This window comes from Streptomyces sp. NPDC021622 (genome assembly GCF_040640795.1).
Taxonomy (GTDB): domain Bacteria; phylum Actinomycetota; class Actinomycetes; order Streptomycetales; family Streptomycetaceae; genus Streptomyces.
In genome coordinates, this window is the sequence record NZ_JBFACK010000005.1 from 169,211 (window position 1) to 284,553 (window position 115,343).

Here is a 115,343-nt window from a genome sequence, read left to right on the forward strand (position 1 = left end):
GTCATCGCCAGCTCCGCGAGGACCAGTGGGCCGATCACATTGGTCTGCCGCAGCGAGGGGTAGCCGCGCAGGAAGTCGACCGCGGCGGCCACGTTGACGATCGAGTCGATGTCCTGGGCCAGGCTCTCCCAGCGGTCCTGCGTCAGGCCGAGGCGCGGCTGCCGCAGGTCGGCGGCGAGCACCGTGACCCGCCGCCGCACCTCGGACGACCACGGCTGGTCGAAGCCGGCCAGGGCGTCGGCGAGGCGCCGCTCGGCGGCCGCGTCGTCCGCGGCGCGCACCAGGCACACCACATGGGCGTCACCCTGCCGCAGCAGGTCGAGCAGCATGTGGCTGCCGAGGTAGCCGGTGGCCCCGGTGAGCAGGATCCGGCGCGGGACCACGGCATCGGCCTGCCGGCTGAAGGGCAGCCGGTCGGCAAGCGCGAGGTCGGCCAGGATCATCTCCAGGTCCTCGTGCAGGCCGTCGGCCCGCGGGGCGGCGACGACGGTGGTCGGCTCGATGACCGGCGGTGCGGCGGTGGCGGCGGTTGCGGTGGCCGCCGGTGCCGCGGTGGCCGCCGGTGCGGCGGTGCCCGCCGGTGCCGCAGTGGCCGCCGGTGCCGCCGGTGCCGCCGGTGCCGCCGGTGCCGCCGGTGCCGCGGGCGCGCTGCCCGCGGCCTCGACGGGCAGCCCTGCCGCCTCGGCCCAGCGCTGGGCGATGCGGCGGGGGCGGGCGTCCGCGAAGACGTCGTCGAGGCTGACGCTCACGCCCAGTTCGCGGGCCATCAGCGCGACGAGCTCGACCGCGTCGACCGACGAGAGCCCGGCGTCGAACAGGTCGGTGCCGGTGTCCGTCGCGCTGCCCGGCAGGAAGCGGGCGGCGCGCGCCGCGATGTCCGCGGCGAGCTGTTCGACGCTGCGGTGTCCCGTGGCCTCGGCGGCCATCGAGCTCCCGGTGGCCGCCGGGCCATCGCCGGCCGTCGAGCCGTCGCTCGCCGTCAGGCCATCGCTCGCCGTCAGGCCATCGCTCGCCGTCGAGCCGTCGGTCGCCTTCAAGCGCCTGCCCGCTGTCGAGCCGTCGGTGGCCGCCGAGCCCTCGCTCGCCTTCAGACCATCGCCCGCCATCAAGCCGCCGGTCGCCGTCGAGCCGGCAACCGTCGGCCCCTCGCTCGCCTTCGGGCCCTCGCTCGCCGTCGAGCCCCCGCTCGCCTTCAAGCGCCCGCTCGCTGTCGAGCCGTCGGTGGCCGTCGAGCCCCCGCTCGCCTTCAGACCATCGCCCGCCATCAAGCCGTCGGTCGCCGTCGGGCCGGCAACCGTCGGCCCCTCGCTCACCTTCAGGCCCTCGCTCGCCGTCAGGCCATCACTCGCCGTCGAGCCCCCGCTCGCCTTCGGCCCCGCCGCGGCAGCACCGGCCGGCCTGCGGAAGCGGGCGAGGAGGTCGGAGGCCTGGGCGCGGACCGGGCCACGCCGTTCGATCACCTCTTCCTCGGGCCGACGGTTGACACTGCGGTTGCGGCTTGTGCCGCTGCCCGCCTCAGACATTGCTGACCTCCGCTGCGATTTCCGATCCGGGGTTCCAGGAACGGAACTCCCGGAGTTGCGCCAACGCCACCGTCGTCTCCAGGCGCGGTGCCTCGACCTCGCCGCCGCCGAGCCGCGAGACCAGGCGACGCGCGGGGATGTTGCGGGGCGTGTTGTCGGCTATGAGGCGCACCGTGCCGCACCCGTTGGCCTCGGCCCGGTCGGCAAGCCACTGCAGCAGCCGGTCCTCCACGCCGCGGCCGAGCACGCGGCAGCTCATCATCCAGGCCACCACTTCGAGTGCGTCGCCGTCCGGTTCGACGGCCAGGACGCCGATCTGTCCGTACGCGCCGAACCGGTCGCGCGCGGTCGCCGTCCACACCTCGCCCTCCTTGCCGAGCCGCTCCAGTTCGGCCGCGTCCAGGGGACGGGGCCGCAGGTTGAACTGGTTGGTGCGGCGGCTCAGTTGGATCGTCCGCTCCGCCGTCTCGGCGGAGACCGGCTCGATGTCGAGTTCGAGCTGGAGGTCGGCCAGGAACTGCGCGAAGCTCATCTGCGCGCGGGCCTCGTCGCGCACCTGCTCCTGCTGGTAGAACGCGGCACGGGCGGCGTCCTCCGCCGTCGCCGCGCGCGGCACCACCGGCCACAACCGGCCGACGAAGTCGCCGAGTTCACCGGCGCTCGGGCAGGTGACGCAGAGCACCTCGGGCAGTTGGGTGCGCACACCGGCGATCTCTACGGGGTTGTCGTCGAGGAACAGGAAGCTGTCGAGGCCGAGCCGCAGCTCCTCGGCGATCTTCACGATCCGGGTCCACTTCGGCTCCCACGCCGCGGAGATCGCCGCGAAGTGCTCGCGGTGCAGCGGGCTTTCGGCCCTGTCGAGGATGCGGTGCACCGTCTCCTCGTCGTTGTTGGAGACCAGGGCGAGCAGTACGCCGGCCTCCCGCCACTGCAGCAGCCGCCGGGCGAGCAGCGAGCGGCCCCCGCCGAAGTCGACGTTGTCGGGGCCGATCTCACCGGCCACGCCGCTCCACAGCGTCTCGTCGCCGTCGACGACGATCACCTTGGGGGCGCGGCGGCGGATGTTCCAGACGGTGTCGGCAAGGCGCAGCGCGACGACGGCCTGGAACTCGTCCCGGAACGGCAGATGGGCGACGTCGTCGGTGTGAGCGTCGAACACGTCGTCCAACGGGTACTCGTCGTCGCCCCAAGAGTCCGACGCCAGCACGGCGATGCCCGGCCGGTCTTCGAGCTGTTCGGTCACCTTCCGCTCCCAGGCGCGCAGCCGTTCGTCGTCGGAGCGCTCCGGCAGGAAGGCCACGACGAGCGGCTTGCGGGTGCGGTCGGCGAGGGCGCGCAGGGCGGCCGGGTACTCGTCGGCGAGCTGGTCGAGCAGTCCGCTGCTCCCGTCCCCGTCCCCGTCCGCGAAGCGCGTCAGGTCGCAGGGCCGCAGCAGGACGAGGCCCGCGGCGGTCGACGGCTCGGCGAGGACGCTGCCCGGGTCGTGCAGGCTCGCCAGGACCTGGTGGTACGGCGCCTCGGCCACCTCGAAGGGGCCGCCGTCGACTCCGGTGTCTTCCAGCGCGACGGACAGCATCGCGGGGAGGTTGCCGAGGGAGAAGGTGGCGGCGACGGCGATCTGGCCGCGCTGTTCGGGCTGCTCGGGCTGTTGGGACTGGCCGACCGGTTCGGGCGCGGACACCACAGGCGATCCTTCCGGCAGCGCGACGAAGGTGTCGGGCGCGTCGGCGATCTCGGCGGCCAGCGCGAGGAAGTCACGCCCGAGGCCCGCGCAGCTCGCCTCGTCGAGGACGTCGACGTTGTACTCGAGCCCGACCTTCCCGAGGCCCGGCATCACCGTGACCATCAGATCGAGGTCGGAGTGTCCGGTGCCCGCCGGGACGATCCGCAGGCCTTCGGCGGCGCCCGCCTGCGGCGGCATGTAGTTGAAGTAGACCTCCACCAGCGGTGCGTCCTTGCGGTACAGGCCTTCCTGGACGAGGGCGGACATCGCGTCGAAGAACGTGACGCCGCGCTCCAGGACCCGGCTGAGCCGGCTGTCGGTGCGCCGAAGCACGTCGACGGCGGTCTCCCCCGGCTCCACCTGTGCGGCGTACGGAATGGGCAGGCCGAAGTAGCCGACCGCGTCGAGCGCGTTCACATGCAGCCGGGTGTCGACGGGGACCGCGAGGACGAACCTGTTCCGGTCACGCACCCGGGCGAGGTGCACCGTCAGGACGCCGAGCCAGAAGGCTGCCGGTGTGATGCCGAGGCGGTTCGCCCGTGCGGCCACCCGCTCCTGGAGGTCCTGCGGCAGGTCCGCCAGATGCATGGCCGAGCGGAACGACCGCTCCGCGGGCCGCGGCCCCGCCAGTTCCAGGTCGAGGCGCCCGGCCCCCGCGAAGTCCGCACGCCAGTCGGCGGCGGGGCTCCGCTCGTCCGCCGGGCGCGCGGCCTGCGCCCGCAGCAGCAGATCGATGTCGCGGTTGGTGACGGCAGCCGGCGGCTCGGTGCCGCCGAGCCCGGCCCCGAGGCCGTGCGCCACCAGCATCAGCGAGGCCAGGTCGGAGACCGCGTGGTGCGCGCCGAAGACGAGTACCTGCTCGCCCGACGGGTACGCGAGCAGCTCGAACCGCCACAGCGGGGCGAGCGCGAGGTCGAACGGCGGCTCCATCAGCTTGCGCAGCCGATCGTCCACGTCCGTGCCCTCGTCCACCGCCGACCAGCGCACCAGGTCGCCCGCAAGGGACCGGTGGACCTCCAGCTGCTGTCCGCCGTCGGCGTCCTGGACGATCGCGGTGCGCAGCGCGGCGTGCCGTGCGGCGAGCGAGGCGATCACCTCGGTGAGGCGGTCGCGGGTCGTCGGGGCGGTCAGCCGCACGGCGAGGCCGATGTGGTGGGTGACGCTCGGCGTGCCGTGCTGCTCGGCACGGAGCAGCCGTACGACGTCCCGGGTGGCCGGATGGCGTACGACCTCCGCGACGTCCTCGGCGTCCGTGTCCTGGCCGGATGCGCCGTCCCCAGCGACGGTCTGCCCGGCGCCCGCGATGAGCTGGTCGGCGATGCTCTCGACGCTCGCGCCGTTGAACATCGACGCGACCGGCAGGGCCTGGCCGAAGTCCGACTCGATCAGGCTGCGGATCTGCATGGCCATCACGGAGTCGAGGCCCTGGCCGACGAGCGGCGCGGCGACGTCGATCTCCTCGGTGCCGAAGCCCATGGTGCGGGCGATGCGGTACCGCAGCCGGTCGGTCACCGCGTCGCGCGAGTCGAGCGCCACCCGGCCTTCGCCGCCGGCGGGCCGCCCCGATCGGGCCACGGCGACACGGCGGCGCGGCGGGAAGAGCCCGGCGAGCAGCGGGGGCAGCAGGGCCGGTTCGGTGGTGCGCAGGACGGGCTCGTTGAGGGCGGCCGCCAGGAGCAGCGCGTCGTCCGCGTCCCGGGTGAGGGCGGCGTCCAGGAGCCCGAGCCCCTGTTCGGTGCCGAGGGCGGCGATCCCGCCGCGGTTGATCCGCTCCAGGTCGGCTTCGCCGAGGTGTCCCGTCATCCCGGTCGCCTCCGCCCACAGGCCCCAGGCGAGGGAGAGGCCGGGCAGGCCGGCGCCGCGGCGCTGCCGCATCAGGGCGTCGAGGAAGGCGTTGGCGGCGCCGTAGCTGCCCTGTCCCGCTCCGCCGAGCACGCCCGCGAGCGAGGAGAAGACCACGAAGGCGGACAGGTCCTCGCCCGCGGTCAGTTCGTGCAGATGCCAGGCGGCGTCGGCCTTGGGCCGCAGCACCGTGTCCAGGCCGTCCGCGTCGATCGATTCGATGACGCCGTCGTGCAGCACTCCGGCGGCATGTACGACGGCCGTCAGCGGATGCCCGGCGGGCACCGCTTCGCGCAGCGCCCGCTCCAGCTGGCCGCGGTCGGCCACGTCACAGGCGCGTACGGTCACCTGCGCGCCGGCCGCGGTGAGTTCGTCCCGCAGCGCGTCGATGCCCTCCGCGCCGGGGCCGCGCCGGGAAAGCAGCAGCAGATGCCGGGCGCCGTGTCCGGCGGCGTGCCGGGCCACCTGGGCGCCGAGCCCGCTCGTACCGCCGGTGATCAGGACGGTGCCGGTGCCGAGGGCCGCGGCCGCGTCAGCGGCCGGTTCCGTCGGCTGCCGACGCAGGACGGGCACGTACAACTTCCCGTCCCGGACGGCCAGTTCAGGCAGTCCGGCCTGCAACGCGCTCTGGAGAACGTCCTCGTCGAGGTCGCCGTCGACGTCGACGAGGAAGACACGGCCGGGGTTCTCCGCACGGGCGGCCCGCGCCAGACCCCACACAGGCGCGTGCGTCAGGTTGACGGCGCAGCCCGGCTCCTCGGCGCCGGTCGACACGGCCCGGCGGGTCAGCACGACAAGGCGTTCCGATGCGGGCCGCTCCCCCGCGAGCCACTCCTGCATCTCGCGCAGCGTCGCGTGCAGCGCCACCCGGGCCCTGGTCGCCTCGTCACCGGCGTCCGGCCCGGCGTCGGCGGCGTTCAGAAGCGTCACTTCCGGAGCGCTCGCCCCGGCGTCCGCGTCGCCCTCGTACACGGACCACTCGACGGAGAGCAGCGCGTCCGTGCTGCTGTCCGGGGTGGCGAGATCCCCGGCCGTCACCGGGCGCACAAGGAGCGAGTCGATCCGGGCGACCGGCGTGCCGGACGCGTCGGCCGCCTCCACCGTGAAGGTGTCGGCGCCGGTGGGGGCGATGCGCACCCGCACTTCGCTCGCGCCGCGGCCGTGCAGGGTGACCGCCCCGAAGGAGAAGGGCAGCGGCGTACGCCCGTCGAGGCCGTCCACCGCGGCGGCCTGGAGCGCCGCGTCGAGCAGGGCGGGGTGCAGCCCGAACCGCTGGGCCTCCTCCGCCTGCCGGCCGGGCAGGGTGACCCGCGCGAGGATCTCGTCGCCGAGCCGCCATACGTCGGACAGGCCCTGGAACGCCGGGCCGTACTCCAGACCGGCGGCGGCCAGGGTGTCGTAGTGGGCGTCCACGTCCAGGCGCTCCGCGTCGGCGGGCGGCCACGCGGTGCCGTACAGCGGCCCGGTGGTCTCCGGCCGCACCGCCCCCTCGTCGGAGAGGACGGCACTGGCGTGGTGCGTCCATTCCGCCGTGCCGTCGGCCCGGTGGGACCGGGAGTAGATGTCGAGCGGGCAGCCGTTGCCGTCGGCAGCACCGACCTGCACCTGGAGGTCGACCTCGCCGTGTTCGGGCAGGGACAGCGGGGCGTGCAGCGTCAGGTCCCGCAGGGACGGGCAGCCGGCCTCGTCGCCCGCGCGAAGTGCCAGCTCAACAAAGGCGGTTCCGGGAAGCAGCACCGTGCCGAAGACGCCATGGTCCGCGAGCCAGGGATGCGTGGCCCGGGATATCCGCCCGGTGAGCACGATGTCGTCGCTGCCCGCGAGGCGCACGGCCGCGCCGAGCAGCGGGTGCCGCACGGCGGCCAGACCGGCGGACCCCACGTCGGCGGTCGTGGCGGCGGGCTGCCAGTACCGTCGGCGCTGGAAGGCGTACGTGGGCAGCTCGACGGGACGCCCGCCTTGAAGCCACGGCGACCAGTCCACGTCCACCCCGGCGACGAACACCTCGGCCAGGTTCTGCAAAAGCCGTGCCTCTTCGCCCTCTTCACGACGGAGGGTGCCGACCGCGGTCACTCCGGCGGTGCGGCTGTGGTCGGCGTTCTGGCTCACGGCGCCGAGCAGGACGGGGTGGGGGCTGGCCTCGACGAAGACGCGGTGCCCGGCCTCCAGGAGCGACGTCAGCGCCGCGTCGAACCGGACGGTCTGACGGAGGTTGGTGAACCAGTACTCCGCATCCATCGACGCCGTATCGATCACCTCGCCCGACACCGTTGAGAACAGCGGGACTTGACCGGTGCGCGGCTTAATCCCATCGAGTACGTCGAGCAGTTCGGCCTTCAAGTCCTCGACCTGCGGCGAGTGCGAGGCGTAATCCACGGCGATACGACGCGCCTGGATGCCGTCGGCCTCACAGCCCGCCATGAACGTGTCCAGCTCGTCCGGAGCACCGGACACCACCACTTGCTCGGGACCGTTGACCACCGCGACCTGAAGCCCGTCCGTCAGACGCCCGATGACCTGCGCCTCGGGGGCCAGGACAGAGACCATGCCGCCACGCCCCGACAGCCGCAGGATCGCGCGACTGCGCAAGGCCACGACACGCGCCGCATCGTCCAGGGACAGACCACCGGCGACACACGCGGCGGCGATCTCACCCTGTGAGTGCCCCACCACGGCGGCAGGACGCACGCCCAGCGACCGCCACAGCTCAGCCAGCGACACCATCACCGCGAAGAGCACTGGCTGCACCACATCAACCCGCCGGAAGGCCTCCTCGTCACCTTCCCGCACGACATCCAGCAGCGACCAGCCATCCACGTACGCATCCAAAGCGGCAGCACACTCCGCCATCCGCCCAGCGAACACCGGTGAAAACTCCAGGAGTTCACGCGCCATGCCCACCCACTGCGAACCCTGACCAGGGAACACGAAGACGGCACCACCGGACGCACCGGACCGCGCACGCCCTTCAATCACGCTCGTGCCGGGGCTGCCCGCCGCCAACTCTCCGAGGCGCGCGGCCAGTTCGGGTCCGTTGGCGCCGAGGACGACAGCCCGGTGCTCCAGGGTGGCCCGGCCGTGCACCAGGGAGTGGGCCACGTCGCGCGGGTCGAGTTCGGAGCCCTCGGTGACCCGGGCGAGCAGCCGGGTCGCCTGTTCCGCGAGCGCCGCCTCGCTCCGGCCCGAGAGGACCCACGGCAGGGCAGCACCATCCCGCACCGCCGGGTCGGCCACGGGCGGCGCTTCCTCCACCACCGGTGCCGCTTCGATGATCACGTGTGCGTTGGTGCCGCTGTAGCCGAAGGACGAGACGCCGGCCCGGCGCGGGCGGTCGGTCTGCGGCCACGGCCGGTTCTCCGTGAGAAGCCTGACCTGGCCCTCGGTCCAGTCGACGTGCTGCGAGGGTTCGTCCACGTGCAGGGTTGACGGCAGGACGCCGTGCCGTATGGCCTGCACCATCTTGATGATGCCCGCGACACCCGCCGCGGCCTGCGTGTGACCGATGTTGGACTTCAGCGAGCCGAGCCACAACGGCCGGTCCTCGCCCCGCCCTTGGCCGTACGTGGCAAGGAGCGCCTGCGCCTCGATCGGGTCGCCGAGCGTCGTGCCGGTCCCGTGTCCCTCGACGACGTCCACGTCGTCGGCCGTGAGCCGCGCACTGGCCAGGGCGTCCTGGATCACCCGCTGCTGCGCCGGGCCGTTGGGCGCCGTCTGGCCGTTGGACGCGCCGTCCTGGTTGACCGCGGTGCCGCGGACGACCGCGAGGACCCGGTGGCCGTTGCGCTCGGCGTCCGAGAGCCGCTCAAGGACAAGGACACCCACGCCCTCGCCCCAGCCGGTGCCGTCCGCGGCCGTGGCGTACGACTTGCAGCGGCCGTCGGCGGCGAGGCCGCGCTGGCGGGAGAACTCGACGAAGACGCCGGGCGTGGAGAGCACCGTCACGCCGCCGGCCAGGGCCAGCGTGGACTCGCCGTCCCGCAGCGAGCGCACCGCCTGGTGCAGCGCGACGAGGGACGACGAGCATGCCGTGTCGACCGTGACGGCGGGGCCCTGCAGGCCCAGGGTGTAGGAGACGCGTCCGGAGACGAGGCTGCCGACGCTGCCGCCGCCCGGGTCGTAGTCGTGGTGGAAGGAACCGGCGAAGACTCCGGTGCGGCTGTCCTTGAGGGTCTGCGGGTTGATCCCCGCGCTCTCCAGGGCCTGCCACGAGGCTTCGAGCATCAGGCGCTGCTGCGGGTCCATGCCCTGCGCCTCGCGCGGGGTGATCCCGAAGAACGCGGGGTCGAAGTCGGCGGCGTCGTGCAGGAATCCACCGGAGCGGGTGTAGGTCTTGCCGGGGTTTCCCGGCTCGGGGTCGTACAGCGCGTCGACGTCCCAGCCGCGGTCGGCCGGGAACTCGCCGATCGCGTCCTGTCCCTTGACGACGACGTCCCAGAGGTGGTCCGGCGACGACACGCCGCCGGGCAGCCGGCAGCTCATGCCGACGATCGCCACGGGCTCGTCGCGGCGGCCCTCCACGGCCTGCAGCCGGCCGCGTGTGACGTGCAGTTCCTCGGAGACCGCCTTGAGGTACTTGAGCAGCTCGTCTTCGGTGGGCATGAAATCACTCTCAACTCGGGTCGGTGGGCGATGCGTTGCCGGAGATCGCGTCGCCGTCGGTAGCGTCGCCGGTGCTTGCGTCGCCAGAGATTGCGTCGCCGGAGATGGAGATGCCGAGGCTGTTGGTGACGAAGTCGAGGACTTCCGCCGCGGACGCGGATTCGAGGGCGGCCGGTGCCGGATCCCCGGCCGCACGTGCCATGGACTCTCCGTTCGTCCATGGCTCCGACATGCCGCGGAAGGTCTCGGCCAGCGCGGCTCGTTGCGCGCGGGTGAGCTCCAGTGCGGCCAGGTGGCTCCTGATCCTGGTGAGGTCGGCCATGACCCGCTCGTAGTCAGGCTCCTCGGTGTCCCGCGGGTCGGCGGGCGCCGGGGCGATGCGGCCGAGCAGGTGGTCGACGAGGGCGCTCGGGCTCGGGTGGTCGAAGACCGCCGTCGCGCTCAGCTTCACGCCCGTACGGTTGTTGATCCTGTTGCGGAGTTCGACGGCGGTCAGCGAGTCGAAGCCGAGGTCGCGGAAGGCCCCTTCGGCAAAGACGCCGCGCGGGTCGCTGTGCCCGAGCACCAGGGCGACGTCGGTCAGGACCAGGTCGAGCAGGAGGGCGCGCCGCTGCTCGGCCGGAAGACCGCGCAGCCTGCTCTCCAGGGACTCGTCCCGCGCCGCCGTGACGCCCGCCGCGGCCCGCCGGTTCGGGGCGGGCGCCAGGTCCCGCAGGAGCGGCGGTACGGCCTCGGCGGCGCGGAGTGCGGCGGTGTCGACGCGTACCGGCACGACGTTGGGCAGGGCGCCGGCGAGCGCCCGGTCGAAGGCGGCGAGGCCCTCGTCGGTCGCGGTGGGCAGCAGTCCGGTGCGGGCGATCCGGCCGAGGTCGGCGGTGCCGAGTCCGGCCGTCATCGTGCTGGACTGCGTCCACATGCCCCAGGCGATGGAGACCGCGGGCCGTCCCGCCGCGTGCCGGCGGGCGGCGAACGCGTCCAGGTAGGCGTTGGCCGCCGCGTAGTTCGCCTGACCTGCCGAGCCGAGGACACCGGCCACCGACGAGAACACCACGAAGGCCGCGAGGTCCGCGTCGGCGGTCAGTTCGTGCAGGGCGTCGACCGCGTCCGCCTTCGGGCGCAGCACGGTGGCGAGCCGCTCCGGCGTCAGGGCTTCGAGGACCCCGTCGTCGAGGACTCCGGCCGTGTGCACCACGGCGGTCGGCGGATGCTCCGCGGGGATGCGGGCCAGGGCGCGGGCGAGCTGCTCACGGTCCGCGACGTCGCAGGCCACCGAGTCCACCCGTACGCCGCTGTCCACCAGGTCGCTCGGTGCATCGCCGCCGCTGCGGCTGAGCAGCAGTACGTTGCGTACGCCGTGCTCGGAGACGAGCCGCCGCAGGACGAGCCGGCCCAGGGTGCCGCTCGCGCCGGTGACGACGACGGTGCCTTCCGGGTCGAGCGGACGGGGAAGGGTCAGGACCGAGCCGCCGGTCTGCCCGCCCTCGCCGAGCCGGCGGTAGGCGTCGGCCGCCGCACGGATGTCGTACGCCGTGACCGGCACCGGACGCAGCGCGCCGGTGGCGAAGAGGCCGCCGAGTTCGGCGATGACGGCTTGCTGCCGGGTGGTGTCGACGGCGGTGGGCGGGGCCGGGTCGGAGGCGGTGGTCGGGGTCGGCGTCGGGTCGGCACCGGTGGTCGTCGTCGAGTCGGCGCCAGTGGCCGAGGCCGGGACGCCACCGATGGCCGGGGGCGAGTCAGCGCCAGCAGCCGAAGCCGAAACACCACCGACAGCCGAGGCCGAAACGGCGCCAGCAGCCGAAGCCGAAACGGCGCCACCGGCCGAAGCCGAGTCGGCGCCAGTGCCGGCGCCGACGGCCGAGCCCGTGCCTGCGCTTGCGCCTGCGCCGGCAGCCGAGCCCGTGCCCACAGCCACGAACCGGCCCCCCTCGGCGAGCAGCGCCGCCGAGGCGTCGGCGTCCCTGCTGCTCCCCTGCTGGGCCAGGATCACGTCCAGGCCCGTGGGCACCTTCCGGACGATGTCGCCGGCCTCCGGTTCGGCGATGTGCGCCGCGTCGAGGCCGCTGTCGCGCAGGGTGTCCCACGCCGTCCGGGGCGCGGTGGCGAACACCTCGGCGCCCAGGTGGCGGGCGACTTGGACCGCGGCGAGACCAATGGCGTCACCCCCGGAGTGGATCAACACCCGTTGCCCGGAGCGCAGTTCCGCCTCGTCCACCAAGGCGTGCCAGGCGGTGAGGAAGGCCCGCGGGAGCGCCGCGGCCTCGGCGAAGTTCACGCCCCGCGGGACGCGGGCCACGGAACGGTGGTCGGTGACCGCCGCCCGGCCCAGGGCGCCGCCCTGCGGGAACACGCCCCACACGCGGTCGCCCACGGCCACGCCGGTGACGGCCGCACCGGTCTCCGTCACGACACCCGCGCCCCCGGTGCCCGGCGTACCGGTCCCGGCGGCCAGGTCGTCGCGGGCGATCCCGGCGGCGCGCATCGCCACCCGGATCTCGTGCGGGCCGAGCGGGGCGGCGGGCGCCGGTTCAGCGGTGACGGCGAGCCCGTCGGGGCCGCCGTCACCGGCCGTCGCCAGCCGCCACTGCGGGGCGTCCGGCAGTGTCAGGGTCCGCGCCGTGGAGCGGACGAGCCTCGGTGCGAACACCTGCCCGTCGCGTACGGCGACCTGAGGTTCGCCGGAGGCGACGGCCGCGGCGACGGCCGCTTCCGACCGGGTGTCCACGTCGACGATCAGCAGCCGGCCGGGGTGTTCGGCCTGGGCCGAGCGCAGCAGGCCCCACACGGCCGCGGTGGCCGGATCGGGCTGCTCCATGACGGCGCCCCGGGTGACCACGGCGAGCCGAGCGCCCCCGTCCGCCGACTCGGCGAGGAAGCGCTGCACGCGCTGGAGCACCTCGGCCGTCCTTGCGTGTACGTCGCCGGGCTCCACGTCGACGACGGTGACCGCCGCCGGGGCGGCCCCGTCCGTGTCCACCGGCAGGGCGCGCCACCGCAGTTGGAGCCCGCCGTCCAGGTCCGGTGCCGCTGCCGCGGACATGGGCCGCAGCAGCAGCCCGTCCACGGTGATGACGGGGCGCCCTGTCGCGTCGACGGCGGCCAGGGACACCGCGCCGTCTCCGGCGGCGGTGAGCCGGACCCGTACCGCGGTCGCTCCGGACGCCTCCATCGTCACGCCCGTCCAGGAGAACGGAAGCAGCGGCGCCGCGCCCTCGGCGCCGGACAGCGACGGCACTCCGAGCGTGACGGCGTGCAGCGCGGCGTCGAGCAGCGCGGGGTGGATGCCGAACGTGCCCGGCTGTGTGGGCAGTTCGACCTCCGCGTAGAGGGCGTCCGCCGTGCGCCGGGCGGTGCGCAGGCCCTGGAACACCGGGCCGTACCCGTAGCCGCGCTCGGCCAGGTCCTCGTACAGACCGTCGACCGGGACCGGCTCGGCGTCGGCCGGCGGCCAGTCCCACGCGTCGGCCGGGTGCGCGGCCCGCGCGGACAGCGTGCCCGTCGCGTGCCGGACCAGCGGCTCGGTGCCGGAGGTCGGCGTGGTGGGCGACGAGTGGACGGTGAGGGACCTGCGGCCCTCGTCGTCAGGGGCGCCGACGACGACCTGGAGGTACACGGCGGCGTCGGCCGGGAGCACCAGGGGTGTCTCCAGGGTCAGTTCCTCGACGAGGGGGCAGCCCACCTCGTCACCGGCGTACAGCGCCAGGTCGAGGAAGGCCGTGCCGGGCAGCAGGACCGTGCCGGCCACCGCGTGGTCGGCGAGCCATGGGTGGGCCCCTGGCAGCACCCGGCCGGTGAGCACCGCCTGGCCGTCGGCGAGGAACACGGCGGCGCCGAGCAGCGGGTGCCGGGTGGCGTTCAGGCCGGCGGCGCGGATGCCGGCCGTCGACTCGGCCGCGTCCTGCCAGTAGCGCTGCCCCGCGAAGGAGTAGCCCGGCAGTTCGGTGCGGCGTCCGCCGGGCAGCAGCCGGTCCCACGCCACCGGCGCCCCGGCCACGAACGGCTGGGCGAGCGCCCGGGTGAGCGCGAGGGGCTCCGGCTGACCGGACTTGAGGGTGGCGACGGCGACGTACCCGTCATCACTGAGGGCCGGGTCGAGGGTGGCGTGCACCATCGGGGTGACCACGGCCTCGGGCCCGACCTCCAGGTAGGCGGTGACCCCCTGGTCGGCGAGGTGCCGGACGCCGTCGGCGAAGCGTACGGCCCCGCGGACGTGCTCCACCCAGTACTGCGGGGTGCACAGCCGCTCGGGGTCGACCGGGCCGCCGGTGACGTTCGAGACCACGGGGATCTTCGGTGCCTGGAAGGACAGGCCTTCCAGTACGTCGGCGAAATCGTCGAGCATCGCGTCCATGCGGTGCGAGTGGAACGCGTGCGACACGGAGAGGCGGCGCACCCGGTGCCCGGCGGCACGGAAGTGCCCGGCGACGGCCTCCGCCGCGGACTCGTCGCCCGAAACCACCACGGCCTCGGGGCCGTTGACGGCGGCGATGCCGACCTGACCTTCCAGTCCGGCCTGCTCGATGTACGCGTGGGCCGTCCGTTCGTCGACGGCGAGGGCGACCATCGCCCCGCCTTCCGGCAGGGCCTGCATCAGCCTGCCGCGCGCCGCGACGAGGGCGCACGCGTCGGCCAGCGAGAGCACGTCCGCCGCGTACGCCGCGGTGATCTCGCCCAGGGAGTGGCCCATGACGTAGTCGGGTGTGACCCCCCATTCCCTCAGCAGCGCGAGGAGCGCGACCTCGAGCGCGAACAGGCCGGTCTGCGTGTACATGCTCTGCTGGAGGAGCGGGGCGAGCGGGGATTCGGCGGGGGCGAACACGACGTCGCGCAGCCGGTGTTCGGCGTGCCCTTCGAGGTGCTCGTCCACGGCGGCGCACACGGCGTCGAAGGCCTCGGCGAACACCGGGTAGAGCCCGTGCAGTTCGCGGCCCATTCCGGCTCGCTGCGAGCCCTGTCCGGAGAAGACGAGCGCGAGCCCGCCCGGTCCGGCGACGCGGGCCGATCCGACGACGGCGCCCGGCGTCTCGTCGCCCCGGGCGACGGCGGCGAGAGCGCCGGTCAGTTCGTCGCGCCCGGTGCCGAGGACCACGGCCCGGTGCTCCATCAGCGCGCGGCCCGCTGCGAGGGTGTATCCGACGTCCCGGGGGTCGAGGCCGGGGTCGTCGGTGATCCGCGCGAGCAGCCGTGCGGCCTGCCGCCGCACTCCGGCGGGGGTCTTCGCCGACAGCGCCCAGGGGATCACCGGCACGTCCGGCGCCTGCTCACGCTCCTGTTCCTGCGTCTCGGTGTCCTCGGGCGCGGCTTCGAGGATGACGTGCGCGTTGGTCCCGCTGATGCCGAACGACGAGACCGCCGAGCGGCGCGGCCGGTCGAGCTCCGGCCACTCCTGATGCGACGTCAGCACGCTGACGGCGCCGGACTCCCAGTCGACGTGGCGCGAGGGCGTGGCCGCGTGCAGGGTGCGCGGCATGACGCCGTACCGCATCGCGTACACCATTTTGATGATGCCCGCGACGCCCGCCGCGGCCTGCGTGTGACCGATGTTGGACTTGACCGAGCCGAGCCACAACGGCCGGTCCTCGTCCCGCCCTTGACCGTATGTGGCGAGGAGCGCCTGCGCCTCGATGGGGTCGCCGAGGGACGTGCCGGTGCCGTGTCCTTCCACGACGTCCACGTCGGCCGATGTCAGCCGCGCACTGCTCAGCGCATCCCGGATGACGCGCTGCTGCGAGGGACCGTTGGGGGCGGTCAGGCCATTGCTGCCGCCGTCCTGGTTGACCGCCGAGCCGCGTACGACCGCCAGGACGGGGTGTCCGTTGCGTCGCGCGTCGGAGAGCCGCTCGACCACGAGCAGGCCGACGCCCTCCGACCAGCCGGCACCGTCGGCGTCGTCGGAGAACGCCTTGCAGCGGCCGTCGGGAGACATCGCCCGCTGCCGGGAGAACTCCACGAACGTCGTCGGCGTCGACATCACCGTCACACCACCGGCAAGGGCGAGGCTGCACTCCCCGTTGCGCAGGGCCTGCGCCGCCAGGTGCAGCGCGACAAGGGACGACGAGCAGGCGGTGTCCACCGTCATCGCCGGGCCCTCGAGGCCGAGGAGGTAGGAGATACGGCCCGACGCCACGCTCGACGAGTTGCCGAGCATGCGGAAGCCGTCCATGCCCTCGATCGGCTCGTACAGCGGCGGTCCGTACTCCATCGGCATCAGACCGGCGAAGACACCGGTCCTGCTGCCCCGCAGCGAGGTCGGGTCGATGCCCGTCCGCTCCAGGGCCTCCCACGCGGTCTCCACGAGCAGTCGCTGCTGCGGGTCCATCGCCGTCGCCTCGCGCGGGCTGATCCCGAAGAACTCGGCGTCGAAGTCGCCCGCTCCGGTGAGGAAGCCGCCGCGACGGGAGTACGTCGTACCGGGGTGATCCGGGTCGGGGTCGTAGAGGCCCGCCAGGTCCCAGCCGCGGTCGGCGGGGAACTCGCCGGTCGCGTCGACACCGTCGAGGGCCGCCTGCCACAACTCCTGCGGCGAGTCGATCCCGTCGGGCAGCCGGCAGGCCATGCCGACGATGACGATCGGGTCGTCGTCCGTGGCCGCGCCGACCGTCACGGGGCTCGTCGGCCCCGTCGCGGTGCCCTGCACCTGCTCGCCGAGGAAGCCCACCAGGGTGCTCAGCGTCGGATAGTCGAAGACCAGCGTGGACGGCAGCCGCAGACCTGTCGCGCTCTGCAGCCGCTGGCGCAGCTCAAGCCCGGTCAGCGAGTCGAAGCCCAGGTCGCGGAAGGCACGGTCGGCGTCGACGGAGGACGCCGAGCCATGACCGAGGACCAACGACACCTGTGCGCCCACGAGTTCGAGCAGTGCTGCGGTGCGGTCGGCGTCGTCCAGGGCGGCCATGTCCGCGGCCCACGACGACGCCTGCCCGTCACCGACGGCCGCCGCACGGCGGGCCGGTGCTCGGACCAGGGACTTGAAGACGGCGGGCAGGCTGTCCTGCGCCGCCTGGTTGCGCAGGGCGGGCAGGTCGAGGCGGGCCGGGAACAGCGTCGCCCGGTCGGCGGCGAGAGCCGCGTCGAAGAGCGCGAGGCCCTGAGTCGGCGACATCGGCGCGAGACCGCCACGGGTGAGCCGGGCCAGGTCGGCGTCGTCCAGGTGCGCGGTCATCGCGCTGTCACTGGTCCACAGACCCCACGCCATGGAGGTGGCCTGCAGCCCGGCGGCCCGGCGCTGGTGGGCGAGCGCGTCGAGGAAGGCGTTGGCCGCCGCGTAGTTGCCCTGCCCGGCCGTGCCCATCACCCCGGCCGCGGACGAGAACAGCACGAAGGCGGCCAGGTCCAGATCCAGCTCCCGGGTCAACTCGTCCAGGAGCAGGGCGCCGTCGACCTTGGGCCGCATCACCGTGTCGAGGCGTTCCGGGGTCAGGGCGGTGACGATGCCGTCGTCGAGTACGCCCGCCGCGTGGATCACGGCGGTCAGCGGATGCTCGGCGGGAATGCCGGTGAGTGCCTCCGTGAGGCCCTCGCGGTCGGCCACATCGCATGCTGCGAAGGCGACCGTCGCGCCCGCATCGGTCAGCTCGGCGACCAGCTCCTCCGAGCCCTCGGCGCCGCGACGGCTGACCAGCAGCAGATGCCGTACGCCGTGCTCGGCGACGAGATGCCGGGCCACCAGCTTGCCGAGCGCGCCGCCCGCACCGGTGATCAGGACCGTGCCGTCCGGCTTGAAGTCCGGCGCTGCCGCCGCTTCCGGGGCGACGGTGACCAGCCTCGGTACGCACAACCGGCCATCGGCCATGGCTATTTGAGGCTCTCCGGAAGCAAGAGCCAGCGCCACGGCGTCCTGCGGGTCCCCGTCTTCGGCCGTGTCGACGACCACCATGCGTCCGGGGTGTTCGGCCTGCGCGGAACGCAGCAGACCCCATACGGCCGCGGTGGCCGGGTCGGGCTCCGTCATGACCGAGCCCCGGGTGACGAAGGCCAGCCGCGCGTCGCTGTCGGCCGCTTCGGCCAGGAACCGCTGGACCGAGTCAAGGACCGCGGCCACGCTCGTACGGACGTCACCGCCGGGTTCGACATGCTCGATGACAACCTCCGACGGCACGCCTCCCGGGGCGTCCGGCACCGGCACATCGGTCCACCGCACCTCGAACAGCGGGTCGGCGGCCACCGCCGAGCCCAGCTGCTCCTGCGACATCGGCTGCAGCCGCAGCTCGTCCACGGTCACCACCGGCTGCCCGGCACCGTCGAACACCGCCACGCGTACGGCCCCGTCACCACACGGCGACAGACGGACCCGCACGGCGGACGCACCCACCGAGTGCAGCCGCACCCCGCTCCAGGAGAACGGCACCTTCATGTCACCCGACGGCAGCGGATGCAGCGCGGCATCGAGGAGTGCCGGGTGGACGCCGAACGCGTCGGGTTCTACCGGCAGTTGGACCTCGGCGTACATCTCGTCGCCGTCCCGCCACAGCGCCCGCAGGCCACGGAAGGCGGGACCGTACCCATACCCCAGGCCGGCAAGCAGCTCGTACGCATCGGACGCGTCCACGCGCTGACCACCGGCCGGCGGCCACGCACCGTCGAGACGCTCCTCCGCCGCCACGGGACCCGCGGCCAGCACACCCACGGCGTGCCGGACCCACTCCAGGCCCGTGCCCGTGCCCATGCCCATACCCGTGTCCGCGTCCTGGACCCGGGAGTGCACGGCGACGGACCGCCGCCCCGCATCGTCCGGGACCCCAACCGACACCTGCACCGCCACCAGCGCGTCCGGCGCAAGGACCAGCGGCCGCTCAAGCGTCAGCTCCTCAAGAACCTGGCAGCCGGCCTCGTCGCCCGCGCGAAGTGCCATCTCCACGAAGGCGGTTCCGGGGAGCAGCACCGTGCCGAAGACGGCGTGATCCTCCAGCCAGGGGTGCGTGGCCCGGGATATCCGTCCGGTGAGGACGATGCTGTCGTCGCCGCCCGCGAGGCGCACGGCGGCGCCGAGCAGCGGATGCCCGGCCGGATGCAGGCCGAGCCCGGCCGCGTCCACCACGGACCGCCCGGCGGGCAGCCAGTGGCGCCGCCGCTGGAAGGCGTACGTCGGCAACTCCACGAGCCGCCCGCCCGCCAGCCACGGCGACCAGTCCACGTCCACACCGGCGACGAACACCTCGGCCAGACTGCGCAGCAGTCGCGCCCGCTCGTCCTCACCACGCCGAAGGGTGCCCACCGCCGTCACACCGGCCGTGCCCGCGCCCTCGGCGGCCTGGGTGACGGCGCCTGACAGGACGGGGTGGGGGCTGGATTCGACGAAGACGCGGTGTCCGGCCTCCAGGAGTGACGTCAGCGCCGCGTCGAACCGGACGGTCTGACGGAGGTTGGTGAACCAGTACTCCGCATCCATCGTCACGGTGTCGATCACTTCACCCGACACCGTTGAAAACAGCGGGACTTGACCCGTGCGCGGCTCGATCCCATCGAGTACGTCGAGCAGTTCGGCCTTCAGGTCGTCGACCTGCGGGGAGTGAGAGGCGTAGTCGACGGCGATACGACGCGCCTGGATGCCGTCGGCCTCACAGCCCGCCATCAGTGCGTCCAGCTCGTCGGGCGCGCCGGAGACCACGACCTGCTCGGGGCCGTTGACGACCGCGATCTGCAGGCCGTCCGACAGACGGCCCACCACCCGCTCCTCGGGAGCCAGGACGGAGACCATCCCGCCACGCCCCGACAGCCTCAGGATCGCCCGGCTCCGCAACGCCACGACACGCGCCGCATCGTCCAGCGACAGACCACCCGCGACACACGCGGCCGCGATCTCACCCTGCGAATGCCCCACCACGGCAGCCGGGCGCACCCCCAGCGACCGCCACAGCTCAGCCAGCGACACCATCACCGCGAACAACACCGGCTGCACCACATCAACCCGCCGGAAGGCCTCCTCATCCCCCTCCCGCACGACATCCAGCAGCGACCAGCCATCCACGTACGGATCCAAGGCAGCAGCACACTCCGCCATCCGCCCCGCGAACACCGGCGAAAACTCCAGGAGTTCACGCGCCATGCCCACCCACTGCGAACCCTGACCAGGGAACACAAACACGGCACCCCCGGAGGACGTGGCACGCCCCGCGACGACTCCCGTCGTCGCACGACCGGCAGCCAACTCCCCGAGTTCCGCCGTCAGTTCGGTGTCGTCGGCGCCAAGCACAACCGCCCGGTGCTCAAGCACCGCGCGCCCCGCCGTCAGCGTGAACCCGACATCCCGCGGATCGAGTTCGGCACCCTCACCAACGCGGGCAAGGAGCCGAGCCGCCTGCTCCGCGAGCGCCGCCTCGCTCCGGCCCGAAAGGACCCACGGGACCGCCGGTGCGTCCACCACGGCGGGCGCCTCCGGCAGGGCGGGAACGGCCTCGTCGTCCGATGCCAGTTCCTCGACCGGGGCGGCCTCCAGGATCACGTGCGCGTTCGTCCCGCCGATGCCGAAGGACGACACACCGGACCGGCGCGGGCGGTCACTCTCCGGCCACGGCTGGTTCTCCGTGAGGAGCTTGACCTGGCCCGCGGTCCAGTCGACGTGGTGGGAGGGGGTGGCCGCGTGCAGGGTGCGCGGCATGGTGCCGTACCGCATCGCCTGGACCATCTTGATGATGCCCGCGACGCCCGCCGCGGCCTGCGTGTGACCGATGTTGGACTTGACCGAGCCGAGCCACAACGGGCGTTCTTCGTCCCGCCCTTGACCGTACGTCGCAAGCAGCGCCTGCGCCTCGATCGGGTCGCCCAGCGACGTACCCGTGCCGTGCGCCTCGACCACATCGACGTCCGCCGACGTCAGCCGCGCACTGGCCAGCGCATCCCGGATGACGCGCTGCTGAGACGGACCGTTCGGCGCGGTCAGGCCATTGCTGCCGCCGTCCTGGTTCACCGCCGAGCCGCGTACGACGGCCAGGACGGGGTGTCCGTTGCGTCGCGCGTCCGAGAGCCGCTCGACCACGAGCAGGCCGACGCCCTCCGACCAGCCCGCGCCGTCGGCGTCGTCCGAGAACGCCTTGCAGCGACCGTCCACCGACATCGCACGCTGGCGGGAAAACTCGACGAAGGTCGTCGGCGTCGACATCACCGTCACGCCACCGGCCAGCGCAAGCGAGCACTCGCCGTTGCGCAGGGCCTGCGCCGCCAGGTGCAGCGCGACCAGTGACGACGAGCACGCCGTGTCTACCGTCAACGCGGGTCCTTCCAGGCCCAGTTGATACGAGATGCGCCCCGACGCGACACCACCGCTGTTGCCGGTGATCAGCAGGCCCTCGACGTCCTCGGTCGCCTCAGCGAGCCAGGACCCGTAGTCGTGGTACATCAGGCCGGCGAAGACGCCGGTCCTGCTGCCCCGCAGCGAGGTCGGGTCGATGCCGGTCCGCTCCAGGGCCTCCCACGCCGTCTCCAGGAGGAGCCGCTGCTGCGGGTCCATCGCGGCGGCCTCGCGCGGGCTGATCCCGAAGAACTCCGCGTCGAAGTCACCGGCACCGGTCAGGAATCCGCCCCGGCGGGAGTAGCTCGTGCCGAGGTGGCCCGGGTCGGGGTCGTAGAGGCCCGCCAGGTCCCAGCCGCGGTCGGCGGGGAACTCGGTGATCGCGTCGACGCCGTCGAGCGTCGCCTGCCAGAGCGCCTGCGGCGAGTCGATCCCGTCGGGCAGCCGGCAGGCCATGCCGACGATGACGACCGGGTCGTCGTCCGTGGCGGCCACGACCGCCGCAGGCACGGCGGAACCGGTGGCGGTGCCCTGGATCTGCTCCTCCAGGAAGCCGACCAGCGCGGTCAGCGTCGGGTAGTCGAAGACCAGCGTGGACGGCAGCCGCAGACCTGTCGCGCTCTGCAGCCGCTGGCGCAGCTCAAGCCCGGTCAGCGAGTCGAAGCCCAGGTCGCGGAAGGCACGGTCGGCCTCCACCGAGGACGCCGAACCATGGCCGAGGACCAACGACACCTGTGCGCCCACGAGTTCGAGCAGCGCCGCGGCACGGTCGGCGTCGTCCAGAGCCGCCATCCGGCCGGCCCAGGACGAGGCCTCCTCCGCGCTGGGCGCCACCGCACGGCGCACGGGAGCCCGGACCAGGGACTTGAAGACCGCGGGCAGGCTGTCCCGCGCCGCCCGGTTGCGCAGGGCGGGCAGGTCGAGGCGGGCCGGGACGACGGTCGCCCGGTCGGCGGCGAGAGCCGCGTCGAAGAGGGCAAGGCCCTGGGAGGTCGACATCGAACCCAGGCCGCTGCGCGACAGCCGGGCCAGGTCGGCGTCGTCCAGGTGCGCGGTCATCGCGCTGTCACTGGTCCACAGACCCCACGCCATCGACGTGGCCGGCAGGCCTTCGGCCCGGCGCTGGTGGGCGAGCGCGTCCAGGAAGGCGTTGGCCGCCGCGTAGTTGCCCTGCCCGGCCGTGCCCATCACGCCGGCCGCCGATGAGAACAGCACGAAGGCGGCAAGATCGGCGTCTCGCGTCAGCTCGTCGAGCAGCCGCGCGCCGTCGACCTTGGGCCGCATCACCCTGTCGATCTGCTCGGGCGTCAGGGCGGTGATGATTCCGTCGTCGAGTACGCCGGCCGCATGGATGACGGCGGTCAGCGGATGCTCGGCGGGAATGCCGGTAAGTACCGCCGACAGGCCCTCACGGTCCGCAACATCGCACGCGGCGAAGGCCACCGTCGCGCCCGCCCCGGCCAGCTCGGCGGCCAGCTCCTCCGAGCCCTCGGCGCCACGACGGCTGACCAGCAGCAGATGCCGCACCCCGTACTCGGCGACCAGATGCCGGGCCACCAGCTGACCCAGCGCCCCACTCGCGCCGGTGATCAGGACGGTGCCATCCGGCTTGAAGTCCGGCGCTGTCGCCGCCTCCGCGTCGACAGTGGCCAGCCTCGGAACGCTCAACCGGCCTCCGTGGAAAGCGACTTGAGGCTCCCTGGAAGCGAGAGCCAGCGCCACGGCGGCATCGGCGTCCCCGCCGACGGGCACATCCACGACCACCATGCGTCCGGGGTGCTCGGCCTGCGCCGAACGCAGCAGACCCCACACCGCCGCGGTGGCCGGATCCGGCTCCGCCGTGACCGAGCCCCGGGTGACGAAGGCCAGCCGCGCGTCACCGTCGGCCGCTTCGGCCAGGAACCGCTGGACCGCCCCAAGAACCTCGGCCACGCTCGCACGGACGTCCCCGCCGGGCTCGACGTACTCGACGACGACGTCCGACGGCACACCCCCCGAGGCGTCAGGCACCGGCACATCCGTCCACCGCACCTCGTACAACGGATCTCCGGCCACCGCCGAGCCCAGCTGCTCCCGCGACATCCGCTGCAACCGCAGCTCGTCCACGGTCACCACCGGCAGCCCGGCCCCGTCGAACGCCGCGAGCCGCACGGAACCGTCGGCCCGCCGCGACAACCGCACCCGCAGCGCCGCGGCGCCCACCGAGTGCAGCCGCACCCCGCTCCAGGAGAACGGCACCCACAGCTCGCCGTCGAGGAGCGGATGCAGCGCGGCATCGAGCAGCGCCGGGTGGACACCGAACTCATCGGCCTCGGCCGGCAGCCGCACCTCGGCGAACAGCTCTTCGCCCGCGCTCCACACGGCGTGCAGGCCCTGGAACACGGGCCCGTATCCGTATCCCACCCCGGCAAGCAGCTCGTACGCGTCGTCGACGTCGACCCGCTGAGCACCGGCGGGCGGCCAAGCACCCTCAAGGCGCTCCTCCTCCGCCACCACAGGATCGGCCACCAGCACACCCACGGCATGCCGGACCCACTCGGCCCCCGCGTCCTCGTCGGCGCCCTGGACGCGCGAGTGCACGGCGATAGACCTGTGCCCCGCGTCATCCGGGACGCCCACCGACACCTGCACCGCTACGACCGCGTCCGGCGCAAGGACCAGCGGCCGCTCAAGCGTCAGCTCCTCAAGCGCCCCGCAGCCGACCTCGCCACCGGCGTGCAACGCCAGCTCGACAAAGGCGGTGCCCGGCAGGATGACCGTGCCGAAGACCGCGTGGTCCGCAAGCCACGCATGGGTGTGCAACGACAGCTGACCGGTCAGGACGAGCCCGTCCTGCGAGGCGAGGCGCACGGCGGCGCCGAGCAGCGGATGCCCGGTCGCATTCAGCCCGAGCCCGGCCGCGTCGACCACGGACCGGCCCGCGGCCAGCCAGTGACGCCGCCGCTGGAAGGCGTACGTCGGCAACTCCACGAGCCGCCCGCCCGCCAGCCACGGCGACCAGTCCACGTCCACCCCGGCGACGAACACCTCGGCCAGGTTCTGCAACAGCCGCGCCTCTTCGCCCTCTTCACGACGGAGAGTGCCGACCGCGGTCACACCGTCGACGCCGCTTCCCTCCGCGGCCTGCGTGACCGCACCCGCCAGAACGGGGTGGGGGCTGGCCTCGACGAAGACGCGGTGCCCGGCCGCAAGCAGCGAATCCAACGCCGCGTCGAACCGGACGGTCTGACGGAGGTTGGTGAACCAGTACTCCGCATCCATCGTCACGGTGTCGATCACTTCACCCGACACCGTTGAAAACAGCGGGACTTGACCCGTGCGCGGCTCGATCCCATCGAGTACGTCGAGCAGTTCGGCCTTCAGGTCCTCGACCTGCGGGGAGTGAGAGGCGTAGTCGACGGCGATACGACGCGCCTGGATGCCGTCGGCCTCACAGCCCGCCATCAGTGCGTCCAGCTCATCCGGAGCACCGGACACCACGACCTGCTCGGGACCGTTCACCACCGCGATCTGCAGACCGTCCGACAGACGGCCCACCACCCGCTCCTCGGGAGCCAGGACGGAGACCATGCCGCCACGACCCGACAGCCGCAGGATCGCCCGGCTCCGCAAGGCCACGACACGCGCCGCATCCTCCAGGGACAGACCGCCCGCGACACACGCGGCCGCGATCTCACCCTGAGAGTGCCCCACCACGGCAGCCGGGCGCACGCCCAGCGACCGCCACAGCTCAGCCAGCGACACCATCACCGCGAACAACACCGGCTGCACCACATCAACCCGCCGGAAGGCCTCCTCGTCACCTTCCCGCACGACATCCAGCAGCGACCAGCCATCCACGTACGGATCCAAGGCAGCAGCACACTCCGCCATCCGCCCCGCGAACACCGGCGAAAACTCCAGGAGTTCACGCGCCATGCCCACCCACTGCGAACCCTGACCCGGGAACACAAACACCACACCACTGGAGGACGTGGCACGCCCCGCAACCACCCTCGAAGCCGGCCGCCCAGCGGCCAACTCCCCAAGTCCAGCAGCGAGTTCATCCAACCCGCCACCAAGGACAACCGCCCGATGCTCAAGCACCGCGCGCCCCTCCGCCAGCGTGAACCCGACATCCCGCGGATCAAGTCCGGCACCCTCATCGACCCGGGCAAGGAGCCGAGCCGCCTGCTCCGCGAGCGCCGCCTCGCTCCGGCCCGAAAGGACCCACGGCAGCGCGCCGCCATCCCGCACCGCCGGCTCAGCCACCTGCGGCGCTTCCTCCGCCACCGGCGCCGCTTCGAGAATCACGTGCGCGTTGGTGCCGCTGATGCCGAAGGACGACACCGCGGAACGCCGTGGCCGTTCCGGCTCGGGCGTCCACTCCTGCTGTGCCGTCAGCACGCTCACGGCGCCGGACTCCCAGTCCACGTGGCGCGAGGGCGTGGTGGCGTGCAGCGAGCGCGGCATGACGCCGTGGCGCATCGCCTGCACCATCTTGATGACGCCCGCGACACCGGCGGCCGCCTGGGTGTGACCGATGTTGGACTTGATCGAACCCAGCCACAACGGCTGTTCCGCATCTCGCCCTTGGCCATACGTCGCCAGCAGCGCCTGCGCCTCGATCGGGTCACCCAGCGACGTGCCCGTGCCGTGCGCCTCGACCACATCGACATCCGCCGGCGTCAGGCGTGCGCTGGCCAGCGCATCCCGGATGACGCGCTGCTGAGACGGACCGTTCGGCGCGGTCAGGCCATTGCTGCCGCCGTCCTGGTTCACCGCCGAGCCGCGTACGACCGCAAGGACCTGGTGGCCCTGGCGCTCCGCGTCCGAGAGGCGCTCGACGACGACCAGGCCCACGCCCTCCGCCCAGCCGGTGCCGTCCGCGTCGTCGGAGAAGGGCTTGCAGCGGCCGTCGGGGGCCAGGCCGCGCTGGCGGGAGAACTCGACGAACATGCCCGGCGTGGACAGGACCGTCACGCCGCCCGCCAGGGCCAGGGCGGACTCCCCGCTGCGGACCGACTGCACCGCCTGGTGCAGTGCGACGAGGGACGACGAGCACGCCGTGTCCACCGTCAGCGCCGGGCCCTCGAGGCCGAGGAGGTACGAGATGCGGCCCGATGCCACGCTGGTGGTGTTGCCGGTGAGGCGGAAGCCCTCGGTGCCGTCGGCAGGGGCGTTCAGGCGCGGGCCGTACTCCATGTTCGTGGCGCCGACGAAGACGCCGGTCCTGCTGCCGCGCAGCGAGCTCGGGTCGATGCCCGCGCGTTCGACGGCTTCCCACGCGGTCTCCACGAGCAGCCGCTGCTGCGGGTCCATCGCGGCCGCCTCGCGGGGGCTGATCCCGAAGAACTCCGCGTCGAAGTCGCCCGCCCCCGCGAGGAATCCGCCGCGGCGCGCGTACGTCGTGCCGGGGTTGGCGGGGTCCGGGTCGTAGAGGCTCGCGAGGTCCCAGCCGCGGTCGGTGGGGAAGTCCGATGTCGCGTCGACGCCTTCGGCGACGGCCCGCCACAGCTCCTGCGGCGAGTCGATCCCGCCGGGCAGCCGGCAGGCCATGCCGACGATGACGACCGGGTCGTCGTCCGTGGCGTCACGCACAGAGGTGATCGCCGGGACGTCATCCGGTGTGTCCAGTACGCCGACGATCTCGTCGTGCAGATGCGCGGCGAGGGCGTTGGGCGTGGGGTAGTCGAAGAGGACGCTCGCGGGCATGCGCAGGCCGGTCGCCGAGACGAGGCGGTTGCGCAGTTGAACAGAGAGGACCGAGTCGAAGCCCAGGTCACGGAAGGTCGTGTCGGGGTCGGCCGGGGCGGAGCCGGTGGTCTCGGTCAGGTGGTCGGCAAGCCAGCGGGCCAGGAATCCGTCCGGCTCGGTCCGGATGCGCTCGCGCAGGGCGAGCGTCGCCGAGCTGAGGTGCTGCTCGGCTGCCGGGGCCGCCGGGCGTTCGTCGAGCCAGTAGCGCTCGCGCTGGAAGGCGTAGGTGGGCAGGTCGACGGTGCGGGCGGCGCCGGACGCCAGTTCCCAGTCGACGCGCACGCCCGCGGTCCAGGCCTCGGCGAGGCCGGTGAGCAGTGCCTGGGCCTCGGGGCGTTCGCGGTGCTGGAGTGCCACCGCGATGTCCGTCCCGGTGGTGTCGACGAGTGGGGTCAGCACGCTGCCGGGGCCGAGTTCGACGAACCGGGTCACGCCCTGCTCCCGGCAGGCGGAGATCGCGTCGTGGAAGCGGACCGTGGTGCTGAGGTGCCCGATCCAGTACTCCTCCGTGAGGGCGTCCCCCGTACGCCCGGTGACGGTGGAGACGATCGGGACGGCGGGTTCGGCGACGGCGAGGCCGCGGATCCTGCGGGCGAACTCGCCCTGGGCGGGTGCCATCAGCGGCGAGTGGGCGGCATTCTGCACGCGCAGCCGGTTCGTTCGCCGGCCGCGGGCGCGGAACGCGTCGGCGATCCGCGTGACGGCGTCCTCGGCGCCCGAAAGCACGGCGGCCTGCGGCCCGTTGACGACACCCACCGAGACGTCGTCGACGCCGTCGAGCGCTTCGAGCAGCTCCTCTTCGGTGGCCTCGACGGCGATCATGGCGCCGCCGGGCGGCAGTCCCTCCATCAGCTCGCCGCGCGCGGCGACGAGGGCCGCCGCGTGGGCCAGCGGGAGGGCCCCGGAGACATGGGCGGCGACGACCTCGCCGAAGGAGTGGCCGACGAGCAGGTCCGGGGTGACGCCCCAGGAGGTGACCAGGCGGTACAGGGCGACCTGGAAGGCGAACAGGGCGGGCTGCATGTAACGCATGCCGTCCAGGGCCTGTGCGGCGGCCTCGTCGTCGATGCCGCCGAGCAGCAGCTCGCGCAGGTCGAGGCCGGGCACGAAGTGGTCGAGCACCTCGTCGAGGGCCTGAGCGAACACCGGGTACGTCTCGTACAGTTCCCGGCCCATGCCCAGGCGGTGGGAGCCTCCGCCGGAGAACAGGAAGGCCGTCTTGCCGGCCGTGGCGACGCCCTGCACCGCCTCTTCGTGGAGGCGGGCAAGGCCCGCCGTGAGCTCGTCGCGGCCGGTGCCGATGACGACGGCGCGGTGGTCGAACGTGGACCGGCCGCCGGCGAGCGACCGTGCGATGTCGGCGGCGTGCGCGTCCGGGCGCTCCTCGACGTGGGTGAGCAGCCGGGCGGCCTGCGCGTCCAGGGCGCGGCCGGTGCGGGCGGACAGCACCCAGGGCAGCGGCCTGTCTGCGGCGGGGCGCTCCACCGGGGCGTCGGGCCGTCCGGTGTAAGGCCCTTCGGCGAGGACGACATGGCAGTTGGTGCCGCCGACGCCGAACGAGCTGACGCCCGCGACGAGCGGGGCGTCGGGGGCGGGCCAGGCCTCGAGCTCGGTCTGCACGCGCAGGTTCAGCTCGGCCAGGGGTATCGCCGGGTTGGGCGTGGTGAAGTGCAGGTTCGGCGGCAGTTGGCGGTGGCGCAGGGACAGCGCCGCCTTGAGCAGGCCCACGATGCCCGCGGCGGCCTCGAGGTGGCCGACGTTCGTCTTGACCGAGCCCACCCGCAGCGAGTCGCGGTCCTCGGCGCCGCGGGCGATGACGGCGGACACGGCGGCGGCCTCGACGGGGTCGCCGACCGGCGTGCCGGTGCCGTGCAGTTCGACGTACTGGACCGCGTCGGGGCTGATCCTGGCGTCGGCGTAGGCGCGGCGCAGGACGTCCCGCTGGCCCGCGACATCGGGGTCGGTGAGCCGCTCGCCGCCGCCGTCGTTGTTGACGGCGCTGCCCTGGATGACGCAGTAGATGGGGTCGCCGTCGGCGACCGCCTTGGCGAGCGGCTTGAGCAGGACCGCTCCGCCGCCCTCACCGCGTACGAACCCGTCGGCGCTCTCGTCGAAGGTGGCGCAGCGCCCCTTGACGGACAGCGCGCCGAGACCGGCCGTCGTCACCATGCTGTCCGGCGAGAGGATCAGGTTCACGCCACCGGCGAAGGCGAGATCGGACTCGCCGCGGCGGATGCTCTCGCAGGCGAGGTGGACGGCGACGAGCGAGGAGGCCTGCGCCGCGTCGACGGCCAGGCTGGGGCCCCGCAGGCCAAGGGACCAGGAGACCCGGTTGGCGATGACGGCGCGGTGCTGCCCGGTGAAGTCGTGCAACTCGCCGCCGCCCGCCCGGCCTTCGTGGGAACGGGAGACGAGCGTGGCGTAGTCGTCGGAGGAGACGCCCACGAACACGCCGGTGCGTGAGCCGCGCAGCCGGTCGTCGCGCACACCGGCGTCCTCCATCGCCTCCCAGACCAGCTCCAGGGCGAGCCGCTGCTGCGGGTCCATGGCGGCGGCCTCGTCGGGCCCGACACCGAAGAAGGCAGCATCAAAGCCGCGTACGTCGTCCAGGAAGCCACCACGCCAGTTCTGGCGTCCCGGGCCACGCTCCGCCGGCCAGGGCGTGACGGCGTCGGTGCCCTCCGACAGCAGGCGCCAGAGCTCGGCCGGGTTCGCTGCCGAGGGGACCCGGCAGGAGGCCCCGATCACTGCGATGGCGGTGTCTTCGGCCCCGCCGATCTGCTGGTCACCTGACATGGATGGCTTCATAGCCGGAGTATGGGTTTTTGGCCCTGACCTGGGCTTCCGCCAGAGGATGGGGCTCGGGACCGGGCTTCGGTGCAGGGCCGCCGACGAGAACCAGAACTTTCGACCAGGGCTGTTTTCAGCCGCCCTTGCCGGAACGCGGGCATGGCGCGGGCATGGCGAAGGGGGCGTACCCACGGTCACACCGTGGGTACGCCCCCGCTCGCCGAGTGCCCGCGCCCGGCGCTCACATGGCCGCCGCCGACGCGATCAGCTGCGCCCTGGACGCCATGTGCGCCTTCGCAAGGACATTGGAGACATGGAACTTGATGGTCTTCTCGCTCAGGCCGAGCCGCCGGGCGATCTCTTTGTTGGCCATGCCGCGCCGCACCAGTTGGAGCACCTCGGACTCGCGCGAGGTCAGCGGCGCGTGCGTGGGTACGACCGTCAGAGGTCGCGGCAGCGTGGCGCGCACAAACCTGAGCAGCGCCCCGCTGAGGCCGGGCGAGACATAGCCCGTGCCTTCGCCGGCCCGGCGGACCGCCTCCACCAACTCCTCCTCGGGGTCGTCGCTGTGGACGAGCGCGCCGACGTTGGCCTGGGTCAGCCTGACCCAGTCGGCGACGGCGTCCACGTCCGACACGATCACCACCATGGCGGCGTCGACCTGCTTCAGCTCATGCACATGGTCGGCCTGCGACTGTGCTTCGAGCACCACGACATCCGGTTCATAGACATGCACCGCCGAGAGGAGTTCGCCGATACCTCCGGCCTCGCCCACCACGACCAGTGCGGGGTCCTCCGCGAGTGCCCCTCGAATACCCAGACGCGCGTACGGATGGGGATCGCATACAACAACTCGTATCTGAATTCCACTGTTCAACTGCCCGCCCCCTGTTAAGATTTTCCCGCTCTCCCGTTACGCGGAATTCACACACAGGGGCAAGGGCGCATGCCGGTGCACCATTCACGGAAATCGCCGTGTGAATGGATGGAATGAAGGCATGACAGACCCGTTCCCGGCCCGTCGCCCACCGAGAACCGGCGGGCGACGGAATTCAGGACGGGTCGAGATCCGCGATGAATATCAAGAACGCGGCGCACTCCCCCGTGCACTACATCGTGCACTCACCCGTGCACTACTTTGCGCACTCACCTGTGCACTGCCTCGTGCACCGATCGTGCACTACACCGTCAGCGCGCGATCGCCTCGCGCACGACGTCGATCGCACCCACCGGGCACAGCTGGGCGGCCAGCTCGACCGACTGCTCCAGGTCCGCGGGCGGCTGCGTGACGCGCAGCAGCACCAGACCCTCCGTGTCGTCCTGGTCGAAGACCTCCGGGGCGTTGACCACGCAGTTCCCGGAGCCCGCGCACAGCTCCCTGTTCACCGTGATGTGCATGGTCACCACGTCACCGGCAGCTCGGCGACACCGAACGTCACGGCCATCGGACGCTGCGGGACATCGGCCAGCTTCAGCTCGGAGCGCAGGTTGGGGAAGCGGCGGGCCAGCTCGACCAGCGCCACCCGCAGTTCGGCCCGGGCCAGCGGCTGGCCGATGCACTGGTGCAGGCCGAAGCCGAACGCCATGTGCCGGTGTGCCTCGCGCCGCTTGGGGTCGAAGCCGTCGGGGTCCTCGAAGACCGAGTGGTCCCGGTTGGCCATCGACAGCATCGCCACGACGCCTTCGCCGGCCTTGATCTGCTGACCGCCGATCTCGGCGTCCTCCATGGCCAGGCGGGGCAGTCCCGTGCGTACGACGGTGATGTACCGGAGCAGCTCCTCCACCAGGCCGGGCGCGAGGCTCGGGTCCGCGCGCAGGGCGTCGAGCTGCCCGGGGTGTTCCAGGAGCGCGAGGGCGGAGAGGCCGATCATGTTGGCCGTGGTCTCATGGCCCGCGACGAGCAACAGCATGGCCAGGCTGACGAGTTCGTCCTCCCGGAGCTGGCCGGTGTCCACCCGCTCGACCACGAGCCGGCTGAGCAGGTCGTCCTCGGGGGTGGCCCGCTTGAACTTGATGAGGTCACCGAGGAGTCCGGCGAGCGCGCCAAGGGCGGCCTGGGTCTCTTCGGGACCGGAGTTCCTGTCCATGATCACGCGACTGTGATCCTGGAAGAAGTCATGGTCGGAGTACGGGACTCCGAGCAGATGACAGATCGTCATCGAAGGGACGGGGAGCGCGAACTCGTTCATCAGGTCCGCGGGCGGCCCGATCTCCCGCATGCGCTCCAGCGCCTGGACCACCGTCTCCTCGATGAGCGGCTCGATCCGCCGGATGTTCTTGATCATGAACTCGGCGGTCAGCATCCGCCGGAACCGGCTGTGCTCCTCGCCATCCATGAAGATGAACAGGCCCGACGCGTCCTCCTGCTTGGGAGGTATCGGGTTGAGTATCGGAAATCCTGTCTTGTACTGGTCCGAGCTGAACCCGGGATGCCGTAAAAGCTGTCGTACGTCGTCGTGCTTGCTGATCAGCCAGGCCCAGCCCCCAAAGGGAAGCCGGACTTTTCCGACAGGCCCCTCGAGTCGCTCCAGATCCGCTCCCTTGACGGGAATGAACGGGTTGTCGTCCGGGCCAATAAACGGGAATGCCGGAAGGCTTGAGACATCCACGTTTGCCACGTCCCCCACTACGTCAACACCTCGCAGAACTCGGTATTGGAATGAGGATTCAGCCTAACAAGGAGGTTGACCGAAGAATGATCGATCGTGAGACAGGTCACACAACTCGCAAGAGGCCGGATTCAAAACCGGGCACCTGATATTGATGCTCCCTTACGACTCCGCCGCACCCCTCTGCACCAGCAAATCGGAGATCTGCTCGCGCACGGCTGCCGCGACGACCTGCATCTGGTCGCTCAGATAGAAATGGCCGCCCGGATAGGTGCGCAGCTCGAAGCCGCCGTCCGTGTGCTCGCTCCACGAACGCACCTCGTCCAGGGTCGCCCTGGGGTCGTCGTCGCCCACATGCCCGCGGACGGGAGCCGCGAGACGGGGTCCCGGGACGTAGCGGTAGGTTTCAGCCGCCTTGTAGTCGTTGCGGATGGCGGGCAGCGCCATCCGCAACAGGTCCTTGTCCTCGAACACCCGCGTATCGGTGCCGTTGAGCGCCCGCAACTCCGCGATCAGGCCGTCCTCGTCGCGCAGATGCACGGGGCTGTCGTCCGCACGCCGCCGGGACGGTGCGCGTCGCCCCGACGCGAAGACGACGAGCGGCCCGGCCCCCTTCTCCTCGAGACGCAGGGCGAGTTCGAAGGCGATCATGGCGCCCATGCTGTGCCCGAAGATCGCCAGCGGCCGGTCCCCGTACGGGAGCACCTCGGGGAGCAGCGCGTCGGCCAGGCCGCCGATGGAGTCCACACCCGGCTCGTCGTACCGGTCATGGCGCCCCGGGTACTGGACGGCGAGCACCTCCACCTCGGGGCCGATGGAGCGGGCGAACGGGAGGTAGAACGGCGCGGAGCCGCCGGCGTGCGGCAGACACAGCAGCCTCGCCCGCGCGTTGGGGGCGGGGCGGTACCGGCGGATCCACGGTCCGGTCTCGATTTTCGCGGTCACCTACATGTTCCTTCGGCGCTCGTTCAGTTCGGGTCGTACGTCGCTCAAGCCGCCGCCGGGAAGGCGAACTTGACGGCGGTCAGCTCCTCCGAAAGATCCCACAGCTTGCGCCCGGTGGCGGCATCGGCGGCCGACGGGGCGAGCTGAACCCGCTTGGGCGCACCGCGCAGTTCGCCCATGCCGTCGGGACCGATGAACTGGCCGCCCTCCATGTCCGGGGCGGTCGCCGCGTACAGCTGGGAGAGCGCGCCCTGGTCCGGGGTCTGCGCGAGCGGCGAGAGGATCTTGCCGAACAGCAGCTTCACCATGCCGACCGGCGAGCTCGTCTGCAGGTTGGTCAGCGTGTAGCCGGGGTGGGCGAGCACGCTGCGCACCGGGCTGCCCGCCGCGGTCAGCCGCTGGTGCAGCTCCCAGCCGAAGACGGCGTTGGCGAGCTTCGACTGGTTGTAGTAGCCCATGGGCGAGTACTTGCGCTCGCCGGAGAGGTCGTCGAAGAAGAACTTCGCCTGCCGGTGGTTGGCCGAACTCACCGTGACCACACGGGGGTTGTCGCCCGCCGACAGCTGGTCGAGGAGCAGCCCGGTCAGCGCGAAGTGGCCGAGGTGGTTGGCGGCGAACTGCAGCTCGTGGCCCTGCGCGCTGAGCGTGCGGGGCGGCGCCATCACACCGGCGTTGTTGACGAGCACGTCCAGGCGCGCATGGTCGGCGCGCAGCCCGTCGGCGAAGTCGCGCACCGAGTCCAGATCAGCCAGGTCGAGACGGCGCACCTCGAGCTGCGCGTCCGGCTGGCCGGCGGTGATCTCGGCGACCGCCCGGCGTCCCTTGGCCTCGTCGCGCACGGCCAGGATCACGTTCGCGCCCTTGCGGGCGAGCGCACGCGTGGTCGCCAGACCGAGGCCGCTGTTGGCTCCGGTGACGACGAACACACGGTTGCTCTGGTCGGGGATCTGCTCGGTCGTCCAGCGCTGCTGACTGTTCATACGACACAAGTTGCCCCACGTGGCATCGAGTGTCAAGCCGCGCCTGGGTGCCATCGGCGCCATGGCGTATACGATGCAGGGGTGACTACCCGCCCAGAAGTGACCCTGGCCCAGCGCAAGCGTCAGCTCGTCGCGGACGAGCTGACCGGAGCAGCACTGAAACTGCTGGCCAGCAAGGGGTTCGACGCGGTCACGGTCGACGAGATCGTGGCCACCGCAGGCGTGTCCAAGCGGACGTTCTTCCGGTACTTCGCGTCCAAGGAGGACGTCGTCGTCCAGTTCCTGGCCGACATGGGCGCCGACATGCGCGCGGAGCTGGCGGGCCGCCCGTCCGAGGAGTCACTGTCCGCGGCCCTGCGGCACACCGTCCTGGTCTCCGTGAACGCCTGCGCCGGCCATTCCGAACAGGCGCTGCGCGTGGTGCAGCTGATCCTGGGCACGCCGGCCCTGCGCGCCCGCTTCCTGGAACGCCAGGCGCAGTGGCGCGACGAGCTGGCGGCGGAGGTGGCCGATCGTCTGGGCCTCGCCCCCGCCACCGATCTCTTTCCGCAGCTGGCCGCCGGGGTCGCTCTGACCGCCTTCGACACCGTGCTGCAGCGGTGGAGCGACAGCGACGGTGCGGAGGATGCCGGCGGGCTGACGGACCGGGCCTTTGCGATCATCGCTCCCGCGTTGGACAGGTGAGCGCTCCACCGGGTCTGCCGTGTCGTGCCGTCGGGCGACTGCGGGTCCGTCGGGGCCGGGCGCGCAGTTCCCCGCGCCCCTTCGGGGCGCGACCCTGGGGCTCGGTCGCTTAGGAAACCGCCCGCGCACCTCGCCGTCCCGCCATCCGGCAGCCGACGCAGTTGTCGTGTCCCTCGCGGGCAGCGTGGTCCTTGGTCCGGAAAGTGCGGCGGCCGGCCGGACGCGGGCCCGACGGCTTGCCCCAGCCCGCCAGGTGCAGCGCCCACGTGACGAGCAGGGCCACCACCATGATGCCGAGCCCCAGCCAGATCCCCGGGTCCCAGCCGGTTACGCCCATGCCGGCGACCAGGGCCCCGACCGTACCGATCGTGCAGCCGACCCAACCGGCGATGGTGTGGCCGTCGTCGTGCGTGCTCACGTGCCTGCCTCCTCGCGCCGCCGGTGCCCCCCTGCCACGGCGTGCCGTGGTCGAGCCACCGGCGCAAGACCTACAATGCCTTAGCAAGTGAGGAATTTATCTTACGCGCTAAGGGGTTTCAATGGAGGGCAAGCGCCGCCCCGCGGCCTCCGTCCAGGACGTGCTCGGCGCGATGGACGACCTCGTCACGACGAGCGTCGTCGGCCAGCAGGAATTCGCCCGCAACCTGGGCCTGAGCGTCACGGACCTCGCCTGCTTCTCGTACATCCTGCAGGCCGGGGACTCCCCGGTGACCGCGGGCGATCTGGCCGGGCGCGCGCATGTGACGACGGGCGCGGTGACCGGCATCATCAACCGCCTGGAGCGCGGCGGTTTCGTCACCCGGCAGCCGGACCCCGCCGACCGGCGCCGGGTGCGCGTCACCGCCCTGCCGGCCGCGGCCGAGCGGGTGCGGAGCGTCTACGGCCCGTACTACTCACTCCTCGAAGAACTCTTCGAGGACTACACACCGGAAGAGATCGCCGTGCTCTCCGACTGGTGCAAGCGCGCGAGCGCACTCGCTCGCACCTACGTCGACGACTCCTGCGGGCCCTGACCGCCCGCACCCTCCCGATCACGGCGCACCGGCGGCAGTTGATACGTCCCGTCGAAGACCGCGGCGCGCGGCGTGTACATCCGCACCACAGGACGGAAGCGCCCTTCGGGCGTGGGCAGCCAGTTGGCGGCCGTCTTGTCGTCGGCGGGCCGCCCGGCCTGCAGGCGCAGCGTGAGCGAGCCGTCGTCCCCGTACGCGAGACCCGGGGTGCGATCGCCGATCGAGTACCGGTCGACGGGGTTGTCGACCAGGTAGTAGTCCGGCAGGCCGTACATCGTGACCGACCAGAACGCGTCGACGGGTGGCGGTTTCTCGAACCGCAGCGTGTAGGAGCGCGACCCGTCGAGCGGCTCGCCGTCCTCGTCGTTCCACGTCATCGCGTACGCCGCTTCGTACCCGTGATTGCCCCAGAGCCCGGCACGGGCGGCCGCGGCACGCATGGCATGCCCCAACTCCCGATCCCTGCACACCCATTGGGGATCCTTGAGCGTGCCGACCTCGAAGTGATCGGCGTTGTAGTCGAAGGCGTGATACGCCAGCTTCCACCCGTTCTGCTCAGGAGCCCCGCCCTCCATCGTGGCCTGCTCGACCTGCTCCTTGCCCGCGGCGAACCCCGCGCGCAGCGCCTCGGCGAGCTCGGGCGCGGCCTGCCCGTACGGGCTCTGCGGGTCCAGCAGGCCCAGCGGTGCGAACCGCTGCTGATACGCCACCTCGGGCGCCGCGGGCGGAAAGGCCGCCATCCGCGCCCGCAGCTTCTCGAAGAACAGCAGCTCCGGCTCGCCGTCCGGGGTGTACGCGTGCGTCGGCAGACCCACGGGCTCGCCGGACGCCGTCCAGTACGGCTCGAGGAGCGTCTCCGCCTGGAGCTCCCGCACCGCCGCCACGTCGTCGGGCCCCGAGCAGGCCCACCGCCCGACGATCGTCGCCACCATGGTCGGCACGGAGATCCGGGTGGCACCCGCGGGCACCAGTTCCTCCCACCCCGGCGGCGTGAGCAGAAAACTCGCCGCCCCGGTGCCGGTCGCACGACGCCCCACGTACGCGAAGTTGTTGGTCCAGGCGTCCACGAACTGCAGGACGTAGTAGCGCCCCCCGGTGTCCGGCACGGTGAGCAGCAGCGGCCCACCCGACAGATCGATCTGCGCCATGGAGTACAGCGTGTCGTTGTTGACGCTCACGAAGCTGTCGCGGGGCCCGGCGAGCGCGCCCGCATGGCTGAACTCGTTGAACGGGGCAGGCGCCACCGAGCCCGAGCCCTTGCGGGTGAAGCGATCGACTTCGTCGAGGCTGAGCACCATCGGGGAGCCGTACACATAAGCCTCGGCCGCCAGCGCCTGCAGATCGGTCATGCCCCGTCCCCGAAGCGCCGCTCGAACTTCTCCCCGTCGTCCCACTCGATCGTCTGGTCGCTCGACGCGGTGGACCGGGTCAGGAAGGCGTACCCCGCCGAACGATCACGGAAGACGACGGGCCGGTATCCGGTCTGCTTGTCCTGGGTCATTCCTCCAGAGTTCCCGCCGTACGGCTTCCCGGCGACCCTGAAGACGCCAGCCGGGGTACTCAGAGACCTGCACGACCGCATGAAGAGACGGCCCGAAACCCGGCATCGAGACGCGAGGGGACGTGTCGGTATGTCCGCACGGAGCACGGTACGCAGCGCTCGCGAGCCGAAGCAGCAAGACGCTCGGACCGAGATGGCGAGTACGGACATACCGGCGCGGCCCCGCCCCCAAGACGAACAGCCCCGCACAGCCACTAAGCCGAGGCCCGCTTCTTCGGCGCAGCCTTCTTCGCCGCGGCCTTTGTCCCGGACGTCGACTTCTTCGCGGACGTCGACTTCGTCGCAGTCGACTTCTTGGCAGTGGACTTCGTAGCGGTCGACTTCGTAGCGGTCGTCTTCTTGGCCGTCTTCTTCGCCGCCGAAACGGACTTCTTCCCGCCCACCTGCTTCGGCGCGGCCGGCGCCCGCTTCCGACGCGAGGCCAGCGGCGTGACCTCGGCCTCCTTCTCCTTCTCCTCCTCGCCCCGCGCACTCCGCGCCGCCCGCACACTGCTCTCCAGCGCGGCCATCAGGTCGATCACCTTGCCACCACGGGCACCGGCAGCGGCCGGCTCCGCCGGGGTCTTGCCCTCCGCCTTGGAGGCGATGAGTTCCTCCACCGCCGCGCGGTAGTCGTCATGGAGGGACGACATCTCGACCTCGCCGAGCGTGTCCATCAGGGCGTCCGCCAGATCCAGTTCCGCGTCACGGATCTTGACCTCCGTGTCGGGCGCGACCCCCTCCGGGGCACGGATCTCGTCCGGCCACAGCAGACCGTGCATCGCGATGACGTCGTCCACCACCCGCAGCATCCCGAGCCGCTCCCGCCCCCGCAGCGCGTACTTGGCGATCGCCACCTTCTGGCTGCGCTTCAGCGCCTCCCGCAGCAGCGTGTACGGCTTGGCTGCAGGCACCCCGTTCGCCGACAGGTAGTACGCCGCGTCCATCTGCAACGGATCGATCCGGTCACCCGGCACGAAGGCCACGATCTCGATCGTCTTGGCGGTCGGAATGGGCAAGGAGGCCAGATCCGCATCCGTGATCGGGATCATCGACCCGTCCGCCTCCTCGTAGGCCTTGCCGATCTCGGCGGACGTCACCTCCTTCTCCTCCAGCTCGCACACCTTGCGGTAGCGGATCCGCCCCCCGTCCTCCAGATGGATCTGCCGGAAGGAGACGGAGTGGCTCTCGGTGGCGTTCACGAGCTTGATCGGGATGCTGACAAGACCGAAGGAGATCGCACCGTTCCATATGGATCGCACGTCAGGCGCCTCTCAGTCGAGGAGTAGTTCCGAGGAGTACTAGCGGGGAGTACTTTCGGGGTGGTTTGTTCCGATTCATGCGACTCTCATGGTATGACGCCGATCACCGAGGTGGAGGGGCGGCGGCTGGCCCTCAGCAATCTGGAGAAGGTGCTGTACCCGGCCACGGGCTTCACCAAGGGCGAGATGCTGCACTACTACGCCAGCACGGCGGGCTCCCTCCTCGCCCACCTCTACAACCGCCCGGTCTCCTTCCTCCGCTTCCCGGACGGCCCGGACGGCCAGCGCTTCTTCGCCAAGAACGTGCCGCCGGGCACCCCGTCCTGGGTGCGCACCGCCGACGTGCCGCGCTCGGACGGCAACGCCCGGCAGATCGTCGTCAACGACCTCGCCACCCTCATATGGGCCGCCAACCTCGTCACGGAGTTCCACACCCCGCAGTGGCAGGCGGACACCCCCGCCGTCGCCGACCGACTCGTCCTCGACCTGGACCCCGGCGCCCCCGCCACCGTCGTCGAGTGCTGCCGGGCCGGCCTCTGGCTGCGGGACCGGCTCCGGGCCGACGGCCTGTACGTGTACGCGAAGACCTCCGGCTCCAAGGGCCTGCACCTGCTCTGCCCGCTGGAGCCGACGCCGTCCGATGACGTCACCGCGTACGCGAAGGAACTCGCGAAGGAGGCCGAGCGCGCGCTGCCCGCCCTCGTCGTCCACCGGATGGCCAGGAACCTGCGCCCCGGCAAGGTCTTCGTCGACTTCAGCCAGAACGCCGCGGCGAAGACGACCGCCACCCCCTACACCCTGCGCGCCCGCCCAGAGCCGACCGTCTCCACCCCGGTGACCTGGGAGGAAGTGGAGCAGTGCGGCACCCCGGAGCAGCTCGTCTTCCGGGCGGCGGACATCGCGCCCCGCCTCCAGCGGTACGGGGATCTGCTCGGCCCGCTGATCAACGCGAACCGCGCCCGGCCGCTCCCCCGATCGGGTCCCTCATGATCAGCCTTCCGGTGCGGGTCGCCCTCGCCGAGTCCGTCACCTCGCTGCCCGACGGCACCGGCTGGGCCTTCGAGCCCAAGTTCGACGGGCATCGGCTGGTCGTGATCACCGAGCGTCGCCGGGTGATGCTGCAGGCCCGGTCGGGCCGGCTCGTCACCACCGCGTTCCCCGACCTCGCCGAGGCCGCGCGCCGGCTGCCCGCGGGGACCGTGCTCGACGGCGAGGTCGTCGTCTGGGTCGAGGAGGGCATCGACTTCGGGGCCGTGCAGCAGCGCGCCAACGCCACACGCGCGCGGGCCGCCCTGCTCGCGCGCGAACTCCCCGCTTCGTACGCCGCCTTCGATCTGCTCGCCGAGGACGGCGACGACTGCCGCGCCCTGCCTTACGAGGAGCGGCGCGCACGCCTCGTACGCCTCCTCGGACCGCTCGGCCCGCCCCTGCAGCCCGTGCCGATGACGACCGACCGCGAGCTCGCCCTGACCTGGTACGAGACCCTGACCGCGACCGGCGTCGAAGGCCTGGTGATCAAGCGGCTCGACGGGGCCTACCGGGGTGCCACGCGCGCGTGGCTGAAGCTGCGGCACAGCGACACCCGGGACGCGGCCGTCATCGGCTTCACCGGGAGTCCGGCCCGGCCGCACGCGCTGGTGCTCGTACTGCCGGGGGACGGCACGCCCGTGGTGTCGTCGCCGCTGACTCCCGCGCTGCAGACGGCGGCCGCGGCCGCGCTGCCCGAGGCGAAGGGCGAGGGGACGGCGACCGCCATCGGGATCGGCGAGGTCACCTATGCCGCACTGCCGTCCGATCCACCCGTCACGGTGGAGGTCAGACAGAACACGACCCGGCACGCGACGGCGGTGGTGGTCCGCTTCCGCTGACCAGAATGCCGACCAGAACGAAGAGTGACCCACATCACAGCTAATCAAGTTTGACTAATGACCGGATCGAGCATACCTTCCTCCGTAAGTAGTCAAGCTTGATTAGGAGACCGCGTGACCTTCCTGCCCGAGACCGGATACGTCCCGACCGACGAGGACCGCGCGAGCCTGGCCGCCTGGTTCGCCGAGTACGACGCCCACAGCGCCAAGCGCGACGTGGAGCGCATGGCCGATCTGGCCGTCTTCCCGCTCAACCTGGTCAGCGACGACTCCGCGGGCGACGGGCGCTCCACGCAGTGGGACCGGGAACAGTTCGTCGCGACCATGACGCATGTGATGGGCGACGGGAGCGAGGACATCAGCTTCGAGTCCACGCGCACACCCGTCTTCCTCTCCCCCGCCATGGCCGTGGTCTTCACCGACTCGGTCATGACCGCGAACGGCGAGACGCAGCAGCTGCGGTACGCCGACATCCTGGTGAAGCGGGGCGGCGCCTGGGCCTTCCAGACCATGATCCAGGGCGGTTGGGGGGACAACCTGTGAGGAGCCTGTGAGGAGTTAGAGCCGCAGCCAGGTGTGGCGGTCGCGTGCCATCGCGTGCAGCGCCGCCACATCGGCCGGTTTCAGGACGCCGCCGGTGCCCGCGAGCGAGGAGATCTCCTCGTCGCGCACGATCCGCACCCCGCGCGGCGGCTCGGCCATGGCGAGGCCCGCCGCCCCGGAGAGGGCGAGCACCGGGCGGATCTCGGCGGTCAGCGCGAAGGACGCCCGGTCCGCGTCGGCGCGCAGCTCCCGCAGCAGCGGCTGCGGTTCCGAGCGGCCGACCGCGACCATCGGGTCGGCGATCCGCACCCGCTGCTTGCGGGCCGCGAGCGTACGGATGCCGAAGAGGCCGCCGGGGCCGATCACCAGGTGGTGGATGCGGGCGCCGCCGGGCAGCGGGACCGAGTGCAGGGTGTACCAGCCCGCCGCTTCGAGTCCGTCGAGCACCTCGCCGACCGCCTGCTCCGCCGCGAGCGCGCGGCGCCGCGGGTCGGCGCGCAGCCTGCGGGCGGGCGCCGGGTCGCGGTCCAGGGCGATCAGGAGGGCCTCGCCGGGCCGGTTCGGGGCGAGGTCGTCGTCCGGGTGGAGCGCGAGCCGGGCCAGTTCGGACGGGGTCGGCACGGGTGGCGGGCCGACCGAATAGCCGCCGGTCAGGAACGGGGCGAGGACGTGCAGGACGTCATCCCTGCGGTCCTCGCTCAGCAGGTTCACCCGGGCCGATTCCCTGTCGTACCAGGCCACGTTTGCGCCGTCCGCGAGACAGACGTAGAGCCTTTCCTGGCCGTGGCGCCAGGCCGGTATGACGCGCAGTCCTGTCATGCCATCACCCCTTGCCCATGGGACCAGCCGGGGCGCGCCTTGGGCAATACGCGGGGGCGCCCCGCAGGCGAACTCTGACGAACAAGCATTTCCCGCCCACTCGCCCGATTGCCCCGCACGATTACCCCGCGTACCTATGGGTCGTCGTTACACAGCCGCCGAATCGCTGCAATAGCGGACATTTAACCTCGCAGGAGTCCCCCACGCACCGTAGGAGCCTGAAGTGAGCACCCCCACCGAAGAAGCCGCCTTCGAAGCCCCCGCCAAGCGCCGCCCCACCGCCCGCATCGTCGCCGCCGCCGCGCTGACCGGCGCGCTCGGCGTCGGTCTGATCGCCTGCGGACAGGGGTCCGGCTCTCCCGCGCCCGACGTGAAGGTGAACAACGCCAAGGCCGCTCCCGCCGCCCAGCCCCAGGCGCCGCTGGAGAAGTCACGGCCTACGGGGCTGCGGATACCGGCTGCCGGTGTCGACGCGACGTCGATGCTCGACCTGGCCGTGGGTGCGGACGGAGCGCTCGGCGTGCCGCCCGTCGACAAGGCGGACGAGCCCGGCTGGTGGACCGGCGGTGTCACCCCCGGCGAGAAGGGGGCGGCCGTGCTCGTCGCGCACTACGACACGGCACGGGGCCCCGCGCTGATGAAGGATGTGGCGAAGGTCAGAATGGGGGACGAGATCGAGGTGCCGCGGGCCGACGGCAGCACCGCGACATTCAAGGTGCGGGAGATTCAGCAGGTGGACAAAGAGAACTTCCCCACCCATAAGGTGTACGGGGCGACCGACCGGCCCGAGCTGCGCCTGCTGACCTGCGGCGGACCGATCAAGAATGGTCACCGCACCGACAACATCATTCTCTACGCCGATCTCGCGCCGTAGCCCATCACGCAGGCAGGAGTGCTGTGAACCGGAGCCGTCTCGCGCTCGTCGCCGCCCTCAGCCTGTCCGCGGTTCTGCTGGCCGGCGGCTGCGGCGACCCCGGCGACCTGCGCAGCGCGGGCCCGACGCCCACCGCCGACGGCCCCGTCCACCTGTGGCCGAAGCTGCCGCCCCCGTCGGCGCCCGCCGAGGACTACGGCGTCATAGAGAGCCTGCCGGTCAAGGGCGTCGCCGTACCGGGCGGAGATCTGCACAAGGTCGACCCGGTCACCGTCGCCCGGACCGACTTCGACAAGAACCCGGGTCTGTACAGCCGCTCCGACGACACCTACAAGGAGACCCTCGCCAAGCTCCGGACCTGCGGCCACGGCACCGGCGACTGCCCCGTGCTCAAGGCGTACTACCGCGATCTCACCGGCGACGGGAAGGACGACCTGATCGTCGGCATCCGGCTGGTCGAGGGGCACGACGAGAATCTGAACATCCGCGCCTACGCCCTGGAGAAGCGGCAGTTGACCCAGATCATGGAGACGGGCGACGCGGTGCTCGGCGTCGAGCTGGCCGGCCATGACGTGATCGTCCGCGCCGTCTCCAGCCAGCCGGGGTACGAGTACCGCACCGTCTGGTCCTGGGACTCCCACCAGAAGACGATGCTGCCGACCAGCGACGAGATCGTGCGGTCCGCTGACGCCCCGTCGCCGAAGCCCTCCAAGAAGCCGACGCCGAAGCCGACGGGGAGCCCGACCGAGAAGCCCGCCCCCACGCCGTCCCCGAGCGACTCCGCATGAGCCACGCGCAGCCGCGCGGGCCGCGGCTCCCCGCCTGGACGGCGACCCTCACCTGGAAGGCCGCGCTCTTCATCGCGGTCATGTGCTGCGCGCTCGCCGCGCTGCTCGGCGCGCTCGTCCATGTCTCGGTGACCAACCAGACCGTCGGCCAGGCCCGCGAGCGCGCCCTCACCCGCCTCGAGGACGTCACCAAGGCGTACGAGGCGGGCGACCGGCTCGGGCCGGGGGCGGGCGTCGACCCGCCCGGTCTTCCCGCGCGGCTGCGGGAGCTCGCGGCCGGCGGCGAGCGGGCCACGATGGTCGGCCCGCGCGACTCCCGGCCGACGATGTGGGCCGCGGGGCCCGCCGACGGCGGCCGTGCCATCGCCGTGGAGGTCGACTACGCCCAGGGCGCCCGCACCATCGACGGGCTCGACCGGGCGATCCTCGGCTCGTCGGTGCTCGCCATCGGGGCGACGCTCCTGGTCGGCGCGTTCGCCGTGACGCGGGTGACGCGGCGCCTGCACCAGACGGCGACGGTGGCGCGCCGGATCAGCGCGGGCGACCTGGACGCCCGGGTGGACGATCCGCGGACGCAGGAGCCGCAGCGGCATCAGGACGAGGTGGCGGCGGTCGCCGCCGCCCTCGACACGATGGCGTCGTCGCTGCAGGGCAAGCTGCAGAGCGAGCAGCGGTTCACCGCGGACGTCGCGCACGAGCTGCGCACCCCGCTGACCGGTCTGCACGCGGCGGCCGAGCTGCTGCCGCCGGGCCGGCCCACCGAGCTGGTGCGCGACCGGGTGGCCGCCCTGCGCACCCTCACCGAGGACCTCCTTGAGATCTCCCGGCTCGACGCGAAGAGCGAGCGGGTCGAGCTGGACGACCACCATCTCGCCCCACTGGCCGAGCGTGCCGTGCGGGGTTCGGGACTCGGGGCCGAGCTCGTCGTCGTACGCGATGTCTGTGTGCTGACCGACCGTCGGCGCCTGGAGCGGGTGCTCGGGAATCTGCTGGCCAACGCCGGCAAGTACGGGCGGCAGCCGGTCGTCGTGACCGTCGACGGGCCGGTCGTCTCGGTGCGCGATCACGGCGACGGTTACCCCGCCTACCTGGTGGAACACGGGCCGCAGCGGTTCCGCACGGAGGGGACCAGCAAGGGTCACGGGCTCGGTCTGACGATCGCTCTGGGGCAGGCGGCGGTCCTCGGCGCGAGCCTCACCTTCGCGAACGCGGTGGACGGCGGCGCGGTGGCGACGCTGACGCTGCCGTACGAGGAGTCCGACGCGACCTGCGCCAAGGGTGCCGACGGGACAGCCTGACGGGCGGTTTGACGGGCGGTCTGACGCCGCGTGACCTTTTGCGCACCCACCGTGCCACTTTTAGTGTGAATTGCGGCCTATGGCTATGGGTCGCCTTGGTCCCGTTCCACCGCTAGAGGAGGCCCCATGTCCCTTCGGCCCACCGCGACCCTCACCCGGCTCGGCATAGCCGCCGCCGGCGGCGCACTCGCCGCGCTCACCGTCACCGGCCCCGCCATCGCGGCCGACGGCGCGAACAACGATCACCCGCGCCTCTACAAGGGCCGCGTCACGGCCAAGTCGGGGCTGCTGCTCCGCACCGCCCCCACCCGCGGCAGTGCGGTGATCCGCAGCGAGCCGTACGGCGCGATCGTGCACATCTTCTGCAAGACGACCGGCGACACGGTGCACCACAACAACCGCTGGTATCTGCTCACCGACGGCACCTGGGCCTGGGGCGCCGCCCACTACATCAAGACCATCGGGCCATCTCCCCGCTGGTGCTGACGTATCGCAAGGGCACGGTGACATAAACGGACATTGGGGCCTATCGCTTGCTACGTTCCGGGCATGACCGGAACAACAGTGGGCTCGGCACCTCCCTCCGTACCCGCTGTTCGCGTCCCCCGGCGCCGTGGCACCGAATTCACCCTGATCGTCGTGGCCGTGCTGCTCTCGGTCTACGGCTACTGCGATGTCGGGCTCGCCAAGAACGGCACCGTCCCGCCCGGCGCCGCCGGTTACGGCGCCGGGCTCGGAGTGCTCGCGCTCCTCGCCCATCTCGCGGTCCGCTTCCGCGCGCCGTACGCCGATCCGCTGCTCCTTCCGATCGCCGTGCTGCTCAACGGTCTTGGTCTGGTGCTCATCTACCGGCTCGACCTGGAGACGCCGGGCGACGAGGCGGCGCCCACCCAACTCGTCTGGTCCACGGTCGGCGTGGCGCTCTTCATCGGCGTCGTCGTCTTCCTGCGCGACCACCGTGTGCTCCAGCGGTACGCGTACATCTCCGTCGTCGCCGCGCTGATCCTGATGATCGTGCCGATCTTCTTCCCGGCGGTGAACGGCGCCCGGATCTGGATCAGGATCGGCGGATTCTCCATCCAGCCCGGCGAGTTCGCGAAGATCCTGCTCGCGGTCTTCTTCGCCAGCTATCTGGCCGCCAACCGCAACGCGCTCGCCTACACCGGCCGCACCGTCTGGAAGCTGAAGCGGCTCCAGCTGCCGACCGGCCGGGTGCTCGGGCCGATCGTCGCGATCTGGCTGCTCAGCGTCGGGGTGCTCGTCCTCGAACGGGACCTCGGGACCTCGCTGCTCTTCTTCGGGCTCTTCGTGATCCTGCTGTACGTGGCCACCGGGCGCACCGGCTGGATCGCGGTCGGCCTGCTGCTCGCGGGGTTCGGCGCGTTCGCCGTCGGCTCGCTCGAACCCCATGTGCACAGCCGGGTCGAGGACTGGCTGCACCCCTTCGCCTCCATCGACGCGGGCGAGGGTCCCAATCAACTCGCCCAGTCCCTCTTCGCGTTCGCGGCCGGCGGGATGCTCGGCACCGGGCTCGGGGACGGGCACTCCATCCTCATCGGCTTCGCCGCGAAGTCCGACTTCATCCTGGCGACGGCCGGCGAGGAGCTCGGCCTCGCGGGGCTCACCGCGATCTTCCTGCTCTACGCCCTTCTGGTGGAGCGCGGCTTCCGTGCCGGGCTCGCGCTGCGGGACGCCTTCGGGCGGCTGCTCGCGGTGGGGCTCGCCTCGATCATCGCGCTCCAGGTGTTCGTGATCGCGGGCGGCGTGACCGGCCTGATCCCGCTGACCGGCATGGCGATGCCCTTCCTGGCACAGGGCGGCTCGTCGGTCGTCACCAACTGGATCATCGTGGCGCTGCTCATCCGGGTCAGCGACTCGGCCCGCAGCCAGCCCCTCCCCCAGGAGCCGTCGTGACCCGGTACATCCGCCATGCCGCGGCGTTCTGCGCGCTGCTCCTGATCGCCCTGCTCGTGAACGCGACCCGGGTGCAGATCGTGCAGTCCGACTCCCTGGACGGGAACCCCGCCAACCGCCGCCAGGCCATCACCCGGTTCGGCCAGCCGCGCGGCGACATCATGGTCGACGGCCGCGCGGTCACCGGCTCCAAGGACACCGGTGAGCAGCTGCGCTATGAACGGACGTACAAGAACGGCCCGTTGTACGCGCCGGTGACCGGCTACGCCTCGCAGGTCTACGGCACGACCCTGCTTGAGAACGCCGAGGACGACATCCTCTCCGGCACCGACCCGATGCTCGCCCCGCTGCCCTTCTGGAACGACATCAGCCGCGACCAGAACCCCGGCGGCAAGGTGCAGACGACGATCAAGGCGGCGGCGCAGCAGGCCGCGTACGCCGGTCTCGGCGGGAAGAAGGGCGCGGTCGCCGCCATCGAGCCGTCCACCGGGAAGATCCTCGCCCTGGTGAGCACGCCCTCGTACGATCCCGGGCGGCTCTCCGGGACCAGCTCGTCGGTGGCGAGGTCCTGGGCGGCGCTGAACAACAGCGCCGCCAAACCGATGCTGAACCGCGCGATCCGCCAGACGTACCCGCCCGGTTCGACGTTCAAGGTGGTGACGGCCGCGGCGGCCCTGGACTCGGGCACGGTCACGGACCTGGACGCCGCCACCAAGTCCCCCAGCCCCTACAGGCTGCCCGGAACCACCACGAAGCTGACGAACGAGGTCGAGGGCTGTAAGAACGCGACCCTCCGGTACGCCTTCGCATGGTCCTGCAACACGGTCTTCGCCAAGCTCGGCGCGGACACGGGCCTGGCCGACATGGTGGGCACGGCGCGGAACTTCGGCTTCAACGACACCGGCCTGAAGATCCCCTCCTCCGTCGCGGCCAGCAACTTCGACACGTCCATGGACCAGGCGCAGCTCGCGCTCTCCTCCATCGGCCAGTACGACACACGGGCCACGCCCCTGCAGATGGCGATGGTCTCGGCGGCCGTGGCCAACGGCGGCTCGGTCGAGGCCCCTTACCTGGTGGACCGGACGACCACCGACGACGGCGACGTGGTGAACACCCACGGCACCCAGACCCTCCGGCGGGCGATGAACCCCGCCACGGCGATGCAGCTGCGGGAGCTGATGACCGACGTCGTCGAGGAGGGCACCGGCTCGAACGCGGCGATCCCCGGCGTGGCGGTCGGCGGCAAGACGGGCACGGCCCAGCACGGCATCGACAACTCCGGGACGCCGTATGCCTGGTTCATCTCCTGGGCGCAGAGGTCCGGCGAGGCACAGCCGTCGGTTGCGGTGGCGGTGGTGGTGGAGGACGCGGCGGCGGACCGCGGGGACATCAGCGGGGGCGGCAGCGCGGCGCCGATCGCGAAGGCGGTGATGGAGGCCGTCCTGGACGGGTCGTAGTCGTCATGCGGGAACTCACCCGGGTACGTGGGCCGCGGCGGGTTGCTGCCGCGGCTCCTGGAGGAGCGCGGCGGGCAGCGCCACGTACGCGGTGATGCCGGAGCCCTCGGTGGGGCGGAGCTCGACGTGGGCGCCGAGGCGGGCCGCGAGGGTGCCGACGACGTAGTGGCCGAGGAACCGGGTTGGCGCGATGAGGAAGGGCTCGCGGCCCGAGAGGCGGGCGTTGGAGCGGGTGAGGTTCTCCTCCGTCATGCCGATGCCGCGGTCGACGACGGCCAGGCAGTACTCGGTGCCGTCGCGCCAGCCGTAGATCTCCACGGGGTTCAGGGGCGGGCTGAACACCAGGGCGTTCTCGATGAGTTCGGCGAGGAGATGGGAGACCTCGGCGACGGCGTGCCCGCGGATGCGGCCGCCCTCGACCTCCACGGTGCGCACCCGCTGGTACTGCTCGACCTCCGCGACCGCCGACTGCACGACCTCGCTCACGGCGACGGTGCCGGGCCAGGCGCGGGGCGGGCTCTCTTCGCCGGCGAGGACGAGGAGGGACTCGGCGTTGCGGCGCATCCGTGTGGCGAGGTGGTCGAGTTCGAAGAGTTCGGCCAGGGCGTCGGGGTCGAGTTCCTGGCTCTCCAGGGTGGTGATGAGGCCCAGCTGGCGGCCGAGCAGGGCCTGGTTGCGGCGGCCGAGGCTGGCGAGGGACTCGGTGCTGTTGCGGCGCAGGACGGCCTGTTCGCCGGCGAGGTCGGTGGCGGTGCGTTCGACGTTGGCGAGGGCGGTGGCGAGACGGGTGATCTCCCGTGCGCTGCCGGGGCGTTGGGGTTCGTCCACGGCCTTGCGGGTGATCTCGTCGTCCGGCTCGGCCTCCTGGATACGCCGTACGGCGGCGGGCAGCCGGCTGCCCGCGACGGCGTCGGCCTCATCGGCGAGGGCGCCGAGCGGCCGGGTGATGGAGCGCGCGGAGAACAGGGCGAGCGCGGTGGCGACGGCGAGGATGAGCCCGCCGAGGGCGACGAAGCCGACGAGCTGGCGGGTGGCCGCGGAGCCGCTGTCGGCGGCGTGGGTGCGGACGTCGTCGCCGACCTGGCGCTGTACGTCGTGCAGGTCGTCGACGAGGGTGGTCATCGCGGTCCACCAGCGGGCGGGGTCGACATCGAGGGCGGAGCGGTCGGCGCCGCCCTCGGCGCGCTTCTCGTAGGCGGAGACGCGCCGGGCGGCGTCGGTCTTGAAGACGCGGTCGAGGGCGGACTTCTGCTCGGGCGCGGCGAGTTCGGCGTACTGGCGCAGGGCGGCGAGGCGCGTGGCGCGCAGTTCGGTGAAGTCCAGGTACTCGCCGGTGCGGAAGCGGCCCGCGGCGAACACGCCGTTGAGGGAGCCGCGTTCGAGGGCGACAGCTTCGGTGGCGCGGCCCAGGGATTGCAGGGCTCCGGTGCCGTCGGTGACGCGGCGGTCGGTGGCGGAGGCCGTGCGGGCCGGGGCGGACGGGACGTCCAGGAGCGCGGTGACGGCTTCGGTGTAGAAGGCGAGGGTGCGGGAGCGGCTCGCGGTGCCGTCGTCGACGTCGCTGCGGGTGGTGGTGAGGGTGGCGAGCGAGAGGAGGGCGTCCTGAACAGCTGCGGCGGTGGACTTCGCGTCATCGGCGCTCTCTTCCGAGAGCATCGCTCTCAGTTCGGAGCGGGCGTCGTCGGTACGCTTCCGCTGCGCGGCCACGTCGTCGCGGTACTGCCGGGCGCCGCCCAACAGGCCGTTGGTGAGGCCGCGTTCGCGCTGCAGCTCGCGGACCAGGTCCTGCGCGCGCAGCAGGACGGCGACCTGGTCGCCGGTCTCCCGGGCGGCGGACCAGTCCCCCGCGCGATCGGCGACACCGAGTCCGGTGAGCGCGAGCAGCAGGCAGGTCGGCACGGCGAGCACCACGGCCACCCGGCCGCGGATGCTGCCCCAGCCCGGCAGGGCGCGGGCGGCCAGGGTGTGGAGTCGGAGGGTCCGGGCGGTGAGTCCGGCGCGGTCGGGCCGGTGGGCTGCGTTCCCCGTCATGCCAGGCGACGGTAGAGAGCCCCTGTCCGGCCTACGGTTTCGCGGCCGTAAGACGTCGGTTCCCAGGCCCTCACGCGGTGGCCGCGGCGGCGGTGAGGGTGGGACGTCAGCCCGTCTCGCCGGACGCGATCGCGTCCGCCACCTCCGCGACCCGCTCGCCCTCCTCGGCCGCGAAGCGTTCCGCGTCCAGCTTCTCCGCGATCTCCTCGTCCTGCGCCATCAGCTGGTCGAGGTTGGCGTTGCCCATCTCGAAGACGCCCATGTCGACGTACGCCTCCTGCAGCCGCTTGCCCCACAGGCCGATGTCCTTGACGCACGGCACGATGCGGCTGAAGAGCAACTGCCGGAAGAGGGCGAGGAATTCGGAGTTCTCGCTGCACTCCTCGGCTTCCGCCTTGGGGATGCCGAAGTTCTCCAGGACCTCGACTCCGCGCAGCCGGTCCCGCATCAAGTAGCAGCCCTCGATGACGAAGTCCTCGCGCTCGCGGCGTTCGGCGTCGGTGAGCTGCTTGTAGTAGTCGCGAAGGGCCATCCGTCCGAAGGCCACGTGCCGGGCCTCGTCCTGCATCACGTACGCCAGGATCTGCTTGGGCAGGGGCTTGTCCGTGGTGTCGCGGATCATGCCGAACGCGGCGAGCGCGAGGCCCTCGATGAGGACCTGCATCCCCAGATACGGCATGTCCCAGCGGGAGTCGCGCAGGGTGTCGCCGAGCAGCGCCTTGAGGTTGTCGTTGATGGGATAGAGCATCCCGATCTTCTCGTGCAGGAAGCGGCCGTAGATCTCCGCGTGCCGCGCCTCGTCCATGGTCTGGGTCGCGGAGTAGAACTTCGCGTCCAGGTCGGGGACGGACTCCACGATGCGGGCCGCGCACACCATCGCGCCCTGCTCGCCGTGCAGGAACTGGCTGAACTGCCAGGAGGCGTAGTGCTTGCGCAGCTCGCCCCGGTCGCGCTCGGTCATCTTGTCCCAGTGGCGGGTGCCGTACAGCGACATCGACTCGTCGGGGGTGCCGAGCGGGTCGAGCGGGTCGACCTCCAGGTCCCAGGCGATGCGCTTGGCGCCGTCCCACTGCTTGTCCTTGCCCTTCTGGTAGAGGGCGAGGAGGCGCTCGCGACCCTCGTCATACTCCCAGCTGAAGCGGGCCGCGCCCTTCGCCGGTATCTGCCAGACGGTGTCGTCCGGGGCATGCGTGTACAGCTCGTACGTGGACACTGACGGCTCCTAGGGATGGCCTTGGAAAACCTCGTGGCGCCTTGCACTCGTCCCCGCTTTGCAGGCTCACACGGCCGCTGACGCCGGGTCAACAAGTCGTGCGAGAGGGATTGACGGCCTTGCTGACAGGCAGTCTCATAAGTCGTGACCGCCGGTAACTGTGACGCGAGACGACGACGAGACAGGGACACAGGCATGACGACCATGACGGAGGACGCGGCACTCGAAGGACTGCGGGACGCGCTGGGCCTGCTCAAGGACCGGGAGCAGGTGGCCGAGCGGCTGCTCGACTCTTCCGCCAAGCACTCCTTCGACCCCGACAAGGAGCTCGACTGGGCGGCGCCCTTCGAGGAGGGCAAGTGGTTCTGGCCGCCGGAGCTGCTGTCCTTGTACGACACCCCGATATGGCGGCGGATGAGCGAGGCGCAGCGCATCGCGCTCTCCCAGCACGAGGCGGCCGCCCTTGCCTCCCTGGGCATCTGGTTCGAACTGATCCTGATGCAGCTCCTCGTACGCCACATCTACGACAAGCCGGCGACGAGCGCGCATGTGCGCTACGCACTCACGGAGATCGAGGACGAGTGCCGGCACTCGAAGATGTTCGCGCGCCTGATCACCCGCGGGGACACCCCGTACTACCCGGTCAGCACGGTCCACCGGAACCTCGGCCGTCTCTTCAAAACGATCTCCACGACGCCCGGCTCGTTCACGGCAACGCTGCTCGGCGAGGAGATCCTCGACTGGATGCAGCGACTCACGTTCCCCGACGAGCGGGTCCAGACCCTGGTCCGCGGTGTCACCCGGATCCACGTCGTGGAGGAGGCACGCCATGTGCGGTACGCCCGTGAGGAGCTGCGCCGCCAGATGGTGACCGCCCCGCGCTGGTCCCAGGAGTTCACCCGCCTGACGTCGGGCGAGTTCGCCCGGATCTTCTCCATCGCCTTCATCAACCCCGAGGTGTACACGAACGTCGGCCTGGACAAGCGCGAGGCCATGGCCCAGGTGAAGGCGAGCGGCCACCGCCGCGAGGTGATGCAGACGGGGGCCAGGCGTCTTACCGACTTCCTGGACGAGATCGGGGTCCTTCGGGGCGCGGGGCGCCGGCTGTGGAAGAGCTCGGGGCTGCTTGCCTGAGGCTGTTTCGGGGCGCTTGTTCGAAAGGGCGGATACGCTGCGGGGCATGACCTCGCCTGCTCCCACCCGCGCGTACCGGCGCCTCAGCGTCGAGGAGCGGCGGCGGCAACTGCTCGAAGCCGCCCTGTCCCTCTTCGCGGTGCGCGCGCCGGACGAGGTCTCCCTCGACGACGTGGCGGAGGCGGCCGGGGTGTCCCGGCCGCTGGTCTACCGCTACTTCCCGGGCGGCAAGCAGCAGCTGTACGAGGCGGCGCTCCGCTCGGCGGCCGACGATCTCGAGCAGTGCTTCGCCGAACCGCCGGACGGCCCCCTCACCCGGCGCCTGGGCAACGCGCTCGACCGCTATCTCGCCTTCGTCGACCAGCACGACGCGGGGTTCAGCGCGCTGCTCCAGGGCGGCAGCGTCGTGGAGACCTCGCGTACGACGGCCATCGTGGACGGGGTGCGCAGGGCCGCCGCCGAGCACATACTCGCCCACCTGGAGGTCGCTGGGGCTTCGGGCCCGCGCCTTCGGATGACCGTCCGGATGTGGATCACCTCGGTCGAGGCGGCGTCGCTGATCTGGCTCGACGAGGAGAAGCGGCCGCCGCTGGACGAGCTGCGGGACTGGCTCGTCGAGCAGTTCATGGCGGTGCTCGTGGCCGCGGCGGGCCGTGACCCGCAGACCGCGGAGGCGGTACGGGCCGCGCTCGCCCTGGAGACGGCGGAGGGCCCCGCCGGTTCGCTCGCGCGCCGGGTCCTGCCCGTGGTGAGCGACGCGGCGCACCTGCTGTGAGCGGACGCCGGGGCCGGCTGTGACACTGGTCCGGTGAAGAGCGAAGACACCCCCTTCGTGGGTGGCCCCCTGGACGGCCGCGTCCTGCCCATCCTGCTCGGCCCCACCGGCCACCCGCCCAAGGTGTACCGCGTCCCGGTCCCGGACGAGGCGGGCGGCGAGCCGACGGTGCTCGTGTACCGCCGCGTGGCCAAGGCCGCGGGGAAGCGGCTCGGACTCCACCCGGGCTGGATGTACGAGTACGACCCGGAGGGCGACAAGCCCGGGTCGGGCCTGAAGTGGCCGTGGTCAAAGCCGGAGCGCAAGCCGGAGGAGTGACTCGGGAGCGGGCAGGCAAGAGCGCCGCGCCGCGACTCCCTGGACGAGTGACCCGATTCCACCAACCCGCCCACGGCCCGGAGGCGGCCCCTGCCGGACCGGTCGATGCTCACGGTGCGGGGCGGAATGGCCGCCGCCGCGCCGGAGGTGATGGCATGTCAGGCAGGCTGCTGCGATGGGTCTGTACGGGTACGGCGGTAGGAGCACTGCTGACCGCGACACCCCCTGCATACGCCGCCCCGGACCCGGACGAGACAGACGAGCGCCCCGTCTCCGTCCTCCTGACGGACCTTCAGGACCTCTACCAGAAGGCGGAGGAGGCCACGGAGAAGTACAACGCGACCGAGGAGAAGCTCAAGGAACAGCGCGCCGAGGTCACCCGCCTCAACCGCGGCCTGGCCAAGGCGCGGACTTCGGTGCGCGACAGCAGGGGCGACGCGGGACGTTTCGCCCGCCAGCAGTACCAGGGCACAGGCACCACGGAGTTCTCCCCCTACGTACGCCTCCTCCTGGCGCGCGATCCGCAACAGGCGCTTGACCAGGGCCATGTGATCGGCCGGGTCGCGGCGGAACGGGCGGCGACGGTGAAACGGCTTGTCGGGGGCGAGAAGAAGGCGGCGGAGCTGGCAGCAACGGCGAAGCGGGCCTACGAGTCCCAAGTCGCCCTGGCCGCACGCCAGAAGAAGGCACGGGACACGGTCGAGGGCCAACTCAAAGACGTCGAGGAACTGCTCGCCGCTCTCACCCCGAAGCAGCTGGCAGAGCTTGCGAAGGCGGAGGAGTCGGGAACGGCAGAGGCCCAGCGCAAGTTCATGGCATCCGGAGCCCTGGGCGGTCCTGCGTCGGCGAAGGCACCATCCCGACGCGGGAACTCGGCCCTCGACTACGCGGTCCGCCAGATCGGCAAACCGTACAAGTGGGGCGCGGAGGGCCCCAAGTCGTACGACTGCTCGGGACTGACATCGGAGGCATGGGCGGCAGCAGGCAAGGAAATCCCGCGCACATCACAGGAACAGTGGGCGGAACTCCCCCACGTCCCCCTGCGAAAGCTCCGCCCCGGCGACTTGATCGTCTACTTCCCCAAGGCCACGCATATCGCCATGTACCTGGGCGACGGCATGATCATCCAGGCCCCCCGCCCGGGTTCAAAGGTCAAGGTCTCCCCCATCGCATCGAACCCCATCCTGGGCGCGGTCCGCCCGGACCCGGCCTCGAAGGCCATGCGGGACTACACCCCGCCGAAGCTGCCGCGCGGGGCGAGGGAGGGGAGCGATGCGGGGGTGGCTACCGCTCGGCCTTGATGACAGCGGGGGCGGGGGCTTTGCCGGGCCGGTGGTGGTGTTCGTACCGGGGCCGCGCCACCAAAGCCCCCCGCCAGGGGCTACTCACCCGCCAACGAGGCCAGGTACGCCCCCGTCTTCTCCGGCTCATAGAAGAAGTTCTCGAAGTCCGCCGGGTCGTTGAAGCCGTTCGCGAAACGATCCGCCGCCGGCTGCAACTGCCCCGCCGCGCCGATCAGGTTCAGGATGTGCTCCGGCGGCGGCGCCAGCATCGCGTTCGTCCACTTGGTGACGTGCTGCGCCGTCTCCCAGTAGCGGTCGAACGTGGCCTGCATCCACGCCTCGTCGAACTCCTTCTCACCGTTCTCGATGATCGAGGCAAGGTACGAAGCGGCGCACTTGGACGCCGAGTTGGAGCCCTGCCCCGTGATCGGGTCGTTGGCCACGACCACGTCGGCGACACCGAGGACCAGACCGCCACCCGGCAGCCGCCCGATCGGCTTGCGCACGGTCGGGGCGTACCGCCCGCTCAACGTGCCGCCCGCATCCGTCAGTTCGACCTTCGTCGCCCGCGCGTACTCCCACGGCGTGAACTTCTCAAGGAGTTCGAGGGTCAGCGCGAGGTGTTCCGACGGGTCCTTGACGCCCTGGAAGACATCCAGCGGGCCGCCCGGAATGCCCTCCCAGAAGAGGATGTCAGCGCGCCCGGACGTCGTCAGCGTCGGCATGACGAAGAGTTCACCGACCCCCGGCACCAGGTTGCACCGCACCGCCTCGAACTCGGGGTGCTCGGGGCGCGGGCCCATCCCGTGGACGTACGCGACAGCAAGGGCCCGCTGCGGGGTGTCGTAGGGAGAGCGCGAGGCGTCCCGCTCGAACATCGAGACCAGCTCGCCCTTGCCCGCCGAGACGAGCACCAGGTCGTACGTGCGCGAGAAGTAGTCGAGGTCCGAGACCGCCGCGCCGTGAATGACCAGCTGGCCGCCCCGCTGCGCGAACGTCTCCATCCAGCCCGCCATCTTCACGCGCTGGTCGACGGACTGGGCGTACCCGTCCAGCTTGCCGACCCAGTCGATGACACGGGAGGATTCGGGCCCTGCGACCGAGACGCCGAGGCCCTCGATCTTGGGGGCCTGGGACTCCCAGAAGTTGGCCTGGATGTCGCGCTCGTGCTGCAGCGCCGTGTCGAACATGCACTGCGTGGACATGACACGGCCGGACCTGACCTCGTCCGCCGTGCGGTTGGACATCAGGGTGACCTCGTACCCCTGCGACTGGAGTCCGAGGGCGATCTGGAGCCCGGCCTGACCGGCTCCGACGACAAGTATCTTCCGCATGCGGCTGCTTCTCCTACGTACTGACTGACCAGCAAGAAAGTTATTCGGGGGTCGCCTCAAGGGCGTGGCCGACCAGGGCGAGCAGTGACTCGATCACCGATATCCGCTGCCGCGCGTCCATGATCAGCACCGGTATGTGCCGCGGGATCGTCAGCGCCTCACGGACGTCCGCGGCCTCGAACTCCTCGGTGCCGTCGAAGTGGTTGACGGCCACTATGTACGGGAGCCCGCAGCTCTCGAAGTAGTCGAGCGCCGGGAAGCAGTCGGGCAGGCGGCGGGTGTCCGCGAGGACCACCGCGCCGATCGCGCCGCGCACCAGGTCGTCCCACATGAACCAGAAGCGCTGCTGCCCCGGCGTACCGAAGAGATAGAGCACCAGGTCGTCGTCGAGCGTGATCCGGCCGAAGTCCATCGCGACCGTGGTCGTGGTCTTGTCCGGGGTCGACGTCAGGTCGTCGGTGTCCTCGCTCGCCTGCGTCATCAGCGCCTCCGTCTGGAGGGGCGTGATCTCGGAGACCGCGGTGACCAGGGTCGTCTTGCCGACGCCGAAGCCGCCCGCCACGACGATCTTCGTCGCGATCGGGGCACGGGTGCGGTCCGTCTGCCAGGCCTGCAGGTTTTCGTCCGGGTCGGGGCCCGGGTGCCGGAGTTCAGAGACGGCGGAGTCCACTGAGCACCCTTTCGAGCAGTGCGCGGTCCGGCTGTCCCGGGCCGTGGCCCGTTCCGTACACGCGGATCTTTCCCTGGTCTGCGAGGTCGCTGAGCAGTACGCGGACCACGCCGAGCGGCATCTTGAGGAGCGCGGCGATCTCCGCGACCGTACGCATCCGGCGGCAGATCTCGACGATGGCCCGCAGCTCCGGCATGACACGGGCGGTGACGTTGCCCTGCGGCAGTTCGCGACGCTCCTCAGGAGCGTCGAGCGCGGCCACAAACGTCTCGACGAGCAGGACGTGGCCGAAGCGGGTGCGGCCGCCGGTCAAGGAGTACGGGCGTACTCGGGCGGGTTTGCGGAGGCCGACCCGTTGGGGCAGCTTGCCGGGCTTACTGCTCATCGGACGCTCTCCATCGACTGGCGCAGCTCACTGCGGAGTTCGGGGGTGAGGACATGCCCGGCACGGCCGACGAAGAGCGCCATGTGGTACGCGACGACGCTCATGTCGCAGTCCGGGGTCGCGTGCACGCCGAGCAGCGAGCCGTCGCTGATCGACATGACGAAGAGGCTGCCCTCCTCCATCGCGACGACGGTCTGTTTGACCGCGCCCGCGTCCATCAGCTTGGCGGCGCCGATGCAGAGCGAGCCGAGACCGGAGACGATGGTGGCGAGGTCGGCGCTCGACCCTCTGGGGCCTGCACTGTTGTCCACCGCCTCCGCGTTGTTGCGCGCGGGGTCGGAGGAGAGGAGGAGCAGCCCGTCGGAGGAGACCACCGCGACCGACAGCAGACCTTGCACCTCCTCGACGAGATTCGTCAGCAGCCAGTGCAGGTTGCGGGCTTCGCTGCTCAGGCCGAACTCGGTGGCGGTGCCACCGGCGGGCGAACTGGGCGAGCGCATGGGCGCAGTCAACTACTTGCCTCCTCGACTGATTCCCCCATGTTTTCGGTCTCTTCATTACGTTCGTTCAGCTCGGCCTCTACGTCGCGACGGCCGCTGATTGCTCCCTGGTGGAAGCCCCCGAGACGCTTGCGCAGCGCTTCGGCGTCGACGGAGCCACTGCGCGCCTTGGGCACGGTGGACTCGGGCGCGGTGATCTTCGGCGTGCGCTTGGGCAGCCCCTTGTCGGTGACCCGCTCCCACTTGGGTCCGGCGGGAGCCTCGGCCTCGTCGCCTTGCTGTGGGCAGGCGTCCCGCAGGGCGAGTGGGGTCTCCCCTGCTCGAGCGAAGCCGAGAGCTTGGGGAAGGGTGGGCACAGCCCCAGCTTCGGGGTCGTCAGGCACCTCCGGAGGGGCAAGCTCCGGAGTCGTCTCAGCCGAAACCGCGGGTACAGCCTCAGCCTCCTGTACAGCCACCTCAGCGGCAGCGATCAGCGGATCCGCACCAGAGGATCGCCCCGGCAGCACGTTGGAGTTGGCCTCGGCCTCCGAGCCAGGGAGGTGCACAACAGGCGCCGCCCCGGCAACGGGAACCCCCACCGGCGGCGGCGCCGCAACAGCCGGCGCCGCCGCGAGGATCGACTTGGGCAGCACGACGACAGCGGCGACACCCCCCTGCTTCTGCTCGCGCAGGCGAACCCGCGCCCCGTGCCGCGCGGCGAGCCGCGCCACGACGTACAGACCGAGCCCGAGCCCGTCCCCGCTCTCCTGGTCGTACGCGTCGTCGGGACGGAACTCCGCGAGACGGGAGTTGAGCTCCGTCATCCGGTCGGGGGTGACCCCTATGCCCTCGTCCTGCACGGAGAGCATGACCTCGCCGCTCTCCAGGAGCCATCCGGAGACCTCGACGGAGGCGTCCGGCGGCGAGAACGACGTCGCGTTCTCAAGGAGCTCGGCGACCAGGTGACTGATGTCGTCCGCGGCGAAGCCCGCGACATGCGCGTGCGGCGGCAGCGTGGCGATGCGCACCCGCTCGTACCGCTCGATCTCGGAGACGGCGGCGCGTACGACGTCGACGAGCGGCACCGGACCGGGGTGCTGGTGGCCGTGCTCGGCGCCGGCCAGGACCAGCAGGTTCTCGCTGTGGCGGCGCATGACCGTGGCGAAGTGGTCGAGCTTGAAGAGCGTGGCGAGGCGGTCGGGGTCCTGCTCGCGGTCTTCCAGGTTCTCGATGACGGCGAGCTGGCGCTCGACCAGGCCGAGCGTGCGAAGGGCGAGGTTCACGAACGTGCCGTGGATGGACTGCCGCACCCGCTCCAAGTGGGCGGATGCCTCGGCCAGTTCACCGCGGAGCTTCTCGCGCTCGTCGGCCATGGACGTGCGCTGCCCGATGAGGTGCTTGCGGTCCGCTTCGAGGGTGGTCAGCCGCTCGGTGAGGGCGGCCGCATGGCCGTGCAGCGCGTTGACGGACCGCACGACCTGGGCGAACTCGTCGTCGCGGCCGGTGAAGCGGATGGGTTCCTGCGGCGCGGGCTCGGTGGCGAGGCGGGCGGAGCCCAGGCGCAGGACGGCGAGCGGCCGGGTGAGCGTGCGGGCCATCGCCATGGTGACGCCGACGGCGACGAGCAGCGTGACGCCGATGAGCGCGACGCGGATCTCCAGGGCCGTGACGTCGTCGTCGCGCAGCTGGGCGAGGTCCTTGGTGCGCTTGACGGTGAGCGAGGACTCGGCGCCGCGCATCATCTCGATGCGTGCGGAGAGCGCGGCGTCGATCTTCTTGCTGTCGTAGCGGAGCTCGGCGGTGGAGAGCGTGGGCTGGTCGGTGAGCCGGGAGAGATACTTCTCGGCCGTGGTGACCTCGGTGCCCGTGACCGTCGAGTCGTACGTCGCGCGGGCGCGTTCCGTGGCCGTGTCCCGGAAGTCCGCGACGGCGGCCTGCTCGCGGACGTCGGCGCGCTGGGCGGCGGCGCTCAGCGCGTTGCGGGTCTTGCTGCCGGCGGATGACTCGTCGACGACCGTGGTGGGCAGGCCGGTGACCGGGTCGAGGGTGGTGCTCGTCTCCGTGGTGCGGGGGACGGCGAGGGCGGCGAGGAGCAGGCCGCGGGTGGCGGCGGCCTGTTCGACGGCGTGGTCGAGGTCGGCGAGCGCATAGCCGCCGGAGCCCGCGCGGGGCGGTGTCTGCTCGGCGAGTTCGCGGGTCAGGGCGTGCAGTTCGGTGATGACGTCCGAGTACGCCGTGTGCGCTTCGAGAGCACTGCTCTTGCCGGTGAGCGCCGCTCTGCGTACGGCGGCGATGTCGGCGAGGTCGCGGCGCAGACCGGCCGGGGCGTCCGCCGAGCGCAACTCGTCGATCTGCCGGTCGACGCGGGCGCTGCGGCTCTCGGAGAGCCCCTTGCCCCCCTTCGGGCGGCCCGCGGCGATGTACGAGGTGACCTCGTCGCGCTCGTCGGCGAGGGAGTGGCTCAGCGAGACGGCCTGCTGAGTGCGCTCCGCGAGGGTCACAAGGTCCTGCGCGTCGCTCAGTTGCCCGGAAGCGGCCACGACGGCGGGCGCTCCGGCCCCGGCGATCGCGGCGGCCACGACGGCGACGGCGACGATGAGCCGGTTGCGTACGCGTGCGGTGGGCTTGGAGTTGACGGGTTTCGCGGGCTGCGCGGCGTCCCCGTCGGCGCTCTTCGCACCGTCAGGAACCGTCGCACCGGGGGTCTGCCCGCTCGCCGCGGGCTCTCCCGCCGTGGGCTCGGGCGAGCGCTCGCGCGCCTGCTCCGTAGGGGTGCTCGCGCCCGGCGTGGCCCCGTCAGAGGCCGTCTGCTTGCCTTTGCGCCGAGGCCGCATCTTCTGCACCGGTGCTCGCATTCTTGTTTTTCGTCTGCCCATGGGCCCGGGTGACAATCCGTCAATGAGCGCGCCCCCGGTACGGATCCTGACCCTGTCAGTGCCGATGAGTGGCGGACGCGCATCGCCTGCCTGGCCACCCGAAGGAGTGAACATCGGCGGGGAGTTGGCGAGCAAGTCCCGAGTTGAATCAAATGCTCCCGCCACGGTGCGCCGGTTGGACGTCGCCCGCAGGCTTTGGCAAGATGCGCGGCCACACGCCGCCGGAAGCGATCATTCCGACTGAAATCCGGCGCCTGACCTGCTGGTCCGGGCCAATCCACGGCCACTTGCGACCCCTTGGTGACCTTGTGAAGGCCTCGTGCAGACTGACGGAATGCGCATCGAACTCGCCACCGAACCCGGCGACCCCACCCGGCCCAATGAGGACTATGCCGCGGTCATGCTTCCCGCATCGGGACAGGGCGGTTCACTCGTCCTCCTGGACGGGGTCACTCCGCCCGCCGGAGACGACGGCTGTCTGCATTCCGTCCCCTGGTTCACGGCGCGACTCGGCGGCACACTGGGCGAACTGTCCGTTTCACGGCGGGATATGACGCTCGTTGAGATCCTCGCGGCGGCAATCAAGCGCACCGCAGACACACACACCCAAACCTGTGACCTTTCTCACCCGCGCACGCCTCAGGCCACGGTGGTCCTGGTGCGTTGGGACGACGAGCGGGTCGAGCACCTGGTCCTCTCGGACTCCGCACTCCTGGTGGCGGCCCCCGACGGCCGGGTCACGGCGGTCCTCGACGAGCGCCTGTCCCAGCTCCCGCCGGCGATCCGGGAACTGCGCGACACGGTCCGCGCCCTGCCGCGCGGCTCGGCGGAACGGGAGGCCGCGGGCCGCGAGTACGGCGCCGCGGTCGAGGCCCTGCGCAACGCGGAGGGCGGCTTCTTCACGGCGGCGGCCGACCCGTCGGCGGCGGCACGCGCGATCACCGGCTCCGCACCCCGGACAGCGGTGACGGCGGTGGCGGCCCTGACGGACGGCGTCGGCCGCTGGGTCGAGACATTCCGGGAGGGCAACTGGCAGGAGTGCTTCGACCTCCTGCGCAAGGAGGGCCCGCAACACCTGGTGGACCGGGTCCGGGACCTGGAGCGCGCGGACCCGGAGGGGACGGCGTTCCCTAGGGGCAAGCGGCATGACGATGCGGCGGCGGTGTACGCGGAGCTGTAGCGCCACGCGGCCCCAGCCGACCACCCACCCGCTCACCGCGGGGCAATCGGGTGGGTGGGCGGGAAAGCATCCGCCGCGAAGCGGCGGCTCAGGACTCAGCCGAGGAGTTCAACTGATGCAGCAGCCGAGCCAGCTCGGCAACCTCCGCCCGGTCCCAACCGGCAAGCTGCCGCACATACCGCTCCCGCCGCCCCGCCCGCACCGTACGGAACCGGGCGCCGCCCTCCTCGGTGAGGTGGACCAGCCAGGCCCGGCCGTCCGCGGGGTCCGGCTCCCGGGCCACCAGACCCAGTTCCTCAAGGGCCCGCAGCTGACGGCTCATCGTCGCCTTGCCCACGCCGATGTAGGCGGCCAGATCCGTGGCACGCTGCGGACCGGAGTCGTCGAGGCAGACGAGCAGGCCGTACGCGGCAGGCTCCAGGTCCGGATGGACCTGGCGGGCCATCTCGCCGGACGAGGCGCGGGCCCGGCGCAGCAGGAGGGTCAACTCCCGCTCCAGGGAGAGGAACTCGCGGTCGACACCGCTCTCGTGCAATTCAGCACCCATGGCCCGCTTCTTTCCGGAAAGTGAAGGTTTCCGCCCCGCACGGCGGACGCCACGGCGGGACCGGCGAGCGCGCCCGCCCATTGCCGCAGCTCGGCCAGTATTTCGTACGGCCGTGCCACGCCGTGCCGCGGACACCGCCGCAGGAGTAGACCAACGGCAGCGTCCGAGCCCTCTTCCCAGCCGCGGGTCTACGTGCGTAGCGTCATTGCTGACATGTTCACACCATGACATGTCGACAGGTCCCCCCACGAGCTCCATCGAGCTCAATCGAGGCCTTCGGAGGCACGCACATGCCCGTGCACAGACCCGGAACGCCCCGCCGCTCACGCTGGTCAGCGGCCGGAATCCTGCTATCGGTCCTCTCCGCCCTCTCCCTCCTCATCACCCTGCCCGGCGCCGCACAGGCCGCCGGCGGCGATGACGTACCGGCCCGCGGCTCCGCCCGCATGGGCCAGGGCGTCATCGAGCACGACGGGCAGGGCAGCCTGCCGCCCAGTGGCGACGCCGTCCAGACCGAGGGCGTCGACGTCAGCAGCCACCAGGGCAACGTCGCCTGGTCGACCCTCTGGAACAGCGGCGTGAAGTGGGCCTACGTCAAGGCCACGGAAGGCACGTACTACAAGAACCCCTACTTCGCCCAGCAGTACAACGGTTCGTACAACGTGGGCATGATCAGGGGCGCCTACCACTTCGCGACGCCCGACACGTCCAGCGGCGCCGCCCAGGCCAACTACTTCGTGGACAACGGCGGCGGCTGGTCGCGCGACGGCAAGACGCTGCCGGGCGCGCTCGACATCGAGTGGAATCCGTACGGGGCGGCCTGCTTCGGCAAGTCCCAGACCGCGATGGTCACCTGGATCCGGGACTTCCTGAACCAGTACAAGGCGCGCACCGGGCGGCACGCGGTGATCTACACGGCCACCAGCTGGTGGAAGCAGTGCACCGGCAACTACGGCGGCTTCGCCGTCAACAACCCGCTGTGGATCGCCCGTTACGCCAGTGCGCCGGGTGAACTCCCGGCCGGCTGGGGCTTCTACACGATGTGGCAGTACACCTCGTCGGGCCCGACGGTCGGGGACCACAACAAGTTCAACGGCGCCCTCGACAGGGTGGTGGCGCTCGCCAACGGCTGAGCGACGCGCATGACGTGAGCGGGCCCGGGACCCCTCGCGGGGCCCCGGGCCTTTCCTCATCCGACCTCCTCCGTCACGCGGCGGCCGGAACCCTCACCTCGGCCTCCGTCAGGGCCAGTTCGAGCACCTGGCGGACATCCGTCACCGGGTGCACGTCCAGCTTCTCCAGGATCTCCGCAGGGACGTCGTCCAGGTCCGCCTCGTTCCGCTTCGGGATGATCACCGTGGTGATCCCGGCGCGGTGCGCGGCAAGGAGCTTCTGCTTGACGCCGCCGATCGGAAGCACCCGGCCGGTCAGCGAGACCTCACCGGTCATGGCCACGTCCGTACGGACCAGGCGCCCGCTGAGCAGCGAGGCGAGGGCGGTCGTCAGCGTGACGCCCGCGCTCGGCCCGTCCTTGGGCACCGCGCCCGCCGGGAAGTGGACGTGCACACCCCGCTCCTTCAAGTCGCCGACGGGCAGCTCGAGTTCGGCACCGTGCGAGCGCAGGAAGGAGAGCGCGATCTGTGCCGACTCCTTCATCACGTCGCCGAGCTGACCGGTGAGCGTGAGCCCGGACGCCCCGGTCTCCGGGTCGGCGAGCGACGCCTCCACGAAGAGCACGTCACCGCCCGCTCCGGTGACCGCGAGCCCGGTCGCGACACCCGGCACCGCCGTGCGCCGCTCGGCCGGGTCCTGCGCGGACTCGGGCACGTGGTGCGGCCGCCCGATCAGGCCCCGCAGGTCCTCGTCCGTGACGGTGAACGGCAGCTCCCTGTCGCCCAGTTCGTGCTGCGCGGCGACCTTGCGGAGCAGCCGTGCGACGGACCGCTCCAGGTTGCGTACGCCCGCTTCGCGCGTGTACTCACCGGCGAGCCTGCGCAGCGCGCTCTCGTCGAGGGCGACTTCGTCCTTCTCCAGACCCGCCCGCTCCAGCTGGCGCGGGAGCAGATGGTCGCGGGCGATGACGACCTTCTCGTCCTCGGTGTATCCGTCGAGCCTGACCAGCTCCATGCGGTCGAGCAGGGCCTCCGGGATGGCTTCCAGGACGTTGGCGGTGGCGAGGAAGACGACGTCGCTCAGGTCGAGTTCGACCTCCAGGTAGTGGTCCCGGAAGGTGTGGTTCTGCGCCGGGTCGAGGACTTCGAGGAGGGCGGCGGCCGGGTCGCCCCGGAAGTCGGATCCCACCTTGTCGATTTCATCGAGGAGCACGACCGGGTTCATGGACCCGGCTTCCTTGATGGCCCGCACGATCCGTCCGGGCAGCGCCCCCACGTACGTACGACGGTGGCCGCGGATCTCCGCCTCATCGCGTACGCCGCCGAGCGCGACCCGCACGAACTTGCGGCCCATGGCGTGCGCGACGGACTCGCCGAGCGAGGTCTTGCCGACGCCGGGCGGGCCGACGAGGGCGAGCACGGCGCCGCCGCGGCGCCCGCCGACGACACCAAGTCCCCTGTCCGCACGCCGCTTGCGCACCGCCAGGTACTCGGTGATCCGCTCCTTCACGTCCTGCAGGCCCGCGTGCTCGGCGTCGAGGACGTTCTGGGCGCCCTTGATGTCGTACTCGTCCTCGGTCCGCTCGTTCCAAGGCAGTTCGAGGACGGTGTCGAGCCAGGTCCTGATCCACGACCCCTCGGGCGACTGGTCGCTGGACCGCTCCAGCTTGTCGACTTCCTTGAGGGCCGCCTCACGGACGTTCTCGGGCAGGTCGGCGGCCTCGACGCGGGTGCGGTAGTCGTCGGACTCCTCAGCTGCGTCCTTGCTGTCGCCGTTGAGCTCGCGCAGCTCCTTGCGCACGGCGTCGAGCTGGCGGCGGAGCAGGAACTCGCGCTGCTGCTTGTCGACGCCTTCCTGTACGTCCTTGGCGATGGACTCGGCGACGTCCTGCTCGGCGAGGTGCTCGCGCAGCTGCTCGGTGGCGAGCTTCAGACGGGCCGTCGGGTCGTCGGTCTCCAGGAGCTGGACCTTCTGCTCGGTGGAGAGGAAGGGCGAGTATCCGGAGTTGTCGGCGAGCGCGGAGACGTCCTCGATCTGCTGGACGCGGTCCACGACCTGCCAGGCCCCGCGCTTCTTCAGCCAGCTGGTGGCGAGCGCCTTGTACTCCTTGACCAGCTCGGCGACAGCACCAGGCAGCGGCTCCGGCACGGTCTCGTCGACCTTGAGCCCTTCCACCCAGAGCGCCGCACCCGGCCCGGTCGTCCCGGCGCCGATCCGCACCCGGCCGCGGCCGCGGATGAGCGCGCCGGGGTCGCCGTCGGAGAGCCGCCCGACCTGCTCGACCGTGCCGAGGACACCGGTCGCCGCGTACGTCCCGTCGATCCGCGGAACAAGAAGGACCTGCGGCTTGCTTCCACTGCCACTGGAGCGGGCCGCCGCCTGGGCGGCCTCCACCGCGGCTCGTACATCGGTGTCGGACAGGTCGAACGGAACCACCATGCCGGGCAGGACAACCTCGTCGTCGAGCGGCAGCACGGGCAGAGTGAGCGGTGTGGACGTCGAAGCCATGATCTCCCCTTCGGCATTCAAGTTGAGCTTTACCGGCTCAATGCTGATGAGTCCTTGATTGTTCCCCGGGGTCTGTTCGCTGTCAGCGATCGCTGGGACCGTAGGAACTTCGACCGTCACTTCGATCCCTTCGGAAGGGACCCACGTGGAGACACCGAAGAACGTCACGGGCGAGCACGAGACCGACATCGACACTGGCAGCGACGTTGTGGGCCTGCTGACGGAGCACGCCCTTGGACACCTCTTCTCGGCGGCGCTGCGCACGGCGGCGAGCTGCCGGATAGCCGACCACCTGGCGTCCGCGCCACGCACCCCGCAGGACCTGGCGCACCTGACCGACACCGACGCGGGGCACTTACGCCGCGTCCTGCGCTACCTCGCCACCCGCGGCATCTTCCGCGAGGACGAGGCCGGCGCGTTCCATCTGACGCCGGTCGCGAACGCGCTGCGCACGGACATCCCGTACTCCCAGCACGCGCTGGTGCTGATGCTGACCGACGAGACGTTCCAGCGGACGTCGGCGGGCCTGGAGGAGACGGTGCGCAAGGCGGGCCCGTCCTACGAGCGGATCTTCGGGAAGCCGTTCTTCGCGCACCTGGCGACCGATCCCGGCCTGCGGCAACTGTTCGACGACGGCATGAGCGCGCTGTCGGCGCCGGTCGACGAGGTGGTCGCCGAGGCGTACCCGTTCCCGGAGCGCGGCACCGTGGTGGACGTGGGCGGCGGGCGCGGCGGTCTCCTGCGGAGCATCCTGCGCCGGCACCCCGCGCTGACGGGGGTCCTCCTCGACCAGGCGCCGGCCGTGAGCCGTCACGTCTTGGGCGACGACGAACTGAAGGACCGCTGGCGGGCAGAGAGCGGCGACTTCTTCGCCGGAGTCCCGGAAGGCGGCGACATCTACGTGCTCAAACACGTCCTGCACGACTGGCCGGACGACGCCTGCCTGCGCATCCTGCGCAACTGCCGCGCCGCGATGGCACCGGGCGCACGCCTCCTGATCGTCGACTCGGTGCTGCCCGCGGGGAACGATCCGCACCTGGGCAAGGTGCTCGACGTGGCGATGGCGGCGATCGTGGACGGCAAGGAGCGGACGGAGGAGGAGTTCACGCGGCTCCTGGGCGAGGCGGGCCTCACGGTGACGCGGGTCCTTCCCACCAGGGCGTTCCCCTCCGTGATGGAGGCGGTGGCCGCTTAGCGGGGATCGCAGGGCGTGAGGCATGTCTGCGGGTGCGTCGTGGTCGCTCGCGCAGTTCCCCGCGCCCCTATTGGGGCGCCGCGGGGCTGATGCAGCCCCGTAAGGGGCGCGGGGAACTGCGCGACCAGCCACGACGCGCCCGCACACGTACCGCAACACGCTTCGCCAGGGCCCCTCATCAAGCCGGGCGGCGGCGCCACCGCCGCACAAGCGGCCACGTCGCCACGCCGATCAGCAGGGCAAAGAGATGGCCCCAGTTCGTCATCGGGTCCGCGAACGCGATCAGGTCCTCGACCAGCATCCCGCCGAAGGCAGCAAGCACCAGCCACCGCAACCACGGCCGGAAGAGCCCCGCCAGTGCCCCGATGCTCGCCGCGACCCCGAAGCTGATGCCGTAGTCGAGGCGGTGCAGGGAGCTCTCCGGCAGCCGGCCCACGAGGACCGAGAAGCCGACCGGGATCTCGGTCGCCAGGGTGGCGACGACATGCCCGAGCAGGAAGACCCCCGCGGTGCGCAGCGCGCCGATGCGGCGCTCCAGGCCGGTCAGGACGAGCAGGAACCCGATCGCGTACGGCGACGCGATGCCGCCCGCGATCCACAGCGCGCTCGCGAGGAGCACCAGCAGCGGCTGCTGCATGAGGTGTGCGACGTCCGTGCTGGACCCCTGGTGCAGGGCCGAGACGAAGGCGGGGTCCGCGTACCGGGTGAGCAGCGAGGTGCCGGCGAGCACGACGGCGTAACCGAAGGTGAAGGGCGTACCGGTGGGGGTCGGGAGCAGTCGCCAGGGGCGCAGCGTGCGCCACGCGGACGCGGGGCCGGCCGGGGCCTCCGGCGCCAAACTGCCTGGAGCGGCCCGCGTCGCGGGTCCCCTTTGTCCCGGGATGCCGTCCAGCGCGGGGCGGACCGTCTCCTCGGGTGCCGCGGGGACAGCCGTCGAACTCCGGTTCACGGTGCGGCGCTCCTTCCGTCACGCCTACCCAATGCTGATCTTTCGGGCGCTGTCTATGACCGGCGCCACGTGAGACACGAATCACATCCTGCGAGGAACAACCTCACAGGGCCGAAACGCGTCCACCCCTGGCCGCCCCCGGCACCCGGCGGCTCCCCCCTACCCTGGCCGCCATGCACAACCACACCATCGCCCCCGTCGTCATCGACCGGCGTGAGGGCCCGTACGGCGAAGTCGTGCTGCGGCGCCACGGTGAACTGCTGCAGATCATCGCCAACGGGTGCTTCCTCATGGACACTTCGGACGGCCGCTCGGAGCGGCTCCTCATCGACGCGGCACTCGACGCCCTCGACGACCGCCCCGAACCGAGCGTCCTCATCGGCGGGCTCGGCGTCGGCTTCTCGCTCGCCCACGCGGCCGCCGACCGGCGCTGGGGCCATATCGCCGTGGTGGAGCGCGAGCAGGCCATCATCGACTGGCACCACGAGGGGCCGCTGTCCGCCTTCTCCGGCGCCGCGCTCGCCGATCCGCGCACCCGGATCCTGCACACGGACCTCGTCGCGTACGTCTCCAACTCCCCGGACGGCGCAGACACGTACGACGCACTCTGCCTCGACATCGACAACGGCCCGGACTGGACGGTGACGGAGGACAACAACTCCCTCTACTCACCTGCCGGTCTGGCGGCCTGTCAGGCCCGTCTCAAGCCCGGCGGAGTGCTCGCCGTATGGTCCGCCCAGCCCTCGTCCGCTTTCGACTTCGCTCTACGGAATGCCGGATTCCAGTCGGTACGGACGGAAGAGATCGCCGTTGCCCGAGGCGTACCCGACGTGGTTCATCTCGGCGTCAGGGCTGCGTAGCCGAGGTGCCTTCGCGACCCGTACCCTGCTGACCGAACACAAGCGATCAGTGTCAGGGGCGGGCGATGGAGCAGACACACACCTCCCACAACGGTGCGACGGCGGCAATGCCAGGCGCCCAGCGCCGGGTTCTGGTGGTCGAGGACGACCCGACGATCGTCGACGCCATCGCCGCCCGGCTACGCGCCGAGGGTTTCGTTGTGCAAACGGCGGGAGACGGTCCCGCGGCGGTCGACACCGCACAGGCCTGGCAGCCCGATCTCCTTATCCTGGACATCATGCTGCCGGGCTTCGACGGGCTTGAAGTGTGCCGTCGGGTGCAGGCCCAGCGGCCGGTCCCGGTGCTCATGCTGACGGCGCGCGACGACGAGACGGACATGCTGGTCGGGCTCGGCGTCGGCGCCGACGACTACATGACCAAGCCGTTCTCGATGCGGGAGCTGGCGGCCCGGGTGCACGTCCTGCTGCGCAGGGTCGAGCGGGCCGCGCTCGCCGCGACCACGCCGCGCAGCGGCATCCTGCGGCTCGGCGAGCTGGAGATCGACCATGCCCAGCGGCGCGTCAGAGTGCGTTCCGAGGACGTACACCTGACGCCGACGGAGTTCGACCTGCTGGTCTGCCTGGCCAACACCCCGCGTGCGGTCCTCTCCCGCGAGCAGCTGCTCGCCGAGGTGTGGGACTGGGCGGACGCGTCGGGCACCCGGACCGTCGACAGCCACATCAAGGCGCTGCGCCGGAAGATCGGCGCCGAGCGGATCCGCACCGTGCACGGCGTCGGGTACGCCCTGGAGACTCCGACCCCGTAGGGCCGGGCAGCTGATGACCAGGCCTTTCGGAGGGCTGCGGCCCTTCTCCATCAAGACCAAGCTCGGCACCCTCGTGGTGGTGTCGGTCTTCATCACCACAGGCCTGCTGATGGTGGCGATGGAGACGGAGACCGAGCTGCGCTTCATCACCGTCTTCTCGGTGATCGCCACGCTGCTCATCACGCAGTTCGTGGCACACAGCCTCACCGCGCCGCTCGACGAGATGAACGCGGTGGCGCGCGCCGTCTCGCACGGCGACTACACGCGGCGGGCACGCGGCGCCGACCGGCGCGACGAGCTGGGCGACGTGGCCACCACGATCAACCGCATGGCGGACGACCTGGAGGCCCAGGACCAGCAGCGCAAGGAGCTGGTCGCCAATGTCTCGCACGAGCTGCGCACGCCCATCGCGGCCCTGCGCGCGGTCCTGGAGAACGTCGTCGACGGGGTCTCCGCCGCCGACCCGGAGACCATGCGTACGGCGCTGAAGCAGACGGAGCGGCTCGGACGCCTCGTCGAGACGCTGCTCGACCTGTCACGCCTGGACAACGGCGTCGTCCCGCTGAAGGCCCGCCGCTTCGAGGTGTGGCCCTATCTGTCGGGGGTCCTGAAGGAGGCCAACATGGTGGCCTCCGCCCGCGCGGGCATCGCTTCGGGATCCGGCAGCCACACGCGTACGGACGTCCATCTGCACCTGGACGTGACACCGCCCGAGCTGACCGCGCACGCGGATGCCGAGCGCCTTCACCAGGTCGTGGCCAACCTCATCGACAACGCGGTCAAGCACAGCCCGCCGCACGGCCGCGTCACCGTGCGCGCCCGGCGCGGCCCCTATCCGGAGTCCCTGGACCTGGAGGTCCTCGACGAGGGGCCCGGCATCCCGGAGTCGGAGTGGCACCGGGTCTTCGAGCGCTTCAACCGGGGCAGCCACGCGGGCGCCCCCGCCCAGGGCCCCGGCAACGACGGCGGCACCGGCCTCGGCCTCGCCATCGCGCGCTGGGCGGTCGATCTGCACGGCGGGCACATCGGTGTGGCCGAATCCCCTCGGGGCTGCCGCATCCAGGTCACTCTTCCGGGCCTGCCCGAAGTGTGAAGTTGACGTAGGGTTCGAAGCGGAAGCGATTCGCGGGCGCATCTGAAGCGCGCCCGGGTGAAGGCGCCGCGCAGGGGAGGCCCCGCGCGGCCATCTGGCGTTGCGGAACCCGGCTTGTTTCCCGCCATTTACGCCACCGAAACCCCCGATCCAGTGTGACTTACGCGACGGATGACGGGCCCGGCCTGCACCTGGCGGCCTTGGAGGCGTAGCCTTTATTTCCGCTGTCCATCACCTTGTGAAGCGGAAGAGGGCGGTTACCGCCGTGTCGCCACAGTCCCCCAGTAACTCGAGCATCTCGACCGACCAAGACGGGCAGGGCAAGGACCCTGCCGTCGCCTTCGGTCCCAATGAGTGGCTCGTCGACGAGATCTATCAGCAGTACCTCCAGGACCCGAATTCGGTTGACCGAGCCTGGTGGGACTTCTTCGCCGACTACAAGCCGGGAGTAGCGGCGTCCGCCGCCGCCACCCCGGTGAAGCCGGCGGGTGACGCGGCCGCGGGGGCCGCGTCCACCACCACTCCCGCCGCTCCGGCACCCGTGGCTCCGGCCGCGCCCGCAGCGCCCGCGGCCCCGGCCGCGAAGCCCGCTGCCGCCGCGCCGGCCGGGGGCGGCACCGCACAGGCCGCTCCCGCCGCAAAGCCCGCAGTCGCGAAGCCCGCAGCCGCCAAGGCCGCGCCCGCGACCGAGGCCCCGGCCGGTCCGGAGTACGTGACGCTGCGCGGCCCCTCGGCCGCCGTCGCGAAGAACATGAACGCCTCGATCGAGGTCCCGACGGCGACGTCGGTCCGCGCGGTCCCGGTGAAGCTGCTCTTCGACAACCGCATCGTCATCAACAACCACCTCAAGCGCGCCCGCGGCGGGAAGATCTCCTTCACGCACCTCATCGGGTACGCGATGGTGCAGGCCATCAAGGCCATGCCGTCGATGAACTACTCCTTCGTGGAGAAGGACGGCAAGCCGACCCTGGTCAAGCCGGAGCACATCAACTTCGGCCTCGCCATCGACCTGGTGAAGCCCAACGGCGACCGCCAGCTCGTGGTCGCGGGCATCAAGAAGGCCGAGACCCTGAACTTCTTCGAGTTCTGGCAGGCCTACGAGGACATCGTCCGGCGCGCCCGTGACGGCAAGCTCGGCATGGACGACTTCACCGGCGTCACGGTCTCCCTGACCAACCCCGGCGGCCTCGGCACCGTCCACTCGGTCCCGCGTCTGATGCCCGGCCAGTCGGTCATCATGGGCGTCGGCTCCATGGACTACCCGGCCGAATTCCAGGGCACCTCCCAGGACACCCTGAACAAGCTCGGCATCTCGAAGGTCATGACGCTCACGTCGACCTACGACCACCGGGTCATCCAGGGCGCCGCGTCCGGCGAGTTCCTGCGGATCGTCGCGAACCTGCTGCTCGGCGAGGGCGAGTTCTACGACGAGATCTTCAAGGCGCTGCGCATTCCCTACGAGCCGGTCCGCTGGCTCAAGGACATCGACGCCTCGCACGACGACGACGTCACGAAGGCCGCCCGCGTCTTCGAGCTGATCCACTCCTACCGCGTCCGCGGCCACGTCATGGCCGACACGGACCCGCTGGAGTACAAGCAGCGCAAGCACCCCGACCTGGACATCACCGAGCACGGCCTCACCCTGTGGGACCTGGAGCGTGAGTTCGCGGTCGGCGGCTTCGCCGGCAAGTCCATGATGAAGCTGCGCGACGTCCTCGGCGTCCTTCGCGACTCGTACTGCCGCACCACCGGCATCGAGTTCATGCACATCCAGGACCCGAAGCAGCGCAAGTGGCTGCAGGACCGCATCGAGCGCACACACGCCACGAAGCCCGAGCGCGAGGAGCAGCTGCGCATCCTGCGCCGGCTGAACGCCGCCGAGGCCTTCGAGACGTTCCTGCAGACGAAGTACGTCGGCCAGAAGCGCTTCTCCCTGGAGGGCGGCGAGTCCGTCATCCCGCTGCTCGACGCCGTCATCGACAGCGCCGCCGAGTCGCGCCTTGACGAGGTCGTCATCGGCATGGCCCACCGCGGCCGCCTGAACGTCCTCGCGAACATCGTGGGCAAGTCGTACGCCCAGATCTTCCGCGAGTTCGAGGGCAACATGGACCCCAAGTCCATGCACGGCTCCGGCGACGTGAAGTACCACCTGGGCGCCGAGGGCACCTTCACCGGCCTGGACGGCGAGCAGATCAAGGTCTCGCTCGCCGCGAACCCGTCCCACCTGGAGACGGTCGACCCGGTCATCGAGGGCATCACCCGCGCCAAGCAGGACATCATCAACAAGGGCGGCACGGACTTCACGGTCCTGCCGGTCGCCCTGCACGGTGACGCGGCCTTCGCGGGCCAGGGTGTGGTCGCCGAGACGCTCAACATGTCGCAGCTGCGCGGCTACCGCACGGGCGGCACGGTCCACATCGTCATCAACAACCAGGTCGGCTTCACCGCCGCCCCGGAGTCGTCGCGTTCCTCCATGTACGCCACCGATGTGGCCCGCATGATCGAGGCGCCGATCTTCCACGTGAACGGCGACGACCCCGAGGCCGTCGTCCGCGTCGCTCGCCTGGCCTTCGAGTTCCGCCAGGCGTTCAACAAGGACGTCGTGATCGACCTCATCTGCTACCGCCGCCGCGGTCACAACGAGTCGGACAACCCGGCGTTCACGCAGCCGCTGATGTACGACCTGATCGACAAGAAGCGCTCGGTGCGCAAGCTCTACACCGAGTCCCTCATCGGTCGCGGCGACATCACCCTGGAAGAGGCCGAGCAGGCCCTGCAGGACTTCCAGGGCCAGCTGGAGAAGGTCTTCACGGAGGTCCGTGAGGCCATCTCGCAGCCCGCGCAGGCCGAGGTGCCCGCCGCGGAGCCCGAGTTCCCGGTCAACGTGGACACCGCGATCTCCCAGGAGGTCGTCAAGCGGATCGCCGAGTCGCAGGTCAACATCCCCGACCGGGTCACCGTCCACCCGCGTCTGCTGCCGCAGCTGCAGCGCCGCATGTCGATGGTCGAAGAGGGCACGATCGACTGGGGCATGGGCGAGACCCTGGCCATCGGTTCGCTGCTGCTCGAAGGCACCCCGGTCCGTCTGTCGGGCCAGGACTCGCGCCGAGGCACGTTCGGTCAGCGCCACGCGGTGCTCATCGACCGCGAGACGGGCGAGGACTTCACGCCGCTCCTGTACCTCTCGGACGACCAGGCGCGCTACAACGTCTACGACTCGCTGCTCTCCGAGTACGCGGTGATGGGCTTCGAGTACGGCTACTCGCTGGCCCGCCCCGAGTCCCTCGTCATGTGGGAAGCGCAGTTCGGTGACTTCGTCAACGGCGCGCAGACGGTGGTGGACGAGTACATCTCGGCCGCCGAGCAGAAGTGGAACCAGCACTCCGGCGTCACGCTGCTGCTTCCGCACGGCTATGAGGGCCAGGGCCCGGACCACTCGTCCGCCCGCATCGAGCGCTTCCTCCAGCTGTGCGCGCAGAACAACATGACGGTCGCGATGCCGACCCTCCCGTCGAACTACTTCCACCTCCTGCGGTGGCAGGTGCACAACCCGCACCACAAGCCGCTGGTGGTCTTCACCCCGAAGTCGATGCTGCGCCTCAAGGCCGCGGCCTCGAAGACGGAGGAGTTCACCTCGGGCGGCTTCCGTCCGGTCATCGGCGACGCGTCGGTCGACCCGGCGGCGGTCCGCAAGGTCGTCTTCTGCGCGGGCAAGCTGTACTACGACCTCGAGTCGGAGCGCCAGAAGCGCGGCGTCACGGACACGGCCATCATCCGCATCGAGCGCCTGTACCCGCTGCCGGGTGCCGAGCTCCAGGCGGAGATCGCCAAGTACCCGAACGCCGAGAAGTACTTGTGGGCGCAGGAGGAGCCGGCGAACCAGGGCGCATGGCCCTTCATCGCCCTCAACCTCATCGACCACCTGGACCTGGCGGTCGGCGCGGACATCCCGCACGGCGAGCGCCTGCGCCGCATCTCGCGGCCGCACGGCTCGTCTCCGGCGGTCGGTTCGAAGAAGCGGCACGAGCAGGAGCAGGAGCAGTTGGTCAATGAGGTCTTTGAGGCGTAAGCGCTTCGGGCCTGCGTGAGCAGAGGGGCCCGGCCCCGCGGTTGTACTCCGCGGGGCCGGGCCCTTTCGTCTGCGGGTGCGTGGGGGCTTGGCGCGCAGTTCCCCGCGCCCCTGACGGGGCGCCCCCCGCAGCGTGGTTATCCCAAGTACGCCTCGAAGTCCCAGTACGGGCGGTTGCGTTGGCGGGCCGAGAGGGTGTGCGGGTGCTGGGCGCCGAGTGTGCGGGTCAGTGCGAGCAGGCCGTCCTCCTCCAGCTTCTCGGCCTCCTCCCGCTCCCGCAGCGCGCGCAGGTCGGCGGCGAGCGCAACCTGGCAGGACAGCGTCAGCGGGTGCTCGTCGCCGAGCGTGTGGCGGGCCCGCCGCAGGGTTTCCCGGCTCAGCTCGGAGGCCTCCACGATGCGTCCGTTGAAGTTGCGTGCACCGGTGGCGTTGAGCGCGCAGCCGAGCACCCAGGGGTGGTCGGCGCCGAGTGTGGCCGTCAGGCCGCCGAGCGCGGACTCGAACATCGAGAGGGCCTCGGCGCGTTCACCGGCCGCCTGCATGATCATTCCGGTGTTGGCGACCATGCCGGTGGCGACGGGGTGCGCGGGTCCGAGCAGGGCGCGGTAGCCGGCCTCCGCCTCGGCGATCAGGTCCCTGGCCTGGCTCAGATCCCCGTGCTCGCGCAGGTAGTTGCCGTAGTCCGTGATGAACGACAGCGTGCGGTAGTGGCCGCGGCCGTGCACCTGCACCAGCTGGTCGAGGAGGCCGGCCATCGTGGCCCCGACATCCTGCTGGAAGCCGCCCTCGCGGCGTCGGCAGAGCGCCAGTTGGGCGTGCGCGGTCAGGGTCTGCGGGTGCTGCGGCCCGAGCACCTGCACATGGAGGCGCAGCACGGACTCCTGGCGGGCCACCGCGTCACGGTAGCGGCCGAGCAGCCGCAGGTCGTGGGCGCAGGCGTTGCCCGAGTTGAGGGTGTTGACGTGCCGGGCGCGCAGGACGCTCTCGCGCCGGGCGAGGGTCTCGACGTCGAGGTCGTACGCCTCCTGATAACGGCCGAGGAGCCGCAGGCCGACGCCCAGGTTGTGCCGGGCGTTGAGGGAGACCAGCTCGTCCGGGCCGAGGAGCCGCCCGGCTTCCTCGAGGACCTTGGCCTGAAGCCCGATGGACTCCTCGTACTGCCCGAGGTGGCGCAGGCTGGCGGCCATGGCGCTGTTGGTGAGCAGTTCGCCCAGCTCATTGCGCGGGGTCGCGGCGCGCAGCCGTTCCAGCTGGCCCTTGTCGAGCTCGTATGCCTCCCGGAAGCGGCCGCTGGCCCGCAGGATGTTGCCCTCCTGCCTGGTCAGGTCCAGCATCGGCTGGGCCAGCGGGTCCATGAACCCGGACCACCGGTGGCGGATCTGTTCGGCCAGTGCGAGCCCGGCCTTGAACTCACCGCTGTTCAGGCAGTAGCGCAGACAGTTGAGTACGGCGACCTGAACCCTTTCGCTGGTGCTTTCGAGGGTGCCCGAGGGTTCCAGGTGCGGCAGCAGCTCCGCGTACCGGGGCCAGTTCCTGCTGTCCATGGGGTTGCCGGGGTCCGCTTCGGCGAGCAGCCTGCGGACGGCCCTGCGGTAGGTCTCGCGGCCCTCGTCGTCGGTGAGCCGGGTGACGATGTCGTGGACGAGCCGGTGCATGTGCACGGACTCCTGGTGCGGGCCCATGTCGGCGTTGGCGGGACCGCGGTTCTCACGGCTGAGGACCGAGTAGTTGACGAGGGTGTCCAGGGCCCTGGTCCAGGCGGGCAGATCGGTGGCCATCCAGCGCAGTTCCTCGGGCAGATCGGCCTGCGGGTAGGCGCGGATCAGGCCGAGCGGGATACGGCCGGGGGCGAAGGACGTACACAGGTTGAGGACTTCGATGGCCTGCGGCTGGGAGCGGCGGAGCCGGTTGATCAGTATCGACCAGGAGGTCAGCGACGAGTGGGGCAGGCCGTCACCGGTGGAGAGCTCATCGGCGGTGGATAGACGCCGCTCCCGCACCATCCGCAGATACTCGGGCGCCTCCATGCCCGATTCGCCCAGCCAGGAGGCGGCCTGGACGAGCGGCAGAGGGACGTCGCCGAACTCGGCGGCCACCTCGTCGGCCTCTTCCGCGGTCACGTGCGGGGCGCGGCGCATCAGATAGCCGGTGGACTCGGACCGGTCGAAGCTCGGCACATCGAGCAGGTCGGTGTGCTCGCCCCAGCCGCGGTTGCGCGAGGTGATCAGGACGTGGCCGGGGCCGTTCGGCAGCAGGACGTTCGCGCCGTCGATGTCGTCCCAGCCGTCGAAAATGACGAGCCAGCGGGAGTGCGGCTGGCCGCGCCGCAGCGCGTCGCGCACCGCGCGAATGCGCTCGCCGGGCTCGTTTCCGCTGTTCAGACCGAGCGCGACGGCCAGTTCACCGAACCGGTCGCGCTGGATGTTGCGGTCGTCGGAGTTGACCCACCAGACGGCGTCGTAGTCGGGGCGGAAGCGGTTGGCGTACTCGGCGGCGATCTGGGTCTTGCCGATGCCGGACATGCCGACGAGGGTGCAGGCCGCGTTGCCCCGTTCGGCATCGGTGAGCCGCTGGTGGAGTTCGAGGAGGAGGTCGTCGCGACCGGTGAACCGGGGGTTCCGGCGCGGCACTTCGCCCCAGATCTCCGGCTGAGCCTCGGGGAAGCGGACGCCGCGGCCCGGGATGGCCCGGCGGGAGACGGGCCTGACCTCCAGGCCGAGCCGGCTGAGCAGACGCTGTTCGGCCTCCTCCTCGCCGAGGCCCCACAGGGCGGCCGGTTCGAGGACGGCGGTGGCCGGAAGCAGGGGGCGGTTCGTCAGGTTGACGGCGGCGAACCGGTCGGCGTTGGCCGCCACGAAGCCGCGCAGTACGTCATTCCATTCGCTGGCCGGTCGCGGGCCCAGCTCGAAGAACCAGTCGTTGAGGACGAGGAGCACCCGTCCACGGGCGAGCAGCAGGTCTCCGAGCGCGTCCGCGAGGGGCGCCTCGCGCTGCGGGTCCCACCGCTGGAGGACGGCCTGGTGGCCGTGGCTCTCAAGCCGGTGGGCGATCCAAGCGGCCCACGGCCGGTGGTAGCCGGGGAAGACCACCAAGAAGCGCTCCGGCCCTTCCGCGCCGCCCCGGTCCGAGGTCCGTCGTCCGGACCCGCCCGACCGCCGTTCATCCGCCATCTGTACTCCCTCTGCACCTGCACGTACCCAATGTCACTAATCGTGGACACAGTGTCATCCGAGAAGCCGGGAGCACCGGCCAAGGCTCGCGTGGTGTCTGCCCATTTCTCGCGTGAACTCCCGCCCCTCAAAGGTCAGTTCATCGGATTCGAGCAGGATCGACAAGGCGCTTTCGACCTGATCGCGGTATGCGTCGAACTGCTCCGTGGACCGACGCCGCCACGACCGGGGCGTTTCGGTGCCGGCGCCCGCCCGTCGCCACAGGTCGGTGAGTGCCAGATGGGCATAGGCGCCCTGGAGGACGCCCGCTATGGGGCGGGGGTCCGGACGCCAGCCCACGCGGTGCACGGCGGCCCCACCCGGCGCGCACAGCGGTACGAGCTCTTGCAGGGCGGCCAGTTTGGTGTGGTGCGCCTCATGGACGAGTACTTCCGCCATCTCCTCCGCGCTGACGGGCAGTTCGGTCAGGACCGCCCCGGGTGCGGACCGCATGGTGGCGCTCATCGGTTGCCGCGCGCCGTGGCGGGCACCGGGTCCGAGCGGGACCACGGCTCGCAGGACGGCGCCGATCTCGGCGACCCGGCCGGGGTCGGTGGCCAGCAGGAGTCGCCGGGCGCCGCGCCAGCGCTCCGCCCAGGACCGGTGCGGCGCCTGGCGTCGCTCGGCGGCGGGCAGCGCGGCGGGGCCGATGCCTGAGGCCGGTACGCGGTAGGGGTCCAGGTCGTCGAGGACGACGACGTCGTCGGGCAGGTCACGCAGCCCGGACCAGCCGCGGCCACCGCCGCGCGGCCGGCCCCCCGGTGGAACGTGCAGGAGGGTGCCACCGGGGATTCCGCCGCCCTCCGCCCGCAGCAGCCCGGCCCGGATCCGCAGCCGGGCCCGGCCGGCCGGGCAGCGAAGGACACCGAGCCCCGGCAGCGCGAGCAGGCCCGATGGAACCTCGACGGCCATGGTGACCTGACAGCCCGCGCGCACGGCGGCGGTGGCGGCGACGGCGCCGAAGTGCGTGAGATGCAGTTCGAACGCGGGCCCGTCGGGCGCGGCGAGGTTCGCGGCGAGCCAGGCGCCGGTCATGGGGTAGTCCAAGACGTCCCGGACAACGGCTGGACGGGTCAGCTCGGCCTGCTCGAGGACCTTCCAGTCCCGGTCGAACCGTCGGCGTACGACGGGATCCATCCGGTCGACCCGGGCGATGAGGGCCTTGAGGAGCACCATGCGGCGGGTGTACAGCCCGGCACGCAGTGCCGTCGCACCCGTCGGGAGGGGTCTGGTCCTGGCCAGTTCTGCGAAGACCGCGGAGGATACCGGCGCCAGCGTCACCCCGCCCTTTCCTCACCGGGCGACAATCGACCGCTTCCGGCCGGAAACTGGTGGTCGGCGGGGATTCCGTGGACAGGGTCGGGGTCGGTGGGGCCGTACCAGGACTCGCCGAGATCCCGCGAGTGACCGAGTACGCGCTCGACCGCTTCGGCGAGCCGTGGATCGTCCATGGCACGCAATGTCCGCAGGTCCACGTGGGCCAGGTCGAGCAGGAGCGGAGCTCGCCCGGGGCCCCCTTCGGGGCCGGTCACCCATTTCACCTGCTCCGACACCATCGGCTCCTCTCTCACGACACCCGTCCCGTACGGCCGTCACGGCTGCACGGTTCTTCCCGAGGCCGGTGAAACAGAAACCTGTTCGACTTAACTCCGGCCACACGTCCGTTTGTTGCGCGGTGCGCACTGCTTGCCTACGCGGTGAGCACTGCCCGCACCCCTCCCCAGGTGCACCACGGCGGGGATGCCCGGTCCCAGTCCTCGTCGGACAGCCGGTCGGCACCGGGGAGTGCGGGCTCGTCGGCACCGACGGCCGCCGCTCTGGCGCGCGTCAACTCGACTTCCTGCCAGTCCACTTCACGCAGTACGCCGGTCAGCTGCCGCCACTCGTCGGCGGCCGACCGGTAGGCGGTGCGCGCGGCCGCCGAGCGGCCCATCAGTTCAAGGACGCCGCCCTGCCCGTGCAGCGCGCGCGCCGCCGTCACCGACCCCGGCGCACGGCCGTAGGCGATGCGGGCCTCCTGTTCTGCGTGCTCGTACGCCTGCAACGCCTCGGCGAGCACGGGAGTTCCGGTGCGGCGGCGCAACTCGACGATGACGCGGCCCAGTTGGAGCCGCCCTTCGGCGCGGACCCGTGCGTCGCGCGCACCCCGGATCGCCTGGCCGAGAAGATGGCGGCTCTCGAACAGGTCGGGCAGGAAGCCGAGATGACGGAAGCGCTGGGCGAGCGCGCTGCCCACCAGGCCGAGCAGCCTGCCGCGGTCGGGGGCGCGCGCGGGCAGCGCCGTGAGCGCCTCGCGCAGCACGTTCTCGGCGCGGTCGACGATCGCCGCGCCGGTCTCCGCGGCGGCGCGGCGCAGCAGCGACTCGCCCCAGACGGTGAGCAGTCCGCTGCGGCGCTCGCTGTCGGGCGGCGCGAGGTGGGCGGCGGCTTCGTAGGCGCGGTCGGCGTTCAGGTGGTCGCCGTTCGCCTCGTGGAAGGCCGCCCGTGCGGAGAGGCAGCGCAGGCGCAGCGCCGGGTCCGTACCGGCGGCCTGCTCCGCCCTGGCGAACACGGCGGCGGTCTCCTCCGGGGTGTCGACGACCCCCAGGGCTTCGGCCAGGTCGAGCAGGGCCGCGCAGCGTACGCCGTCGGGGGCGCCGTCGGCGTCCAGCATGTCGCAGGCGGCGCGGAGTTCGCGGGCCGCGGCGGCCGGATTCCCGTCGGCGAGCAGGAGGCGTCCGCGGCGCAGCAGCAGGGCGCGGCGACGGTCGGCGGGCCACTGCGCGGGATTCCCCGGCAGCGCGGCGAGCGCCCGCTGAAGGAAGTGCGCGTCCTGCGTGGCGCGCCACAACTCGTGCTGTACAGCGGCGAGTTCGAGGGCGACATCGGCGTGGGCCGGGCTGCCATCGGCGGCCGCCGAGAGGGCTTCGTCGAGTACGGCCGCGGCCTCGTGCAGCAGGGTGAGGCGGCGCTCGGTCCCGCGCACGCGCGCCGTCGTGGACTCGGCGCGCAGCACCCGGCCGAGGACGAGGCGGGCCCGTACGGAGCTTTCGGCGTCCTCGGCGGCCCCGTCTGAGCTGCCCCGCAGCGCCGCCTCGGCCTGCGCACGCGCGCGGAGCAGCACGGAGGGGTCCGCCTGGTCGTGCCACCTGGCGAGGAGCCGCTCGGCCTCCAGGAGGGGTTCCGCGGCGACGAGGTCCGGTTGGTAGAAGCGCAGGACGCGCGCGGGGACCGTGGCGAACAGCTCGGACTCGACTCCGGAAGCCGTCGTGTCCGTGGTGTCCTCGTCGGCGCCGGACGCGGTGTCCGGGTCGCCTTCCTGCTCGTCGTGCCCGGCGAGGCGGGCCGCCGCGAGGGCGGCGAAGTTGCGGGTGCCACGCTCGAAGTGGCGTTCCACATAGGCAGAGCAGTGCTTGAGCACGAGGCCCGCGGCGGCCCGATCGAGGGAGCTGAGGAGCAGCTCCTGGACGCGTGCGGGGTAGATGAAGCAGGGCCGCGCCTCCGTCCCCGGCAGCTGCCTGAGCAGCCCGCCGAGCAGGACCTCGGCCAGCTCCATCGGCCCGGTGTCGGGCAGCATGGTGCGCTGCACGAGCTGCATGACGGGCAGCGAGAGCGGGGCCGCCGCGAGACAGACGGCGAGCCGCATGGCGCCGGGCGACGCGGTGGCCCGGAAGGCCCGCAGCAGGTCGTCGTCGCTGCGCCCCGCCGGCGGTACGGGGGCGAGCGGGGCTCCGGAACCGTCGGACTCCGGGGTCACCCAGGCCGCCCAGCCGGGCACGGGTCCGCCCTGGCCGGCGAGCAGCCGCGCCCAGGCCGCGAACGCCTCGGGGGTCGGCTGCAGTACGGGGATCGCCTTGGTGCCCGGGGGCAGCGGCTCCCACGGCTCGTCGGCGGGGTCGAAGACGGTGCGGCCGCCCGGTTCCGGCGTACGCGTGAGGAGTCCCGGCTCGGCGGGCAGTGCCGTACGCGCCCACAGCCGGGAGGGCAGCGGCTGGATCACGGCGATCGGCGAGCCGCCGGGCCAGGTGCGCAGCAGCCGCTGCGCCGCGCCGCTCTGCCACAGCGGGCCCACGCAGTCGCTGACGACCAGGGTGAGGCGGCGGCCCGCCGGATCGTGCAGCTGGTCGGCCGAGCGCAGGCGGGTGCGGCTGTGCGGTCCGGTGGTGGTGCCTACGAGCGGTACGCCGTCGCCGTTGTCGTACAGCTGGTGGACCTGGACGTCGCGGAAGACCCCCGACTGCTCGCAGGCCTGCCGCAGTTCCTCGACCAGCTGTTCCCACACGGCCATCGCGGGCCCGGTGTCCATGAGCAGCTGGACGTCGACGCTCCGGTGGCGGGCCGCGCGCAGCACGGGGACGAGGAGGCCGGTCACGGCGAAGCGTTCGGCGGTGGCGTCCTCGTCGAGGCTGCCGTCGACGGGGCGTACGGGACACGGGGCGTAGCGGCGCAGGGGGCGCAGGGCCTGCTGCAGGCCGAGCAGTCCGGGCAGGGCGGCCGCCGCGGGGGCGCGCACGGGAAGGCCGGGTCCCGCGTCACGGGAGTCCGCCGTGCCGCCGGGCAGATGCAGGGGCACGTCCGCGGATCCCGCCGCCCGGAGCGGCGGTTCGGGAGCTTCCGCGGCGGTTCCGTCGGCCCCCTCCCCCACTGGTTCCCGGTTGTCGTCGGACCACGGTGGGGCGGTGTCCTGCGGGGCGTCCGGTGCGCCGGGCCGGGAGGCGTGCGGGAGCCACTGGGCGAGCCAGACGGCGTCGGCGACCTCCTCGGCGGTGGGGTCGAGGCCGCCGTCACGGAGCCTGCCGATGAGCTCTCCCAGATGCATCCGCTGCACCGGGCCATCACCTCGAACGGTCGAGTGGCCGCATGAGCAAGGTGGCGATCCGCTCCCGGGTGAGGCGCTCGGTGTGCGGGGCGTGCTGGGTGAGGTAGAGGGCGTTGAGGAGCTGGTCGGCGGCGATGACCTCGCCGGGCTCGCGTTCCAGGAACCGGTCGATCAGATCCCGGCCCTCGGCCGCGCCCGCGCCGCCGAGATGGGCCTCGACCATCGACTTGAGCTGCTCCTCGCCCGGCGGCTCCAGTTCGAGCTGGACGCAGCGCCTGAGCAGCGGGGCCGGGAAGTCACGCTCGCCGTTGGAGGTGAGCACGATGAACGGGAACGTGGTGCAGGCGATCCGGCCTCCGGTGACGGTCACCTTGCGGCCGTCGTCGGTGAGCACCTGGACGGCGGGTTCGCGGTCCGCGATGCGTTCGAGCTCCGGTATCGCGAACTCGCCCTCTTCCAGGGCGTTCAGGAGGTCGTTGGGGAGGTCGAGATCGCTCTTGTCGAGCTCGTCGATGAGCAGCACGCGCGGCAGGTCGGAGGGGAGCAGCGCGGTGCCGAGCGGTCCGAGCCGGATGTACGAGCCGATGCCGGGCGCCGCCGCGTGGCCCCCCGGCTCGCCCTGGGCGCGCTCCAGTTGGACGTCCTGGAGGCGGCCGATGGCGTCGTAGCGGTAGAGCCCGTCCCGGAGGGTGGAGCGGCTCACGATGGGCCAGCGAAGGACGCGGCCGAGGCCCAGCTCGTGGGCGACGGCGTAGGCGAGGGTCGACTTTCCGGTGCCGGGGTTGCCGGTCGCCAGGAGCGGGCGGCGCAGATACAGCGCGGCGTTGACGGCGTCGGTCTCGGCGGGCCTGGGTGCGTAGTTCTCGACGAGGGTGCGCTGGAAGCCGAGCCTGCGGGCCGTGCTCGGGTCGGTGCCCGGTTCCGCGTCCCGTCCCGATGCGGCGAAGTCGCGCCAGGGGGGCGGGGCGGGTAACCGCTGCACACCGTCGTGCGGCTCACCGACACCGCGGTAGATCCGCCAGTCATTCACCTTGGGCTCCTCCCGGCTCTGGTGAGGCCGCGCAGCGGGTACAGGCGACGATGACACTACCGCCGACCTGCCCGGCGTTTCGACCCTGATTCCGGTCCCCTTCCGGCCTCCTTCCGGAATTTGACGGTCCATCAAGTCTCCATGGGTGGCGGCGAGATGGCTTCAGCACCATACGGCGGACGGTCCGGCGGGTCGAACAGAACGGCGATTCCGTCGGCCCATCCGGAGTCGGCGGCCAGTTCCGGGGTGCTGGCGTGGACGCGCAGTTCCTGGATGCGGTCGCGGAGTCCGGCGGCGCTGCCGGCCTTGGCCAGAAATCGGCCGGCCCGGTCGTGGAACTCCTGGCAGTCGTCGTGGTTCTGGCCGTTGCGCCGCCACAGGGCGAGCGGGTGTCCGGCGGCGAGGGCGGTGGACATGGCGGCGAAGCCGTCGCCGTGCTCGACGTGCCCGCAGTAGACCGGCACCGATCCGCGCTCGGCCCCCATCAGCCTGCCGAACGCCGCGGGCCTGCTCTCGCGGCGTACGGACGGGCCATGACCCGACACGGCGGCCTCGTCGCGCAGCGGTACGGCGGCCAGCGGTCCTTCGGCGGCGTTCCACAGCCGCCGCCACTCGGGGATGGCGTCTCGCGCGTTGCGCCTGCGGTCGCGGATGACGACGACCCGGCGCCGGCCGAGCGGCATGTAGGGCGGGTCCCACTCGTCGTAATCGTCGTCGTCGGCGCCATCGGGTATCAGGCGCCAGGCGTCGATCGGTTCGTCGAACAACTGCCGTGGCAGCAGGGCCTCGACGGCGGCGAGGTTCTCCCCGCTGTCGCCCTGGCGCAGCGCGCCGGCGAGGGGCGCGCGCAGGGTCCTGCGCAGCTGGGAGCGCGGCACTCCACGGTCGTCGCCGTCGAACGGGCTCACGTCGCGGCCGTCGAACAGCAGCTTGACCCGCCATGGGTAGCGGCCGCCGTAGTCGGGTTCGCCGACCTCCACGAGGACGTCGGCGCGGGCCCGGCTGCGGGTCTCCCGCACGGTCGCGGTCGGCGGTGGCGCGACGTCCGCGCCGTTCAGGACCGGGGCAAGGGCGCGGCCGATCTCCTCGGCGATCGGGCCGCGGGCCATCTCGGACCGGAAGGTCACCCAGTCGGCGAGGACGCGCAGCGCTTGTGGCGCGGCCGTGTCGCGGCGGGTGAGCGCGGTGTGCCGGGCGACCTTCGCGGCGTACAACAGCACGGCGTCCAGGTCGAGTTCGTGCGGCTTCGCCTTTCCCCGTATGTCCGGCAGGTCGTGCAGGAGCCCGGCCCCCTCGCGCCAGGTGCGCGGGTCCTGCTCGATGGGCGAGCGGAAATCCTCCGCCAGCACACGGGACTTGACTTTTTCGACGAGCTCCATGACCTCGCCGGGGCCGCTGGGCGGCGGGAGTTCGGCGAGCAGGCCGTACAGGTGCACCCGCAGGTCCGGGGTGAGTCCCGGTGCGCCACGGGTGCGCAGCTTGAGCTGGGTGCGCGTCCAGTCGTCGGAGCCGCCGTCGCGGTAGCGCCGCAGGTGGTGGCGGTCGTGTTCGCGCAGCACCGTGTGCAGGATGTCACCGCCCGGCAGGTCGTACAGCTCGTGCAGCGCGGTGACCGGGACCGCGAGGCCCTCGCTGCGGCCGACGGCCTTGACCACGGCGATGACGGCGCCGGACTCCCGGTCGACGACGGGCCCGCCGGAGACTCCCTCGACGGGCAGGACGCCGGTCAGCAGCAGCGTCCTGGTGTCGTGCGCCTGGGCCTGGCCGAGCCCGTCGCGCACTCCGAGGTCACCGGTCTCCCGCGACCAGCCGTGCAGGCTGATCTCGGCGGGGATGGACGGGGGCCGCTCGCTCAGCCAGACGCAGGGGGCGTCGCGCGCGTCCGGGACGTGGACCAGGGCGATGTCGGGGACTTCCCAGCGCGACCGGTTCTCTTCGGGGACCGAAGGGCGGGGCTTGGCAAGGACGACCCTGCCCGTGGCGGTGCCGCCCTGCCAGACGACGCCGACGGCCTGCTCGCTCCGCCACACTGCGGCTCCCCCCTTTCCCACGACATGTGCGCAGGTCAGCAGCCACTGCGGGGCGATGAAAAAGCCCGAGCCCCAGTAGTGGTCACCGTGCTGCTCATACCCCTCGCCGGGCTCCACGATGCGCGCGAGTGAGGGGCGCACTGTCCCCTGGAAGGCGCTCATTGCGCGCCAGTCGCCGTGGCCGCGGGTTCTGTCGTGGGTTCCGTGTCGGGTTCCGTCGCGGGCTCCGTCCAGGTCAGCGACACGGAAACGGACGCCTTGCCGCCGCCGTCGGCCAGGACGCTGACGACCTTGCCGGACTGGGCGGAGAGCTCGATGCCGAAGTTCACGGCGACCTCGACGGGGCCGGTGGGCGCGAGCCCGGCGCGCAGGGAGCACACCACCCCGCTGACGACGTCGCTCAGTCCGCTCGCCATGTCGATGACGCGGTCACCGACCCCGGTGTCCCGGAAGCCGCTGCCGCCGTCGATTTCCTGTGCCTCGGTGATGCGCGCCCAGACGGCGGTGCCGTCGTCGAGCCGAATCTGTGCGATCCCATCCGTCACAAAGACCCCCGTTCCCCCATGACAAGGAGGAGAAGGCTAACTCGATGCATGGGGCAAGGGCGAGGGAATGACGCCTATCCTGGCTGAGACAGAGCGTTTTCGAGTCCAGCGGAGCCCCCCTTGTACTTCACCGACCGTGGCATCGAGGAACTGGAGAAGCGGCGCGGCGAGGAGGAGGTCACCTTCGAGTGGCTCGCCGAGCAGCTCCGCACCTTCGTCGACCTCAACCCGGACTTCGAGGTGCCGGTGGAGCGCCTCGCGACGTGGCTGGCGCGGCTGGACGACGAGGACGAGGACGAATAAGGGTGCGCCCCTTCGGGGGCCCCGAAGGGACGCGGGGCTGTGACATGTGCGGCTCCGCCGCGTGGGCGCGACCAGCCACGACAGAGCCGCAGACGAAGAACGGCACCTACCTGGCACTTCCCGCGGAGCGCCTAGTACACGTCATCCAGTAAGCGCGGGGGCGAACTCGCGCCACTGAGGCAGCGGCAGCACACCGGGCTCACTGGTGAGCACCTGTACGCAGACGTGATCCGCACCCGCCGCGAAGTGCTGCTCCACGCGCGCGTGGAGGGCGTCGACATCTCCGTAGGCGACGATCGCGTCGACCAGGCGGCGGCTCGGCCCGCCCACCGTGTCCTCGTCGCCGAAACCCATCCGCCGTACGTTCGCGGCCTGGTGGGGAGCGTTGGCGAGGTAGCCCGCGACATGCTGGGCGGCCACCTCACGGGCCCGCTCGATGTCCGTGTCCAGTACGACGGCCTGCTCGACGCCGAGGAACGCGTCCGGCCCCATGATCTTGCGCGCGACCGCGGTGTGCTCGACGGTCACGAAGTAGGGGTGGGCGCCCCAGGTGCGTTCCGCCGCGAGCCCCAGCATCTTGGGTCCGAGGGCGGCGAGGACCCGGCGGGGAGCCGGGTCGGGGACAGGACCGTACGCGGGGGCGGCGTCCATCGCATCCAGATAGCGGCGCATGGTCGTCAGCGCCTTGCCGCGCGTGGGGATGGGGAAGCCGTCCACTTCGGGGACGGTGTCGTCGACCCGGTGGCCACCGAGGCCCAGGAGATAGCGCCCCGGGAACGCCTCCCCCAGGGTGCGCTCCGCCGTCGCCATGGCGAGCGGCTCCCGGAAGGCGATGTTGGCGATGCCGGACGCGACGACGATGCGCCGCGTCGCCCCGAGCAGCAGCCATGCCTGCCCCACCGCGTCCCGCCCGAACGCCTCCCCGTACCAGAGCGCCCCGTACCCCAACTCCTCGATCTCCGCCGCCGCTTCACGCACCCGCCCGGCGGGGTGCCCTTCGAAGTCGAAGGTCCAGATGCCAACACGTCCCGGCGAACCGGTCATCCGCACTCCCCTGATCATCATCCACAATCCGGAGAACCTCTCCGGATCCAACCCGGCCGCTACGATACGGAGAAGTTCTCCGTATAGCTAGCCCCGGCCGGCCGGGAACGCTCCGCGCGGGAGGAGAGGATGGGGCCATGGCTGACGACGACACCAAGGCACGCGGGGCCGCGAGGCAGCCCCGCGCGGACGCGCGCAGGAACCGCGAGCGGATCTTGGAGGCGGCGCGGGAGACGTACGCGGAGGCGGGCCCCGAGGCGTCACTGAACGAGATCGCCCGCCGCGCGGGGGTGGGCCCCGGCACGCTCTACCGGCACTTCCCCAGCCGTGCCGCGCTCCTGGCGGCGGTGCTCAAGGACCGCGTGGACACGCTGTGCGGCCGCACCGACGAACTCCTGGCCGCGGACTCCGCGGACGACGCCCTGGACGACTGGCTCCGCGCGTTCCTGGCGCACGCGCGCGTGAACCAGGGCCTGGGCGGCGCCTTGCTGATCGAGGAGCTGGAGACCCCGGACGCCCTGGGCTTCGACTGCCACCAGCGCATCCGCGACACGGCGTCGAGCCTGCTGACCCGGGCCCAGACGGAGGGAACGGCCCGCAAGGACCTGCTCACCGCCGACATGATCCAACTGGTGGTGGGCATCGCCGTTTCCACCCCCCACTCACCAACGGACCCGACCCAGCCGGACCGCCTCCTGACCCTGACGCTGTCCGCGATCCACACCTCCTGACACCGGCCCCGCCCCTGGAGCAATTCACCGCACGAGGCCAACGCTGCAAGCGCCCCGCGCCTCCCACCCAGACCCCGGCCGCGCTTCCACCTCCCGACACCCGACCGGGACACAATCCGCACCCGCGCCCAGCCCAGGAGCAACTCCCGCCCCGCGGCCCCAAACCGGGGACGCCGGCCCCGCCCTGAACCTCGCCCTTGAACACGACCCACCCCCCACCCAGACCCCAGACACGCCCCCCCGGACACCCGACCGGAACACAAACCGCACCCACAGCCAGCCCAGGAGCAACTCCCGCCTCACGGCCCCAAACCGGGAACGCCAGCCCGCCCTGAACCTTGCCCCTGAGCGCGGCCCTTCCCCCACCCAGACCCCAGACACGCCCCCCGGACACCCGACCGGAACACAAACCGCACCCGCACCCAGCCCAAGAGCAACTCCCACCCCGCGGCCCCAAACCGGGGACGCCAGCCCGCCCTGAACCTCGCCCTTGAACACGGCCCATCCCCCACCCAGACCCCAGACGCGCTTCCCCCCGACGCCCGACCGGAACACAAACCGCACCCACAGCCAGCCCAAGAGCAACCCGCGCCTCACGGCCCGAAACCGGGGACGCCGGCCCCGCCCCGGACCGCCCTTACCCCCCCAGACCCCAGACGCGCCACCACCTCCCGACGCCCGACCGCGACACAAACCGCACCCACAGCCAGCCCAGGAACAACCCCCGCCCCACGGCTCCAAACCGGGGACATCAGCCCCACCCCGGACCTTGCCCCTGAGCGCGGCCCGTCCCCCACCCAGACCCCGGTCGCGATCCCCCCCGACCCCGGACCTGGAGCGACTCCTACCTCCGAACACCGCCCCCCGGCCCACGATCCGCGCCTCCCGCTCAAAGCCCGGACGCGGTTCCTGCCCCCGACCCGCCCGTGTACGCAATCCCGCCGGCCACCCGGATTCCGCACACGCTTCCCACCTCCCGGCCCAAATCCGGGGGCGCGATCCCCACCCCCGGACCTACCCCTCGACCGCGAGCAACGCATGCCGCCAGATGCCCGACAGCCCCGGCAGCCCGGCCCCTCACCCCCGCCAAGATCCGGCGTCAGCCGCCCGTACCCGGTCGTATGTGAAACCCAAGGCCCCGTGCACGACCAGCAGCACGCCGGCCGCGACCCATCCGCCGCTGCGCCGCCGCAGGCCCCACACGGCGAGTGGCACTCCGGATGCCACCTGGACGGCGGCCAGGGCGCGAGCGCGGGGGCCCCGCAGCCATGGGCCGAAGCGGCCACGTTCGACGACGTCCAGCTCCGCACGTACCGCGTCCCGCCATCCCGACCACTCGACCTCGCGGACGCCCGGCAGCACATGCGCCACCGTCCTCAGCCGGTCGGCCCGCTCCCCGGGGCCCAGTCCGGCGGGCAGGGCCACGCCCGCCCTGGTCAGCACGGCGAGCAGGCCCAGGAGTCGCGCCCTGGCGTCCGCCTCCGAGTCCGGGCTGCCCAGAGCTTCCAGCGCCTGCATGTCCAGTACGGGGTCGAGTCCGAGGCGGGCGGCGAACGTCCGCATCGCCTCGCTCTCGCCGACGGGCGTGCCGTTCGCCAGCCATACGTATGCGACCGTGCGGCGGAAGCCCGCCGCGAGGATGTAGCCGGAACGGTCGGCGTCCCACCACAGCGCGACCACCGGCCAGGGCGCCCCGACGGCGAGCGCGGTCGCCCACCCGGTGAGCACCTGGTCCACCGGCTCACCCCCGTGCACCCAAGGCTTGCCCTCGGGCACGAGCACGCTCCAGTCGCGCCCCGCCGGGGCCAGCAGCATCCGCTCGCGCAACAGCCGGGCGGCGGGCTCGACGACGTCGGGTTCGGCCCGGCAGAGCAGCAGCGCACCGACGGCGGCGCACTCAGAGTCATCGGACGACATGGCCCCACGCTAGGACACAACGGGGCATTCGGCGCAGAGGAGCCGGCCGCCGGCCGAGCCCGCACAGCCGGTATCGCGACCAGTCTTGACTTTCCGCATCCGCGATATATCGTGTGTAGCAGAGACGCGATATGGCGCGTTCCGTCCGGAGCTCGTGGGCCGCCCGGCCCGCCCGCCCCCGGCCCGCCCGAGGAGGTCAGCCCGATGTCAGAGTGGTCCGTCGCCGAGCCCCAGAAGCTCACCTTCGACGCCCCCGTGACGACACTCCATGTCCGCGTCGTCAACGGAACGGTGAACGTCGTGGGCACCGACGAAGTTTCCGCGCGCCTGGAGGTCTCCGAGATCGAGGGGCCGCCGCTGACCGTCACACAGTCGGACGGCGCCCTCTCCGTCGCGTACGACGACCTGCCCTGGAAGGGCTTCCTCAAGTGGCTGGACCGCAAGGGCTGGCGGCGCAGCGCGGTGGTCTCCCTGGCCGTCCCCGCTGGCACCCGCGTCGAGGTCGGCGTCGTCGGCGCGGGCGCCGTCGTCTCGGGCATAGAGGGGCGCACGGAGGTCAGGGGCGTCACGGGCGACACGACCCTGGTCGGCCTCTCGGGCCCGGTCCGCGCCGACACGGTCTCCGGGAGCGTGGAGGCGCAGGGGATCACCGGCGACCTGCGGTTCAACTCGGTCTCCGGCGACCTGACCGTCTTCGAGGGAGCGGGCTCCTCCGTTCGGGCCGAATCGGTGAGCGGCTCCATGATCGTGGACATCGACCCGGCGGGCACTCCGACCGACATCGGCCTGACGAACGTATCGGGGGAGATCGCGATCCGGCTGCCTCACCCGGCGGACGCGGAGGTGGAGGCGAACACCGCGAGCGGCGCCGTCTCCAACGCGTTCGAGGATCTGCGGGTCAGCGGGCAGTGGGGGGCGAAGAGGATCACCGGCCGGCTCGGCTCGGGCAGCGGAAAGCTGAGGGCGACCACGCTCTCCGGATCCATCGCGCTGCTGCGCAGGCCGGCGATGGAGGAAGGCCCGATGGAGGAGGGTCCGATGGGGCAAAACCCGATGGGGGAAGATCCGTATGGCGAGGCCGCACCGGCCACGCCTCCGACGGACACCCCTCCGGCGGAGACTCCCCCGACCGACACCCCCCGGGCCGACGACGCTGCCCCGAGCGACACCTCTGCGAGCGAGACCGTCCTGAACGAGACCGCTCCGAGCGACGCCGCCCCGAACGACAAGAAGGTGCTCTGAGATGGCCCCCGTGTTCGCCCACGGCCGACTGCGCCTGTATCTGCTGAAGCTCCTCGACGAGGCTCCGCGCCACGGCTACGAGGTGATCCGCCTCTTGGAGGAGCGCTTCCAGGGTCTTTACGCACCTTCGGCGGGCACGGTCTACCCGCGCCTGGCGAAGCTGGAGGCCGAAGGCCTGGTCACACACACCACGGAGGGCGGCCGCAAGGTCTACTCCATCACGGACGCGGGCCGCGCCGAACTGGCCGACCGCAGCGGTGAGCTGGCCGATCTGGAGCTGGAGATCCGCGAGTCGGTCGCCGAGCTCGCGGCCGAGATCCGCGACGGCGTCCGCGGCGCGGCGGGCGAGCTCCGCCGCGAGATGCGCGCGGCAGCAGAGGAGGCCCGCACGTCGGACGGCAAGGCCGCCAAGAACGGGACCGGCGGCACAGGCGGCACCGGCGGCAAGGCCTTCCCCGACCCCTCCGACTTCTTCGACAGCTCCTGGGGCGACAGCAAGGAGAGCTGGCGCCAGGCGAAGGAGGAGTTCAAGCGCGCCAAGCAGGAGTGGAAGGAGCAGGCCCGCCGCGCGAAGGACGAGACCCGCAGGGCCCGCGAGGAGGCCCAGCGCGCCCGCCGCCAGGCCCAGGACGCGCAGGACAAGGTCCGCGCCCAGGCCCAGGAGGAGATGCAGCGCATCGCGCGGCTCGTCCAGGACCAGGTACAGGACCACTTCACGCGCGGCGACTGGCCGACGGGGGTCCGTGAAGGTTTGTCGGAACTGGCCAAGGAGTTCGGCGAGTTCGGAAAGGACTTCGGGAAGGACTTCGGCAAGGAGTTCGCGAAGGGCTCCGGGAAGAGCTCCGGCGCGGCGAAGGCCTCCGGCGAGGGCGCAGGGCCCGCCACCGAGGAGCCCAAGTTCACCGTGGAGCGCGAGGACGCGGTCCCCGCCGAATACGTCCCCGACTGGTCCCAGGAGGACGGCACCGGCAACCCGGCCCGCGACCTGGACCGCCTCCTGGACCGCTTCCGCGACGACATCCGCGACGCGGCCCGGGACCACGGCGTGACAGAGGACCAACTCCGCGACGCCCGCCGCCACTTGTCCGCGGCGGCCGCCCACATCGGCGCGGCACTGCGCACACCGAGGAGCTGACGCCGACGCCAAGACCGTACGGGCGGCGGAGCGCCGAAGCCCCCCCCCGCCCGCACGGACCCTGCGGGCCGCCCACATCGGCGCGGCACTGCGCACACCGAGGAGCTGACACCGACGCCAAGACCGTACGGGCGGCGGAGCGCCGAAGCCCCCCCCGCCCGCACGGACCCTGTGGGCCGCCCACATCGGCGCGGCGCTGCGCACACCAAAGGGCTGACACCGACGCCAAGTCCGTACGAGCGGGGGGCACCGAAGCCGCCCGCCGCCCGCCGCCCGCACAGACCCTGCCCTACTCGCCGCCGGCCCCGAACAGCACCCGCTGCACCGACTCATGAGTCACCCCATGGTCCGCGAGCACCTCGCCGACCATGCCGGGGCGGGCGGTGAGGGCGAGCAGGATGTGCTCGTCGCCGATGATCCGGTCGCGGCGGGCGGTGGCGATGCGCAGGGACTTCACCAGGGTGTCCTTGGCCTCGCGGGTGAAGGGCCGATGCCCGGCCCACCCCCGCCTGCCCCTGCCGCCCTTACCGCCCCCGCCACCGGCCAACGCGCCTACGCCATGGGCCTCTTCGACCCGCGAGACGATCTCGGACACATCGACGCCGAGCCCCGCCAGAGCCTCCGTATCCGCCTGCGAGAGCCCGCCGCGGCGCCGCGACTCGCTCAACGCCCGCTCGATCGACTCCCGACGGCGCGTGGCCCCGAGCGAGGACAGGGCGAAGGACGCCCGACTCGCCTCGCGGTCGAGCAGCGCGAGCAGCATGTGCCCGTCGTCGACGGCGTCGGCGTCCGCCCGCTCGGCATGCTCACCCGCACCCTCCACCACAGCGCGGGCGTCCTTCGTGAACCGCTCGAACATCACTGCCTCCCGTACTTCTTGTGCACGGCCTGCCTGCTCACTCCGAGCTCCGCGGCGATCTCCTGCCACGACCAGCCCTGCTGACGCGCACTGCGCACCTGCACGGCCTCGAGCTGCTCCACCAGCTTCCGCAGCGCGGTGACGGCTCGCAGCCCGACTCGTGGATCACGATCACCCGCACGCTCGGCGAGATCCGTTGCTTCGGTCATGCATGTCAACTTACGTTGACAGAGCCCGCCTGTCAACGTAAGTTGACAGGCGGGCCGGGGAGAGAGCAGGCCGGGGAGAGAGACGAAGAGGCTCAGACCTCCAGCACGATCTTCCCGAACTGATCGCCGGACTCCATCCGCTCGAAGCCCTCACGCGCCCGGTCGAGCGGCAGCACCTCGTCGATGACGGGACGCACACCCGTGGCGGCACAGAAGGAGAGCAGATCCTCCAGCTCCTCCTTGGACCCCATGGTCGAGCCGACGATCTTCAACTCCAGGAAGAAGACCCGTGTCAGCTCGGCATGCGAGGGCCGGTCGCCGCTGGTGGCGCCGGAGATCACCACGGTGCCGCCCGGCTTCAGGGACTTGATCGAGTGCGACCACGTCGCCGCCCCCACCGTCTCGATGACGGCGTCCACCCGCTGCGGCAGCCGCGCACCGGACTCGACGGCCTCCACCGCACCAAGCTCCAGGGCCCGCTTCCGCTTGGCCTCGTCCCTGCTGGTCGCGAAGACCCGCAGCCCCGCGGCCTTGCCGAGCACGATCGCGGCGGTGGCGACACCTCCGCCGGCGCCCTGGACCAAGACCGAGTCACCGGGACGCACCCCGGCGTTGGTGAAGAGCATGCGGTACGCGGTGAGCCAGGCGGTCGGCAGACAGGCCGCCTCGGCGAACGACAGTTCCTTGGGCTTCGGCAGCAGGTTCCACGTGGGGACGGAGACCTGCTCGGCGAAGGTCCCCTGATACTTCTCCGTCAGGATCGAGCGGCCCTCGCGGGGCCCGACTCCGTACCCGGTCTGCCCGATGACGGAATGCAGGACGACTTCATTGCCGTCCTCGTCGATCCCGGCGGCATCACAGCCGAGGATCATCGGCAGCTTGTCTTCGGCGAGACCGACCCCGCGAAGGGACCACAGGTCGTGATGGTTGAGGGAGGCGGCTTTGACGTTCACGGTCGACCAGCCGGGGCGCGGATCGGGGGCGGGACGCTCCCCCAACTCAAGGCCACTGAGCGGCTGGTCACGGTCGATGCGGGCGGCGTAGGCAGCGAACATGAGCCGACGATAGGCCGGGGGCGTACCGGCGCGTAACCAGGTACGGCTGTGACACGCGCCGCGCCCCGCTCCGTACGCAGGACGCACGGAACGGGGCGCGGTCAGACCTTCACTCGCACCGCTCAGCGGCGGGCGACACCCTCGGCACGAGCCGCAGCGGCAACCGCCGCGGTGACCGCCGGCGCGACCCGCTCGTCGAACGGCGAGGGAATCACGTACGCGGCGGACAGCTCGTCGCCGACCACATCGGCAAGCGCGTTCGCCGCGGCGATCTTCATGCCCTCGGTGATCTGCGAGGCACGCACCTGCAGCGCACCGGCGAAGATGCCGGGGAACGCGAGCACGTTGTTGATCTGGTTCGGGTAGTCCGAACGCCCCGTCGCGACGACAGCCGCGTACTTGTGGGCGATGTCCGGGTGCACCTCGGGGTTCGGGTTGGCCATGGCGAACACGAACGCGTTCTCCGCCATGGAGGCCACCGCGGGCTCCGGAACGGTGCCGCCCGAGACGCCGATGAACACATCGGCACCCGCGAGCGCACTCTCGAGCGAGCCGCTGAGCCCGGCCTTGTTGGTGATCTCCGCGAGCTCGCGCTTGACCGGGGTGAGGTCCTCCCGGTCCTGGCTCACGACGCCCTTGCGGTCCGCGACCGCCACATCGCCGATGCCCGCCTCGAGCAGGAACTTGGCGATGGCGACACCGGCCGCACCGGCGCCGGAGATCACGGCACGCAGATCACCGAGCGTGCGCCCGGTCAGCTTCGCCGCGTTCCGCAGGGCCGCAAGGGTCACGACGGCCGTGCCGTGCTGGTCGTCGTGGAAGACGGGAATGTCGAGGCGCTCCTGGAGCTTGCGCTCGATCTCGAAGCAGCGCGGGGCCGAGATGTCCTCGAGGTTCACGCCGCCGAAGGACGGGGCGAGCCGCACGACGGTCTCGACGATCTCGTCCGCATCGGTCGTCGCGAGCGCGATCGGAACCGCGTCGACGCCACCGAACTGCTTGAAAAGAATGGCCTTGCCCTCCATCACGGGGAGGGAGGCCTCGGGACCGATGTCACCGAGCCCGAGCACGGCCGTACCGTCGGTCACGACGGCCACGACGTTCGACTTCCATGTGTAGTCGTTCACCAGCTCCGGCTGCTCGGCGATCGCGGTGCACACTTTCGCGACGCCGGGCGTGTACGCCAGGGACAGGTCGTCCTTGTCCCGCACGGGCACGGTGGCCTGCACGGCCATCTTGCCGCCGCGGTGCAGCGCAAACGCCGGATCGAAGGGCTCTTCAGCGCCTTCGTGACCCGTACTGCTGTCGCTGCGAGGATTGACGATCTCCGCTGCCACTTGTCTTACCCCTTAAGTCTTAAATCATCAGTTGAGGGTGTCCACTCCTGGTTGAGAAGTGGGCGGGCACCGCGTCTGTTCCCCGCCTGTCGGCGGAGGGAGGTACAGACACGCGGGCGCGCCGCACACGCGCCCTGGGCCCCGGATGAGGGGTGTAAAGAGCCTTTCTACCTGAAAGCGCCGGGCACGGGCGAGTGGGATTGGTTACCCACCAGGACCGCGGTCCTTGTACCGATCCAACAACTGAGCGCTAGAGAGCGGCACGATCCCCGGCAGGGAGAGTCGGCATGACCCGCGCACGACGCGCGCACTGGTCCAGATGGCGAGATTCACGGAAAATCTCAAATAGCGGCACTTCCTTCCCCAACCGGTACGGCCGTGATGTACGGGCCTGTCGGGGTTCGGGGCTCGCCCGTTATCCGATTTTGACATCTCGAGCACCCAGAATCGGACGGTCCGAATGGCAAGATGCCGTCATCACACGAGGTCGCGACACCCGAAGGTGTGTGGACGACCGCTCGGCAACTCCCTCATCCGCCGGAGGACCCTCATGACCGCACGCTCCATCTGTCGTACGACCGCACGGACGTCCGCGAAGACCCGGATGACCGCGGTCGGCGCGATCGCGGTCGCCGGCGCGCTGCTGCTGACCGGCTGCGGAGACCAGACCAAGGACAACGGCGGCGAGAAGGTCACCGACGCGCCGCTCGCCGACAAGCTGCCCGAGAACATCCGGGACGCGGGTGTCATCAAGGTCGGCTCGGACATCGCGTACCCGCCGGTCGAGTTCAAGGACAAGTCCGGCAACACCGTCGGTATCGACCCCGACCTGGGCGAGGCGCTCGGCAAGCAGCTCGGCGTGAAGTTCGAGTTCGAGAACGGCACCTTCGACACCCTCCTCGGCGGCCTGCGCTCCAAGCGCTACGACATCGCGATGTCGGCCATGACCGACACCAAGAACCGCCAGGAAGGCATCGACGAGGAGACCGGCAAGAAGATCGGCACCGGCGTCGACTTCGTCGACTACTTCACGGCGGGTGTCTCGATCTACACCAAGAAGGGCGACGACCAGGGCATCAAGACCTGGGCGGACCTCTGCGGCAAGAAGATCGTCGTCCAGCGCGGCACCGTCTCGCACGACCTGGCCAAGGCCGAGTCGAAGAAGTGCAAGGACGGCAAGAAGATCGCGATCGAGCAGTTCGACAACGACCAGCAGGCCCAGACCCGACTGCGCTCCGGCGGCGCGGACGCGGGCTCGTCCGACTTCCCGGTCGCCGCGTACGCGGTGAAGACCTCGGGCGGCGGCAAGGACTTCGAGCTGGTCGGCGAGCAGGTCGAGGCCGCCCCGTACGGCATCGCGGTCTCCAAGAAGAACCCCGAGCTGCGTGACGCGCTCAAGGCGGCGCTCGACGCGATCATCAAGAACGGCGAGTACGACAAGATCATCTCGAAGTGGGGCGTCGAGGACGGCGCGGTCAAGGAAGCCCAGATCAACGCCGGCAAGTGACCGCGCCCCTCTCAGTCGCTGAAAGGCCACTCACGTGACCACCGACATCACCAAGAAGGGCCCGGAGGACACCCCACCGTCCTCCTCGCCCGAGGCCATCAAGGCCATCCCGGTCCGGCACTTCGGCCGGTACGTCGCCGCGATCCTCGCGATCGGCGCTCTCGGCGCGATCGTGTTCGCGTTCGCGCAGGGCGACATCAACTGGAACGCGATCCCCGACAACTTCTTCGACGACCGCATCCTCAGGGGCGTCCGCGAGACCCTGGTCCTGACTGTCCTTTCGATGCTGATCGGCATCGTGGGCGGCGTACTCCTCTCGGTGATGCGCCTGTCGAAGAACCCGGTCACCTCATCGATCGCCTGGTTCTACGTCTGGTTCTTCCGCGGTACGCCGGTCCTGGTCCAGCTGTTCGTCTGGTTCAACCTCGGCTTCGTCTTCGACACGATCAACCTCGGTCCGATCTACAAGGACGAGTGGTCGGAGTTCATGACGCCGTTCCTGACGGCGCTGCTCGGCCTTGGCCTCAACGAGGCCGCGTACATGTCGGAGATCTGCCGCGCCGGCCTGCTCTCGGTCGACGAGGGCCAGACCGAGGCCTCGCACGCCCTGGGCATGAGCCACGGCAAGACACTGCGCCGGGTCGTCCTGCCGCAGGCGATGCGCGTGATCGTGCCGCCGACGGGCAACGAAGTCATCAACATGCTCAAGACGACCTCGCTGGTCGCCGCCGTCCAGTACTACGAACTCCTCAAGTACGCCCAGGACATCGGCACCACCTCCGGCGCCACGGTGGAAGCGCTGCTGCTCGCCGCCACCTGGTACCTGATCATGACGTCGATCCTCAGCGTCGGCCAGTTCTACCTGGAGCGCTACTACGCGCGCGGTTCGTCCCGTTCCCTGCCTCCCACGCCGTTCCAGAAGATCAAGGCGAACATGCTCTCGCTGAGCCGCCCGAAGGGAGGCGTCGCATGACCGCCATGGTGAAGTCCGAAGGCGTCCACAAGTCCTTCGGCAACGTAGAGGTGCTCAAGGGCATCGACCTGGAGGTCAAGTCGGGTGAGGTGTTCTGCCTCATCGGCCCGTCCGGCTCCGGCAAGTCGACGTTCCTGCGCTGCATCAACCACCTGGAGAAGATCAACGCCGGCCGTCTTTACGTCGACGGCGACCTGGTCGGCTACCGGCAGAAGGGAGACAAGCTGTACGAGCTCAAGGACAGCGAAGTCGCCCTCAAGCGCCGCGACATCGGCATGGTCTTCCAGCGCTTCAACCTCTTCCCGCACATGACGGCCCTCGAGAACGTCATGGAGGCGCCGGTCCAGGTCAAGGGCCAGTCCAAGGCGGCGGCACGAGAGCGCGCGGGGCAGCTCCTGGAGCGCGTGGGCCTCGCCGACAAGGCGAAGAACTACCCCTCGCAGCTCTCCGGCGGCCAGCAGCAGCGCGTGGCGATCGCCCGCGCGCTGGCCATGGACCCGAAGCTGATGCTCTTCGACGAGCCGACCTCCGCGCTCGACCCGGAGCTGGTCGGTGACGTCCTCGACGTCATGCGCGACCTCGCCGAGTCCGGCATGACGATGATCGTCGTGACGCACGAGATGGGCTTCGCCCGCGAGGTCGGCGACAGCCTCGTCTTCATGGACGAGGGCGTGGTGGTCGAGTCCGGTCACCCGCGTGACGTACTGACGAATCCGCAGCACGAGCGGACGCAGTCGTTCCTGTCGAAGGTGCTGTAGCGCTCCGCTGGTCGGGCAGTTCTCTGGCTGCGGGTTGTTCGTGGCTGGTCGCGCAGTTCCACGCGCCCCTTCGGGCGCGGAAGGGGCGGTACGAATCCTGGATTCGTACCGCCCCTTCGCGTATCCGCTACTTAAGCCCCAGCACCATCGCGTCCGAAGGCGAAGACCACACCGTCCGTGCCTCGCCGAAGCCCGCGTCGCGCAGGGTCCGTGCGTGCCACTCCGGCGGCGGGGTGTCGCCGTCCGCGTGCTCGCCGTAGATCTCGAAGCGCTTGGCGGTGGGCTCGGCGAGGACCGGGTCCTTGGCGGCGACGTCCCACCAGTCCTTCCAGTCCAGGGCGCCTTCGGCCTTGGCGGCGTCCATGCGGGCGTGCCGCTGGGCCCGGTCGGCGGCGTTCAGGCGCGGCGTCGCGGGGTCGGGCATGTGGTCGGCGTTGAGGAAGACTCCGCCGTCCCTGACGACGCCCGCGATCTGGCCGTACAGGGCGGTGAGGGGTTCGCTGTGCAGCCAGTGCAGCGCGGTGGCGGTGAGGACGGCGTCGTACGTGTCGTACGGGAGCTGGGACGTCCACTCGGGGTCCTTGAGGTCCGCGGTCACGAACGTGACGCGGTCGTCCCCGGCGAAGGTGCCCTCGGCGATGGCTAGCAGCGCGGGGTCGAGGTCGACGCCCGTACTGACGGCCTTCGGGAACCTCTTGAGCAGCCGGTCCGTAATACTCCCCGTACCGCACGCGAGGTCGAGCACGCGCGGCTCGGGGCCGACCGTGGCCTCGACCATGTCGAGCATGACCCGGAACCGCTCCTCGCGGTCGGGCAGATACCACTCCTGCTGCCGGTCCCAGCTGTCCTGCCAGGCACGCCAGTCGGTCGCGGGCGCGGTTTCCGTCATCAGAACCCCTTCAGTACGTAATACGCTCTCGTAATACCCTCGAAGCACGCGCAGCCGTTACTCACGCACTCACGAAGATAGCCCGCCCCGGTAAGGACTACAAGTGGAACTGGCCTATTACTCGGACTATGCCGTACGTCTGGTCAACAGCGAGGAGCCGGGTCGCAACAAGGACGCGCTGACGTCGGTCGAGGCGGTCCGCGAGCTCTTCGGTGCCAACCAGCAGGCGGCACGGCGCGCCACGGACTCCGACGTCACCCGCTTCCGCTCGGTCCGGGCCAGGCTCCGCGCGGTCTTCGAAGCGGCCGACGGCGGCGACGAGACGCTCGCCGTCGACCTGCTGAACTCACTGCTCCTGGAGTTCCCGGTCAGCCCGCAGATCTCCGGCCACGACCACCGGGACGACGACGGCCGCCCGCTGTGGCACATGCACCTGGCGGACCACCCGTCGAACGCGACCGCCGGGTACGCCGCGATCGCCGCGATGGGCCTGGCCTTCCACCTCACCGAGCACGGCGTGGACCGCCTGGGCCTGTGCGAGGCAGCGCCGTGCCGCAACGCCTATCTCGACACGTCGACCAACCGTTCCCGACGCTACTGCTCGGACCGCTGCGCGACCCGCGCCAACGTCGCCGCCTACCGGGCCCGCAAGCGCTTGGAGACGGAGCGGTCGGACAGCACCGGCCGCGCGGCCGACACGGCCCAGCGCAGCAGCGCGAACGGGGAGCGCTGAGCGGACTTGAGCCGGGGCGGGCGGTAACGGAACCACACCTTCCCCAGGACGAGCTCCTCGGGCACGGTGCCGTAGTCCGTGCTGTCCCCGCCCGCGAACGCGTTGTCCCCGAGCACCCACCAGCCGCCGTCGCGCCGCTCGGCGGCCCGCTTGACGACCAACAGGTCCTGCTGGAACGGATGCCGCAGCACCACGACGTCACCGGCCCGCACCCGCGCGCCCCACTGCACCATCAGCCGGTCACCGTGGTACAGCGTGGGCACCATCGACGGCCCGGTCACCTCGGCAGCGCCCAACGGCAAGATGGCCCTTCTCCGTTCGCTCTCCTGTGACAGCTCCGGCATCACCGGCACCTCCCCGGTCCTATCCTCCACGAGTCCCAGTCTGACCCTGGACTTTTGTCCTAAGCCCATGGGGGCACCCGCGAAAACCCGTCTCTCACGGAGTAATGTCCCACCTGAGAAGACGATCACGAGGAAGGACAGCTACATGCTTTCCCGCCTGTTTGCCCCCAAGGTGAAGGTCAGCGCCCACTGCGACCTGCCCTGCGGCGTGTACGACCCGGCCCAGGCCCGCATCGAGGCGGAGTCGGTCAAGGCCGTCCAGGACAAGATGGCCGCCAACGACGACGTGCAGTTCCAGACGCGCGCCGTGGTCATCAAGGAGCAGCGCGCAGAGCTCGCCAAGCACCACGTGTCGGTGCTCTGGAGCGACTACTTCAAGCCCCCGCACTTCGAGAAGTACCCGGAGCTGCACCAGCTGGTCAACGACACCCTCAAGGCCCTCTCGGCCGCGAAGGCGTCGGCGGACCCGGCCACGGGCCAGAAGGCGCTGGACTACATCGCCCAGATCGACAAGATCTTCTGGGAGACGAAGAAGGCCTGACCCCTGGCGGTCAGCCCCCTTTTTCGCGCACACGAGAGCACCCGGCATCCGCGCGGAGCCGGGTGCTCTCGGCGTTCCGTCAGCTCCGAACCGCCGCGAGACCCTTCACCAGGTCCTCGGCGTTCATGATCGGGTGGATCTCGATCTCCGCGCCCAGCTCGAAAAGCGGCTCTGCGATCGCCGGCATCTCCGGGCTCTCCTGCATGTCGAAGACGAAGGTGCAGCACCTCTTGCCTTCGCTGGGGCCGAAGTACGCGGCCTCGGGCTTTATGCGCTCCGACATCTCCTGCATGATCTTGGGCAGTGTGCCGTTCTTGACCGCCTCGTTCGCGATCTGGGTGTCCAGGCGCGCTCTCAACATGACCCTCATGGCACTCACTCCTCCCTTCCAGGATCCCGCCGCTTGCCCGGCCCCGCATCCGCGCCCGTCAGCGCCCGCGTGCGCAGCGCGAGGAGCGCGCCGGTGCGAAACGTCGGATCCGTGAGCCGTACGCCGAAGAGGTCGTCCAGCTGGCGGAGCCTGCCGCGCACGGTCTGCGGGTGGATGCCGAGGGCGTCGGCGACCTCGGGGGCCGTGCGCCCCCATGACGCGAGAAGCGCCTCCAGGGTCTGGGCGAGCCGGGCGGCCTTCCCCGGCGGCAGCCCCTTGAGGACGCCGATGACACGGTCCGCCATCAGCCGCCCGATGGGGGCGCCGGACAGCAGCTGTACGTCGAGCAGGTGGTCGGCGGCCGCGAGCAGTTCGCCCCCGGGGGCGTCGAGCCTGCGCCGGTGCTTGAGGGCGAGCCGCGCGCAGTGCGAGGAGAGCCAGGCGTCGCCGAGCGCGACCGTGGGGCCGATGGCCGCCGCGTGATCGCGCACCGCCGCCCGCAGCCGGTCCACGCGGCCGCCCTCCTCCGGATCGGGGACGACCAGGAGCAGTTCGCCGCCCCTCGGCAGGATCAGTACGTCCTCGTCGAGACCGGCGGCGAGCACCTGTCCGCCGCCGCCCGCCTGCCGCATCACCAGACAGGCCACCGCTTCGGGAAGCCGCCAACTCGCCTGCTCGGCAAGGGCGGTGAGCGATTCGCCGCGGGGCTGCGCCGACTGCTCGAGGAGTTGCGCTGCCAGCGCCCTGCGGCTGCGCTGGGTCGGCCCGGTGGCGCGGGCCCTGGCTGCCGCATGGCCGCGCACCGCGAGATCGGACAGCGCGGCGGTGTGCACGAGCACGGCCTCGGTGACGGCAAGGCCGGCCTCCGGCGGCAGGGCGGCCTCCTGCGCGAGCGCGACATACCGGCGGCAGGCGACGCGGGCGCCGGTGCGGTAGGCGGCCTGGATCCCGTCCGTGCCGCGGCCGTTGAGAAATTCGAGGCGGCCAAGGCGCTGGAAGAAGAGCTCATGGTCGCCCTGCGGCCCTTCAGGGTCGTCGACGAGCTCCACGAACTGGCGGATGGCGCGGTGCACGGCGGCCGTCACGTCCCGGCCCACGGCGGACACGGTCGGCTGCTGGTAGACGCGCACGTCACGGCGGATCGCGGTGAGCATCTCCGCGGCGATCTCCTCGATGCGCGGCCGCAGCACTTCGGCGAAGACCTCGGGGATCTCGTGCCACGGCCGGCGGGAGAACGTACCCACGGTGCTCTGCACGGCCCATCCCTCCCTCGGCACCCGGCGGTTACCGAACAGTAAGTCTGTGGGGACACGGACGCCCGGGTCCAGTCCCGTGACATACGGGGCGGCGGAGGGCTCACGGGCGTGAGTGGCCGGGGCGCGGAAGTGTCACGCGCGTTCAGGATTTCGGCATCCTGCGGCGCGGCCCGTGGCGCGCGCCCGGCGGCTGGACCAGCGTGTGCCGCCCGGCGATACGCGCCGGTAACCCCGAGCCCGACCCGTACGGAAGTGAAGGGTGAGAGCCGCATGTCCGTCAGCGCCCGCAACTCCCGCAGTACCCACAACTCCCCCAAGCACAGGGGCTGTTCGTCGCGCCGCCGCCTCGTCGCCGCGGTGTCCGGCATCGCCGCCGCCGTCAGCCTCGGCGCGTTCGGCGTCGTGACGCACCAGGCCACCGCGACACCGGCGGCGCCCGCAGCCGAAGAGCAGGTCGGCCCGCCGCAGAAGACCTTCGCCGCGGCGACCGCGTACGCACTCGCCCACCCGGCGGCCGTGCCGACCGGTGCGAACGACTGGGCGTGCCGGCCGAGCGCCGAACACCCCAGGCCGGTCGTCCTGGTGCACGGCACCTTCGAGAACCGCTATATGAACTGGGCCGGTCTCGCCCCGAAGCTCAAGGACGCGGGCTACTGCGTCTACGCGCCCAACTATGGCGGCAAGGAAGGTCAACTCCTCCAGGGCATCGGCGACATGGCCGCGTCCGCAGGACAGCTCTCGGCGTTCGTCGACAAGGTCCGCGAGCAGACCGGGTCCTCCCGGGTCGATCTGGTCGGCCACTCCCAGGGCGGCATGATGCCGCGCCACTACATCAAGAACCTGGGTGGCGCCGCGAAGGTCGACAAGCTCGTCGCGCTCGCCCCCAACAACCACGGCACCACCCTCTCCGGCCTCGCCACACTGGCCGAGGCCATACCGGGCGCAGAGGACCTCACCGGCGCGGCCTGCCCCGCCTGCGCGCAGCAGATGACCGGTTCCGACTTCGTCACGGCGCTCAACGACGGCGGCGAGACGGACCCGGCCGTCGACTACTCGGTCCTTGCGACCAGGACGGACTGGGTGGTCACGCCCTACACCTCGTCCTACCTGGCCAAGGCGCCCAACGTCACCCAGAGCAAGCTTCAGGACCACTGCCCCCTGGACCTGACCGAACACCTCGGCCTCAGCTACCACCAGACGGCGACACGCTTCGTCCTGAACGCCCTCGACCCGGCGCACGCGCAGAAGCTCACCTGCTGACGGTGTCACGCACGGGCGGCGCCCCGGCCGGGATGAACTGCGAGATCCATTAATTCGCTTGCCGCCCGCCGCCGCCCCTGCTGCACTTGCCGCGTACACCCAGGGCCATCAAGGAGACGTAATGCGCCGTTCGTTCACGTCCAGCCAGAAGGGAATCGCCGTCGACCCAGAGGACATGACGCTCAGTGCATACGCATTCGTCGAGCACGACCAACACCCTGAACCTGGGGATCCTGGCGCACGTTGACGCCGGGAAGACCAGCCTGACCGAGCGGCTGCTTCACGCCGCCGGTGTCATCGACGAGATCGGTCGCGTCGACGACGGAAACACCCAGACCGATTCGCTGGCGCTTGAGCGGCAGCGCGGCATCACCATCAAGTCCGCCGTCGTCTCCTTCGCCGTCGACGACGCCACCGTCAATCTCATCGACACCCCCGGCCACCCGGACTTCATCGCCGAGGTGGAGCGGGTGCTCAGCGTGCTCGACGGCGCGGTGCTCGTCGTCTCGGCCGTGGAGGGCGTCCAGGCGCAGACCCGTGTGCTGATGCGGACGCTGCGCAGGCTCGACATCCCCACGCTGATCTTCGTGAACAAGATCGACCGGCGCGGTGCCCGCCCCGAGGAGCTGCTGGGCAGCATCTCCGAGCGCCTCGCCCCGGCCGTCGTACCCATGGGGACGGTGCGTGGCACGGGCGCCAAGGACGCGCGGTTCGTCTCGCACGCCGCCGGCGATCCCGCGTTCACCGACCGGCTCGTCGACGTCCTTGCCGCGCAGGACGACGCACTGCTCTCCGCGTACGTCGACGAAGACGCGGGCCTCACCCACGAGCGGCTCCGCGCCGAACTGGCCGCGCAGACCGGCCGCTGCCTGGTGCACCCGGTGTTCTTCGGCTCCGCAGCCACCGGCGCCGGAGTGCCCGAACTCATCGCGGGCATCCGGGAGTTGCTGCCCGCCCAGGCCGGCGACCCGGAGGCCCCGGCCTCCGGCACCGTCTTCAAGGTCGAGCGCGGGGACGCCGGGGAGAAGATCGCGTACGTACGGATGTTCGCGGGGACGGTGCGCACCCGCGACCGGCTGCCGTTCACCGGCGGCCGCGAGGGCAAGGTGACCGCGGTCAGTGTCTTCGACCGGGGTTCCGCCGCGGCGCGCGACGGCGTGGCAGCCGGGCAGATCGGGAAGCTGTGGGGGCTCGGCGACATCCGGATCGGCGATGTCATCGGCGTACCCGATGTCACCCGCGACCCCGGCCGGCACCACTTCTCGCCGCCGACCCTGGAGACCGTCGTGGTGCCCGCACGCGCCCGCGACAAGGGCGCGCTGCACCTCGCGCTCGCCCAGCTCGCCGAGCAGGACCCGCTGATCGACCTGCGCCAGGACGACGTCCGGCAGGAGGTGTACGTGTCGCTCTACGGCGAGGTCCAGAAGGAGGTCATCGAGGCGACGCTCGCCGAGGAGTACGGACTTGAGGTCGAGTTCCGCGAGACGACGACCATCTGTGTGGAGCGGGTGACCGGCAGCGGCGCCGCCCACGAGATCATCGACAAGGGCGACAACCCGTTCCTGGCGACGGTCGGCCTTCGCGTCGATCCCGGTCCGCCCGGTTCCGGCGTCCGGTTCCGCCTGGAGGTCGAGCTCGGTTCGATGCCGTACGCGTTCTTCCGGGCCGTCGAGGAGACCGTGCACGAGACGCTGCTGCAAGGCGTGTACGGCTGGGAGGTCGGCGACTGCGTGGTCACCATGACGCACTCCGGGTACTGGCCGCGGCAGAGCCACGCGCACGGCACGTTCGACAAGAGCATGTCGAGCACGGCCGGTGACTTCCGGCAGCTGACCCCGCTGATCCTGCTGAGCGCGCTCCGGCGGGCGGGCACCCAGGTGCACGAGCCGCTGCACCGGTTCCGACTCACCGTCCCCGAGGACCTGTTCGGGCAGCTCCTGCCGGTGCTCTCACGGCTGCGGGCCGTCCCCCACACGCAGACGGCGCACGGATCCGCGTATCTGGTCGAGGGAGAGATCCCGGCCGCCCGCGTGCACGAGCTGGAGCAGCTGCTGCCCTCGCTGACGCGCGGCGAGGGCGAGCTGGAGTCGGCCTTCGAGCGGTACCAGCCGGTCCGGGGCGAGCCCTCGGCCCGGCGGCGGACCGACCGGAATCCGCTCTGCCGCAAGGAGTACCTGCGGGAGGTGGCCGGCGTCAGGCGGTGAACCTCGGCAGGCCGAGGGCCCGTACGCGGTCGGCGTCGACGAGGATGTTGAGCTCGACGATCTTCCCGTCCGTGATGGTGAACTCCATGACGGAGACGACCTCGCCGTCCGGCACGCCGACCACGCCGACCCTGCCGTTGATGAGCGCGAACGCGGTCGGCGGCGCCCCCTTCGAGAACATCGAGGCCTGCCCGGCGACCACCGTCGCGCCGCGCACCAGCTTCGAGAGCCCGGAGGCCAGTTCGCCGGTGTCGGCGCGCAGCACGACGTCCGGGTCGAGCAGTTCGAGCAGCGCGTCGAAGTCGCCGCCCCGCGCGGCCGCGAGGAAGGCGCCGACGATCTCGCGCTGCCGCACGGGGTCGTTGTCGGGCGTGGGAGCCGAGCCCTGGACCCGGCGGCGGGCGCGGCTGGCCAGCTGCCGGGTCGCGGCCGGGGTGCGCTCGACGATGGGGGCGATCTCGTCGAAGGGCACGGCGAACATGTCGTGCAGCACGAAGGCGAGGCGCTCGGCGGGGGCGAGCGTCTCGAGTACGACGAGCAGGGCGAGGCCGACCGAATCGGCGAGCAGCACCTCCTGCTCGGGATCGACGACCTCGCCCCAGCTGACCACTGGGTCGGGCACGTGGGTGTCCTGGGAGAGCGCAAGGGACTCCTCGCGCCGCGACTGTCGCGTACGCAGCATGTCGAGGCAGATCCGGCCGACGACGGTCGTCAGCCAGCCCCCGAGGTTCTCGATCTCCCCGGCGTCCGAGCGGCTGAGCCGGATCCAGGACTCCTGGACGGCGTCATCCGACTCGCTGAGCGAGCCGAGCATGCGGTAGGCGACGGCTTTCAGATGCGGCCGGTGCTCCTCGAAGCGGGCCGCCAGAGCTTCGTTCTGGTCCATCCGTCACATTCCCCCGTCGCGATCCGTCACGGAGAGGGTGTAGCGGCGCTTCTCGGCAGCGGCGGCGCCGAGCCGGTCGTAGAAGCGGATCGCACCCTCGTTCCACACGGGAGTCTGCCATTGGACCTCGGTGAGCCCGAGGGCACGGGCCTCGGCGCTCACCGCGTCCGTCAGGAGCGCGCCGAGGCCGAGCCCGCGGTGGCCGTCGCGCAGGAAGAGGCAGTCCATGTGGAGGTACTCGGCCCCGTCCCAGGTGGAGATCTCCGGCGCGCAGGTGGCATAGCCGACGAGCTCGCCGCCCGGCAGCTCGGCCACGAGGCAGCGAAGACGCGGCGCGGGCGTCCCGAAGAGCAGCGCGTCCAGGCGCCCGGCAAGGCCCGGGGCGAGCGGCGGGGCCTTCTCGTACACGGCGTGCTCGGCGGCGAGTTCGGCGATGCGGGGGAGGTCGGCGGGGCGGGCGTGGCGCACGCGGGGCGTGCCGTCCGTCGTCGCGTCAGTCGTCGCGTCCGTCGTCTCGCCCGACGTCTCGCCCGACGTCTCGCCGGACGTCTCGTCCGTCGTCGCGCCCGTCATCGCAGGTCCCCCTCGATGACGTCCTTGCCCCAGGCGGTGAGCCGCTCCGGAAGGCTCCCGCCGCCGTCGAGCACGCACCGGACGTACGCGTCGCGCTCATGCGTGAGCACGGCCGCCTCCCACACGCAGGGCGCCAACCCGGCCCGCCCTGGCCGGAGTTGGTCCGGCTCCCCCGCGGGCCCGACGAAGACCGCGAGGTCCGCCATGTATCCCTCGATCCAGCTCTGTACGAGGACGTAGTCGCCGTCACCGCCCAAGTGCACGATCAGCACGGCGAGCCCGGACGATCCGCGGGCCCCGCCGAGGCCGAGATACGCGCCGGCGATCCGCAGCGCCGCCGTCTCGTCCCGCCCGGCCACCTTCCGCCCCGGTGCCTCGACGGCGTACATCTTCACGAGGTGCCCACCGGCCTCGCGGACGCCCAACGCCCGTGCGGTGCGGGGGTGATGGCCGTCGGCGAGTGCGAGGAGCCGTTCCGTGTCGACGGCGGACGGCAGGTCGTCAAGCTCGGTCATGTCCATGAACTCATGATGCAGCTGTCCGCCACGTCTCGCCGCGGATTACTGCTCACCGAGGAGCAGTCCGAGGATCAATCCGCACCGGGATCACTTCTCACCGAGGATCCGCCGCACGTTGGCCCGCACCCGCTGCTGATCCGCGCGGACCGCGTCGTACGCGTCCTTGTGACCGGCCACGTCGGCGCTCTGCTTCTCCTTGCGCACGACCCACCACACACCGGCCGTGTTCAGCTCCCGCTTGCACTCGACGTCGGCCACCGCCGTCGCCAACTCCCTTCGCGTACGCGTGGTGTTGCCGTCGCTGCGGCCCTTGCGGCCCCAGGCCTTGTCGCCGAAGGCGTCGCCCGGGGTCTTGTACCGCTTGACGCCCTTGTCGGCCATGCACCGCGACCACGCGCCGAGCGCATCGCGCACCCGCTCGTCCTTGGCCGCCGCCTTGTCCAGGCGCCGGCTCCGCTCTGATGTGTACGTCCACATGCGCGCCTCGTCGGGCACGCCCGCCATGAGGCGCTCGCCGCCCGCACTGGCGCAGCCACCGTTCCCGGAGGGCTTGCGGCGAAACCCGTACAGCGCTTCGTATTCCTTGTCCGTCATGGCGCGGCCCTCGGTCCGTCCGCCGGCGGCTCCGGACTTCTTCGGGTCGTAGCCATAGCCCCAGCGGCGGGCGGCGTCGAGATCGAGCGGCCCGTACGGATAGGAGGTGACCGCCACGGCGGTCAGCGTCACCGACTGCCTGCCGTTCGGCTCTTTCGGATACAGCGGGAAGTCGTCGAAGCCGAGGTCCCGCATGCACTGCTGCGTCAGACGGGCCTGCGCCTCCGTGTGCCGCGCATTGTCCCGATCACTGAACTCATAGCGTTCCAGCGGAAGTTCGGGCAGATCCCGCTCACTCTTCACCGTCGGCACACCGGGCGTCTCCCCCGCGCCCGCCCCGGAGGAATCGGATCCGCACCCCGTGATCCCCACCGCCATCAGCCCCGCCACAGCGCAGCCGGTCACGCCCCGCAGCCTCATCCATCCGTCCCTCCCCAGGCGACACACTGACTCGACGAACCTATCCGGGGCAGCGCGGAAGCACGCCGATTTCTTCTGTGTCTCTCGGTCCGTGCGGCTCGGTCCTCATGACCTGCCGTACGCGTCAGCCGTGGCGTCGCCTAGGTCTCGTCGGACCGCGAAGGCGCGGCGTCGGCGGGCGGCGGCTGCGACTGCTGCTGCGGCGACTGCGGCTGCGCGGGTTCGGCGGCTTCGTCGCCGCACCGCTCGCACTGCGGGTTGTGGCACGGGCCGGGGCCCCACACGGGGACGAACACCCCGAGCACCTTCCGCCGCTTGATGGCCGTACCAACGGGCCGTCCGCAGGCCGGGCACACCGGCTCATCCTGCGGGCGGGCGCGGGAGCGGCTCCCATCGTTGCCCATACGTCCAGGATATGGCGGTGTGCCCGGGGCGGATAGTCCAGCGGTCAGCGGCTTCGGTCGGTCCTGATTCCCGGCGTCGTGCCCGGCGTCATTCCCGGTGTCATGCCGGGCGTCATTCCCGGTGTCATGCCAGGCGTCTTGCCGGGCGTCATTCCTGGCGTCCTTTCGGGTCCGGTCTTTCGGGGCCGGCCCGGACGGATTCCGTCCGTGTCGAATTCCCCGTTCACCACTTGGCCCGCCAGCTCCGAAAGCCGCAGCCGATTCGCCCGTGCGTGCCCCCGCAGCGCCGCGAACGCCTCGTCGACCGTGCACTGCCAGCGCTCGGCGAGCACGCCCTTCGCCTGTTCGATGATGACCCGGCTGCTGAGCGCCGCCTGCAATTGGCCGCGCTCCGCCTCGCTCTGCTGCAGGGAACGCCGCTGCACGATGGCGATCGTGGCGACGTCCGCGAGGGCCTGCGCGAGCGCCACCTCGTCGGGGCCCAGCACATCGCCCCGCGCGTGGAGGAGGTTCAGCGCGCCGAGCATCTCGCCCCGCAGCCGCAGGGGCAGCACATGCGCCGTCGAGAACCCGGCCGCCAGCGCGTTCTGGGCGAACTCCGGCCAGACGGCGGCCGCCTCCCGGCCGCCGAGGGCGATGTTGGTGTGCGCAGCGCCCGACCGGCAGCAGTCCGGGCTCGGTCCCTGGGTCTCCTGCAGGGAGAACAGATCGAGCACCCAGGGCTGCCCGCCGGAGGCCGCGCCGAGCCGCAACCGGCCATCGGGTTCGACCAGCATCACACCGGCCGCCGCCGCGCCGAGGAGTTCCACACAGCGCACGGCGAGGTTGTGCAGAAACTCGGCGAGGTCGAATTCATCGGCCAGGGAGTCAGCCACTTCCACGAAGGCCTCCGCAACAAGTAGTGCGCGGGATGCGGTACTTGAAGTGTTGCTGGATGCGGTTCCCGTCGTCTCGCGGGATGTGCCGACGAGCATCTCGTGAAGCAGTTCGCAGGACATGAGATTCACACCCTTCGTCGCGCCTGCGGACAACACAGCCGCAATGTAGCGACTTTATGCGAATCGTCGACTGTCGCGGCCCGAATCGGGCGACTGCGGTTCCCGCCACATCGGCCACAGCTGCGGACCGTCCGGCAGATCGATGGCGCTCCCGGTGAAGGCGAATCCCAACCGCGTGTACAGCGCACGGCTGCGGCTGTTGCTCGCCTCCAGATAGGCGTGCAGCCCTTCGCGGTCGCACCGGTCGAGCACGGCGTTGATCAGCGCGGAGCCGAGCCCTTCGCCCTGCCGCTCGGGGCTCACGCCGATCATGTGCAGATACTGGTGGGCCCGGTCGGAGGGGTGCGCATCGCCGGTCAGCCGGCCGATCACCTCGATCCGCATGTTCGCCGGGTCGACGGCTTCGCGGAGCTGCGCGGGACCGTCCTCGCCTCCCTCATGTGCGCCTGCCGGGACGGACCACCACAGGGCGACGGCCGCGCCGTCCTCCGTGATGTCGACGTACCCCTCGCTCAGCGCCATGTCGAGGAAGGCGGCCATCAGCGCGCCGTGCCTCTCGCGGCGGTGCTCCGGGTCGGGAAAGACCCAGCCGCTCACCGGATCGTCCTGGAACGCCGCGTCGAGCAACCGGACCACATCCGCCCTGTCACCCTCGCCGGCTCTCCGGATCGCTACTCCCACGGCCCGCCCCTTAACCCCTTGAGTGCACATCGGCCACGCCTGCCCTGCCACGCCCAACTGCGTGTCCCGCGCCACCGGTTGCAGCCTAAGTGATCGTGCCCCCGCGCATGGCCGGGCCCCGCACCCTGTCCGGATATCGGCGGAGTGCGGGGCCCGGCCTGCTCGCTCGTCGCATAAGGCTCGCGTGCCTCGTGGATCCCCTCTCGGTACGTTCCTTGCTCGCGCCGCTGTCCCCGCGTACGCCGTCAATGCGTACGCCGTGTCACGAACTCCGCGAGGGCCAGCAGGCCGCCCGCCGCCTCCGGGACCGGCACCGCGCCGGCGAGCTGGTTGATCGCGCGGGACATCCGGTCCGCCGCGTGCAGCAGCGCCCAGTCCCTGCCGCCCGCCGCTTCGACGGCGCGGGCCATGCGGTCCGGGTCGCCGTCGCGGGGCTGCCGTAAGTACAGCTCGGCGAGCTCGGCGGCGGCCGGGGCGCCGGAGGCCAGCGCTGCGACCACCGGCAGGGACTTCTTACGGGCGGCGAGGTCCGCGCCGACCGGCTTGCCGGTGCGGCCCGGGTCGCCCCAGATGCCGATCACGTCGTCGATGAGCTGGAAGGCGAGACCGGCCTCGCGGCCGAACCCGTCGAGCGCGTCCACCTCGGCGCGCCCCGCGCCCGCGTACAACGCCCCCAGCGCACAGGCGCACCCGAGCAGCGCCCCTGTCTTGGCCTCGGCCATGGCGAGGCACTCGTCGAGCGTGACCTCGTCGGGGCCCCTGCGCTCAAGGGCGCAGTCCGCGTGCTGGCCCGCGCAGAGCTCCACCACGCAGGAGGCGAGGCGGGCGGCCGCCGCCGAGGCCGCGGGGTGCGGGTCCTCGGCGAGCAGCCGCTGCGCCAGCGCCTGCATGGCGTCACCGGCGAGGATCGCGTCGGCTTCGCCGAACACGGTCCAGGCGGTGGGCCGGTGCCTGCGGGTGGTGTCGCGGTCCATGACGTCGTCGTGCAGCAGCGTGAAGTTGTGGGTCAACTCCACGGCCGCGGCGGCCCGGACGGCCATCGCGGGCTCCCCGCCGAGCGCCCGCACCGCGGCGAGCACGAGCGCCGGCCTGATGGCCTTGCCCGCGTGCCCCGCGGCCGGTGTGCCGTCCGCGTGCTCCCAGCCGAAGTGGTAGAGCGCGACACGGCGCATCGATCCGGGCAGCGAGTCGACGGCCCGGCGCAGCTCCGGGTCGACGCAGAGCCGGGCCGACGCCAGGATCTCCGCCGCTTCGTGGCCCTCGTACCCTTCCTGCCCCCCGTACGCATCAGCCGCGCCCTGCGCCATCTCCGTCATGTCCGTCGTCGTGTCCGTCATGGACTCACCCCGGGAATGAGGCGGACGGTGGCGATTCCTGGGCCTGTGGGCGCGTACGGAGTGGGTGTACCCGTCCGCGCGACCACAGACACGGACTCACGACCAGCGGCCGATCTCGACGTCCTCCAGCACACCGAGCGCGTCCGGCACCAGGACCGCAGCCGAGTAGTACGTCGACACCAGGTACGAGATGATCGCCTGCTCGCTGATGCCCATGAAGCGCACCGACAGGCTCGGCTCGATCTCGTCCGGGATGCCCGCCTGGTGGAGGCCGATGACGCCCTGCTCCTCCTCCCCTGTACGCATACAGATGATGGAGGTGGTGCGGGCCTCGCTGACCGGGATCTTGTTGCACGGGAAGATCGGCACCCCGCGCCAGGTCGGGATGCGGTTGCCTCCCATGTCGATGGTCTCCGGGACGAGCCCGCGCTTGTTGAGTTCGCGCCCGAACGCGGCGATCGCGCGCGGGTGGGCGAGGAAGAGCTTCGAACCCCGCCTGCGGCTGAGCAGTTCGTCCATGTCGTCCGGGCTCGGCACGCCGTCGTGCGGCTGCAGCCGCTGCTCGTACTCGCAGTTGTGGAGCAGGCCGAACTCGCGGTTGTTGATCAGCTCGTGCTCCTGGCGCTCCTTGAGCGCCTCGACCGTGAGCCGCAACTGCTGCTCGGTCTGGTTCATCGGCTGGTTGTAGAGGTCGGCCACGCGCGAGTGGACGCGCAGCACGGTCTGGGCGACGCTCAGTTCGTACTCGCGCGGCGCCGCTTCGTAGTCGACGTAGGTGCCCGGCAGCACGGCCTCGCCGACGTGTCCGGCGGAGAGGTCGATGGGCGCCTCGCCGAACGTGTTCGTCCGCTGGGCCGGGACGGACCGCAGCCGCTGGAGATGATCACGCAGCGTGTCCGCGCGCTCCGCGACCTGGTCGAGGTCCTGGCGGGGCAGCGTGAGCACGGTGCACGCGGTCACCGCGCGGATCGTGTACTCCCAGATGGCCTCCGGGTCGAGCAGGGACTGGTCTCCGAAGTACGAACCGTCGGCGAGCGTCCCGAGGACGGTGTCGTCGCCGTAGGGTCCGGTGCCGATCTTCTCGACCCTGCCGTGCGCGAGCAGGAACGCCTCGTCGGCCTGGCTGCCGAAGGAGGCGATGACCTCGCCGGCGGCGAACTCGCGCTGCTGACAGCGCTGGGCGAGTTCGCCGAGCACCTCGAGGTTCTCGTAGTCCCGCAGGACCGGCAGCTCGCCCAGCTCCGCCGGGATGACCTGGACCCGGTCCCCCGTCTTCACGAACGTCACCCGGCCGTCACCGACCGAGTAGCTCAGCCTCCGGTTCACTCGATACGTACCGCCCTGCACCTGCACCCATGGCAACGTCCGGAGCAGCCAGCGGGAGCTGATCTCCTGCATCTGCGGTGCGGACTTGGTGGTGGTGGCCAGATTCCGTGCGGCCGAAGTACCCAGACTCTGCTGCGGCTTGGCCTGCTCCGCACGGACCTCTTCGCCTACCGACATTGCAATGCCCTCCCGATCAAGCGCTGATCTGCGCAGCCAACACTTGCAGCACGGTGAGTGCCCGCGCCATTACACAAACGAGCGGGAATGGATCACTGGGGTCGGGGAAACCCCCGCGTATGGGATGTACGGGGAACTCCAAGATCCCGGCACCCGTTGAAACGAGTGACATCACGGACACCACCCGCATCGATCGACTCAATCGACTCAATCGGCAGGAGACGGCAATGGCAGGCTTCCTGGATCGTGCCAAGGAACAGGCGCAGCGGGGACTCACTCAGGGCAAGCAGAAGATCGACGAAGT

At 71.4% G+C, this 115,343-nt stretch carries 82 protein-coding genes and 1 pseudogene (2 of these 83 running past the window's edge); 34 read left to right on the forward strand and 49 right to left on the reverse strand.

The features are described 5' to 3' along the window. The 8 genes from AB0G47_RS11710 to AB0G47_RS11745 form a co-directional block, all read right to left on the reverse strand. Window positions 1-1,523, reverse strand: partial view of a thioester reductase domain-containing protein gene (locus AB0G47_RS11710; protein WP_360767287.1) — the 5' portion only. 1,414 nt of this gene lie to the left of the window's left edge; only the first 1,523 of its 2,937 coding nucleotides appear in the window; its start codon is at window positions 1,521-1,523; its stop codon lies off the left edge, out of view. Beyond that, window positions 1,516-9,687, reverse strand: coding sequence for an HAD-IIIC family phosphatase (locus AB0G47_RS11715; RefSeq protein ID WP_360767289.1), 8,172 nt, complete (start codon window positions 9,685-9,687; stop codon window positions 1,516-1,518). Before AB0G47_RS11715 ends, AB0G47_RS11710 begins: the two co-directional genes overlap by 8 nt. 10 nt (window positions 9,688-9,697) lie before the next feature. Next, window positions 9,698-29,440: an SDR family NAD(P)-dependent oxidoreductase gene (locus tag AB0G47_RS11720; RefSeq protein WP_360767292.1), complete on the reverse strand. Its 19,743-nt coding sequence runs from the start codon at window positions 29,438-29,440 to the stop codon at window positions 9,698-9,700. Window positions 29,441-29,675: 235 nt separating this feature from the next. Continuing rightward, window positions 29,676-30,209: a response regulator transcription factor gene (locus AB0G47_RS11725; RefSeq protein WP_360767295.1), complete on the reverse strand. Its 534-nt coding sequence runs from the start codon at window positions 30,207-30,209 to the stop codon at window positions 29,676-29,678. Window positions 30,210-30,622: 413 nt separating this feature from the next. Next, window positions 30,623-30,832, reverse strand: a complete 210-nt coding sequence (locus tag AB0G47_RS11730) for a ferredoxin (RefSeq protein ID WP_266870746.1) — start codon at window positions 30,830-30,832, stop codon at window positions 30,623-30,625. A 2-nt stretch (window positions 30,833-30,834) separates the two neighbouring features. Further along, window positions 30,835-32,061, reverse strand: coding sequence for a cytochrome P450 (locus AB0G47_RS11735; protein WP_360767298.1), 1,227 nt, complete (start codon window positions 32,059-32,061; stop codon window positions 30,835-30,837). Window positions 32,062-32,205: 144 nt separating this feature from the next. Beyond that, window positions 32,206-32,988, reverse strand: a complete 783-nt coding sequence (locus tag AB0G47_RS11740; protein WP_360767301.1) for an alpha/beta fold hydrolase — start codon at window positions 32,986-32,988, stop codon at window positions 32,206-32,208. A gap of 44 nt (window positions 32,989-33,032) precedes the next feature. Further along, window positions 33,033-33,968 (reverse strand): oxidoreductase, encoded by a 936-nt coding sequence (locus AB0G47_RS11745; protein ID WP_360767303.1) that lies wholly within the window; start codon window positions 33,966-33,968, stop codon window positions 33,033-33,035. A gap of 81 nt (window positions 33,969-34,049) precedes the next feature. Here AB0G47_RS11745 and AB0G47_RS11750 point away from each other — a divergent pair, with 81 nt between their 5' ends. Continuing rightward, window positions 34,050-34,652, forward strand: a complete 603-nt coding sequence (locus tag AB0G47_RS11750; protein WP_360767306.1) for a TetR family transcriptional regulator — start codon at window positions 34,050-34,052, stop codon at window positions 34,650-34,652. A 109-nt stretch (window positions 34,653-34,761) separates the two neighbouring features. On the opposite strand, the gene AB0G47_RS11755 is transcribed toward AB0G47_RS11750, so the two are convergent. Further along, complete coding sequence (locus tag AB0G47_RS11755; protein ID WP_360767309.1) at window positions 34,762-35,070, reverse strand: HGxxPAAW family protein; 309 nt, start codon at window positions 35,068-35,070, stop codon at window positions 34,762-34,764. A 121-nt stretch (window positions 35,071-35,191) separates the two neighbouring features. On the opposite strand from AB0G47_RS11755, the gene AB0G47_RS11760 reads away from it, so the two are divergent. After that, on the forward strand, window positions 35,192-35,665 hold the full coding sequence (locus AB0G47_RS11760; RefSeq protein WP_360767311.1) for a MarR family transcriptional regulator: 474 nt from the start codon (window positions 35,192-35,194) through the stop codon (window positions 35,663-35,665). Here AB0G47_RS11760 and AB0G47_RS11765 read toward each other — a convergent pair. The 3 genes and pseudogenes from AB0G47_RS11765 to AB0G47_RS11775 form a co-directional block, all read right to left on the reverse strand. Next, window positions 35,638-37,014, reverse strand: coding sequence for a DUF1254 domain-containing protein (locus AB0G47_RS11765; protein ID WP_360767314.1), 1,377 nt, complete (start codon window positions 37,012-37,014; stop codon window positions 35,638-35,640). The two genes, AB0G47_RS11760 and AB0G47_RS11765, sit on opposite strands and share 28 nt — an antisense overlap. A gap of 29 nt (window positions 37,015-37,043) precedes the next feature. After that, a pseudogene (locus tag AB0G47_RS11770) lies at window positions 37,044-37,166 on the reverse strand (50S ribosomal protein L31); the annotation flags it as partial. A gap of 254 nt (window positions 37,167-37,420) precedes the next feature. After that, window positions 37,421-38,467 (reverse strand): Ku protein, encoded by a 1,047-nt coding sequence (locus AB0G47_RS11775; protein ID WP_360767317.1) that lies wholly within the window; start codon window positions 38,465-38,467, stop codon window positions 37,421-37,423. Between the two features lie 93 nt (window positions 38,468-38,560). Between AB0G47_RS11775 and ligD the strand changes: the two genes are divergently transcribed. The 3 genes from ligD (at window position 38,561) to AB0G47_RS11790 (ending at window position 40,878) form a co-directional block, all read left to right on the forward strand. Next, window positions 38,561-39,457 (forward strand): non-homologous end-joining DNA ligase, encoded by an 897-nt coding sequence (ligD, locus tag AB0G47_RS11780; protein ID WP_360767319.1) that lies wholly within the window; start codon window positions 38,561-38,563, stop codon window positions 39,455-39,457. Next, on the forward strand, window positions 39,454-40,335 hold the full coding sequence (locus AB0G47_RS11785; RefSeq protein ID WP_360767322.1) for an RNA ligase family protein: 882 nt from the start codon (window positions 39,454-39,456) through the stop codon (window positions 40,333-40,335). The genes ligD and AB0G47_RS11785 overlap by 4 nt, the downstream gene beginning before the upstream one ends. A 114-nt stretch (window positions 40,336-40,449) precedes the next feature. Continuing rightward, window positions 40,450-40,878 (forward strand): DUF4440 domain-containing protein, encoded by a 429-nt coding sequence (locus tag AB0G47_RS11790; RefSeq protein WP_360767325.1) that lies wholly within the window; start codon window positions 40,450-40,452, stop codon window positions 40,876-40,878. Between the two features lie 15 nt (window positions 40,879-40,893). Here AB0G47_RS11790 and AB0G47_RS11795 read toward each other — a convergent pair whose 3' ends face one another. Then, entirely contained in the window at window positions 40,894-41,697 is an 804-nt protein-coding gene (locus tag AB0G47_RS11795; protein WP_360767328.1) for a nuclease-related domain-containing protein, read from the reverse strand. A 286-nt stretch (window positions 41,698-41,983) separates the two neighbouring features. On the opposite strand from AB0G47_RS11795, the gene AB0G47_RS11800 reads away from it, so the two are divergent. From AB0G47_RS11800 to AB0G47_RS11825, 6 genes are all read left to right on the forward strand, one after another. Next, on the forward strand, window positions 41,984-42,571 hold the full coding sequence (locus tag AB0G47_RS11800; RefSeq protein WP_360767997.1) for a class F sortase: 588 nt from the start codon (window positions 41,984-41,986) through the stop codon (window positions 42,569-42,571). A 23-nt stretch (window positions 42,572-42,594) separates the two neighbouring features. Beyond that, on the forward strand, window positions 42,595-43,359 hold the full coding sequence (locus AB0G47_RS11805) for a hypothetical protein (protein ID WP_360767331.1): 765 nt from the start codon (window positions 42,595-42,597) through the stop codon (window positions 43,357-43,359). Then, window positions 43,356-44,657: a HAMP domain-containing sensor histidine kinase gene (locus AB0G47_RS11810; protein WP_360767334.1), complete on the forward strand. Its 1,302-nt coding sequence runs from the start codon at window positions 43,356-43,358 to the stop codon at window positions 44,655-44,657. Before AB0G47_RS11805 ends, AB0G47_RS11810 begins: the two co-directional genes overlap by 4 nt. 126 nt (window positions 44,658-44,783) lie before the next feature. After that, a complete protein-coding gene (locus tag AB0G47_RS11815; protein ID WP_360767336.1) occupies window positions 44,784-45,143 on the forward strand; it encodes an SH3 domain-containing protein in 360 nt (119 codons plus the stop codon). A gap of 63 nt (window positions 45,144-45,206) precedes the next feature. Further along, a complete protein-coding gene (locus AB0G47_RS11820) occupies window positions 45,207-46,571 on the forward strand; it encodes an FtsW/RodA/SpoVE family cell cycle protein (RefSeq protein WP_360767340.1) in 1,365 nt (454 codons plus the stop codon). Continuing rightward, window positions 46,568-48,028 (forward strand): penicillin-binding transpeptidase domain-containing protein, encoded by a 1,461-nt coding sequence (locus AB0G47_RS11825; RefSeq protein WP_360767343.1) that lies wholly within the window; start codon window positions 46,568-46,570, stop codon window positions 48,026-48,028. The genes AB0G47_RS11820 and AB0G47_RS11825 overlap by 4 nt, the downstream gene beginning before the upstream one ends. Before the next feature lie 15 nt (window positions 48,029-48,043). Here AB0G47_RS11825 and AB0G47_RS11830 read toward each other — a convergent pair whose 3' ends face one another. Continuing rightward, a complete protein-coding gene (locus AB0G47_RS11830; protein ID WP_360767346.1) occupies window positions 48,044-50,059 on the reverse strand; it encodes a nitrate- and nitrite sensing domain-containing protein in 2,016 nt (671 codons plus the stop codon). Between the two features lie 106 nt (window positions 50,060-50,165). Beyond that, on the reverse strand, window positions 50,166-51,272 hold the full coding sequence (locus tag AB0G47_RS11835) for a ferritin-like domain-containing protein (RefSeq protein WP_360767349.1): 1,107 nt from the start codon (window positions 51,270-51,272) through the stop codon (window positions 50,166-50,168). A 195-nt stretch (window positions 51,273-51,467) separates the two neighbouring features. On the opposite strand from AB0G47_RS11835, the gene AB0G47_RS11840 reads away from it, so the two are divergent. From AB0G47_RS11840 to AB0G47_RS11855, 4 genes are all read left to right on the forward strand, one after another. Further along, window positions 51,468-52,406 (forward strand): diiron oxygenase, encoded by a 939-nt coding sequence (locus AB0G47_RS11840; RefSeq protein WP_360767352.1) that lies wholly within the window; start codon window positions 51,468-51,470, stop codon window positions 52,404-52,406. 46 nt (window positions 52,407-52,452) lie between these two features. After that, entirely contained in the window at window positions 52,453-53,181 is a 729-nt protein-coding gene (locus AB0G47_RS11845; RefSeq protein WP_360767354.1) for a helix-turn-helix domain-containing protein, read from the forward strand. A gap of 33 nt (window positions 53,182-53,214) precedes the next feature. Then, window positions 53,215-53,499: a hypothetical protein gene (locus tag AB0G47_RS11850; protein WP_360767357.1), complete on the forward strand. Its 285-nt coding sequence runs from the start codon at window positions 53,215-53,217 to the stop codon at window positions 53,497-53,499. A 155-nt stretch (window positions 53,500-53,654) separates the two neighbouring features. Beyond that, complete coding sequence (locus tag AB0G47_RS11855; RefSeq protein WP_360767360.1) at window positions 53,655-54,800, forward strand: NlpC/P60 family protein; 1,146 nt, start codon at window positions 53,655-53,657, stop codon at window positions 54,798-54,800. A gap of 80 nt (window positions 54,801-54,880) precedes the next feature. Here AB0G47_RS11855 and AB0G47_RS11860 read toward each other — a convergent pair whose 3' ends face one another. The 5 genes from AB0G47_RS11860 to AB0G47_RS11880 are packed head-to-tail and all read right to left on the reverse strand — an operon-like array spanning window position 54,881 to window position 60,484. Continuing rightward, window positions 54,881-56,116, reverse strand: coding sequence for a styrene monooxygenase/indole monooxygenase family protein (locus tag AB0G47_RS11860; protein ID WP_360767363.1), 1,236 nt, complete (start codon window positions 56,114-56,116; stop codon window positions 54,881-54,883). A 40-nt stretch (window positions 56,117-56,156) separates the two neighbouring features. Next, window positions 56,157-56,786, reverse strand: coding sequence for an ATP/GTP-binding protein (locus AB0G47_RS11865; protein ID WP_360767366.1), 630 nt, complete (start codon window positions 56,784-56,786; stop codon window positions 56,157-56,159). Next, window positions 56,767-57,171, reverse strand: a complete 405-nt coding sequence (locus AB0G47_RS11870; protein ID WP_360767369.1) for a DUF742 domain-containing protein — start codon at window positions 57,169-57,171, stop codon at window positions 56,767-56,769. The genes AB0G47_RS11865 and AB0G47_RS11870 overlap by 20 nt, the downstream gene beginning before the upstream one ends. Next, entirely contained in the window at window positions 57,168-57,671 is a 504-nt protein-coding gene (locus tag AB0G47_RS11875; protein ID WP_360767371.1) for a roadblock/LC7 domain-containing protein, read from the reverse strand. The genes AB0G47_RS11870 and AB0G47_RS11875 overlap by 4 nt, the downstream gene beginning before the upstream one ends. Before the next feature lie 8 nt (window positions 57,672-57,679). Beyond that, window positions 57,680-60,484 (reverse strand): nitrate- and nitrite sensing domain-containing protein, encoded by a 2,805-nt coding sequence (locus AB0G47_RS11880; RefSeq protein ID WP_360767999.1) that lies wholly within the window; start codon window positions 60,482-60,484, stop codon window positions 57,680-57,682. 376 nt (window positions 60,485-60,860) lie between these two features. Between AB0G47_RS11880 and AB0G47_RS11885 the strand changes: the two genes are divergently transcribed. Continuing rightward, the gene (locus AB0G47_RS11885) at window positions 60,861-61,706 is read left to right on the forward strand and encodes a protein phosphatase 2C domain-containing protein (RefSeq protein WP_360767374.1); all 846 of its coding nucleotides are present in this window, start codon (window positions 60,861-60,863) and stop codon (window positions 61,704-61,706) included. Window positions 61,707-61,794: 88 nt separating this feature from the next. On the opposite strand, the gene AB0G47_RS11890 is transcribed toward AB0G47_RS11885, so the two are convergent. Continuing rightward, window positions 61,795-62,253, reverse strand: a complete 459-nt coding sequence (locus AB0G47_RS11890; RefSeq protein WP_360767377.1) for a MarR family transcriptional regulator — start codon at window positions 62,251-62,253, stop codon at window positions 61,795-61,797. A gap of 290 nt (window positions 62,254-62,543) precedes the next feature. On the opposite strand from AB0G47_RS11890, the gene AB0G47_RS11895 reads away from it, so the two are divergent. Further along, the gene (locus AB0G47_RS11895; RefSeq protein ID WP_360767379.1) at window positions 62,544-63,386 is read left to right on the forward strand and encodes a lysozyme; all 843 of its coding nucleotides are present in this window, start codon (window positions 62,544-62,546) and stop codon (window positions 63,384-63,386) included. Between the two features lie 73 nt (window positions 63,387-63,459). Here the strand turns inward: AB0G47_RS11895 and lon are convergent, their stop codons facing one another. Continuing rightward, window positions 63,460-65,874, reverse strand: a complete 2,415-nt coding sequence (gene lon, locus AB0G47_RS11900; protein ID WP_360767382.1) for an endopeptidase La — start codon at window positions 65,872-65,874, stop codon at window positions 63,460-63,462. A 145-nt stretch (window positions 65,875-66,019) separates the two neighbouring features. Here lon and AB0G47_RS11905 point away from each other — a divergent pair, with 145 nt between their 5' ends. Next, window positions 66,020-67,069, forward strand: a complete 1,050-nt coding sequence (locus AB0G47_RS11905) for a methyltransferase (protein ID WP_360767385.1) — start codon at window positions 66,020-66,022, stop codon at window positions 67,067-67,069. Window positions 67,070-67,247: 178 nt separating this feature from the next. On the opposite strand, the gene AB0G47_RS11910 is transcribed toward AB0G47_RS11905, so the two are convergent. Next, on the reverse strand, window positions 67,248-68,018 hold the full coding sequence (locus AB0G47_RS11910; protein WP_360767387.1) for a rhomboid-like protein: 771 nt from the start codon (window positions 68,016-68,018) through the stop codon (window positions 67,248-67,250). Window positions 68,019-68,191: 173 nt separating this feature from the next. Between AB0G47_RS11910 and AB0G47_RS11915 the strand changes: the two genes are divergently transcribed. The 4 genes from AB0G47_RS11915 (at window position 68,192) to AB0G47_RS11930 (ending at window position 74,846) form a co-directional block, all read left to right on the forward strand. Next, window positions 68,192-68,878, forward strand: coding sequence for a spermidine synthase (locus tag AB0G47_RS11915; protein WP_360767390.1), 687 nt, complete (start codon window positions 68,192-68,194; stop codon window positions 68,876-68,878). A 65-nt stretch (window positions 68,879-68,943) separates the two neighbouring features. Continuing rightward, window positions 68,944-69,684 carry a response regulator transcription factor gene (locus AB0G47_RS11920; RefSeq protein WP_135330435.1) on the forward strand — a complete coding sequence of 247 codons (741 nt, stop codon included), beginning with the start codon at window positions 68,944-68,946 and terminating at the stop codon, window positions 69,682-69,684. A 13-nt stretch (window positions 69,685-69,697) separates the two neighbouring features. Next, window positions 69,698-70,777, forward strand: coding sequence for a HAMP domain-containing sensor histidine kinase (locus AB0G47_RS11925; protein ID WP_360767394.1), 1,080 nt, complete (start codon window positions 69,698-69,700; stop codon window positions 70,775-70,777). A 265-nt stretch (window positions 70,778-71,042) separates the two neighbouring features. Beyond that, window positions 71,043-74,846 carry a multifunctional oxoglutarate decarboxylase/oxoglutarate dehydrogenase thiamine pyrophosphate-binding subunit/dihydrolipoyllysine-residue succinyltransferase subunit gene (locus tag AB0G47_RS11930; protein ID WP_360767397.1) on the forward strand — a complete coding sequence of 1,268 codons (3,804 nt, stop codon included), beginning with the start codon at window positions 71,043-71,045 and terminating at the stop codon, window positions 74,844-74,846. A 137-nt stretch (window positions 74,847-74,983) separates the two neighbouring features. Here the strand turns inward: AB0G47_RS11930 and fxsT are convergent, their stop codons facing one another. From fxsT to AB0G47_RS11965, 7 genes are all read right to left on the reverse strand, one after another. Further along, entirely contained in the window at window positions 74,984-78,016 is a 3,033-nt protein-coding gene (fxsT, locus tag AB0G47_RS11935) for an FxSxx-COOH system tetratricopeptide repeat protein (protein WP_360767400.1), read from the reverse strand. A gap of 54 nt (window positions 78,017-78,070) precedes the next feature. Beyond that, window positions 78,071-79,231: an HEXXH motif-containing putative peptide modification protein gene (locus AB0G47_RS11940; RefSeq protein ID WP_360767403.1), complete on the reverse strand. Its 1,161-nt coding sequence runs from the start codon at window positions 79,229-79,231 to the stop codon at window positions 78,071-78,073. A 101-nt stretch (window positions 79,232-79,332) separates the two neighbouring features. Next, a complete protein-coding gene (locus tag AB0G47_RS11945) occupies window positions 79,333-79,608 on the reverse strand; it encodes a hypothetical protein (protein ID WP_360767405.1) in 276 nt (91 codons plus the stop codon). Window positions 79,609-79,745: 137 nt separating this feature from the next. Then, window positions 79,746-82,853, reverse strand: coding sequence for an SAV_2336 N-terminal domain-related protein (locus AB0G47_RS11950; RefSeq protein ID WP_360768002.1), 3,108 nt, complete (start codon window positions 82,851-82,853; stop codon window positions 79,746-79,748). 16 nt (window positions 82,854-82,869) lie between these two features. Further along, window positions 82,870-83,883 carry a MoxR family ATPase gene (locus tag AB0G47_RS11955; RefSeq protein WP_360767408.1) on the reverse strand — a complete coding sequence of 338 codons (1,014 nt, stop codon included), beginning with the start codon at window positions 83,881-83,883 and terminating at the stop codon, window positions 82,870-82,872. 131 nt (window positions 83,884-84,014) lie between these two features. Then, entirely contained in the window at window positions 84,015-86,075 is a 2,061-nt protein-coding gene (locus AB0G47_RS11960; RefSeq protein ID WP_360767411.1) for a trypsin-like peptidase domain-containing protein, read from the reverse strand. Then, window positions 86,072-86,458, reverse strand: a complete 387-nt coding sequence (locus AB0G47_RS11965) for a CU044_2847 family protein (protein WP_360767413.1) — start codon at window positions 86,456-86,458, stop codon at window positions 86,072-86,074. Before AB0G47_RS11965 ends, AB0G47_RS11960 begins: the two co-directional genes overlap by 4 nt. 120 nt (window positions 86,459-86,578) lie before the next feature. Here AB0G47_RS11965 and AB0G47_RS11970 point away from each other — a divergent pair, with 120 nt between their 5' ends. Then, the gene (locus tag AB0G47_RS11970; RefSeq protein ID WP_003961784.1) at window positions 86,579-86,761 is read left to right on the forward strand and encodes a DUF6104 family protein; all 183 of its coding nucleotides are present in this window, start codon (window positions 86,579-86,581) and stop codon (window positions 86,759-86,761) included. Window positions 86,762-86,902: 141 nt separating this feature from the next. On the opposite strand, the gene AB0G47_RS11975 is transcribed toward AB0G47_RS11970, so the two are convergent. After that, window positions 86,903-87,805 (reverse strand): TIGR03620 family F420-dependent LLM class oxidoreductase, encoded by a 903-nt coding sequence (locus AB0G47_RS11975; RefSeq protein ID WP_360767418.1) that lies wholly within the window; start codon window positions 87,803-87,805, stop codon window positions 86,903-86,905. Window positions 87,806-87,942: 137 nt separating this feature from the next. Between AB0G47_RS11975 and AB0G47_RS11980 the strand changes: the two genes are divergently transcribed. After that, the gene (locus AB0G47_RS11980) at window positions 87,943-88,536 is read left to right on the forward strand and encodes a helix-turn-helix domain-containing protein (protein WP_360767421.1); all 594 of its coding nucleotides are present in this window, start codon (window positions 87,943-87,945) and stop codon (window positions 88,534-88,536) included. Between the two features lie 1,077 nt (window positions 88,537-89,613). On the opposite strand, the gene AB0G47_RS11985 is transcribed toward AB0G47_RS11980, so the two are convergent. After that, window positions 89,614-90,453 (reverse strand): hypothetical protein, encoded by an 840-nt coding sequence (locus AB0G47_RS11985; RefSeq protein ID WP_360767424.1) that lies wholly within the window; start codon window positions 90,451-90,453, stop codon window positions 89,614-89,616. Window positions 90,454-90,657: 204 nt separating this feature from the next. On the opposite strand from AB0G47_RS11985, the gene AB0G47_RS11990 reads away from it, so the two are divergent. Both AB0G47_RS11990 and AB0G47_RS11995 read left to right on the forward strand, forming a co-directional pair. Further along, window positions 90,658-91,695 (forward strand): DUF4097 family beta strand repeat-containing protein, encoded by a 1,038-nt coding sequence (locus tag AB0G47_RS11990; RefSeq protein WP_360767427.1) that lies wholly within the window; start codon window positions 90,658-90,660, stop codon window positions 91,693-91,695. A 1-nt stretch (window position 91,696) separates the two neighbouring features. Further along, on the forward strand, window positions 91,697-92,830 hold the full coding sequence (locus tag AB0G47_RS11995; protein WP_360767429.1) for a helix-turn-helix transcriptional regulator: 1,134 nt from the start codon (window positions 91,697-91,699) through the stop codon (window positions 92,828-92,830). 289 nt (window positions 92,831-93,119) lie between these two features. Here AB0G47_RS11995 and AB0G47_RS12000 read toward each other — a convergent pair whose 3' ends face one another. The 4 genes from AB0G47_RS12000 to AB0G47_RS12015 all read right to left on the reverse strand — a co-directional run bounded on the left by AB0G47_RS12000 (window position 93,120) and on the right by AB0G47_RS12015 (window position 96,290). Beyond that, complete coding sequence (locus AB0G47_RS12000; RefSeq protein ID WP_360767432.1) at window positions 93,120-93,689, reverse strand: Clp protease N-terminal domain-containing protein; 570 nt, start codon at window positions 93,687-93,689, stop codon at window positions 93,120-93,122. Further along, window positions 93,689-93,898, reverse strand: coding sequence for a helix-turn-helix domain-containing protein (locus AB0G47_RS12005; protein ID WP_266870691.1), 210 nt, complete (start codon window positions 93,896-93,898; stop codon window positions 93,689-93,691). Before AB0G47_RS12005 ends, AB0G47_RS12000 begins: the two co-directional genes overlap by 1 nt. 92 nt (window positions 93,899-93,990) lie before the next feature. Next, window positions 93,991-94,953, reverse strand: coding sequence for a zinc-binding dehydrogenase (locus tag AB0G47_RS12010; protein ID WP_360767435.1), 963 nt, complete (start codon window positions 94,951-94,953; stop codon window positions 93,991-93,993). Window positions 94,954-95,075: 122 nt separating this feature from the next. After that, window positions 95,076-96,290 carry an NADP-dependent malic enzyme gene (locus AB0G47_RS12015; RefSeq protein WP_266870688.1) on the reverse strand — a complete coding sequence of 405 codons (1,215 nt, stop codon included), beginning with the start codon at window positions 96,288-96,290 and terminating at the stop codon, window positions 95,076-95,078. A 550-nt stretch (window positions 96,291-96,840) separates the two neighbouring features. Here AB0G47_RS12015 and AB0G47_RS12020 point away from each other — a divergent pair. From AB0G47_RS12020 to AB0G47_RS12030, 3 genes are read left to right on the forward strand one after another with little or no spacing between them, the layout of a single operon-like run. Beyond that, the gene (locus tag AB0G47_RS12020) at window positions 96,841-97,797 is read left to right on the forward strand and encodes an ABC transporter substrate-binding protein (RefSeq protein ID WP_360767438.1); all 957 of its coding nucleotides are present in this window, start codon (window positions 96,841-96,843) and stop codon (window positions 97,795-97,797) included. Between the two features lie 34 nt (window positions 97,798-97,831). Further along, the gene (locus AB0G47_RS12025; RefSeq protein WP_360767440.1) at window positions 97,832-98,770 is read left to right on the forward strand and encodes an amino acid ABC transporter permease; all 939 of its coding nucleotides are present in this window, start codon (window positions 97,832-97,834) and stop codon (window positions 98,768-98,770) included. Continuing rightward, the gene (locus tag AB0G47_RS12030) at window positions 98,767-99,528 is read left to right on the forward strand and encodes an amino acid ABC transporter ATP-binding protein (RefSeq protein WP_360767443.1); all 762 of its coding nucleotides are present in this window, start codon (window positions 98,767-98,769) and stop codon (window positions 99,526-99,528) included. Before AB0G47_RS12025 ends, AB0G47_RS12030 begins: the two co-directional genes overlap by 4 nt. Window positions 99,529-99,655: 127 nt before the next feature. Here AB0G47_RS12030 and AB0G47_RS12035 read toward each other — a convergent pair whose 3' ends face one another. Next, a complete protein-coding gene (locus AB0G47_RS12035) occupies window positions 99,656-100,417 on the reverse strand; it encodes a class I SAM-dependent methyltransferase (RefSeq protein ID WP_360767446.1) in 762 nt (253 codons plus the stop codon). A gap of 103 nt (window positions 100,418-100,520) precedes the next feature. On the opposite strand from AB0G47_RS12035, the gene AB0G47_RS12040 reads away from it, so the two are divergent. Beyond that, complete coding sequence (locus tag AB0G47_RS12040; protein ID WP_266870684.1) at window positions 100,521-101,150, forward strand: CGNR zinc finger domain-containing protein; 630 nt, start codon at window positions 100,521-100,523, stop codon at window positions 101,148-101,150. Here AB0G47_RS12040 and sodX read toward each other — a convergent pair. After that, window positions 101,054-101,494 (reverse strand): nickel-type superoxide dismutase maturation protease, encoded by a 441-nt coding sequence (sodX, locus tag AB0G47_RS12045; RefSeq protein WP_360768005.1) that lies wholly within the window; start codon window positions 101,492-101,494, stop codon window positions 101,054-101,056. The two genes, AB0G47_RS12040 and sodX, sit on opposite strands and share 97 nt — an antisense overlap. Window positions 101,495-101,639: 145 nt before the next feature. On the opposite strand from sodX, the gene sodN reads away from it, so the two are divergent. Continuing rightward, a complete protein-coding gene (gene sodN / locus AB0G47_RS12050) occupies window positions 101,640-102,035 on the forward strand; it encodes a superoxide dismutase, Ni (protein WP_360767449.1) in 396 nt (131 codons plus the stop codon). Window positions 102,036-102,114: 79 nt separating this feature from the next. Here sodN and AB0G47_RS12055 read toward each other — a convergent pair whose 3' ends face one another. Continuing rightward, window positions 102,115-102,405, reverse strand: a complete 291-nt coding sequence (locus AB0G47_RS12055; RefSeq protein WP_360767452.1) for a hypothetical protein — start codon at window positions 102,403-102,405, stop codon at window positions 102,115-102,117. Between the two features lie 5 nt (window positions 102,406-102,410). Beyond that, window positions 102,411-103,661, reverse strand: coding sequence for a helix-turn-helix domain-containing protein (locus AB0G47_RS12060; protein ID WP_360767455.1), 1,251 nt, complete (start codon window positions 103,659-103,661; stop codon window positions 102,411-102,413). Between the two features lie 270 nt (window positions 103,662-103,931). Here AB0G47_RS12060 and AB0G47_RS12065 point away from each other — a divergent pair, with 270 nt between their 5' ends. Together AB0G47_RS12065 and AB0G47_RS12070 are read left to right on the forward strand one after the other, a co-directional pair. Then, complete coding sequence (locus AB0G47_RS12065) at window positions 103,932-104,921, forward strand: alpha/beta fold hydrolase (RefSeq protein WP_360767458.1); 990 nt, start codon at window positions 103,932-103,934, stop codon at window positions 104,919-104,921. A gap of 185 nt (window positions 104,922-105,106) precedes the next feature. After that, window positions 105,107-107,125, forward strand: coding sequence for a translation factor GTPase family protein (locus AB0G47_RS12070; RefSeq protein WP_360767461.1), 2,019 nt, complete (start codon window positions 105,107-105,109; stop codon window positions 107,123-107,125). On the opposite strand, the gene AB0G47_RS12075 is transcribed toward AB0G47_RS12070, so the two are convergent. The 9 genes from AB0G47_RS12075 to AB0G47_RS12115 form a co-directional block, all read right to left on the reverse strand. Beyond that, complete coding sequence (locus AB0G47_RS12075; RefSeq protein WP_360767463.1) at window positions 107,115-108,011, reverse strand: sigma-70 family RNA polymerase sigma factor; 897 nt, start codon at window positions 108,009-108,011, stop codon at window positions 107,115-107,117. The genes AB0G47_RS12070 and AB0G47_RS12075 overlap by 11 nt on opposite strands. Window positions 108,012-108,014: 3 nt before the next feature. Further along, a complete protein-coding gene (locus AB0G47_RS12080; protein WP_360767466.1) occupies window positions 108,015-108,584 on the reverse strand; it encodes a GNAT family N-acetyltransferase in 570 nt (189 codons plus the stop codon). Next, the gene (locus AB0G47_RS12085) at window positions 108,581-109,105 is read right to left on the reverse strand and encodes a hypothetical protein (RefSeq protein WP_360767469.1); all 525 of its coding nucleotides are present in this window, start codon (window positions 109,103-109,105) and stop codon (window positions 108,581-108,583) included. Before AB0G47_RS12085 ends, AB0G47_RS12080 begins: the two co-directional genes overlap by 4 nt. An 84-nt stretch (window positions 109,106-109,189) precedes the next feature. Beyond that, complete coding sequence (locus AB0G47_RS12090) at window positions 109,190-110,101, reverse strand: hypothetical protein (RefSeq protein WP_360767472.1); 912 nt, start codon at window positions 110,099-110,101, stop codon at window positions 109,190-109,192. A gap of 155 nt (window positions 110,102-110,256) precedes the next feature. Beyond that, a complete protein-coding gene (locus AB0G47_RS12095; protein ID WP_360767475.1) occupies window positions 110,257-110,520 on the reverse strand; it encodes a hypothetical protein in 264 nt (87 codons plus the stop codon). A 44-nt stretch (window positions 110,521-110,564) separates the two neighbouring features. After that, complete coding sequence (locus tag AB0G47_RS12100) at window positions 110,565-111,401, reverse strand: ANTAR domain-containing protein (RefSeq protein ID WP_360767477.1); 837 nt, start codon at window positions 111,399-111,401, stop codon at window positions 110,565-110,567. A 171-nt stretch (window positions 111,402-111,572) separates the two neighbouring features. Then, window positions 111,573-112,199, reverse strand: coding sequence for a GNAT family N-acetyltransferase (locus AB0G47_RS12105; protein WP_360767479.1), 627 nt, complete (start codon window positions 112,197-112,199; stop codon window positions 111,573-111,575). 245 nt (window positions 112,200-112,444) lie between these two features. Continuing rightward, window positions 112,445-113,515, reverse strand: coding sequence for a family 2 encapsulin nanocompartment cargo protein polyprenyl transferase (locus AB0G47_RS12110; RefSeq protein WP_360768008.1), 1,071 nt, complete (start codon window positions 113,513-113,515; stop codon window positions 112,445-112,447). Between the two features lie 117 nt (window positions 113,516-113,632). After that, window positions 113,633-115,039, reverse strand: a complete 1,407-nt coding sequence (locus AB0G47_RS12115; RefSeq protein WP_360767481.1) for a family 2B encapsulin nanocompartment shell protein — start codon at window positions 115,037-115,039, stop codon at window positions 113,633-113,635. A gap of 227 nt (window positions 115,040-115,266) precedes the next feature. Between AB0G47_RS12115 and AB0G47_RS12120 the strand changes: the two genes are divergently transcribed. Then, a protein-coding gene (locus tag AB0G47_RS12120) for a hypothetical protein (protein WP_360767484.1) crosses the window boundary here: on the forward strand, window positions 115,267-115,343 show its 5' portion. The gene runs 172 nt beyond the window's last position; the window shows 77 of its 249 coding nt (coding positions 1-77); its start codon is at window positions 115,267-115,269; its stop codon lies beyond the right edge, outside the window.

Excerpts from the sequence above, each read along its gene's own strand:
- AB0G47_RS11715 (WP_360767289.1), bottom strand. The coding sequence starts at position 9,687 with ATGCCCACCGAAGACGAGCTGCTCAAGTACCTCAAGGCGGTCTCCGAG.
- AB0G47_RS11720 (WP_360767292.1), bottom strand. The coding sequence starts at position 29,440 with ATGTCAGGTGACCAGCAGATCGGCGGGGCCGAAGACACCGCCATCGCA.
- AB0G47_RS11730 (WP_266870746.1), bottom strand. The coding sequence starts at position 30,832 with ATGCACATCACGGTGAACAGGGAGCTGTGCGCGGGCTCCGGGAACTGC.
- AB0G47_RS11745 (WP_360767303.1), bottom strand. The coding sequence starts at position 33,968 with ATGAACAGTCAGCAGCGCTGGACGACCGAGCAGATCCCCGACCAGAGC.
- AB0G47_RS11760 (WP_360767311.1), top strand. The coding sequence starts at position 35,192 with ATGGAGGGCAAGCGCCGCCCCGCGGCCTCCGTCCAGGACGTGCTCGGC.
- AB0G47_RS11765 (WP_360767314.1), bottom strand. The coding sequence starts at position 37,014 with ATGACCGATCTGCAGGCGCTGGCGGCCGAGGCTTATGTGTACGGCTCC.
- ligD (WP_360767319.1), top strand. The coding sequence starts at position 38,561 with ATGACGCCGATCACCGAGGTGGAGGGGCGGCGGCTGGCCCTCAGCAAT.
- AB0G47_RS11785 (WP_360767322.1), top strand. The coding sequence starts at position 39,454 with ATGATCAGCCTTCCGGTGCGGGTCGCCCTCGCCGAGTCCGTCACCTCG.
- AB0G47_RS11795 (WP_360767328.1), bottom strand. The coding sequence starts at position 41,697 with ATGACAGGACTGCGCGTCATACCGGCCTGGCGCCACGGCCAGGAAAGG.
- AB0G47_RS11810 (WP_360767334.1), top strand. The coding sequence starts at position 43,356 with ATGAGCCACGCGCAGCCGCGCGGGCCGCGGCTCCCCGCCTGGACGGCG.
- AB0G47_RS11815 (WP_360767336.1), top strand. The coding sequence starts at position 44,784 with ATGTCCCTTCGGCCCACCGCGACCCTCACCCGGCTCGGCATAGCCGCC.
- AB0G47_RS11820 (WP_360767340.1), top strand. The coding sequence starts at position 45,207 with ATGACCGGAACAACAGTGGGCTCGGCACCTCCCTCCGTACCCGCTGTT.
- AB0G47_RS11830 (WP_360767346.1), bottom strand. The coding sequence starts at position 50,059 with ATGACGGGGAACGCAGCCCACCGGCCCGACCGCGCCGGACTCACCGCC.
- AB0G47_RS11840 (WP_360767352.1), top strand. The coding sequence starts at position 51,468 with ATGACGACCATGACGGAGGACGCGGCACTCGAAGGACTGCGGGACGCG.
- AB0G47_RS11845 (WP_360767354.1), top strand. The coding sequence starts at position 52,453 with ATGACCTCGCCTGCTCCCACCCGCGCGTACCGGCGCCTCAGCGTCGAG.
- AB0G47_RS11855 (WP_360767360.1), top strand. The coding sequence starts at position 53,655 with ATGTCAGGCAGGCTGCTGCGATGGGTCTGTACGGGTACGGCGGTAGGA.
- AB0G47_RS11860 (WP_360767363.1), bottom strand. The coding sequence starts at position 56,116 with ATGCGGAAGATACTTGTCGTCGGAGCCGGTCAGGCCGGGCTCCAGATC.
- AB0G47_RS11870 (WP_360767369.1), bottom strand. The coding sequence starts at position 57,171 with ATGAGCAGTAAGCCCGGCAAGCTGCCCCAACGGGTCGGCCTCCGCAAA.
- AB0G47_RS11875 (WP_360767371.1), bottom strand. The coding sequence starts at position 57,671 with ATGCGCTCGCCCAGTTCGCCCGCCGGTGGCACCGCCACCGAGTTCGGC.
- AB0G47_RS11880 (WP_360767999.1), bottom strand. The coding sequence starts at position 60,484 with ATGCGGCCTCGGCGCAAAGGCAAGCAGACGGCCTCTGACGGGGCCACG.
- AB0G47_RS11885 (WP_360767374.1), top strand. The coding sequence starts at position 60,861 with ATGCGCATCGAACTCGCCACCGAACCCGGCGACCCCACCCGGCCCAAT.
- AB0G47_RS11890 (WP_360767377.1), bottom strand. The coding sequence starts at position 62,253 with ATGGGTGCTGAATTGCACGAGAGCGGTGTCGACCGCGAGTTCCTCTCC.
- AB0G47_RS11895 (WP_360767379.1), top strand. The coding sequence starts at position 62,544 with ATGCCCGTGCACAGACCCGGAACGCCCCGCCGCTCACGCTGGTCAGCG.
- lon (WP_360767382.1), bottom strand. The coding sequence starts at position 65,874 with ATGGCTTCGACGTCCACACCGCTCACTCTGCCCGTGCTGCCGCTCGAC.
- AB0G47_RS11915 (WP_360767390.1), top strand. The coding sequence starts at position 68,192 with ATGCACAACCACACCATCGCCCCCGTCGTCATCGACCGGCGTGAGGGC.
- AB0G47_RS11920 (WP_135330435.1), top strand. The coding sequence starts at position 68,944 with ATGGAGCAGACACACACCTCCCACAACGGTGCGACGGCGGCAATGCCA.
- AB0G47_RS11925 (WP_360767394.1), top strand. The coding sequence starts at position 69,698 with ATGACCAGGCCTTTCGGAGGGCTGCGGCCCTTCTCCATCAAGACCAAG.
- fxsT (WP_360767400.1), bottom strand. The coding sequence starts at position 78,016 with ATGGCGGATGAACGGCGGTCGGGCGGGTCCGGACGACGGACCTCGGAC.
- AB0G47_RS11940 (WP_360767403.1), bottom strand. The coding sequence starts at position 79,231 with ATGGTGCTCCTCAAGGCCCTCATCGCCCGGGTCGACCGGATGGATCCC.
- AB0G47_RS11950 (WP_360768002.1), bottom strand. The coding sequence starts at position 82,853 with ATGCATCTGGGAGAGCTCATCGGCAGGCTCCGTGACGGCGGCCTCGAC.
- AB0G47_RS11960 (WP_360767411.1), bottom strand. The coding sequence starts at position 86,075 with ATGAGCGCCTTCCAGGGGACAGTGCGCCCCTCACTCGCGCGCATCGTG.
- AB0G47_RS11975 (WP_360767418.1), bottom strand. The coding sequence starts at position 87,805 with ATGACCGGTTCGCCGGGACGTGTTGGCATCTGGACCTTCGACTTCGAA.
- AB0G47_RS11980 (WP_360767421.1), top strand. The coding sequence starts at position 87,943 with ATGGCTGACGACGACACCAAGGCACGCGGGGCCGCGAGGCAGCCCCGC.
- AB0G47_RS11985 (WP_360767424.1), bottom strand. The coding sequence starts at position 90,453 with ATGTCGTCCGATGACTCTGAGTGCGCCGCCGTCGGTGCGCTGCTGCTC.
- AB0G47_RS11990 (WP_360767427.1), top strand. The coding sequence starts at position 90,658 with ATGTCAGAGTGGTCCGTCGCCGAGCCCCAGAAGCTCACCTTCGACGCC.
- AB0G47_RS11995 (WP_360767429.1), top strand. The coding sequence starts at position 91,697 with ATGGCCCCCGTGTTCGCCCACGGCCGACTGCGCCTGTATCTGCTGAAG.
- AB0G47_RS12000 (WP_360767432.1), bottom strand. The coding sequence starts at position 93,689 with ATGTTCGAGCGGTTCACGAAGGACGCCCGCGCTGTGGTGGAGGGTGCG.
- AB0G47_RS12005 (WP_266870691.1), bottom strand. The coding sequence starts at position 93,898 with ATGACCGAAGCAACGGATCTCGCCGAGCGTGCGGGTGATCGTGATCCA.
- AB0G47_RS12010 (WP_360767435.1), bottom strand. The coding sequence starts at position 94,953 with ATGTTCGCTGCCTACGCCGCCCGCATCGACCGTGACCAGCCGCTCAGT.
- AB0G47_RS12020 (WP_360767438.1), top strand. The coding sequence starts at position 96,841 with ATGACCGCACGCTCCATCTGTCGTACGACCGCACGGACGTCCGCGAAG.
- AB0G47_RS12030 (WP_360767443.1), top strand. The coding sequence starts at position 98,767 with ATGACCGCCATGGTGAAGTCCGAAGGCGTCCACAAGTCCTTCGGCAAC.
- AB0G47_RS12035 (WP_360767446.1), bottom strand. The coding sequence starts at position 100,417 with ATGACGGAAACCGCGCCCGCGACCGACTGGCGTGCCTGGCAGGACAGC.
- sodX (WP_360768005.1), bottom strand. The coding sequence starts at position 101,494 with ATGCCGGAGCTGTCACAGGAGAGCGAACGGAGAAGGGCCATCTTGCCG.
- sodN (WP_360767449.1), top strand. The coding sequence starts at position 101,640 with ATGCTTTCCCGCCTGTTTGCCCCCAAGGTGAAGGTCAGCGCCCACTGC.
- AB0G47_RS12055 (WP_360767452.1), bottom strand. The coding sequence starts at position 102,405 with ATGAGGGTCATGTTGAGAGCGCGCCTGGACACCCAGATCGCGAACGAG.
- AB0G47_RS12065 (WP_360767458.1), top strand. The coding sequence starts at position 103,932 with ATGTCCGTCAGCGCCCGCAACTCCCGCAGTACCCACAACTCCCCCAAG.
- AB0G47_RS12075 (WP_360767463.1), bottom strand. The coding sequence starts at position 108,011 with ATGGACCAGAACGAAGCTCTGGCGGCCCGCTTCGAGGAGCACCGGCCG.
- AB0G47_RS12080 (WP_360767466.1), bottom strand. The coding sequence starts at position 108,584 with ATGACGGGCGCGACGACGGACGAGACGTCCGGCGAGACGTCGGGCGAG.
- AB0G47_RS12085 (WP_360767469.1), bottom strand. The coding sequence starts at position 109,105 with ATGGACATGACCGAGCTTGACGACCTGCCGTCCGCCGTCGACACGGAA.
- AB0G47_RS12095 (WP_360767475.1), bottom strand. The coding sequence starts at position 110,520 with ATGGGCAACGATGGGAGCCGCTCCCGCGCCCGCCCGCAGGATGAGCCG.
- AB0G47_RS12110 (WP_360768008.1), bottom strand. The coding sequence starts at position 113,515 with ATGACGGAGATGGCGCAGGGCGCGGCTGATGCGTACGGGGGGCAGGAA.
- AB0G47_RS12115 (WP_360767481.1), bottom strand. The coding sequence starts at position 115,039 with ATGTCGGTAGGCGAAGAGGTCCGTGCGGAGCAGGCCAAGCCGCAGCAG.